Annotated in this window: 107 protein-coding genes and 1 pseudogene (2 of these 108 running past the window's edge); 46 read left to right on the top strand and 62 right to left on the bottom strand. The window is 68.3% G+C overall.

Translation table 11 applies throughout. The annotated features are described in order from the left end of the window. Positions 1-32, bottom strand: the 5' portion of a protein-coding gene (locus IFE19_RS17165) for a spinster family MFS transporter (RefSeq protein ID WP_207824448.1). 1,336 nt of this gene lie to the left of the window's left edge; only the first 32 of its 1,368 coding nucleotides appear in the window; it begins with the start codon at positions 30-32; its stop codon lies beyond the left edge, outside the window. 140 nt (positions 33-172) lie between these two features. Next, positions 173-2,440 (bottom strand): TonB-dependent receptor, encoded by a 2,268-nt coding sequence (locus IFE19_RS17160; RefSeq protein WP_207824446.1) that lies wholly within the window; start codon positions 2,438-2,440, stop codon positions 173-175. Between the two features lie 179 nt (positions 2,441-2,619). On the opposite strand from IFE19_RS17160, the gene IFE19_RS17155 reads away from it, so the two are divergent. The 3 genes from IFE19_RS17155 to IFE19_RS17145 all read left to right on the top strand — a co-directional run bounded on the left by IFE19_RS17155 (position 2,620) and on the right by IFE19_RS17145 (position 5,066). Next, positions 2,620-3,351, top strand: a complete 732-nt coding sequence (locus IFE19_RS17155) for a TetR/AcrR family transcriptional regulator (protein ID WP_207824444.1) — start codon at positions 2,620-2,622, stop codon at positions 3,349-3,351. Beyond that, positions 3,351-4,127, top strand: a complete 777-nt coding sequence (locus IFE19_RS17150) for a LytTR family DNA-binding domain-containing protein (protein WP_207824442.1) — start codon at positions 3,351-3,353, stop codon at positions 4,125-4,127. Before IFE19_RS17155 ends, IFE19_RS17150 begins: the two co-directional genes overlap by 1 nt. Before the next feature lie 96 nt (positions 4,128-4,223). Continuing rightward, positions 4,224-5,066, top strand: coding sequence for an enhanced serine sensitivity protein SseB C-terminal domain-containing protein (locus IFE19_RS17145; RefSeq protein WP_207824441.1), 843 nt, complete (start codon positions 4,224-4,226; stop codon positions 5,064-5,066). 9 nt (positions 5,067-5,075) lie between these two features. On the opposite strand, the gene IFE19_RS17140 is transcribed toward IFE19_RS17145, so the two are convergent. Then, the gene (locus IFE19_RS17140) at positions 5,076-6,539 is read right to left on the bottom strand and encodes a carotenoid oxygenase family protein (protein WP_207824439.1); all 1,464 of its coding nucleotides are present in this window, start codon (positions 6,537-6,539) and stop codon (positions 5,076-5,078) included. 35 nt (positions 6,540-6,574) lie between these two features. After that, positions 6,575-6,991, bottom strand: a complete 417-nt coding sequence (locus IFE19_RS17135) for a DUF2141 domain-containing protein (RefSeq protein WP_207824437.1) — start codon at positions 6,989-6,991, stop codon at positions 6,575-6,577. A 221-nt stretch (positions 6,992-7,212) separates the two neighbouring features. Here IFE19_RS17135 and rpe point away from each other — a divergent pair, with 221 nt between their 5' ends. The 3 genes from rpe (at position 7,213) to purH (ending at position 11,406) form a co-directional block, all read left to right on the top strand. Beyond that, positions 7,213-7,896, top strand: a complete 684-nt coding sequence (gene rpe / locus IFE19_RS17130) for a ribulose-phosphate 3-epimerase (RefSeq protein ID WP_207824435.1) — start codon at positions 7,213-7,215, stop codon at positions 7,894-7,896. Then, positions 7,893-9,707, top strand: coding sequence for a heparinase II/III family protein (locus tag IFE19_RS17125; RefSeq protein ID WP_207824434.1), 1,815 nt, complete (start codon positions 7,893-7,895; stop codon positions 9,705-9,707). The genes rpe and IFE19_RS17125 overlap by 4 nt, the downstream gene beginning before the upstream one ends. A gap of 94 nt (positions 9,708-9,801) precedes the next feature. Beyond that, positions 9,802-11,406, top strand: coding sequence for a bifunctional phosphoribosylaminoimidazolecarboxamide formyltransferase/IMP cyclohydrolase (purH, locus tag IFE19_RS17120; protein ID WP_207824433.1), 1,605 nt, complete (start codon positions 9,802-9,804; stop codon positions 11,404-11,406). Positions 11,407-11,516: 110 nt separating this feature from the next. On the opposite strand, the gene IFE19_RS17115 is transcribed toward purH, so the two are convergent. Together IFE19_RS17115 and IFE19_RS17110 are read right to left on the bottom strand one after the other, a co-directional pair. Then, entirely contained in the window at positions 11,517-12,332 is an 816-nt protein-coding gene (locus IFE19_RS17115; RefSeq protein WP_207824432.1) for a siderophore-interacting protein, read from the bottom strand. Next, positions 12,329-12,964: a PadR family transcriptional regulator gene (locus IFE19_RS17110; RefSeq protein WP_207824431.1), complete on the bottom strand. Its 636-nt coding sequence runs from the start codon at positions 12,962-12,964 to the stop codon at positions 12,329-12,331. The genes IFE19_RS17115 and IFE19_RS17110 overlap by 4 nt, the downstream gene beginning before the upstream one ends. A 110-nt stretch (positions 12,965-13,074) precedes the next feature. Here IFE19_RS17110 and IFE19_RS17105 point away from each other — a divergent pair, with 110 nt between their 5' ends. Next, the gene (locus IFE19_RS17105; protein WP_207824430.1) at positions 13,075-13,824 is read left to right on the top strand and encodes a dienelactone hydrolase family protein; all 750 of its coding nucleotides are present in this window, start codon (positions 13,075-13,077) and stop codon (positions 13,822-13,824) included. Between the two features lie 3 nt (positions 13,825-13,827). Here IFE19_RS17105 and IFE19_RS17100 read toward each other — a convergent pair whose 3' ends face one another. The 9 genes from IFE19_RS17100 to IFE19_RS17060 all read right to left on the bottom strand — a co-directional run bounded on the left by IFE19_RS17100 (position 13,828) and on the right by IFE19_RS17060 (position 25,757). Beyond that, on the bottom strand, positions 13,828-14,292 hold the full coding sequence (locus tag IFE19_RS17100; protein WP_207824429.1) for an OsmC family protein: 465 nt from the start codon (positions 14,290-14,292) through the stop codon (positions 13,828-13,830). A gap of 12 nt (positions 14,293-14,304) precedes the next feature. After that, a complete protein-coding gene (locus tag IFE19_RS17095; RefSeq protein ID WP_207824428.1) occupies positions 14,305-15,024 on the bottom strand; it encodes a GNAT family N-acetyltransferase in 720 nt (239 codons plus the stop codon). A gap of 71 nt (positions 15,025-15,095) precedes the next feature. Next, positions 15,096-16,145 (bottom strand): tryptophan--tRNA ligase, encoded by a 1,050-nt coding sequence (gene trpS, locus IFE19_RS17090; RefSeq protein WP_207824427.1) that lies wholly within the window; start codon positions 16,143-16,145, stop codon positions 15,096-15,098. A 156-nt stretch (positions 16,146-16,301) separates the two neighbouring features. Continuing rightward, positions 16,302-17,993, bottom strand: coding sequence for a murein biosynthesis integral membrane protein MurJ (gene murJ, locus IFE19_RS17085; protein ID WP_207824426.1), 1,692 nt, complete (start codon positions 17,991-17,993; stop codon positions 16,302-16,304). 31 nt (positions 17,994-18,024) lie between these two features. Continuing rightward, positions 18,025-20,715 (bottom strand): [protein-PII] uridylyltransferase, encoded by a 2,691-nt coding sequence (gene glnD / locus IFE19_RS17080; protein ID WP_207824423.1) that lies wholly within the window; start codon positions 20,713-20,715, stop codon positions 18,025-18,027. Continuing rightward, entirely contained in the window at positions 20,712-23,408 is a 2,697-nt protein-coding gene (gene mutS, locus IFE19_RS17075) for a DNA mismatch repair protein MutS (protein ID WP_207824421.1), read from the bottom strand. Before mutS ends, glnD begins: the two co-directional genes overlap by 4 nt. Positions 23,409-23,501: 93 nt before the next feature. Then, on the bottom strand, positions 23,502-24,350 hold the full coding sequence (locus IFE19_RS17070; protein WP_263972849.1) for an aldo/keto reductase: 849 nt from the start codon (positions 24,348-24,350) through the stop codon (positions 23,502-23,504). Positions 24,351-24,471: 121 nt separating this feature from the next. Further along, complete coding sequence (gene maiA, locus IFE19_RS17065) at positions 24,472-25,104, bottom strand: maleylacetoacetate isomerase (RefSeq protein ID WP_207824417.1); 633 nt, start codon at positions 25,102-25,104, stop codon at positions 24,472-24,474. Then, on the bottom strand, positions 25,101-25,757 hold the full coding sequence (locus IFE19_RS17060; protein WP_207824415.1) for a fumarylacetoacetate hydrolase family protein: 657 nt from the start codon (positions 25,755-25,757) through the stop codon (positions 25,101-25,103). Before IFE19_RS17060 ends, maiA begins: the two co-directional genes overlap by 4 nt. A gap of 156 nt (positions 25,758-25,913) precedes the next feature. Here IFE19_RS17060 and IFE19_RS17055 point away from each other — a divergent pair, with 156 nt between their 5' ends. The 3 genes from IFE19_RS17055 (at position 25,914) to IFE19_RS17045 (ending at position 26,934) form a co-directional block, all read left to right on the top strand. Further along, positions 25,914-26,258 (top strand): DUF883 family protein, encoded by a 345-nt coding sequence (locus IFE19_RS17055; RefSeq protein WP_207824413.1) that lies wholly within the window; start codon positions 25,914-25,916, stop codon positions 26,256-26,258. After that, on the top strand, positions 26,258-26,650 hold the full coding sequence (locus IFE19_RS17050; RefSeq protein WP_207824411.1) for a phage holin family protein: 393 nt from the start codon (positions 26,258-26,260) through the stop codon (positions 26,648-26,650). The genes IFE19_RS17055 and IFE19_RS17050 overlap by 1 nt, the downstream gene beginning before the upstream one ends. A gap of 107 nt (positions 26,651-26,757) precedes the next feature. Next, complete coding sequence (locus IFE19_RS17045; RefSeq protein WP_105562824.1) at positions 26,758-26,934, top strand: DUF1328 domain-containing protein; 177 nt, start codon at positions 26,758-26,760, stop codon at positions 26,932-26,934. A gap of 65 nt (positions 26,935-26,999) precedes the next feature. On the opposite strand, the gene IFE19_RS17040 is transcribed toward IFE19_RS17045, so the two are convergent. Beyond that, complete coding sequence (locus tag IFE19_RS17040) at positions 27,000-27,851, bottom strand: metallophosphoesterase family protein (protein ID WP_207824409.1); 852 nt, start codon at positions 27,849-27,851, stop codon at positions 27,000-27,002. Further along, a complete protein-coding gene (locus IFE19_RS17035; protein WP_207824407.1) occupies positions 27,851-28,783 on the bottom strand; it encodes a diacylglycerol/lipid kinase family protein in 933 nt (310 codons plus the stop codon). Before IFE19_RS17035 ends, IFE19_RS17040 begins: the two co-directional genes overlap by 1 nt. A 152-nt stretch (positions 28,784-28,935) precedes the next feature. On the opposite strand from IFE19_RS17035, the gene IFE19_RS17030 reads away from it, so the two are divergent. From IFE19_RS17030 to IFE19_RS17015, 4 genes are all read left to right on the top strand, one after another. Next, positions 28,936-29,283, top strand: a complete 348-nt coding sequence (locus tag IFE19_RS17030) for a YMGG-like glycine zipper-containing protein (protein ID WP_207824403.1) — start codon at positions 28,936-28,938, stop codon at positions 29,281-29,283. Positions 29,284-29,408: 125 nt separating this feature from the next. Next, positions 29,409-29,870: an OmpA family protein gene (locus IFE19_RS17025; protein WP_207824401.1), complete on the top strand. Its 462-nt coding sequence runs from the start codon at positions 29,409-29,411 to the stop codon at positions 29,868-29,870. A gap of 132 nt (positions 29,871-30,002) precedes the next feature. Further along, a complete protein-coding gene (locus IFE19_RS17020; protein ID WP_207824399.1) occupies positions 30,003-32,180 on the top strand; it encodes a protein-disulfide reductase DsbD family protein in 2,178 nt (725 codons plus the stop codon). A gap of 36 nt (positions 32,181-32,216) precedes the next feature. After that, complete coding sequence (locus tag IFE19_RS17015) at positions 32,217-32,885, top strand: thioredoxin family protein (protein ID WP_207824396.1); 669 nt, start codon at positions 32,217-32,219, stop codon at positions 32,883-32,885. An 85-nt stretch (positions 32,886-32,970) separates the two neighbouring features. On the opposite strand, the gene IFE19_RS17010 is transcribed toward IFE19_RS17015, so the two are convergent. Then, positions 32,971-33,447: a hypothetical protein gene (locus tag IFE19_RS17010; RefSeq protein WP_207824394.1), complete on the bottom strand. Its 477-nt coding sequence runs from the start codon at positions 33,445-33,447 to the stop codon at positions 32,971-32,973. A 157-nt stretch (positions 33,448-33,604) separates the two neighbouring features. On the opposite strand from IFE19_RS17010, the gene pgi reads away from it, so the two are divergent. Together pgi and IFE19_RS17000 are read left to right on the top strand one after the other, a co-directional pair. Then, the gene (gene pgi / locus IFE19_RS17005; RefSeq protein ID WP_207824391.1) at positions 33,605-35,209 is read left to right on the top strand and encodes a glucose-6-phosphate isomerase; all 1,605 of its coding nucleotides are present in this window, start codon (positions 33,605-33,607) and stop codon (positions 35,207-35,209) included. Next, positions 35,206-35,595 carry a DUF4260 domain-containing protein gene (locus IFE19_RS17000; protein ID WP_207824388.1) on the top strand — a complete coding sequence of 130 codons (390 nt, stop codon included), beginning with the start codon at positions 35,206-35,208 and terminating at the stop codon, positions 35,593-35,595. Before pgi ends, IFE19_RS17000 begins: the two co-directional genes overlap by 4 nt. 3 nt (positions 35,596-35,598) lie before the next feature. Here IFE19_RS17000 and IFE19_RS16995 read toward each other — a convergent pair whose 3' ends face one another. Next, the gene (locus tag IFE19_RS16995; protein ID WP_207824387.1) at positions 35,599-36,348 is read right to left on the bottom strand and encodes a hypothetical protein; all 750 of its coding nucleotides are present in this window, start codon (positions 36,346-36,348) and stop codon (positions 35,599-35,601) included. 161 nt (positions 36,349-36,509) lie between these two features. On the opposite strand from IFE19_RS16995, the gene IFE19_RS16990 reads away from it, so the two are divergent. Beyond that, positions 36,510-36,971, top strand: coding sequence for an ion channel (locus tag IFE19_RS16990; protein WP_225910323.1), 462 nt, complete (start codon positions 36,510-36,512; stop codon positions 36,969-36,971). 57 nt (positions 36,972-37,028) lie between these two features. Continuing rightward, on the top strand, positions 37,029-37,424 hold the full coding sequence (locus IFE19_RS16985) for a hypothetical protein (protein WP_207824385.1): 396 nt from the start codon (positions 37,029-37,031) through the stop codon (positions 37,422-37,424). A gap of 58 nt (positions 37,425-37,482) precedes the next feature. Here IFE19_RS16985 and IFE19_RS16980 read toward each other — a convergent pair whose 3' ends face one another. Both IFE19_RS16980 and IFE19_RS16975 read right to left on the bottom strand, forming a co-directional pair. Beyond that, positions 37,483-37,947 (bottom strand): hypothetical protein, encoded by a 465-nt coding sequence (locus IFE19_RS16980; RefSeq protein ID WP_207824383.1) that lies wholly within the window; start codon positions 37,945-37,947, stop codon positions 37,483-37,485. A gap of 111 nt (positions 37,948-38,058) precedes the next feature. After that, complete coding sequence (locus IFE19_RS16975; RefSeq protein WP_207824381.1) at positions 38,059-38,505, bottom strand: DUF2141 domain-containing protein; 447 nt, start codon at positions 38,503-38,505, stop codon at positions 38,059-38,061. Between the two features lie 263 nt (positions 38,506-38,768). Here IFE19_RS16975 and groES point away from each other — a divergent pair, with 263 nt between their 5' ends. Both groES and groL read left to right on the top strand, forming a co-directional pair. Beyond that, a complete protein-coding gene (gene groES / locus IFE19_RS16970) occupies positions 38,769-39,056 on the top strand; it encodes a co-chaperone GroES (protein WP_003167913.1) in 288 nt (95 codons plus the stop codon). A 56-nt stretch (positions 39,057-39,112) separates the two neighbouring features. Further along, the gene (groL, locus tag IFE19_RS16965) at positions 39,113-40,756 is read left to right on the top strand and encodes a chaperonin GroEL (RefSeq protein ID WP_207824379.1); all 1,644 of its coding nucleotides are present in this window, start codon (positions 39,113-39,115) and stop codon (positions 40,754-40,756) included. Between the two features lie 240 nt (positions 40,757-40,996). Here groL and IFE19_RS16960 read toward each other — a convergent pair whose 3' ends face one another. Continuing rightward, positions 40,997-41,941, bottom strand: coding sequence for a LysR substrate-binding domain-containing protein (locus IFE19_RS16960; protein WP_207824378.1), 945 nt, complete (start codon positions 41,939-41,941; stop codon positions 40,997-40,999). Between the two features lie 89 nt (positions 41,942-42,030). Here IFE19_RS16960 and IFE19_RS16955 point away from each other — a divergent pair, with 89 nt between their 5' ends. Together IFE19_RS16955 and IFE19_RS16950 are read left to right on the top strand one after the other, a co-directional pair. Then, entirely contained in the window at positions 42,031-42,177 is a 147-nt protein-coding gene (locus IFE19_RS16955) for a hypothetical protein (RefSeq protein ID WP_207824377.1), read from the top strand. Between the two features lie 112 nt (positions 42,178-42,289). After that, entirely contained in the window at positions 42,290-43,933 is a 1,644-nt protein-coding gene (locus tag IFE19_RS16950; RefSeq protein WP_207824376.1) for a leucyl aminopeptidase, read from the top strand. Between the two features lie 12 nt (positions 43,934-43,945). Here the strand turns inward: IFE19_RS16950 and greA are convergent, their stop codons facing one another. Continuing rightward, positions 43,946-44,422, bottom strand: a complete 477-nt coding sequence (gene greA, locus IFE19_RS16945; protein ID WP_207824369.1) for a transcription elongation factor GreA — start codon at positions 44,420-44,422, stop codon at positions 43,946-43,948. 49 nt (positions 44,423-44,471) lie between these two features. Between greA and IFE19_RS16940 the strand changes: the two genes are divergently transcribed. The 3 genes from IFE19_RS16940 to IFE19_RS16930 all read left to right on the top strand — a co-directional run bounded on the left by IFE19_RS16940 (position 44,472) and on the right by IFE19_RS16930 (position 48,603). Further along, entirely contained in the window at positions 44,472-45,695 is a 1,224-nt protein-coding gene (locus tag IFE19_RS16940) for a TIGR03862 family flavoprotein (RefSeq protein WP_207824367.1), read from the top strand. A 78-nt stretch (positions 45,696-45,773) separates the two neighbouring features. Then, positions 45,774-47,426 carry a M28 family peptidase gene (locus tag IFE19_RS16935; RefSeq protein WP_207824366.1) on the top strand — a complete coding sequence of 551 codons (1,653 nt, stop codon included), beginning with the start codon at positions 45,774-45,776 and terminating at the stop codon, positions 47,424-47,426. Between the two features lie 31 nt (positions 47,427-47,457). Beyond that, the gene (locus IFE19_RS16930; RefSeq protein ID WP_207824365.1) at positions 47,458-48,603 is read left to right on the top strand and encodes a serine hydrolase domain-containing protein; all 1,146 of its coding nucleotides are present in this window, start codon (positions 47,458-47,460) and stop codon (positions 48,601-48,603) included. A 7-nt stretch (positions 48,604-48,610) separates the two neighbouring features. On the opposite strand, the gene IFE19_RS16925 is transcribed toward IFE19_RS16930, so the two are convergent. The 3 genes from IFE19_RS16925 to IFE19_RS16915 all read right to left on the bottom strand — a co-directional run bounded on the left by IFE19_RS16925 (position 48,611) and on the right by IFE19_RS16915 (position 51,372). After that, on the bottom strand, positions 48,611-49,180 hold the full coding sequence (locus IFE19_RS16925; RefSeq protein WP_207824364.1) for a YybH family protein: 570 nt from the start codon (positions 49,178-49,180) through the stop codon (positions 48,611-48,613). Between the two features lie 31 nt (positions 49,181-49,211). After that, positions 49,212-50,216 carry an EamA family transporter RarD gene (gene rarD / locus IFE19_RS16920; protein WP_225910322.1) on the bottom strand — a complete coding sequence of 335 codons (1,005 nt, stop codon included), beginning with the start codon at positions 50,214-50,216 and terminating at the stop codon, positions 49,212-49,214. 109 nt (positions 50,217-50,325) lie between these two features. Then, on the bottom strand, positions 50,326-51,372 hold the full coding sequence (locus tag IFE19_RS16915; RefSeq protein ID WP_207824363.1) for an aspartate-semialdehyde dehydrogenase: 1,047 nt from the start codon (positions 51,370-51,372) through the stop codon (positions 50,326-50,328). A 159-nt stretch (positions 51,373-51,531) separates the two neighbouring features. Between IFE19_RS16915 and zapE the strand changes: the two genes are divergently transcribed. Next, a complete protein-coding gene (gene zapE / locus IFE19_RS16910) occupies positions 51,532-52,665 on the top strand; it encodes a cell division protein ZapE (protein WP_207824358.1) in 1,134 nt (377 codons plus the stop codon). Positions 52,666-52,788: 123 nt separating this feature from the next. Here the strand turns inward: zapE and mdh are convergent, their stop codons facing one another. After that, complete coding sequence (gene mdh / locus IFE19_RS16905) at positions 52,789-53,751, bottom strand: malate dehydrogenase (RefSeq protein ID WP_114817180.1); 963 nt, start codon at positions 53,749-53,751, stop codon at positions 52,789-52,791. A gap of 141 nt (positions 53,752-53,892) precedes the next feature. On the opposite strand from mdh, the gene IFE19_RS16900 reads away from it, so the two are divergent. The 8 genes from IFE19_RS16900 to IFE19_RS16865 all read left to right on the top strand — a co-directional run bounded on the left by IFE19_RS16900 (position 53,893) and on the right by IFE19_RS16865 (position 59,871). After that, complete coding sequence (locus tag IFE19_RS16900) at positions 53,893-54,639, top strand: EcsC family protein (protein ID WP_207824356.1); 747 nt, start codon at positions 53,893-53,895, stop codon at positions 54,637-54,639. Next, complete coding sequence (locus IFE19_RS16895) at positions 54,636-55,052, top strand: HIT domain-containing protein (RefSeq protein ID WP_207824355.1); 417 nt, start codon at positions 54,636-54,638, stop codon at positions 55,050-55,052. The genes IFE19_RS16900 and IFE19_RS16895 overlap by 4 nt, the downstream gene beginning before the upstream one ends. A gap of 125 nt (positions 55,053-55,177) precedes the next feature. Further along, positions 55,178-55,630 (top strand): succinate dehydrogenase, cytochrome b556 subunit, encoded by a 453-nt coding sequence (sdhC, locus tag IFE19_RS16890; RefSeq protein ID WP_225910321.1) that lies wholly within the window; start codon positions 55,178-55,180, stop codon positions 55,628-55,630. Further along, the gene (locus IFE19_RS16885) at positions 55,627-56,025 is read left to right on the top strand and encodes a succinate dehydrogenase, hydrophobic membrane anchor protein (protein WP_207824353.1); all 399 of its coding nucleotides are present in this window, start codon (positions 55,627-55,629) and stop codon (positions 56,023-56,025) included. The genes sdhC and IFE19_RS16885 overlap by 4 nt, the downstream gene beginning before the upstream one ends. A 7-nt stretch (positions 56,026-56,032) precedes the next feature. Next, positions 56,033-57,817, top strand: coding sequence for a succinate dehydrogenase flavoprotein subunit (sdhA, locus tag IFE19_RS16880; RefSeq protein WP_207824352.1), 1,785 nt, complete (start codon positions 56,033-56,035; stop codon positions 57,815-57,817). A gap of 14 nt (positions 57,818-57,831) precedes the next feature. After that, on the top strand, positions 57,832-58,629 hold the full coding sequence (locus IFE19_RS16875) for a succinate dehydrogenase iron-sulfur subunit (protein ID WP_207824351.1): 798 nt from the start codon (positions 57,832-57,834) through the stop codon (positions 58,627-58,629). 113 nt (positions 58,630-58,742) lie between these two features. Beyond that, a complete protein-coding gene (locus tag IFE19_RS16870) occupies positions 58,743-59,063 on the top strand; it encodes a 2Fe-2S iron-sulfur cluster-binding protein (protein WP_207824350.1) in 321 nt (106 codons plus the stop codon). Position 59,064: 1 nt separating this feature from the next. Further along, positions 59,065-59,871, top strand: a complete 807-nt coding sequence (locus IFE19_RS16865; RefSeq protein WP_207824349.1) for a kinase — start codon at positions 59,065-59,067, stop codon at positions 59,869-59,871. Here the strand turns inward: IFE19_RS16865 and IFE19_RS16860 are convergent. Further along, positions 59,843-60,697 (bottom strand): HAD family hydrolase, encoded by an 855-nt coding sequence (locus tag IFE19_RS16860; RefSeq protein ID WP_207824348.1) that lies wholly within the window; start codon positions 60,695-60,697, stop codon positions 59,843-59,845. The genes IFE19_RS16865 and IFE19_RS16860 overlap by 29 nt on opposite strands. Before the next feature lie 53 nt (positions 60,698-60,750). Further along, positions 60,751-63,063 (bottom strand): sensor histidine kinase, encoded by a 2,313-nt coding sequence (locus IFE19_RS16855; RefSeq protein WP_207824347.1) that lies wholly within the window; start codon positions 63,061-63,063, stop codon positions 60,751-60,753. A 143-nt stretch (positions 63,064-63,206) separates the two neighbouring features. Between IFE19_RS16855 and IFE19_RS16850 the strand changes: the two genes are divergently transcribed. Next, positions 63,207-63,617 carry a metallopeptidase family protein gene (locus IFE19_RS16850; protein ID WP_207824346.1) on the top strand — a complete coding sequence of 137 codons (411 nt, stop codon included), beginning with the start codon at positions 63,207-63,209 and terminating at the stop codon, positions 63,615-63,617. A gap of 23 nt (positions 63,618-63,640) precedes the next feature. Next, positions 63,641-63,886: a hypothetical protein gene (locus IFE19_RS16845; protein WP_207824344.1), complete on the top strand. Its 246-nt coding sequence runs from the start codon at positions 63,641-63,643 to the stop codon at positions 63,884-63,886. 1 nt (position 63,887) lies between these two features. Here the strand turns inward: IFE19_RS16845 and IFE19_RS16840 are convergent, their stop codons facing one another. The 6 genes from IFE19_RS16840 to IFE19_RS16815 form a co-directional block, all read right to left on the bottom strand. Further along, positions 63,888-65,231 (bottom strand): RsmB/NOP family class I SAM-dependent RNA methyltransferase, encoded by a 1,344-nt coding sequence (locus IFE19_RS16840; RefSeq protein ID WP_225910320.1) that lies wholly within the window; start codon positions 65,229-65,231, stop codon positions 63,888-63,890. 47 nt (positions 65,232-65,278) lie between these two features. Beyond that, entirely contained in the window at positions 65,279-67,234 is a 1,956-nt protein-coding gene (locus IFE19_RS16835; RefSeq protein ID WP_207824339.1) for a potassium transporter Kup, read from the bottom strand. A 73-nt stretch (positions 67,235-67,307) separates the two neighbouring features. Further along, a complete protein-coding gene (locus IFE19_RS16830; protein ID WP_207824337.1) occupies positions 67,308-68,075 on the bottom strand; it encodes a DUF1223 domain-containing protein in 768 nt (255 codons plus the stop codon). Between the two features lie 118 nt (positions 68,076-68,193). Then, complete coding sequence (locus tag IFE19_RS16825; RefSeq protein WP_207824335.1) at positions 68,194-70,404, bottom strand: prolyl oligopeptidase family serine peptidase; 2,211 nt, start codon at positions 70,402-70,404, stop codon at positions 68,194-68,196. A 144-nt stretch (positions 70,405-70,548) separates the two neighbouring features. Then, the gene (locus IFE19_RS16820; protein WP_207824334.1) at positions 70,549-72,726 is read right to left on the bottom strand and encodes a prolyl oligopeptidase family serine peptidase; all 2,178 of its coding nucleotides are present in this window, start codon (positions 72,724-72,726) and stop codon (positions 70,549-70,551) included. 101 nt (positions 72,727-72,827) lie between these two features. After that, positions 72,828-73,631 carry a potassium channel family protein gene (locus tag IFE19_RS16815; RefSeq protein WP_207824332.1) on the bottom strand — a complete coding sequence of 268 codons (804 nt, stop codon included), beginning with the start codon at positions 73,629-73,631 and terminating at the stop codon, positions 72,828-72,830. Between the two features lie 49 nt (positions 73,632-73,680). Here IFE19_RS16815 and dapF point away from each other — a divergent pair, with 49 nt between their 5' ends. Together dapF and IFE19_RS16805 are read left to right on the top strand one after the other, a co-directional pair. Then, entirely contained in the window at positions 73,681-74,526 is an 846-nt protein-coding gene (gene dapF / locus IFE19_RS16810) for a diaminopimelate epimerase (RefSeq protein ID WP_225910319.1), read from the top strand. Between the two features lie 87 nt (positions 74,527-74,613). Then, positions 74,614-76,893 carry an NADP-dependent malic enzyme gene (locus IFE19_RS16805; RefSeq protein WP_207824330.1) on the top strand — a complete coding sequence of 760 codons (2,280 nt, stop codon included), beginning with the start codon at positions 74,614-74,616 and terminating at the stop codon, positions 76,891-76,893. A 44-nt stretch (positions 76,894-76,937) separates the two neighbouring features. Here the strand turns inward: IFE19_RS16805 and IFE19_RS16800 are convergent, their stop codons facing one another. From IFE19_RS16800 to IFE19_RS16790, 3 genes and pseudogenes are all read right to left on the bottom strand, one after another. Beyond that, positions 76,938-78,659 carry an AmpG family muropeptide MFS transporter gene (locus tag IFE19_RS16800; RefSeq protein ID WP_207824328.1) on the bottom strand — a complete coding sequence of 574 codons (1,722 nt, stop codon included), beginning with the start codon at positions 78,657-78,659 and terminating at the stop codon, positions 76,938-76,940. Between the two features lie 44 nt (positions 78,660-78,703). Further along, positions 78,704-80,239, bottom strand: coding sequence for a response regulator (locus IFE19_RS16795; RefSeq protein WP_207824326.1), 1,536 nt, complete (start codon positions 80,237-80,239; stop codon positions 78,704-78,706). Positions 80,240-80,293: 54 nt separating this feature from the next. Then, a pseudogene (locus IFE19_RS16790) lies at positions 80,294-81,253 on the bottom strand (YifB family Mg chelatase-like AAA ATPase); the annotation flags it as partial. A 236-nt stretch (positions 81,254-81,489) separates the two neighbouring features. Between IFE19_RS16790 and IFE19_RS16785 the strand changes: the two are divergent. Continuing rightward, positions 81,490-81,684 carry a hypothetical protein gene (locus IFE19_RS16785; RefSeq protein WP_207824324.1) on the top strand — a complete coding sequence of 65 codons (195 nt, stop codon included), beginning with the start codon at positions 81,490-81,492 and terminating at the stop codon, positions 81,682-81,684. Positions 81,685-81,713: 29 nt separating this feature from the next. On the opposite strand, the gene IFE19_RS17950 is transcribed toward IFE19_RS16785, so the two are convergent. The 5 genes from IFE19_RS17950 to rsmI form a co-directional block, all read right to left on the bottom strand. After that, positions 81,714-81,815, bottom strand: a complete 102-nt coding sequence (locus tag IFE19_RS17950; RefSeq protein WP_263972848.1) for a helix-turn-helix domain-containing protein — start codon at positions 81,813-81,815, stop codon at positions 81,714-81,716. 678 nt (positions 81,816-82,493) lie between these two features. Next, entirely contained in the window at positions 82,494-83,444 is a 951-nt protein-coding gene (gene gshB, locus IFE19_RS16775) for a glutathione synthase (RefSeq protein WP_207824322.1), read from the bottom strand. Between the two features lie 95 nt (positions 83,445-83,539). Next, entirely contained in the window at positions 83,540-84,352 is an 813-nt protein-coding gene (locus IFE19_RS16770) for a SirB1 family protein (RefSeq protein WP_207824320.1), read from the bottom strand. Beyond that, the gene (locus IFE19_RS16765; protein WP_207824318.1) at positions 84,349-84,777 is read right to left on the bottom strand and encodes a YraN family protein; all 429 of its coding nucleotides are present in this window, start codon (positions 84,775-84,777) and stop codon (positions 84,349-84,351) included. The genes IFE19_RS16770 and IFE19_RS16765 overlap by 4 nt, the downstream gene beginning before the upstream one ends. Beyond that, a complete protein-coding gene (rsmI, locus tag IFE19_RS16760) occupies positions 84,774-85,649 on the bottom strand; it encodes a 16S rRNA (cytidine(1402)-2'-O)-methyltransferase (RefSeq protein ID WP_207824315.1) in 876 nt (291 codons plus the stop codon). The genes IFE19_RS16765 and rsmI overlap by 4 nt, the downstream gene beginning before the upstream one ends. A gap of 120 nt (positions 85,650-85,769) precedes the next feature. Here rsmI and IFE19_RS16755 point away from each other — a divergent pair, with 120 nt between their 5' ends. Continuing rightward, positions 85,770-86,459, top strand: a complete 690-nt coding sequence (locus tag IFE19_RS16755) for an alpha/beta hydrolase (protein WP_207824314.1) — start codon at positions 85,770-85,772, stop codon at positions 86,457-86,459. A 4-nt stretch (positions 86,460-86,463) separates the two neighbouring features. Here IFE19_RS16755 and hemW read toward each other — a convergent pair whose 3' ends face one another. Beyond that, positions 86,464-87,618 carry a radical SAM family heme chaperone HemW gene (gene hemW, locus IFE19_RS16750; protein WP_207824312.1) on the bottom strand — a complete coding sequence of 385 codons (1,155 nt, stop codon included), beginning with the start codon at positions 87,616-87,618 and terminating at the stop codon, positions 86,464-86,466. After that, positions 87,611-88,213, bottom strand: coding sequence for an RdgB/HAM1 family non-canonical purine NTP pyrophosphatase (gene rdgB / locus IFE19_RS16745; protein ID WP_207824311.1), 603 nt, complete (start codon positions 88,211-88,213; stop codon positions 87,611-87,613). Before rdgB ends, hemW begins: the two co-directional genes overlap by 8 nt. 455 nt (positions 88,214-88,668) lie before the next feature. Between rdgB and IFE19_RS16740 the strand changes: the two genes are divergently transcribed. The 3 genes from IFE19_RS16740 to IFE19_RS16730 are packed head-to-tail and all read left to right on the top strand — an operon-like array spanning position 88,669 to position 90,129. Further along, complete coding sequence (locus IFE19_RS16740; protein ID WP_207824309.1) at positions 88,669-89,277, top strand: DUF2975 domain-containing protein; 609 nt, start codon at positions 88,669-88,671, stop codon at positions 89,275-89,277. 23 nt (positions 89,278-89,300) lie between these two features. Beyond that, a complete protein-coding gene (locus tag IFE19_RS16735; RefSeq protein ID WP_207824307.1) occupies positions 89,301-89,537 on the top strand; it encodes a helix-turn-helix domain-containing protein in 237 nt (78 codons plus the stop codon). A gap of 1 nt (position 89,538) precedes the next feature. After that, a complete protein-coding gene (locus IFE19_RS16730) occupies positions 89,539-90,129 on the top strand; it encodes a Smr/MutS family protein (RefSeq protein ID WP_207824304.1) in 591 nt (196 codons plus the stop codon). 6 nt (positions 90,130-90,135) lie between these two features. Here the strand turns inward: IFE19_RS16730 and ccmB are convergent, their stop codons facing one another. Next, positions 90,136-90,801 (bottom strand): heme exporter protein CcmB, encoded by a 666-nt coding sequence (gene ccmB, locus IFE19_RS16725; RefSeq protein ID WP_207824302.1) that lies wholly within the window; start codon positions 90,799-90,801, stop codon positions 90,136-90,138. Beyond that, a complete protein-coding gene (ccmA, locus tag IFE19_RS16720; protein ID WP_207827714.1) occupies positions 90,798-91,421 on the bottom strand; it encodes a heme ABC exporter ATP-binding protein CcmA in 624 nt (207 codons plus the stop codon). Before ccmA ends, ccmB begins: the two co-directional genes overlap by 4 nt. A gap of 198 nt (positions 91,422-91,619) precedes the next feature. On the opposite strand from ccmA, the gene acnA reads away from it, so the two are divergent. Then, positions 91,620-94,346, top strand: a complete 2,727-nt coding sequence (acnA, locus tag IFE19_RS16715) for an aconitate hydratase AcnA (RefSeq protein ID WP_207824300.1) — start codon at positions 91,620-91,622, stop codon at positions 94,344-94,346. Positions 94,347-94,466: 120 nt separating this feature from the next. Here acnA and IFE19_RS16710 read toward each other — a convergent pair whose 3' ends face one another. The 5 genes from IFE19_RS16710 to katG form a co-directional block, all read right to left on the bottom strand. Then, a complete protein-coding gene (locus IFE19_RS16710) occupies positions 94,467-95,291 on the bottom strand; it encodes a DUF7946 domain-containing protein (RefSeq protein WP_207824298.1) in 825 nt (274 codons plus the stop codon). A 190-nt stretch (positions 95,292-95,481) separates the two neighbouring features. After that, positions 95,482-98,064 (bottom strand): bifunctional aconitate hydratase 2/2-methylisocitrate dehydratase, encoded by a 2,583-nt coding sequence (gene acnB / locus IFE19_RS16705; protein ID WP_207824297.1) that lies wholly within the window; start codon positions 98,062-98,064, stop codon positions 95,482-95,484. A gap of 142 nt (positions 98,065-98,206) precedes the next feature. After that, positions 98,207-98,932, bottom strand: coding sequence for a DUF4272 domain-containing protein (locus IFE19_RS16700; protein WP_207824296.1), 726 nt, complete (start codon positions 98,930-98,932; stop codon positions 98,207-98,209). 114 nt (positions 98,933-99,046) lie between these two features. Next, positions 99,047-99,934, bottom strand: coding sequence for a hydrogen peroxide-inducible genes activator (locus IFE19_RS16695; protein WP_207824295.1), 888 nt, complete (start codon positions 99,932-99,934; stop codon positions 99,047-99,049). A gap of 101 nt (positions 99,935-100,035) precedes the next feature. Then, the gene (gene katG, locus IFE19_RS16690) at positions 100,036-102,249 is read right to left on the bottom strand and encodes a catalase/peroxidase HPI (protein ID WP_207824294.1); all 2,214 of its coding nucleotides are present in this window, start codon (positions 102,247-102,249) and stop codon (positions 100,036-100,038) included. Between the two features lie 273 nt (positions 102,250-102,522). Here katG and IFE19_RS16685 point away from each other — a divergent pair, with 273 nt between their 5' ends. After that, positions 102,523-103,077 carry a peroxiredoxin gene (locus IFE19_RS16685; RefSeq protein ID WP_207824293.1) on the top strand — a complete coding sequence of 185 codons (555 nt, stop codon included), beginning with the start codon at positions 102,523-102,525 and terminating at the stop codon, positions 103,075-103,077. Between the two features lie 204 nt (positions 103,078-103,281). Then, on the top strand, positions 103,282-103,815 hold the full coding sequence (locus IFE19_RS16680; RefSeq protein ID WP_207824292.1) for a carboxymuconolactone decarboxylase family protein: 534 nt from the start codon (positions 103,282-103,284) through the stop codon (positions 103,813-103,815). 54 nt (positions 103,816-103,869) lie between these two features. Here IFE19_RS16680 and IFE19_RS16675 read toward each other — a convergent pair whose 3' ends face one another. The 10 genes from IFE19_RS16675 to IFE19_RS16630 form a co-directional block, all read right to left on the bottom strand. Beyond that, positions 103,870-104,292 (bottom strand): helix-turn-helix domain-containing protein, encoded by a 423-nt coding sequence (locus IFE19_RS16675; protein ID WP_207827711.1) that lies wholly within the window; start codon positions 104,290-104,292, stop codon positions 103,870-103,872. A gap of 103 nt (positions 104,293-104,395) precedes the next feature. Beyond that, positions 104,396-105,985 (bottom strand): apolipoprotein N-acyltransferase, encoded by a 1,590-nt coding sequence (gene lnt, locus IFE19_RS16670; protein WP_207824290.1) that lies wholly within the window; start codon positions 105,983-105,985, stop codon positions 104,396-104,398. Then, entirely contained in the window at positions 105,982-106,437 is a 456-nt protein-coding gene (ybeY, locus tag IFE19_RS16665; protein WP_207824288.1) for an rRNA maturation RNase YbeY, read from the bottom strand. The genes lnt and ybeY overlap by 4 nt, the downstream gene beginning before the upstream one ends. Further along, complete coding sequence (locus tag IFE19_RS16660; protein ID WP_207824279.1) at positions 106,438-107,430, bottom strand: PhoH family protein; 993 nt, start codon at positions 107,428-107,430, stop codon at positions 106,438-106,440. A gap of 86 nt (positions 107,431-107,516) precedes the next feature. Beyond that, a complete protein-coding gene (gene miaB, locus IFE19_RS16655) occupies positions 107,517-108,839 on the bottom strand; it encodes a tRNA (N6-isopentenyl adenosine(37)-C2)-methylthiotransferase MiaB (protein ID WP_404822176.1) in 1,323 nt (440 codons plus the stop codon). 156 nt (positions 108,840-108,995) lie between these two features. Further along, positions 108,996-109,442, bottom strand: a complete 447-nt coding sequence (locus IFE19_RS16650) for a Fur family transcriptional regulator (protein ID WP_369831557.1) — start codon at positions 109,440-109,442, stop codon at positions 108,996-108,998. Between the two features lie 73 nt (positions 109,443-109,515). Then, positions 109,516-109,929, bottom strand: a complete 414-nt coding sequence (gene rimI / locus IFE19_RS16645; protein WP_207824276.1) for a ribosomal protein S18-alanine N-acetyltransferase — start codon at positions 109,927-109,929, stop codon at positions 109,516-109,518. Continuing rightward, positions 109,926-110,627, bottom strand: coding sequence for a tRNA (adenosine(37)-N6)-threonylcarbamoyltransferase complex dimerization subunit type 1 TsaB (gene tsaB / locus IFE19_RS16640; RefSeq protein ID WP_207824275.1), 702 nt, complete (start codon positions 110,625-110,627; stop codon positions 109,926-109,928). The genes rimI and tsaB overlap by 4 nt, the downstream gene beginning before the upstream one ends. 22 nt (positions 110,628-110,649) lie before the next feature. Continuing rightward, positions 110,650-111,018 (bottom strand): helix-turn-helix domain-containing protein, encoded by a 369-nt coding sequence (locus tag IFE19_RS16635; RefSeq protein WP_207824274.1) that lies wholly within the window; start codon positions 111,016-111,018, stop codon positions 110,650-110,652. Positions 111,019-111,087: 69 nt separating this feature from the next. Then, a protein-coding gene (locus IFE19_RS16630; RefSeq protein WP_207824272.1) for a helix-turn-helix transcriptional regulator crosses the window boundary here: on the bottom strand, positions 111,088-111,370 show its 3' end. It continues 320 nt past the right edge of the window; 283 of the gene's 603 nt are visible here — the last part of the coding sequence; the start codon falls outside the window, past its right edge — the gene reads right to left on this strand; the stop codon is at positions 111,088-111,090.

The following is a 111,370-nucleotide window of genomic DNA, read 5'->3' as shown; positions in this document are numbered from 1 at the left end:
TCCTTGGGCGCTGCGGCCTCGGACGTGGTCATGGCGTGCCCCCCTCGGGCTTTTATCTGTTTGAGCGGACGGTAGCGGCGCCGTGCGACGACGCCAAAAGAAAAAGGGCGGCGGCTCACATCGGAACCGCCGCCCGCGATCACATGATCAGGCGTTCAGGAGGAGACCCCGATCAGAACTTCAGCCCGACCGTGGCCGTCACGGTGCGCGGGGCGCCGTAGTAGCCGATCAGGGAGTCGCCGAAGAGGGCGCCGGGGAAGACGTAACCGCCGACGCGATATTCCTCGTCCGACAGGTTCTTGCCGTGGACCCCGACCGTCAGGCGATCGTCCGAAGATGTCCACACCAGGCTGGCGTCAAACATCCAGAAAGCACCCTGATCCAGCACCGGACTGGCCGTCTCGAACAGCTGGTAGTCCCCGCGATAGGAGGCCGACGGAATGAAGGCCAGATTCGATCCGTTCGCCATCCAGTGGGTGTAGGTCGCGCCAATCGAACCCGTCCATTCCGGCGTGTTCTGGAAATCGCGCTGGTTCGAAACATCGACGAAGCAACCCGGCTGGGTCGGGCAGCTGGCGTTCAGCGGACCGGTCGGGATGTAGGCCAGGAACTGGTCGAACTTGGCGTCCGTATAGCTGAGCATGCCGTTGACGGTCAGATTGTCGCTGACACGCAGACGGCCCTCGAACTCCCAGCCGCGGATGCTGGACGAACCGACGTTGTCGACCACCGAGGCCACGGTCGAGCCCGACGGGTACTGGGTCGTGATCTGCTGGTCCTCGTACGAAGAGTCGTAGATGGCCGTCGCGAAGTTTAGGCGGTTGTCGAACAGCGAACCCTTCAGCCCGATCTCCCAGGTCTCCACCGTTTCGGGATCATAGCCCTTGACGGTGTCGGGATAGGCGACGGCGTCGCCGCGCATGTCGAAGCCGCCCGACTTGAAGCCCTGCCCCCAGGACACATAGGTCGTCAGGTCCGGGTTCAGCTTGTACGAGACGCTGACACGCGGAGTGAACTTCTCGAACTCGCGTGTGCGAGTGTAATTGGTGCGCGGCGCGCCGAACAGAACCGCACCGGCATTGCCGAAGCTGGGGCTGCGAATGCCGGCGTATTGTTGACGGAAGACGGTCCCCGTCTTTTCGTCATGCGTCCAGCGAGCGCCGACCGAAACCGACAGGGCGTCGGTCACATCATAGCTGAAGTCCCCGAAAACGGCGTAGCTCTTGGTGTCCACCGAACCGGCGGTCAGCGTCGTCAGACCGACCGGGAAGGTGCCGGGCGGCAGGCTGAGAGCCGTATTGGCGTTGTACAGGCCCAGCACGGTGTCGAACGCACCCGAAGCCGTGGCGTCCAGATAGTAGACCCCCGCCACGCCCGACCAGCGGTCGCCGTTCAGGACGGCCTGGAATTCCTGGCTGAACTGATCGTCGTCGTAGCGCGCGGGAATGTCCAGGATCGGCTGGGGCAGGTTGTCGAAGTCGATATTGCCGCGCGTCTGGCCGTCCCGATAGGCGCTGACCGACTTCAGCGTCAGCCAGTCGTTGACGTTCCATTCACCGGTCAGGGACAGGCCCTTGGCCGTCACGCTGTTCCGGTCGCCTGCGCCAGCGTTCGTGTCATAGACGCTGGCCGGGCTGGGGGCCAGTTCACGATGGCCGTGACGGGCGTTGGAGTCGTCCTTCACGATATCGCCGGCCAGACGGAAGAACAGATTATCCGTCGGCGTCCATTCGGCGCTCATCCGCGCCGCGGTCACGTCCTTGTTGTAGTGCTCGTTTCCAGTGTTGAGGTTCGTGCCGTATCCGTCACGCAGATAGCGCGCTACTGCGGCCGAAATCCCGAACTTCTCATTGAAGGGAAGCTCGGCCGAAGCAACGATGTCGCGCTGATTGAAGCTGCCGTAGGAGGCGCGGATCTGGCCCTCGGGTTCATCGGCGTCGATACGCTTGGTGACGTACTTGATCGCGCCGCCGATGGTGTTGCGGCCATAGAGGGTGCCCTGCGGCCCGCGCAGGATCTCGATGCGCTGGATGTCGAAGATGTCCAGAACCGCCGCCTGCGGACGGGCCACGTAGACGTCGTCCATATACAGCCCGACACCGGGATCGAAGCCCCAGAGCGGGTCCTGCTGGCCGACGCCGCGGATGAAGGAGATCAGGGTCGAGTTGGAGCCCCGCGCGGCCTGCAAGGTCAGGCTGGGCGCCGTCCGGGTCAGCTCGGTGATGTCGGCCGCGCCCTTCTGTTCCAGTTGGGCCGACGAGAAGGCCGAGACGGCGACGGGCACGTCCTTGAGCGATTCCTCGCGGCGGCGCGCGGTGACGACGATATCGTCGACGGTCGAGGCCTGCGGTTCAGCTGCGGCCTCCTGGGCCACGGCGCTGGCCGACAGCGCGCCCCAAGCGGCGCCCGCCAGCAAGACGGTCTTCACGAGTCTGTTCATTTGTATCCCAATCCCTGTGTTCCAGCCCAATCGACGCTTTTATTCAGCGTTCAATGATTTTCAGGGAACGTGCCGTTCTTTCGCCCGTCTGTCAAACGGCCACGCTGGAAGCCTCCGCAAATGAGCCGCCCCCTGTGGCGCCGTTGCACTGAGGGTCGAAGCGCGACTAGCTTGCGCGCATGAAAGCCGACGACGACATCGCCCCGACCCTGCCGCCTGTCGCCTCTGCGCCGGCTCGGCGCGGCCGGCCCAAGAAGACCAAGACCGCCGGCGCCGGAGAGACCCGCGAGGCCATCCTCAACGCCGCCGAGGACCTGTTCTCCAAGCACGGCTTCTATGGCGTCACCATCCGCGAGGTGGCGCGTGAAGCCGGTGTCGATACGGCCCTGGTCCACTATTATTTCGGGGCCAAGAAGGAGCTGTTCGACGCCGTCTTCACCCGTCGCGCCGAGGTCTGGAACAGTGAACGCGTCGCCGCCGTCGACCGCTACGCCGAGGCCGCCGGGGACGCCATGACCCTGGAAGGCCTGTTCGAGGCCTTCCTACGTCCGCCGTTCCAGTGGTCGCTGAAAGGCGGGCCGGGATGGAAACACTACGCCGCCCTGGTGGCCCAAACCAACGCCAACCCGGCCTTCGGCGGCGAGACCATGGCCCGCTATTTCGACCCGGCGATCCGGCGACTGCTGGAGCTGGTCAAACGCCTCCTGCCCGAAGCCGAAGAGACGGATCTCTACTGGGCCTATCACAACCTGTCGGGCGCCCTGACCCTGACGCTCGGCGAGACCGGCCGTCTGGACCGCCTGTCCGGCGGCCTGTGCAAGTCCGGCGATCTGGACAGCGCCTGCGACTACATGGTTCGTTTCGCCGCCGCCGGCTTCCGCGCCGTCTGCGGTTCGAAGCCCAGCGCCTGATGCCTTTTGCACGCTTGCTTCAAGGCAAGGCGCGCGACATCGCGCGCGGCCTGATCGTCGCCCTGGTCGCTGGGGCGTTTCTGGCTTTCAGCGGGGCCTTCGGCTCGGGCGGAACGCCGCTGGGGCAGCGCCTGGTCTACTGGATCGCCATGCTGGTGCTGGGCGGTCTCTGGGGTCATGTCTGCGGCGCCCTGGTCACCCGCTTCATCGACGCTGACGCCCGCCCGTGGACGACAGCAGCGATCCTGACGATGATCATCACCGGCCCCTTGACCCTCGGCGTCTGGGCCGCGACCGGTCTGTTCTTCTATCAGCGCCTGCTGTCGATCGGCGTGCTGGTCAACTTCCTCCCCGCGGTGCTGCTGATCACCGCCGTCCTCAGCGTGCTCAACATCTTTCTCGGCCGCGAACGCCCGGTCGAGACCCACGCAAGCGCCCCCGGCGCGGCGCCGGCCCGTTTCCTGGAGCGCCTGCCGCCCAAACTGCGCGGCGCCCGACTGATCGCCGTCGAGGCCGAAGACCACTATCTGCGTCTGCACACCGACCGGGGCTCGGACCTGATCCTGATGCGCCTGTCCGATGCCTTGGCCGAACTGGAAGGTCTGGAAGGCGCCCAGACCCATCGCAGCTGGTGGGTGGCCCGTGACGCCGTCGCCTCCGTCGCCCGCGGCGACGGCCGCGCCGCCCTGACGCTGGACAGCGGCTCGGACAGCCCCCTGACCGCCCCCGTCAGCCGCCGCTACGCCCGGGCGCTGCGCGAGGCGGGGTGGTGGTGAACGGCAGCGAGCCCCTGCCTCGCGCTTCAGACATTGCCCTCCCGCCAAGCTTCGCCGATGCTTGTTCCGTCAAAACTGTGCAGGGCGACCAGGACTGTGAACAAGTGGCTCAGAAAGCTGTTCGGCAAGACCACGATTGATAGTGCCAAGAGCCCTGTCGTGGCGCCGGATCGGACGCTGGACGCGGAAATCCACAAAACGCCCGTCGCCAGCACGCCGCCCTTCGTCGCCCTGAACGAGCTTGAAGCTCTCTTGATCGCCGCCAGCACGAACCCCGCGAAACGCCGCCAATTCCAGGACGCCATGCTGGCGTCGGACCTTCTGGCGGCGACACCCGAAGCACATGACGACAGCGGATGGCGAACTCTGCAAGCGTCAGAGCTCGTATCTCTGCTGAACGTCCCCGCTCCTGACGGCGCGCCAGTGGCTGCCGTCTTCACCTCCGAACAGAGGATTGTCGACGCCTTTGGCGCCGGGACGGGCTTCATCCAGATGAACGGCGCCACCCTTCTCGAACTGGTCGCCGAACGCGGCGCCTTCCTGAACCCTGGCTCCGCCTATGGCGTCCACTGGACCGCTGACCAGCTCAGCGCCGTCCTAGGCAAGCCTGCCAGGATCACCATCCAGAAGGACACGCAAGTCATGCTCGGGGCGCCCAAGGAGCGGCCTGAAGAGCTTCTGGACGCTCTGACCCGCTCCCTTTCCGCCGAGAACCGCATTCGTGAGGCCTGGCTTGCGCTCGCGCACTGGCCAGAAGAGGACAGGTGGTCTTGGTATCTGGACGTGAGAACCGCAATGCCAGGTGACGACGTCAGCGCCTTGCTCGCTCAGGCGTTCAAGCTCTCGAGCCAAACGGGACTGACGCTCGATATGAGGGTCACGGACGAGAATGAAGCAGAGGGCTCAGGTATCCGATTGATCCCTACCTCCACTCACTAACCTCGTCCCTCACACCCAGTTCCCGTGAAACGCCGCCGGCAGGGCTACGTCGGCGCGCCAGGTGGCGATAGGGCCGTCCTCGACGTGCAGCAGGTCCAGGACATGCAGTTCGCTGACCCCGGCCTTCAGGTTGATCGTCGGGCCGACCAGCCAGGCGTCGGCCTCGTGCGTGCCGCCCGGCTTGGGCACATAGACCATCTCGTCGGTCACATGGCCGGGGCCGAAGTCGAAGGAGCGCGTGCGGCCTGACGTCCAGTCCGTCACCCCCACCGCCGAGGCCAGGGGCCGGTCGGCGCGTTCGCCCGTCGTGTGCAGGCTGAAGCGGCGGGCCAGGCCGGCGCGGCGCGGATCGCTGCGCGGGAATTCGCCTACCACCCCGGTGCGTTCCAGCCGTCCGCGCCCGCCAGGCTCCAGCACCACCATGGCCAGCTCGGCCGGGTCATGGCCCAGGGGCACGCCGTTCAGCACCTCATGGGCGCCGCGCGCGGCGAAATCCATGTCCTTGTGGACGCACAGGTCGAAACGGATCACCCCGTCCGCCCCCTCCCAGGCGTCGCCGACGTGGAAGAAGCCGAAGGACGGCAGCTCGTAGATGCGGCGCTGGGACAGATCCGCCTTATCGACCACCAGCACCTGGGTCCCGGCTTGCGGCGTCCACTCGAAGGCCGCCGACACCGGCATGGCGTTCCGCGCATGGACCCAGGGCTGCAGGACGATGACCAGATGCCGGGCCGTGGCGCTGAAGTCATGGATATAGCTGGCGCGCGGCAAGGGGATGAGCTCGGCCGCCTCAAGCGCGCCGTTGGCCGCCAGTCGCCAGACCATGGCCTGACGTCCGCTCAGACCCAGGTTCCAGATCCGGCCGTCCGGCTCGATACGCGGATGGGCCAGGAAGGGCATGTTCTTCAAGTCGGGGCGAAGCGCGACGAAATCCTCGGTCTCAAGCGTCTCCGGGTCCATGGCCAGTGGCGAGCCCGCCTCCCATAGCGCCCACAGCTTGCCGCCGACCTTGTGGACCGAGGTGTTGGCCGGGCTGGCGTCGTCAGCCGAGCCGATGCGAGCGCGCGGGTCGGCGACCGTGCCGAAGCCCGGCATCAGCATGGCGCCGACCTCGGCCTCCTGTCGCCGCTTGGGGGTGTCGGCGAAGCGGGCGGCCAGCGTCGCCTGACCATCCTGCACCCGCCAGCGGCGGATCAGACCGTCGCCGTCGAACCAGTGCTGGGACGAGCCGCCGGGCCGACGGAACTTGGCCGGACCGTTGCGATAAAGGCTGCCCGACAGCCCCCCGGGCGCCCGGCCATGAACCAGGCGCAGGGCGCGCGGCGCCACGTCGCCCTCGACGTCGGCGGTGGCCAGCGACCAGTCGGCGGTCGCCGCCATGGCTTGCGCGGCCCAGACGCGGTCCGGGGTCAGAACGCGGGCGGCAGCGAGCGCGGCGGCGCCCATGAACAGGGTGCGGCGGGTCGGGGTCATGGTGGTCTCGTCGAACTCTGAAGTTGGGTCTGGGCTTAGCGGATGCGGATGGTCTGGGCCGTCGCGGCCGACACCTCGAAGCGGGCGCGGTCCCACTTCGCCGGCCCCATGTTGCCCACCGCATTGTTGGAGAAGGCGTAGGGCTCGGTCGGCATGCCGAACGGATTGACGTCCATCTTGCCGTTGCCGTTGATGTCGTGAACGGCCTTCATGCCATAGGTCCCGGCGGGCAGGTCGAAGACCGCCTCACGCTGGCCCGCCGCCACATTGACCTGGGCCACCCGCGCCGGCGCCCCGCCTTCATAGGCGGCCTCGCTGTCGTAGAGAGCGACCAGGACCGCCCCGGTCTCGGCGCCCGTCTCGAAGGTCAGGGTCAGGCGGTTGTCGGCGTTCTGCGCCAGGGCGGGAGCGGCGAAGGCCAGAGCGGCGACGAGAGCGAGAGAGCGGATCATGGCGGGTGTCCTTGAGGGTGTGGTGAAGAGGTCGCCCCCTTCCTCCGACGCGCCGCCGAACCTCGCCAGCGGCCTTGCGTCCGTGACCGCCACGCCTTCGCCAACGACCACCGCCGACCGTTCGCGAAGCGCCAATGACCACCTGTCGCGGAGCCTGGTCGCGCCCCTGCGTCAGCAGCCCGGCTTGCCCCCCGCGCCGCATGGCCGTAAGTCGCAGAACCATGACCCAGACCGCCGCCGCAAGCGCCCCGCTGATCTGCCCCTCCATCCTCGCCAGCGACTTCGCCAAGCTGGGCGAAGAGGTTCGCGCCCTCGAAGCCGCCGGCGCTGACTGGATCCACGTCGATGTCATGGACGGCCACTTCGTGCCCAACCTGACCATCGGCCCGGACGTGGTGAAGGCCCTGCGTCCCCACACGACCCTGCCCTTCGACGTCCACCTGATGTGCGCCCCGGTCGACAACTGGCTGGAGGCCTATCGCGAGGCGGGCGCCGACCTGCTCAGCATCCACCCGGAAAGCGGCCCGCACGTCCACCGGACGCTCGGCCGCATCCGCCAGCTGGGCGCCAAGGCCGGCCTGGTCTTCAATCCGGCCACGCCGCTGTCGATCCTCGAAGAGGTCGTCGACCTGGTCGATCTGGTGCTGATCATGTCGGTCAACCCCGGCTTCGGCGGTCAGAAATTCATCCCCTCGTCGCTGAACAAGATCGAGCGCGCCCGCGCCATCCTCGACCGCGCCGGGTCCAAGGCCCACCTGCAGGTCGACGGCGGCGTCATCGCCGACAACGCCGGGGCCTGCCTGTCCGCCGGGGCCGACGCCCTGGTCGCCGGCTCCTTCGTCTTCAAGGGCGGGCCGGACGCCTACGCCAAGAACATCCAGGCCCTGAAAGCCGCCGCCGCGTGAGCCCCCTCGGCCCCTTCGCCCCGCGCGAAACGGAAGGCGGCCTGACCGAGGGCCATATCCCCGGCCTCAAGGGCGCGCCGGTCCGCACCCCGGTGCGCGCCGCCGGCGGGCCCAAGGCGGACCCGGCGCTGTGGGCCGCCGTCGCCGGACAGCTGGCCGCGCGCCAGCTGTGGATCGAGCTCTACGGTCTGCCCGGCTATACCGTGACGCTGAAGGGCGTCCGCGCCGAGGGTTTCGCCGTCAGCCCGCGCGACTTCCGCCCCCTGCGCGAAGAGGCCCCGCGTCCACTGCTGTCGGGCCGCTTCACCCTGGCCGGGCTCAGCCTCGACGCCGAGGGTCCCGCCGACCTGTGGAACCGCCCCACCCCCAGCCGCGCCTTCGCCGTCGAACTGCACGCCTTCGCCTGGATGCCCGAGATGATGGCCCATGGCGATCGCGGCCTGCGTGAGGCCCTGGCCCTGACCCTGGCCTGGGACGACATCTTCAACCGCTGGTCGCCCTTCTCGTGGGACCCCGACATCCTGGCGCGCCGCACCTATCATCTGGCCTGCGCCGGGCGGCGTCTGGCGGGCGTCGCGACCGAGCTCGAGCGTCTGCGCCTGACCGACATTCTGGCGAGGCAAGCCCGCCAACTGCTGCGCCCGCCCGGCGGCCTGATGGGCCGGGCCGAGCGTCTGACCGCCGCCGCCGTGGCCGGCTGCGCCCTGGCCGGCAAGGCCGGGGCCGGCGTCCGCCGCACGGCCCTGAAACGCCTGATGGCTGCACTGGAAACCACCGTCGCCGCCGATGGCCATCACGCCGCCCGCGCCCCGGAAATGGGTCTGGAGCTGCTGCTCGATCTGCTGACGCTGGACGACGCCCTGGCCCAGCTGTCCGAGCCGACGCCCGAGCCAGTGGCCGCCGCCATCTCGCGCCTGACCACCAGTCTTCGCGTCCTCGCCCTGCCCGACGGCCGTCTGGCAGCCTTCCAGGGCGGCGGCCCCTCGACGCCCGAGCGCGTCGCCGCCGCTCGCGCCCATGACGACACGCCCGCCCCGCCCGCCAGCGGCGCCGTCGGCGGACTGGTGCGCATCTCCAGCCCCCTGCTGACCGTCATGGTCGATGTCGAGGCCCCGGCGCGCGGCGCCTGGTCGGCCGCCGCCTGCGGTCAACCGGCCGCGCTGGAAGTCGTCTGCGGCCGCGACCGCCTGTTCACCTCGGCCGGATGGACCCCGCGCGCCCTGGACCGTCAGGCCCTGCGCCTGACGCCGGGCGCCTCGACGCTGACGCTGGGCGAACAGCCGCTGGGCGAGCCCCTGTCCGGCTGGAAGGCCGACCTTCTGGGTCCGCGCCTGATCGGCCCGGCCCTGCATGTCAGCCGCGACCACCGCGAAGGCGACGGCGCCGTCTGGCTCGAGGTCGAGCACGACGGCTGGATGCCGGGCTATGGCCTGATGCATCAGCGCCGCCTCTATCTGGATCAGCGCCTCGACGAACTGCGCGCCGAGGAGCGCCTGCATCCGCCCGAAGGCCGCCCCGACGTGACCCGCGCCATCGCCGCCCCCTACGCCCTACGCTTCCAGCTAGAACCCGGCGTCCAGGCCTCGCTGGCCCGCGACCGCCGCTCCATCCTGCTGCGCGGCCATTCGGGGCGCGGCTGGTGGTTCCGCAGCGACGGCCCCGACGTGGCCATCGAGCCCGCCGTCCACGTCGATGAAGGCCTGACCCGACGCTCCCTGCAGATCGTCGTCCGCGGCTCCGCCCGCACCGACGCCGACACCAAGATCCGCTGGAAGCTGAGCCCCGCCGGCGCAGCGGGCGATCCGCACTAGGCAGCCAGGAAATAGGCGGTAGGGCTGACGCCGCGTCCCGATGGTGCTAGAGGCCGCGCCATCTCCCCGCCCCAGCTGTTAACGGACGCCGCCCATGCCCGCCGCTCCCGACTTTCCGCCCGCCCCGGACGCGATCAAACCTGTCCGCGCCCTGATTTCATTGTCGGACAAGGCGGGGCTGGAAGACGCCGCGCGCACGCTCGCCGGTCTCGGCGTCGAGCTGGTCTCGACCGGCGGCACCAAGGCGGCGATCGCGGGCTTCGGCCTTCCGGTCAAGGACGTGGCCGATCTGACCGGCTTCCCGGAAATGATGGACGGCCGGGTCAAGACCCTGCACCCCGTGGTGCACGGCGGCCTGCTGGGCGTGCGCAACGCCCCGGCCCATGCCGCCGCCATGACCGAGCACAACATCGGCGCCATCGATATCGTCTGGATCGACCTCTATCCGTTCGAGAAGACGGTCGAGGACGGCGGCGGTTTTGAAGCGGCCATCGAGAACATCGACATCGGCGGCCCGGCCATGATCCGCTCGGGCTCGAAGAACCACGGCCACGTCGCCGTCGCTGTGGACGCCGAAAGCATCGGCCTGATCGTCGCGGCCCTGAAGGCCGATGGTTCGACCTCGCTCAACCTGCGCAAGCAACTGGCCGCCCGCGCCTTCGCCCGCACCGCCGCCTATGACGCCGCCGTCTCGGGCTGGTTCGCCGGTCAGCTGAACGACGCCGCACCGGCCCGCAAGTCGATCGCCGGTTCGCTGGCGCAAACGCTGCGCTATGGCGAGAACCCGCACCAGACCGGCGCCTTCTATCGCACCGGCGAGAAGCGTCCGGGCGTGGCCTACGCCACCCAGATCCAAGGCAAGGAGCTGGGCTACAACAACATCGCCGACGCCGACGCCGCCTATGAGCTGGTGGCCGAGTTCGAGGCCCCGGCCTGCGTCATCGTCAAGCACGCCAACCCCTGCGGCGTGGCCGTCGGCAAGGATCTGTCGGAAGCCTACGCCCGCGCGCTGGAATGCGACGCCGTGTCGGCCTTTGGCGGCGTCATCGCCGTCAACCGCCCGCTGAACGGTGAAGACGCGCGCGCCATCACCGGCATCTTCACCGAGGTCGTCATCGCCCCCGGCGCCAACGAAGAGGCCAAGGCCGTCTTCGCCGCCAAGAAGAACCTGCGCCTGCTGATCACCGACGGCCTGCCCGACCCGCACGGCGCTGGCGAGGTGTTCCGTTCGGTGGCGGGCGGCTTCCTGGTCCAGTCGCGCGACCGCAGCCTGATCAAGCCCGAAGACCTGAAGATCGTCACGCGTCGCCAGCCGACGCCGACCGAGATCCAGGACATGCTGTTCGCCTTCACCGTGGCCAAGCACGTCAAGTCCAACGCCATCGTCTACGCCAAGGACGGCCAGACGGCGGGCATCGGCGCCGGTCAGATGAACCGTCGCGACAGCGCCCGCATCGCCGCCATCCGCGCCAAGGAAGCCGGCGAGGCCAAGGGTCTGGCCCACTCGCTGGCCGAGGGTTCGGCCTGTGCGTCCGAAGCCTTCTTCCCCTTCGCCGACGGCCTGCTGGAAGCCGTCGCCGCCGGGGCCACGGCTGTGATCCAGCCGGGCGGCTCGATCCGCGATGACGAAGTCATCGCCGCCGCTGACGAACGCGGCATCGCCATGGCCTTCACAGGTGTTCGGGTCTTCAGGCACTAGGCCTGAAGAGCGCTATCGCGGGCGACGCGGTCGCCCGCTGCTTGAGCGCAAAGAAAAGGGCGTTGCCGGTCGTGGCAGCGCCCTTTTCTTTGATCTTCGCGCGGACTGGCTCAGTCCTCGATCACCTCGTGCGAGCCGGCGCGACCCAGGCGCCAATAACCGGCGACCTTCATCCATTTCGGATTGAACGGCCGGGCCGCCAGCAGGGCCGACCGCATCGACCGCGCGACCGCGGATTCGCAGGCCACCCAGACATAGGCGTCGGCCGGATCGATCCGTTTCGCCGCCGCGACCGCCGCCGCCGTCAGGGCCTCGTCCCGGCCGCGCGGCCCGCCCTTGCGGTGGACCCAGACGATCTCAACCTCGGCGCCGCTGGACAGGGTCAGTTCGCCCGCCGCGTCATTGACCTCGATGCAGGCGATCACCCGCGCCCCGGCGGGCAGTTCCTCCAGTCGCCGGGCGATGGCGGGAATGGCCGCCTCGTCGCCGACCAGCAGGTGCTGCGAAAAACTGGTGGGGATCAGGAAGGAGCCGCGCGGGCCGCCCAGTCCCAGTTCGTCTCCGACCCGGACGTCCTGGGCCCAGGCCGTGGCCGGCCCCCCGTGACCGACCGCGAAGTCGATGGTCAGCCGCCGGTTGGCAGCGTCGAAGGCGCGTGGGGTGTAGTCGCGCGCCACGGGCTTGGGCTCTGGAAACACCGGTCCGTCCGGCCCTGCGGTCGGCAGGACCACCGGCTGACCGCGCGGGGTCGGAAATATCTTCACATGGTCGTCGAAGCCGGGGCTGAAGAAGCCCTCCAGTTCCTCGCCGGTCAGGACGATGCGCTTCAGCACCGGCGTCAGTTGTTCGACGGTCTCGACGCGGGCGCGGCGGAACTTCAGTTCGTGCCGCACCCGGCGCGGCTGGCGCAGATGCGTCTCGGTCATGCCTGACGCACCTTTTCGGCGGCGGCCTCCAGCAGGTCGGTGATGGCCTCGACTTCAGCCTCGGTCAGCGGCGGCTCCTGGGTCAGGCGCAGATGGGTGGCGTTCCGCAGAGCCTCTATGGCCTGAGCAATGCGGGCAGGCCGGTCGGGCCGTCCCCGCAAGGCCTTCATCTTCATCTCGATGTGGGCCAGGGCCCCGGCATTTTCGTCCAGCAGGCGACGGCCCTCGTCGGTGATCGCATAGCGCTTCTTGCCGCCCTCGGCGGCGACGCTGACCGCGCCCATGTCTTCCAGCAGGGCCAGGCTGGGATAGATGACGCCGGGGCTGGGGGCGTAGGTCCCGCCCATGCGGCTTTCAATGCCCTTGATCAGCTCATAGCCGTGGCTGGGCTTGTCGGCGATCATTGACAGCAGCACCCAGCGCAGGGCGCCGTGCTCGAACATGCGTCCGCCGCCGCCGCGTCGCCCGTGGCGCTCGCCGCGCATCCGGCCTTCACCGTCGCGTCCCTCGGGTCGCATGTGACGGCCGTGACCGCCCCGGCCGAAGCCGTGGCCATGACCCGTTCCGTGGCCGCCATGACGGCCGCGTCCAAAGCCGCAGCCTGATTTTTCGATCCCCTTGGATCCTCTCATATGGTTCTCTCTTCTTTCACTTAGATATATCGAACTGACACACAGATAAATCGATATATCGAAACCGCAAGACCCCTTCCCTCGAAATCGCGAACCTCTAAGCTGGACCGATGGATACGCTCGACGCCCGCTGGGCCATGCTGGAACCGCACACGACCGTGGTCGGTCCCGACGATGACCGGCCGCGTCCGGCGGTGCTGCTGTTCCATGGCTGCGGCGGTCTGCGGGACCACCTGCCGCGCTACGCCGAGGCGGCCAAGGCGGCGGGATGGCGCGCCTTCATCGTCGATTCCTATGGCCCACGCGGCTGGAACCGGGCTTTCACCCTGACCACGGTCTGCACCGGCCTGGTGCTGCGCGGCTATGAGCGGGCGGGCGATCTGCTGGCCGCCATTCAGGGCATTTCGCGCCGCCCCGACGTTGACCCAAGCATGCTGTCCCTCGCCGGATGGAGCCACGGCGGCTGGTCGATCATGGAGATGATGAGCGAGGACCCGCAACCGGGTCGCATGGGCGTGGCCAACCCCGGCGATTGCGACCTGTCGGGCGTCAAGGCGGTGTGGCTGGCCTACCCCTATGTCGGCTCCTGGGCCTTCAACAAGATGAAGCCGTGGCGGCACTGTCCGCGTGTCCTGGCCATGACGGCCAAGCGCGACCACCTGACCACGGTGTCGAACGCCGAGCGGGTCAACGCCATGATCCGCGACTGCGGCTCAGAAGTCGAAAGCTGGGTCGCCGACGGCACCCACGCCTTCGACGAACCAACCAGCAACGGCCCCATGCGCCATCACCCGGAGCTGACGCTGGAAGCCCTGCGCCGCTTCACCGCCTTCCTGAAGGACGTGGCGCCCGACGTTTGACGGTCAGCCAATGCTGGCCGTGACCGTGATCTCGGATCGCACCGAATGAGCCATGTCGCAGTGCTCGTGGGCGGCGTGGTGCAGGACGTCCAGCTCGGCCTGATCGGGCTGACGGCCGCTAAAGGTCGTCACCGGGTTGAGGGCCACGCGGGCCAGATAGCGCTTGCCCGCTTCATTCTTGTCCAGCTCGCCCGAGGCGTCGTCCCGATAACGGTCGACCGTCAGACCGGCGTTAGCGGCGAAGGCCAGGAACCACAGCATGTGGCAGCTGGACAGGGAGGCGATCATGGCCTCCTCAGGGTCTACGCCCGCCGGGTCCGACATCGGGACCGGCACGCCCGCAGGCGACGAGGAACCGGGCACCACCGCCCCGCCGTCGAAGCGCCAGACATGGGCGCGGCTGTATCGCTTGTCGACGAAGGCCTGATCGCCCCGCGTCCATTCCACCACTGCGCCGTGACCGCTCATGCCGCGTCTCCTTTAGGCTTCGCCCAACGATGTATAGATCATGCGCGCCCGCGTCTGAAATCCAAGTCCCCGATAGAAGGCGATGGTCGTCTCGTGATCCGCGAAGGCGTGCAAAAAGGCCGCCTCCCCCGTCGCCAGAATCTCACTGACCACCACGCGGGACAGGGCGGCGGCATAGCCCTTGCCGCGATAATCGGGGTGGGTGCAGACCCCGCTCAGCTCGGTGAAGCCGTCCACCCGCAGCCGCCGTCCCGCCATGGCGACCAGTTCGCCGTCCTGCTTGATCCCGACGAAGGGACCCAGTTCGCGGGTGCGCGAACGGAAGGGGCCGGGCCGGGTCAGAGTCGCCAGCGCCAGCATGGCCGGGGCGTCAGCCTCGCCCAGCTCTTCGATCACGTCGTCCATTTGCGCGGCCGGTCCCGCCGGGGTCAGGGCCGTCGCCGTCATCTGCACCAGGGCGACCTGAGCCGCGACCGGCGCCCCCTCGGGCAGGACCTCGGCCATGGGTCCGTCCTCGAGTTCGACCAGTCCCGCGCCGGGGTATCGACGCGCCAGTTCGGCCATGGCCTTGCGGCTCTGCGCCGTGTCATCGGCCGCCGCCAGGAAGACGCCGACCTCGGGATCAAGACGCACGGCGCCGGACCCGAGATCAGGCCCCGAATCCGGCGTCGTGAACCGGGACAAGCGCGTCGTCAGGGCGTTGAAGACAGCGCGATCAAGAGGATGGGTCATGACCGAGGATCTAGGCGCGAAGGCCCCGCGGCGAAACCCGCCACGGCGCCGTCACGTCCGAAAACGGCCGGTCAGCCCTGCCAGAAGCCGACGATCTTCTTGACCTCGTCCACCACCGGCTGAGCCACTTCGCGGGCGCGTTCGGCGCCGACGGCCAGGGCGCGGTCGATCTCGGCCGGGTCGGCCATCAGGCGGCGCATCTCGGCGGTGACCGGGGCCATCGACGTGACGGCCAGCTCGGCCAGCTTCGGCTTGAAGGCGCCGAAGCCCTGACCGCCAAACTCGGCCAGAACAGCCTCGCGCGTCGTGTCCGACAGGGCGGCGTAGATGGCCACCAGGTTCTTGGCCTCGGGCCGTCCATCCAGACCCTCGACCGTGTCCGGCAGGACATCCATGTCCGACTTGGCCTTCTTGATCTTGGCGGCGATGGTGTCGGCGTCGTCGGTCAGGTTGATGCGCGACAGGTCCGAGGGATCGGACTTGGACATCTTGGCCGAACCGTCGCGCAGGCTCATGACCCGCGTGCCCGGTCCCTGGATCAGGGGTTCCGGCTGGGGGAAGAAGCCCGGCGCGCCGAAGTCATTGTTGAACTTGGCGGCGATGTCGCGGGTCAGCTCCAGATGCTGTTTCTGGTCCTCGCCGACCGGCACCTCGGTCGCCTTGTAGAGCAGGATGTCCGCCGCCTGCAGCACCGGATAGGTGTAGAGGCCGACGCTGGAGCGCTCCTTGTGCTTGCCCGACTTCTCCTTGAACTGGGTCATCCGGTCCAGCCAGCCGAGGCGGGCGACGCAGTTGAAGATCCAGGCCAGTTCGGCGTGGGCCGGCACCGCCGACTGCGGGAAGATGACCGCCTTGGCCGGGTCCAGACCCGCCGCCAGATAGGCCGCCGCGATCTCGCGCGTCTGGGCCGCCAGCTTCTCGGGCTCCTGCCAGACGGTGATGGCGTGCATGTCGGCGACGAAGACGAACAGGGGCGCGCCCGTGTCCTGCAGCGCGGTGAAGCGTTTCAGCGCGCCCAGGTAGTTGCCCAGGTGCAGGGCGCCGGAGGCCTGGATGCCGGACAGGATGCGGCGCGGGCCTGCGTAAGCCGGGGCGACAGGAGCCGGGGTCTGGTCAGTCATGGAAATGTTCTCGGAACTCGAAGAGGCTGGATTCGGCGTGCGCAGGCGCGCGGGGTCGTGCGGTGAACAGTCAGCCGCGCCATCGCCGGGCGACGAAGATGTGTCCCGAATGAGCCATGCCTTCGCGCTTATCGCCTCGGGACGCGAAGGGCAAGCTTACCGCCCCTTGCGGATCAGGCCCTTGACCTCGGCGACCGTGACCGCGCGGGTGGCGAAGGCCAGAACCACATAGGTCAGGCCGCCCGCCGCCACGACGACCAGCAGGGTCAGCTCCTTGGCGCCGTGATCCGCGCCAAGCGCGCCCAACAGGGCCTCGACCGGCGCCTGCAACACAGGCCGCGTCCAGGAGGCGAGGCCGACGACCAGACCCAGTCCGATGCTGGCCAGCAGTATCCGCGTCAGCCGCGAGGCCGCCGCAGGGCTCGGCCGGTAATGACCGCGCCGCCACAGGGTCGCGCCCAGCAACAGCACATTGACCCAGGCCGAGGCGCTGACCGCCGCCGCGATGCCTGAAATACCCATGCCGAGGTTGAACAGGGCGATGGCCAGGACCGCGTTCACCGCCACCGAGATCAGGGCGAAGGCCATGGGCCGCCGCGTGTCGCCGCGCGCGAAGAAGGCCGGGGCCAGGATGCGGATCAGGACGAAGGCCGGCACGCCCCAGCCGAACTGGAACAGGGCCTGGGCCGTGTTGACGGCGTCGACCTGCAGGAAGGCTCCGCGCGTGAACAGGGCGTCGATCAGGAAATAGGGCATGGCCATCAGGGCCGCCGCCGCCGGCAGGGTCAGGGCCATGGACAGGACCGCCGCCTCGTCCATCGAGGCCTGTTGCTGAGCGTGGTCCTGAGACGCCACCGCCGCCGACAGACGCGGCAAGAGGGCGATGCCGATGGCCACCCCGACCAGGCCGAGCGGCAGCTGGTACAGCCGGTCCGCTGTCGCCAGCCAGGTCCGGCCGCCCGCGACGAAACTGGACAGGTTCTGCGAGATGAAGACGTTGATCTGGGTCGCGCTGTTGCCGATCACGGCCGGGATGGCGGTGATGACGATGGCCTTCACCGCCGGGGTCAGCCGGGGCAGGGTCAGGCGGATGTTGGCCCCGGCCTTCCGCGCCGCCCACCAGCACAGGCCCGCCTGGGCGAAGCCGGCCACCAGCACCGCCCAGGAGGCGGCGTAGGCGGACTGGATCTGGTCCCCTTTCACCGGGATGACCGCCGCCAGCATGATCAGGTTCAGCAAGATGGGATAGGCGCCGGAAACGATGAAGCGCCCGCGCGCGTTCAACACCCCGTTCAACAGGGCGGCGACGGCCATGCAGGGCAGGTATGGCATGGTGATCTGGGTCAGGATCACCGCCAGCTTGAACCGCGCCGGATCGTCCAGGAAGCCGATGTTGATGACCGTCATCAGCCACGGCATCGTCAGCTGGGCCACGATGGTCAGGACCACGGTCACGGCGGCGACGGCGGCCAGGGCGTCGGTCGCAACCTGATCGGCCACGGCCTCGCCCTCGGTCTTCAAGGTCTTGGCGTAGGCCGGCACGAAGGCGGCGGCGAAGGCCCCTTCGGCGAAGATGCGGCGGAACAGGTTGGGGAAGTTCAGGGCGGTGTTGTAGGCGTCCGCCGCCGGGCCCGCCGAGGCCCCCAGAGCCGCAGAGATGACAACGTCGCGCGCAAACCCGGCCAGGCGGCTAAGCAGGGTCATGGCGCTGAAGATGGCCGAGGAGCGCATGACGCCCCCGCCCTTCACCGTGGTCGAGGCGGCCGGCGGCTGAACCACAGGCTCCACCGTCGCGTTCGCAGCCGGAACCGGGGCCGCCGGTTCGATGGGATCGGTCTTGTCGTTCACGGCTGGTCTCTATGCTCGCCCGACAAACGCCTTAGCGCGCCCTTGCCCCGCTGGATACGGGCTTGCGTTTGATCTCGCCTTCCAGATCGGAAACGTCGCGCACGCTGGCCCGGACCGGCGTGATGCGCCGTCCCGCCGGCCCCTGGGGCGCCCGGTCCAGAACCTCCAGCAGCCCGGCCTTCAAACCCTCCAGCCGCTCCGCGTCGGTCGGCTTCGCCCCGTCAGCGTCGGTGATGTAGAAGCCATCGACCGCCCGCTCGCCGAAGCTGGCCACGTGGGCCGATCGGGTCGAATAGCCGTGGGCGGAGATGGTCCGCGCCAGATCAGCCAGAAGACCGGGCCGGTCCGCCCCCGAGACCTCAACCACCACAGCGCTGGTCCCGGCCTCCATGTCGATGCGCACCACCGGTCGCACCTCGAACACGGCTCGGCGGGCGCTGACGCGCGGGATCTCGACCGCCGAGGCCCGCGCCCCCTTCTGCGCCGCCCGCTCCAGCGCCTTGACCAAGATGGACAGCCGACGCGGCTCGCGTCGGCCATAGGCCTCGCCCGCTCCGTCCTGCAGCTCGAACACGTCCAGCGCCGTGCCGTCCTCGGCCGTGGCCAGTCGAGCGCCGACCACGTCAGCCCCGGCCATCGACAAGGTCGCGGCCAGGTCGGCGAACAGACCGGGTCGATCCAGCGCCGCCACGGCCACGCGGGCAGTGGATTCCAGCGGTCCCTCGGCGGGCAGAGCCTCGACCGCCGCGCCTTCGCGCCGCGCCCGCTCCACCAGGGCCGGATGATCGACCAGCGGGTCCTCGCGCGTCACGGCGTCGCCGCGGAACAGGGCCTCGGTGGCCTCGAACAGGGCGCGCATCAGCTGGCCTTTCCAGCCGTTCCACACCCCCGGTCCCACGGCGCGGATGTCGGCCACGGTCAGGACCATCAGCATCCGCAGGCGTTCCGGGTCGCCCACGGCCTCGGCAAACGCCCGCACCGTCGAAGGATCGGACACGTCGCGCTTTTGCGCATAGTCGCTCATCAGCAGGTGATGGCGCACCAGCCAGACCACCAGCTCGATGCGGCGCGGGTCGACGCCCAGCCGCTCGCAGGCCCGGCGCGCGGCGATGGCGCCGTCCTCCAGCTGGCCCCGGTCGCCGCCCTTGCCGACGTCGTGCAGCAACATGGCCAGCATCAGCACCTCGATGTCGGCGATGCGGTGGATAATGGCCGTCGAGGTCGGGTGGTCGGCCTCCAGCTTGCCCCGCGTGATGTCGTTGATGATCCCCACGGCCTGCAGGGTGTGCTCGTCCACCGTATAGGCGTGGTACATGTTGAACTGGGTCTGGCCGACGATCCGCCCCCATTCGGGCAGGAACCGCCCCAGCAGGCCCGTCTCGTTCATGATCGACAGGACGCGATAGGGCCGCTGCCCATGCGCCAGCACCGTCAGGAAGGCCTCGGCCGCGCGTGGGTCGCGCCGCAACGCCGGCGTCACCAGGGGCAGGGCGCGGATCACGGCGGCGAAGGCGTCGGGGTGCAGGTCCAGATCCAGCCGGTCGGCCTCGACGAACAGCAGCAGCAGCCGCACCGGGTCATGGGCGAAGACCTTGGGTTCCGACACCGTCAGCCGCCCGCCCTCGCTGGCCAGGCCGTCGAAGGCCAGCTTGGCCCGCCGACGCGGGATCAGCCGCGACAGGCCCCGTGCCAGCCCTTGCGCCTTCTTCTGCTGGCGCGCCTCCAACTGGGCCGAGACGGCGCGGGTCAGGGCGCCGACCTCGCGCGCCACCTGGAAATAGCGGCGCATGAAGCGCTCCACCGCCAGCTCGTCGCCGCGTCCGCGCCAGCCCATGCGCCGGGCGATCTCGGGCTGGAAGTCGAAGGTCAGCTTTTCCTCGGCCCGACCCGCCGCCAGGTGCAGCTGGATGCGCACGCTCCACAGGAAGCCGATGGCCTCGCGGAAGCTGCGCAATTCCCGCGCGCTCAGCAGGCCCTCCAGCGCCGCCTGCCCCCGCTCGCTGTCGGGCGCCAGCGAGCGGGCGATCCAGAACAGGGTGTTCAGGTCGCGAAGCCCGCCCTTGCCGTCCTTGATATTGGGCTCGACGCGGTAGCGCACGGCCCCGGTCTTCTGCAGCCGGACATCGCGCTCCTCCATCTTGGCGGCGATGAAGGGACGGGGGTCGGCCTTGGCCACCTCGGCGCGAAACCGCCGCAGCAGGTTCTCGCCCAGCGCGGCGTCGCCTACCAGCACCCGCGCCTCCAGCAGGGTGGTCCGCACCGTCATGTCGCTGCGGGCCAGATCCAGGGTCTCGCCGACCGAACGCGAGGCCGAGCCGACCTTCAGGCCCAGATCCCACAGGACGTAGTGGACGAACTCGATCACCGTCGTGGCGCGGGCGCTGGCCGCCTGGCCGGGCCGCAGAAACAGCAGGTCGAGATCGGAAAAGGGCGCCAGGACGCCGCGGCCATAACCGCCGACCGCCAGCAGGCTGAGGCGATCCTGCGGCGCGGGATGCAGCACCTCGGTCGCCACCCGCCACAGGCTGGTCAGCATGGTATCGGCGGCGGCGGCGTAGAGGCGCGCCGCCTCCGCCCCGTCGATCCCGCCCTCCAGTCGCCGGGCGACGCGGGCGCGGTCGATAGCAAAGCTTTCGCGCAGAACCTCGGTGACGGCGGCGCGGGCGTCGGGCGCAGCGGCGGCCTGAACCAGACGCGGATCCAGAGCCGCCGCAGGGGTCACGAGCGCGACAGGCCCTTCAGCCGATACAGCGCCTCCAGCGCCTCGCGCGGGGTCAGTTCATCGGGGTCGATGCCGGCCATGGCGTCGTCCAGCGCCGAGCTGATGGGAACCGTTGCGGGCTCGGCCACGGCGGCGAACAGGGGCAGGTCGTCCAGACGGGCGCTCGCCGCCTTCTCATTCTCCAGCCGCTCCAGCACCTCGCGGGCGCGTCCGACCACGGCCGTCGGCACCCCGGCCAGCCTGGCCACCTGCACGCCATAGGAACGGTCCGCCGCCCCCGGCGCCGCCTCGTGCAGGAAGACCAGGTCGCCGTTCCACTCGCGCGCCTTCATCGACAGGTTGCAGACGTGGTCCAGCCGTTCCTCCAGCCGCGCCAGCTCGTGATAATGGGTGGCGAACAGGGTGCGGGCGCGGTTGGTCTCGTGCAGGGCCTCGGCCGTGGCCCAGGCGATAGCCAGACCGTCGTAGGTGGCGGTGCCGCGCCCGATCTCGTCCAACACGACGAAGCTGTGCGGCGTGGCCTGGGTCAGGATGGCGGCGGTCTCGACCATCTCCATCATGAAGGTCGAACGGCCGCGCGCCAGATCGTCGCCGGCCCCCACACGACTGAACAGCCGGTCCACCACGCCTAGCCGCATGGCGCGTGCGGGCACAAAGGCCCCCGCCTGGGCCAGCACCACCAGCAGGGCGTTCTGGCGCAGGAAGGTCGACTTACCGGCCATGTTCGGACCCGTCACGATCGACAGGCGCGAGGCCCCGGCGCCGTCGCCAGCCAGTCGGCAGTTGTTCGGGGTGTAGGGATCGCCCTGCGCCGTCACCGCCGCCTCGACCACCGGGTGGCGCCCGGCCTCGACGTCGAAGCAGAGGCTGTCGTCGACCAGGGGGCGGACGGCGCCGACCTCCTCGGCCCATTCCGCGAGCGCCGCGTGGGCGTCCAGCTCGGCCAGGGCCTCGGCCACGCCCTGCAGCGGCCCGGCCAGCCGCGCAACCTCGCGCCGCCAGTTCTCGAAGGTCTCGCCTTCCATGGCCAGCGCCCGATGCCCGGCCTGGCTGATCTTGGCGTCCAGCTCCGACAGCTCGACCGTGGTGAAGCGGACCTGATTGGCCAGGGTCTGGCGATGGATGAAGGGGCTGTCCGGCCCGGCCCGCAGCAGGTTCTCCGCCGCCTTGGCCGAGGCCTCGAGGAAGTAGCCCAGGACGGCGTTGTGGCGGACCTTGAAGGCCACGCCGCTCTCGGCCACGGCGCGGGCCTCAAGGTCGGCGACCACGCGGCGGCTGTCGTCGCGCAGGGTGCGGGCGGCGTCCAGCTCGGGCCGGTGGCCGGGGTTCACGAAGCCGCCGTCGCGCGCCAGATGCGGCGGCTCCTCGATCAGGCCGTCGCCCAGATCGGCCAGCAGATGCGACAGCTCCCCGTCCAGCGTCAGCCGGTCGAGACAGGCCAGCACCCGGTTCGGCGGTCCCGCCAGCGGATCACGCGTCGAGGCCGCGAACAGCCCGGCTAAGCCTTGCGCCGTCGTCAGGCCCGAACGGATGGCCGCCAGATCACGCGGCCCGCCGCGTCCCAAGGCCAGCCGCGAGGTGGCCCGCGCCACATCAGCCGACGAGCGCAACCCGTCGCGCAGATCGCGTCGCAGGTCGCGCCGCTCCAGCAGCCATTCGACCGCGTCCAGCCCGGCGTTGATCGCCGCCGGATCGCGCAGGGGCCGCGAAATCCGCTCCGCCAGCGCCCGCGCCCCGCCGGACGTCACGCTGCGATCGATGCAGTGCAGCAGGGAGCCGTCACGCTCGCCCCTCTGGGTGCGGTCGATCTCAAGGCTGAGACGCGTCGCCGGATCGATGGCCAGAAAGCCGCTCTCGCCCGAGCGGCGCGGCGGGGCCAAAGCCGGGATCTTGCCGGCCTGCGTCGTCTCCAGATAGGCGGCGATCAGCCCGAGCGCCGAGACCTCGGCCTCCTCGAAGGCGCCGAACCCATCCAGGGCCGAAACGCCGTAGAGCCGTTGCACCCGGTCGCGGGCGCCGACCGGTTCGGCCAGGGCCTGCGGCATGGCCTGAACCACCCCGCCGGAGCCGTCCAACGCCCCCTTCAGCGTCTCGTCCGAGAACAGACGGTCGGGCACCAGAACTTCCGATGGGCGGAAGGCCGCCAGCGCGGCGCCCAGATCGCTCAGGTCGCAGGCCACGCTGTCCACCGCGCCCGCCGACAGCTCGACCACGGCCACGGCGGCGCGGCCCTTGCGGATCGCCACGGCGGCCAGCCGGTTGGCCCCGCGCGCGTCCAGCAGGCTGTCTTCGGTCAGGGTGCCCGGCGTCACTACCCGCACCACCCCGCGATGCACCACCGCCTTGTGACCGCGCTTCTTGGCCTCGGCGGGGGCTTCCAGCTGCTCGCAGATGGCGACCTTGAAGCCCATGCGGATCAGCCGCGCCAGGTAGCCGTCCAGGGCATGGACCGGCACCCCGGCCATGGGAATGTCCTCGCCCTGATGCTTGCCGCGCTTGGTCAGGGTGATGCCGAGCGCCGCCGCCGCCTTCACCGCGTCGTCAAAGAACAGCTCGTAGAAATCGCCCATGCGGAAGAAGAGGATGGCGTCCGGCTGATCGGCCTTGGCCGCCAGAAATTGCGCCATGACCGGCGTCGTTCCGGCGTCGGGCTTCAGATCGGCTTGCGGGGGATGGGACAGGGGCGCGTTCATTGCCCGTCAGGGTGACGGATCGGCCCGTTCGTCTCAAGCAGGATCGGCGGCGGTCATGCACAGGGCGGCGACGAAAAGCGCCGCGCCTGTGGATCAGGCGGCGTTGCTGACGTGCAGGCGCAGGCGCGAGGTGACGGCGGCGGGGGCTTCGTCGAGGGCCAGGGCGTCCCAGTCGATGTCGGGCTTGGCCGCGTGCGAGGCGGCGACGATGGCGCGCAGCTCGGCCGCCGAAGCCACGCTGGCGATCACCTGGGCCACGCCGGGCAGGTTCAGGGCATAGGCCAGGGCCGCCTGCATCGGATCGACCCGCGCCTCGGCCAGACGGCGGCGCGTGCGCGACAGGGCCATGCCGTGCGCCGCCAGTTCCGGCGGCAGGCTGTCACGATTGGCGAACAGCAGCCCTTGAGCGAAGACCGAGGCCAGATGCACCTCGACGCCCTGTCCGGCCAGGTCCTCGATGACCCCGCCGCGCGCGGCGCGCTGGTCCAGAATGTTGCAGGCGACCTGCACCACGTCGGGCTGGAAGCGGCGGGCGATCAGGGTCGGGCCGTCCTCGACGGTGGCGACGAAGCCGATCTTGCGGAAGACCCCACGCTCCTTGAGCGCCGTCAGACGAGCCCACAGGGCGCGGCCCTCGGCTCCGGCCAGATCAGAGGCGTTCTGCACCAGGACGGCGTCGCCGCGCGGCAGGCCCATACGCTCCAGCGAACGGCGGGCGCGGGCCTCGACCCGGTCCAGGCCATCGGCCAAGGGCACGGTGCGCGCCGTGACGCGGAAGGGCGAAGGGAAGGGCCAGGCCTGGCCCAGCAAGCGCTCGACGTCGCCCTCGGGCCGGGTCGCCACCAGACCGACGCCCGCGTCGCCCGCTGTCTGCAGCAGATGGCGCATGGCGTCCTCCCGCTGGCCTGGGGGCAGCGGTCGGGACCGTTCGGGCTCAGTCACCACAGCGATGGCGAGCCGGTCGGCCGGAGAAGGCGGAACAGCGAATCTCACGACGCCGATCTTCAGCGCCAAAGCTTAAGGGAGATTGACCGAAATCAAGGCTGTTGGTGAACGAAGAGCCTTAATCCGCGTCCGGTTGATTGTCTGGATGCGCCGCGATGAAGGCCGGGTGCAGGTCCGCCCGCATCTCAATCTCCAGCAGACGCGGAAACGCCGCCAGATCAACGTTAAAACGGCGCGCCGAATAAATCTGCGGAATCAGGTAGCAGTCGGCCAGCGTCGGGGCGCCGCCAAAGCTCCAGCCCTCGCCGTGGCGCACCACCATCGCCTCCAACGCTGCAAACCCGTCCGCGATCCAGCGCCCGGCCCAGGCGTCCACGCCCGCCTGATCGGCGCCCAGGTCGCGCACCGCCTTCAGCACCCGCAGATTGTTCAGCGGATGGATGTCGCAGCCGATCAGGGCGGCCATGGCCCGGACGCAGGCCCGGTCGGCGGCGCTCGACGGCAGCAGGGCCGGGGTCGGATGCATCTCCTCCAGCCATTCCAGAATGGCCGGGCTCTGGGTCAGGACCAGACCGTCGCCGGTCTCCAGCGCCGGGACCAGACCTTGCGGATTCAGCGCCAGATAGGCGTCGGACTTCTGCGCCCCCGTGCGCAGATCCACCGGCGCCGTTGCATAGGCCAGGCCCTTCAGGTTGAGGGCGATGCGGGTGCGATAGCTGGTGCCCGAGCGCCAGTAGCCGTGCAGGATCATGACTTCACCGTGAAGCTGAGCGGGGCCAGACCGTCAATGCTTGCCTCGACCCTATCGCCGGGAACCACCGACCCGACGCCCTCGGGCGTGCCGGTGAAGATCAGGTCGCCGGGCTGCAGGCGCCACAACTCATTGGCCTTGGCCAGAATGCCCGCCGGGTCCCAGATCATGTCCGACAGACGCCCCGACTGGCGCGTTTCGCCGTTGACCTTGAGCGTGATCGCGGCGCCGGCGTCGGGCAGGAGGCCCAGCGTCAGGGCGCCGCAGGGGGCCGACTGGTCGAAGGCCTTGCTCGCCTCCCACGGCCGGCCCTTGGCCTTGGCCTCGGCTTGCAGGTCGCGCCGGGTCAGATCGACGCCGACAGCCCAGCCCGCAATCGTTCCGCCCTCGCCGATGGCGGCGACCAGCTCGACCTCGTGGTGCAGGTTCTCGGTCGCCGACGGATAGGCCGGATCAGCCCCGTCGACGACCAGCGCGTCGGCGGGCTTTGAAAAGAAGAAGGGCGCGGGCTTGTTCGGGTCGGCCCCCATTTCGCGGGCGTGGGCGGCATAGTTCTGGCCGACGCAGAGAATACGTCGCACGGGGAAACGACGCGCCTCATCGATGATGGGCAGGGACGGCGCAGGCGCGGGCGGGAACAGCCATTGGGTCATGACGTTGTTCTAGGACGGTGCTTCGGACGACGCCAGAAGGCGGTCGCATGACGGCCTTGGCCTGCGGCTTTGCAGGAACCTTGGTCGTCGGTGTGGCGTTCGGGGCGGGGGTTCTCTATTTAATCGTCAAGCTTACAACCCAGCGGAGCGCGCATCATGGCCACGACCAAGGCTCGGGAAGACATCAAGAACGACCTGAAGACCCTCAAGGAGGATCTGAAGACCGGCGCGCGCGAGGAAACGCAGCGCCTGAAGGCCAAGGCCGCCGAAGCCGAAGCCCGCCTGCGCGAGCAGGGCGAGGAACTGCGCGAGAAGGCCCGCGGCTACTACGACGACGCCCGCGTGCGCGGCCGTGAATATTACGACGACGCCGCCGAGCGCTTCGAGGAAGCCCAGCGCTATGTCGTCGAGCGCGTTCAGGAACGTCCCGTCCAGTCCACCGCCATCGCCCTCGGCGTCGGCTTCGTCCTGGGCCTGCTCATCGCCGGTCGTCGCCGCTGATGTTCGGGCGGGGGCTGATCAACCGCGCCGTCGCGACCTTCATCGCGGGCGGCGCGGCTTTCGTGGCCATGGTCGCCCTGGGGGCCACGGTCTATTATCTGCTGGCGCTGGTCGTCCCGCCCCTGGCGGCGGCGGCCATCACCTCGGGCCTCTTCGCCGTGATCGCCCTGATCATCGCCCTGGTCTTCGTGCGCCGCGCCCACGGCGAGGACGAGGAGGAGGATCAGGAGCCCGAAAGCCTGGGCATGCGCGCCGTCCACCTGTTCCAGGACCGCCCCCTGCTGGGCGTAGCCGCGGCCCTGGCCGGCGGCTTCATCTTCCTGCGCAACCCGGCCCTGGCCACCATGGTCGCGGCGGCCTTTACTGAAAAGAGCCGCCAGCGCCGTCGATAAACGGCGGAACGGTCAAGTCTTCGAAGCGTTGTTCTCGGTAGGTGGAACGATCGGCACAGAACGGTCGATGGTTTTACCTCCGTCAACAATGTTTCGGAGGACTGTCCATGCTTCGTTGGGCCATCATATTCTTTATCATCGCCTTGGTCGCCGCTGTCCTCGGCTTCGGCGGAATCTCGGGCATGTCATTCGAGATCGCCAAATTCATCGCCATTATCGCCGTGATCCTGTTCGTGGTCTCGCTGGTCATGGGCGGCATGCGCGGGCGCGGCCCACGCGTCTGACGCGACCCGTTCAGTCTTGAATGAAGAGGCCCCGGCGACCCCGGGGTCTTTTTCATGCCCGGCGGTCAGGTGGCGGCGGCTTCCATCTCACCGGGCGTGGCCGGATCGGGCGCCGTCTCGGCCCGGCGCGTGTCCTGACGGCGCGGCAGACGCCAGGTCTGGTGATCCTCGAACCGACGCCCGGTCCAGACCACCGCCGTCACTACGATCTCGGCGGCGTCCCATTCGATGCGGTTGAAGCTCGGCGGCGCCCCGCGCTCACGATGCGACAGCGTCCCGCAGCCTATGGCGTAGGAACAGCGGTCCGACAGATCGATGCCCAGAGCAAACGGCACATGGACATGACCCGTGGTGATCAGATCGACGCCCGCCTCGGCGAAGATCAGGGCCGCCTGATCGCCGCGCTTGACCTCGCCGGTCATCGGAGCGCCGATCATCTCGATCAGAGGGTGGTGACAGGCCAGAATCCGCAGCGCCCCGATCGGCGCATGGCGAAGGGCCTCCGCCGCCCGGCGCGTCTGGTCCAGATCGATGACGCCCTTTGACCAGTTCGGCCGGGCCTGCCAGCCGCGCGCCGTGGTCACGCCACGCACCATCAGGTCGGGACGCTTGAACTCGTGATCATGGGCCGGGTGGCCGGTCGCCCGCTCGAACGCCCGCCACGGCCAGAACAGCCGCGCCATCACATCCCAGTAGGGCACGTCGTGATTACCCACGGTGACGAAGACCGGCTGAGGCATGGCGCGAATCCATTCACCCGCAGCCTCGAACTCTGCGGGCAGGCCGCGCTGGGTGATATCGCCGGTGATCAGCACCAGATCGTGCGGCGTCGCATGGGCGTAGTCGAGCGCGGCGGCGACGGCGTGCTGATGCTCGCAACCGAAATGCACGTCCGAGAACTGGAGCACCCGCCCCATCAGAGGCTGTCCTCGCCGGCCGGCGGACGCGGCGCCAAGGCCCGGAAGGCGCGCGGCTGGAAGGTGACGGCGGCCTCGCGGCCCAGCAGCATGGGCTCGCCGTCGATCACCGCCGGGATCTTCGAGCGCGCCGCGACCCCGATCCAGCGCGCGGGCCGGGTCGTTACATTGGGATCGTGACGCCAGTCGTCGAACAGGGCGTGCGCCGCCAGACGGAAGGCCTGGGCCGCATCGGACGGGTTCATAGCCGCCGCCTCCAGCCCGTCGCACTTCACCATGGCCTTGGAGATCAGAGGGCTGATCAGCACCAAAGCCTCGGCCCGGCGCTTGTCGCCGCCGTCCAGACTGTATCGCAGGCGACCGGTGAAGGCCCGCTTCAACGCGCGCCGCCCGTACATCCAGGCCAGTTTCAGCTTGCCGGTGCGCATGGCCTCGCGCGCGGGCGCCCACAGGGCAGGCGAGCCCAGGATGGCCGCGCAATAGAAGGCCTCGCCCTCGACCACGCCGCCGGCCACCACCATCGGCTCGCCCTCGTCCAGCGCTCGCCGCAGGGCCGCCTTCCAGTCCGCCGTGCCGTACAGGGCCTTGGGCAGCATGTTCATGGTGCCGCCGGGCAGGGGCGCGATCAGCGGACCCTTCATGCCCGCCTGCGCCGCCACCGACCGCGCCGTGCCGTCTCCGGCCAGGACGAACAGAACATCCGGACTTGCCGCCAGGGCCGTGGCGATCTGATCCGGAATTCCAGGTCCCTCCAGCGTCGTCACCGTCGCTTCGCAATCATATAGCGACAGGATGGCCTCGGCCTCGGCGGCGGCCTGGGGGCCGACCCCGCCGGACAGGGGATTGACCACGATCGCCACCCGGCGAACCGAGGCGTGCAGGGCGTGACGAGGCGTGTCGGGAGAAGCGGCGGGCGCGGAAGCGTCGGTCATGGGCGGCGAACGCCCGATTTCCCGCGCCGGTTCCGCCCGACCGCCCCGCCGAACAAAATAATGTGAAGCTTGTCGCCCCTGCCCCGGAACCGCCGCGTTTTCCCTGCGTTCTGTCAGCCTCAGGGGAGCCCCCTCGGACGAAGGACAGATCCATGAACAAGGCGATCATCGCCATCGCCGGCGCCGGCCTTCTGGTCACCGCCTGCGCCAGTGACCCGTATTACGGCGGCGGCAACAACGAAACCGTTCGCCAGGGCGCCATCGGCGCCGGCCTCGGCGCGGTGGCCGGCGCCATCATCGGCAACAATGTCGGCGGCGGCAACGCTGCGACCGGCGCAGCCATCGGCGCCCTCGCCGGCGGCGCCGCCGGCGCTATCCGCGGCTCCAATCAGGACCGCAACAACCAGCAGCGCTATCGCGACAATCAGGGCCGTTATTACTACTGCTACGATAATCGTCAGACCGAGTGCTACTGGGAGAACGGCCAGCGTCGCTACTAAGACGACACTGGCGCCCGAAGACTTTTCGGGTCAGGTTTCAGGGGCGGTCCGCGAAGGCGGGCCGCCCTTTCTGCTTTCGTAGTCTTGCGCGCCCGGGGCTGGGCGTTCTGTCGAGGGGCTGACCGATGAAACCCATCCTCCCTGCCGCCGCCGCGAGCGGCCTGATCCTGGCCCTGTTGGCGGGCTGTTCGACGCCCGGCGTCTACAAGAAGCGCAGCGATCTGGTCAGCAATCCCGCCGCCTGCGCCGCCAAGCGGTTCGAGGTCTATTTCGATCAGGATCAGGCCCGCCTGACCACCGCCGCGCGCGAGGCCATCAGCCTGACCGCCACCCAGCTTCAGGGCTGCGACGTCACCAAGGTTCAGGTCCTGGGCCTGGCCGACGCCCGCAGCGGCACCGCCGCCGCCAACCAGTCCTTGTCGGAACGCCGCGCCCGTTCCGTGGCCGAAGCCCTCGCCGCCGCAGGCCTGCCCGCTCCCGCCTTCGAGGTCGCCGCTGGCGGCGCCGAGGGCGCCTTGGTCAACGGCGTCAACGACCCCCTGCGCCGCCGCACCGAAGTGGTGATCGAGGCCGCCCCCCGGCGCTAGGCCTTCCTGACGCGAGGGGCTTCCCCCGGGCTGCGACAGCCACCGCCCCGCCTGCGACGATGCGGGACGGTGGCTGTCGGGCGGCTGGGCGTTTAAGGTCGGCGCCTGTTTTCCATCGCCCGGTGCCGCCCCTTGCGTCTTCTCGTCGCCCTTCTCGTCTGGCTGACCTTCGCCGCCTCGGCTTCGGCGACGCCCTCCGCCCTGGATCAGGCGCTGAAGGCAGGCGCCGCCCCGGTCGCCGCCGGGCCGCAACGCACGGAACGGATCGAGGCCGAACTGGTCCCCATGAGCGCCTGGGCCACGCCCGGCTCGACGGCGATCGTCGCCGTGCGCCAGAAGATCAAGCCCGGCTGGCATACCTACTGGCGCAACCAGGGGGATTCCGGCGGCCCGACGACGCTCAGCTGGAGCCTGCCGGACGACGTCGTCCCTGGCGACATCCTGTGGCCCCTGCCCGAACGCCAGCGGCTGCAGAGCCTGATGAACTACGGCTACTCGGATGTGGTCTTCCTGCCCGTGCCGCTTCGGGTCCCCGCCTCTGTGCAACCCGGCCAGATCCTGACCTTGCGCGTCACCGCTCACTTCTATGTCTGCAGCGACGAGATGTGCGTGCCCGAGGACCTCGACCTGGCCCTCAGCCTGCCGGTGCGCGACGGCGCCGCTCCGCTGGACCCACGCCACGGTCAGGCCATTCAGGCCGTGGTCGCCTCGGCCCCCCGTCCCGCCGGGATCGAGGCCCGCGCCGCCTTCGCCGACGGCCGACTGACCCTTACCGCCGTCGGCGGACCGCTGGCGGACGCCCCGCCCAAATGGGCCTATTTCTTCCCCTTCGAGGGCGGGATCATCGACCACGCCGCCGCCCAGGCCGGTCAGCGCGGGCCGCAGGGCCTGACCCTGACCCTCGCCCCTGGGCGCGGCCTGACCGCCAACGGCCTGAAGCCGCCGCTGGCCGGGGTCCTGTCCACCGATCTCGGCGCCTGGGAGATTTCGGCGGAACAGGGCGCGGCCCTGGCCGGGGCCTCGGGCGAAGGCCCCATCGGCGACGGCGAGGCGGCGCAGAAGCTTGCGCCCGGCGCCACGACCATCGCCGCCTTTCTTCAGGCTGCCCTGTTCGCCCTGCTGGGCGGGCTAATCCTCAACCTCATGCCCTGCGTCTTCCCCATCCTGGCGATGAAGGCGGCCGCGCTCAGCCGCTCGGCGCATGAACCGGCCGAGGCTCGCCGCGACGGTCTGGCCTTCCTGGCGGGCGTGCTGGCGACCTTCCTCGTTCTGGCCGGGGCGCTGCTGGCCCTGCGCGCGGGCGGTCAGGCCCTGGGCTGGGGCTTCCAGCTGCAGTCGCCCGCCGTCGTCGCCGCCCTGGCCCTACTGATGCTGGCCGTGGCCCTGAACCTGTCGGGCGTCTTCCAAGTCGGCGCGGGCCTGCAGGGCGCCGGCCACGGCCCGCTGGCTCGCCTGCCGGGCGCTGCGGGGGCCTTCTTCACCGGAGTTCTGGCCGTGGTCGTCGCCGCGCCCTGCACCGCCCCCTTCATGGCCTTCGCCCTGGGGGCGGCCCTGCTGATGCCCTGGCCCATGGCCCTGGCGGTCTTCCTGATGCTCGGCCTCGGCCTGGCCCTGCCCTATGTCCTGATCAGCCTCAGCCCGCGCCTGCTGTCGCGTCTGCCGCGCCCCGGGCCGTGGATGGAGACGCTCAGGAACCTGCTGGCCTTCCCCATGTACGGCGCCGCGCTTTGGCTGGCCTGGGTCTATGGCCGTCAGACCGCCGACGCCCTCGCCCTGCTGTTCGGGGCCGGCCTGATGCTGGCTCTGACCCTGTGGCTCTACGGTCGGTCGCAGACCGCGCCCGGCAAGGGCCGCCTCGCCGTGGTCGCCGCCGCCCTGTTCCTGGTCGTCGCGCTGGGCCTGGGCGTCCTGGCCGCCCGCGCCGCGCCGGCCTCGAGCGAGCCCTCCGCCTCCTCCGCCCACCTGGCGTCGCAGCCCTGGTCGGCGCAAGCCGTGCAGGCGGCCCTGGCCGAAGGCCGTCCGGTCCTGGTCAACTTCACCGCCGACTGGTGCGTCACCTGCAAGATCAACGAGGGCGCGGCCCTGTCCTCGTCCCGCACGGCCGAGGCGATGCAGGCGGCGAACGCCGTCTATCTGGTCGGCGACTGGACCCGCCGCGACGACGCCATCACCGCCGAACTGCAACGCCACGGCCGCTCGGGCGTGCCGCTCTATCTCATCTATGCCCCCGGCCAGGCCGAGCCGCGCATCCTGCCGCAACTTCTGACCGAAGGAGCCGTCGTCCAGGCCCTGAAAGACGCTGCCCGCTGAGTTTCACCTGCCCCATGACCTGAAGGAGACCATCCGATGATCCGTATGCTGACCGTCGCTTCCGCCTCGCTTCTCCTGCTCGCCGCCTGCCAGCAGCAGCCCGCCACCGCGCCCGACAAGGCCGTCCCCGTTGCGACCGAAACCACCGCCGTCGCCGGTCCGGGCGACATGGCCCCGGCCTTCACCCTGGTCGACGCCGAAGGCGTGCAGCGCTCGCTGGCCGACTTCAAGGGCAAGACCGTGGTGCTGGAGTGGACCAACGAGGGCTGCCCCTTCGTGAAGAAACACTACAGCGGCGCCATGCAGGCCCTGCAGCGCGAGGCGACCGCCGATGGCGTGATCTGGCTGACCATCATCTCCTCGGCGCCGGGAACCCAGGGCTTCGTGGAAGGCGAAGAGGCGAAAGCCTGGAAGGCCAAACACCGGGCCGCCTTCACTCACCTGCTGCTGGACCCGACCGGCGAGACGGGTAAGCGCTATGACGCCAAGACCACGCCCGACATGCGCATCATCGATCCTGAAGGCCGGCTGATCTACGTCGGCGGCATCGACGACAGGCCGACCAACAAGGTCGAGGATCTGGAGGGCGCCAACAACTTCGTCCGCACCGCCCTGGCCGACGCCAAGGCCGGCCGCCCCGTCCAGACCGCCTTCGCCCAACCCTACGGCTGTGCGATCAAATATGCGGAGACGGTCGCGAGCTGAGCGTCCGCGTCAAACGCGCTCCCACCGGGCCTCAAGCAGCCCGAAGGGCGGTAGGCTCAACAAAGAAGCCTGAACCGTCCGTCATTCAGACGGCCGGTTTAGGCGGCGAGGTGATGACCTCGACGTTGTCGTTCAGCAGATAGGCCAGCTCTTCCAGCGCCACCTTTCGCTCGGCGGCGTTCGGCGCCGTTTCGACGGCGGCGACCTTTTTCGGCATGTCTTCCGAGATGCCGCGCAGGATGCATTTCAGGTCATTGTCCGTGCCGCGCTCCTTAAGCACCAGATGGCCCTGCAGGTCGCGGGCGGCCAGGTCGCTCGCCTGAGCTTTGAGGCCGGTGAAGGCGGCGCCGCTCAGGAAGCCCTCGGCGTCGGCCTCGCCCGAGGCGATCCAGCCGTCGACGATCGCCTTCAACGAGCCCGAACGGGCCACCAGATCAGCGAACAGAGGCTCATGAGCCACCGAGACAGGGGCGTCGGCCGCGACGGGCGGCAGGGCGGCGGCTTCAGCCACCGAAGGGTCGCTGAGCAGCAGGGCGGCGGCGAGGATGATTCCGCAGGACATGAGGGGATCCCTTTGTGACTGGCGGCCGGACGAAGAAGACCAATTGGAAATCCAAGTTGACCGGGTCGTTGATTGAACTCTTCTGGGCCTGAGCCGTAAACATGGGCTTGCAAGCGCCGTACCAGCCCTTTTGGGACGGCCGAGGGGGGAGACGAGGATGCCGCACGCCGCCTGGACCGAACTGGAGGCCGTCGCCCGCCGCGACGCCGACGCCCGCATCCTCGATCAGTTCGCCGCCGATCCCGACCGCCTGACTCGCCTGTCGCTCGACGCCGCCGGCCTGCACCTGGACCTGTCCAAGCAGAGCTGGACCCGCAGCGGCTTCGAGACGGCCCTGGAACTGGCCCGCGCCGCCGACGTCGAGGGCCGTCGCGCGGCCCTGTTCGACGGCGAGGCCGTCAACGCCACCGAGGGCAGGGCGGTGCTGCACCCGGCCCTGCGCGCGCCCGAAGGGGCTGATTTCCACGCCCTGGGCGAAGCCGTTTCAGCCGAGGTGGCGACCGTGCGCAGCCAGATGCGCGACTACGCCCACGCTGTCCGGTCCAGTATCGAGACGGGCGCGACCGGCCGTCCCTTCAAGGCCGTGGTCCATATCGGGATCGGCGGGTCGGACCTGGGGCCGCGCCTGATCTGGGACGCCCTGCGCCCGCTCGAGCCGGCCATCGACATCCGCTTCGTCGCCAATATCGATCCGCGCGACATGGCCGAGGCCCTGACCGGACTCGATCCCGAGACCACCCTGGTCGTCGTCGTCTCCAAGACCTTCACCACCCAGGAAACCCTGGCCAACGCCGAGGCGGCCAAGGCCTGGCTGGCCGCCGCCCTGCCGGCCGAGGGCATGGAGCGGCACTTCATCGGCGTCACCGCCGCGCCGGAGCGCGCCGCCGCCTTCGGCTGCGGCCGCACCTTCGCCTTTCGGGACTGGGTCGGCGGGCGCTACTCCCTGTGGTCGGCCGTCAGCCTGTCGTGCGTCATCGGCCTGGGCTGGGAGGCGTTCCAGGGCTTCCTCGACGGCGCCGCTGCTCTGGACCGGCACTTCCTCGAGGCCCCGCTGGCGCGCAACGCCCCGGTCCTGATGGCCCTGGCCCAGATCTATAATGTCGACGGCCTGCACCGCCCCGCGCGCACCGTGGCTCCCTACGCCCATGGTCTGCGCCGCCTGCCGGCCTTCCTGCAGCAGCTGGAGATGGAGTCCAATGGCAAGCGGGTGCGTCGCGACGGTTCTCCCGTCGGCCGCCAGACCTGCCCCGTGGTCTTCGGCGAGCCCGGCACCAACGGCCAGCACGCCTTCTTCCAGCAAATCCATCAGGGGCCGCAGGTTGTCCCGGCCGAGTTCGTCATCGTCGCCTCGACGGACGGCACGACCTCGGAGAGCCCGCTCTGGGCCAACGCCCTGGCCCAGGGGCAAGCCCTGATGCAGGGCAAGACCGAGGCCCAGGCCCACGCCGAGCTGATTGCGAGCGGCGCGCCCGACGCCGAAGCCGAGGTTCTGGCCCCGCACAAGACCTTCCCCGGCAACCGCCCCTCGACCGCCATCCTCATGGAGCGGTTGACGCCGCAGACCCTGGGGGCCCTGATCGCCCTCTATGAGCACAAGACCTTCGTCGAGGGCGTGATCTGGGACATCAACAGCTTCGACCAGTGGGGCGTCGAGCTGGGCAAGGTCCTGGCCAGGGCCGTGCTCACGGACGTGGCGGCGGGCGCCCCCTCGCCAGCCCTCGACCCCTCGACCGCGGCCCTGCTCGACCGGCTGCTGAAATGACCGTCGTCGCGCCGGTCTGGCAGAGGCTGGAGGGCCTGGCCCTGCTGGCTGTCTCTGTCCTGGCCTATGCCCGGTTCGGGGAGGGCTGGCTGCTGTTCGCCGTCCTCTTCCTGACGCCGGACCTGTCCTTCTTCGGCTATCTGGCCGGACCGCGCGTCGGGGCGTGGGCCTACAACCTCGCCCACGGCCTGATCGGGCCCCTGCTGCTGGCGGCGACAGGCGGGCTGACCGGCGACGGACTGTCCATCGCCCTCGCCCTGATCTGGCTGGCCCACATCGGCTTCGATCGCGCCCTCGGCTACGGGCTCAAGTCGCCGGACGGCTTCGGCGTCACCCATCTGGGCCTGATCGGAGCCGCGCGTCGGGATCGACGCGCGGCCGCCTGAGCCTCAATAGGGGTCGATGCCGCGCACCCGCCCGTCGTCGCTGACCACACAGACCGAGCGATAGGGACCCGTCCCCATCACCATCCGCCAGTCGCCGCCTTCCTCGCGCACGCTGATCGGCGCCGAACTGCCGCGCGGCCGGTTCTGGAAGTCGTCGGCGCGGGCCGAACAGGCCTGCTGCGCCGCCCAGGGCGCGCGGCGCACGTGGTCGGTATTGGAGGCGCGGCGGTTGCTGCGTTCGGACTCCCCCGCCAGATAGCCGTCGTGATAGGCCTCGCTGTCGTTGCGGTCATAGGTCGCGCCATAGAGGGCGTCCTGATAGCCGCGCGAATAGTCGTCATCATGCCGCTCGTCGCGGTCGTCATGGTTGCGGTTGTGGTGGGCCAAGGCCGCCGCCAGACCGATCACCGCCGCCCCGGCCAGAACAGCAGCCGCCGCATTGCTTCCGTTGTCGTGCGAACCGCCGCCGTCGCAGAGATTCCTATCCATCCGGTCGATGGCGGCGTAGCGGCCGTCCGTAGTGGTGATCTGGACGCAATCGCCGCCGCGCCGCCAATAGCTCCACTTGCTGTTTCCGCCCTCCTGAGTGCGGACAAAGACATAGCCGCGGTTCTGCACCTCGCCCTCGGCCTGTCCGGCGCGAGCGCCGACCAGGTCACGCAGATCGGACGGCGTCTGGGCGGCTGCGGGAACCGAGGCCCCCAGCAGGGCGACGCCGGCCATTGCGGCGACGGGTATCTTGAACGGAGACATGAGTCTTCTCTGCGGATCGAGGGGAGATGAAATCGACGCAAGCACAGACAGACGATCAGCATGGCTCAACAGACGCCGTTCTTCAATCGCGCACCGGGCGCGGTTGACGGTCGCAGGCGCCGCCCCCAGCATCGCCCGACACCTTTGCAGCGGGACGCCCCATGGACATGATTGTGGAACTGCTGGTCGCGACCCTCATGGTCCTGATCACGGTCGGGGTCCACGCCATGGGCCTGTTGACGCTGGGTCGCATCGTCGCCGCCAGCGACGCCAGAGCGGGAGGGGCGATCCGGCTCAACCCCCTGTCCCGTCGCGGCGCCTGGCTGACCATCAGCCTGGTGCTGGGCCTCTTCTTCCTTCATGGCGTCGAGATCTGGCTCTACGCCCTGCTGTTCCACCTGCTGGGCGCGGTCCCCGATCTGCGCGAAGCCGTCTATTTCTCGACCATCAGCTATGGCTCCATCGGCTATGGCGACGCCTCGATCACGCCGGACTGGAAACTGTTGGGCGCCATCGAGGGGGTCAACGGCGCCATCCTTCTGGGCTGGTCGATCGCCTTCTTCGTCACCGTCATGGGCCGACTTCTGCCCCCGGCGCAACGCTCGCACGACAGTTTCGACTAGGGGACGGAACCTCTACAGCAGCGTTCCCGTTTCACGGCCTCAATCAGGAACCTCCCCATGTTCAAGCCCCTTCTCCTCGCGGCCCTGATGGCCGTGGCCCTGCCGGCGACCGCTCAGGACCACAGCCGCACCGAAAGGGTCCAGTTCGCGCGCGGCGCCTCCTCGGCCACCCTGCACGGCAATATCCACGGCTATGACACCGTCGACTATGTGCTGGCCGCACGCGGCGGCCAGACGCTGAACGTGCGGCTGCAACCCACCAACGCCTCGGCCTATTTCAACGTCACCAAACAGGGCGCGGACGAGGCCCTGTTCGTCGGCTCGACCTCGGGCGATCGGTTCAGCGGTCGCCTGCCGTCCAGCGGCGACTACGTCGTGCGGGTCTATCTGATGCGCAACGCCGCCCGTCGCGACGAGCACGCCAACTACAGCCTGACCATCGGCGTTCGTTGATCGCCCATGAAAAAGGCCCGGCGTCACCGCCGGGCCTTCAATCATCGAGCGCCGGAACCTACCAGCGGCGATCGTAGCGGTAGTCGCGATCGCGACGGTTCTGATGGCTGCGCCACTCGCCGTGGTTCCGCCAATAGCGGCCGTCGCGGTAGTAGCCCCGATCATTGTCGCGACCCTGGTAACGGCCATTGTAATAGCCGTCGCGGCTATTGATGCCGTGTTCGCGTTCCCAGTGGCCCTGGTTCCGGTAGCAGCGGCCGCCACGGTAATAATCGCAGTTGTCGCGGTCGTTGTCCGAGGCCACGGCGCCCAGGGCCGCGCCGGCCAGGGCGCCGCCGGCGATATAGCGTCCGTCGCCCTGACCGATCAGGGCGCCGGCCACGCCGCCGACAACAGCCCCGAGCACAGCGTCCCGGCCGGTGTTGTCGCGGTCACGATCACGATAGTTCTGGGCGGCGGCAGGGGTGACAGCCAGCATGGTCAGAGCAACAGCGCCGACGCCGATCTTGGAAATGGTCTTCATGGCGGGGCTCCTTTCGAAAGCCGGTTGATCCGTTGTCCCCTTTTTAGGGAGCCCCCGCTGAACGACCCCAAGGGGTCCCGTTCATATTCAAGTCATCTGGCGCTGTCCCGCTCAACGTCCGGCCGGGTACTGCATGGCCACGCTCACCTGAGCGTCGCCGCTCGCCGGCACGGTGAACTTGACCTGATCAAAGGTCGGGGCGGCCCTCAGGGTCTCGCCGCGGAACATGGCCCAGCCCTCGGCGGGCATGCCGTTGGCCAGGGCCATCTGCTGGTCGCCGTTCATGTCATGCAGGACCGAGACGGAATAGTCGCCGGGCGGCACGTCCTTCAGAGTCACGACCCGGGTCCCGGCCGTGGGCGCCTTGATGATTTCGCCGTGATCGCCCGCCTGCTTCAGGAACTGGGCCGAGGTCTGCAGGCCGACCAGAAGATCGCCGCCGCGCGCCTGGACGCCGGTCACGGTGATCACAACATCTCCGGCCAGGGCTGAACCGGCCCCCATCAGCACGAAGGACGACAGGGTCGCGGCCAGGGCCGCCTTTTGAACCTTTTGCATGTCTCTCTCCTCCCTTCGCGCCCGGAGCCGATGCGGCCCTCGGACTTCACGAAGACAATGAACTTTGTAATTTAAAGTTCTTGGAGTCAACAGGCCAAAATCCGTCCCTGATTCTCCCTCCTCGCCTTGACGCCCCGAAGCGGCCCTCCTACTTGCCCGATGCGTTAGCACTCTCGCCGGCCGGCTGCCAAAGCGGCGGCCACGAGAGGGCCGCCCACCATTTCAGAACGCCCCGCTTCGGGGGTTTAAGAGGGAGAAGTCCGATGGCGTTTCGTCCGCTCGGCGATCGCGTGCTGGTCAAGCGCGTGGAAGAGGAATCCAAGACCAAGGGCGGGATCATCATCCCTGACACGGCCAAGGAAAAGCCCCAGGAAGGCGAAGTCGTCGCCGTGGGCCCCGGCGTCCGTGACGAAGACGGCAAGCACGTCGCTCTGGAACTGAAGGCCGGCGACCGCATCCTGTTCGGCAAGTGGTCGGGCACGGAAGTGAAGATCGACGGCGAAGACCTGATCATCATGAAGGAATCCGACGTCCTGGGCGTGCTGTCGTAAGACACGCTCCGGTTTCCGGTTTCTCTCGTAAAAACATCTAGATAGGAGCTGCCCGCATGGCCGCTAAAATCGTAAAGTTCAACACCGACGCCCGCGACAAGATGCTGAAGGGCGTCAACGTCCTGGCTGACGCCGTCAAGGTGACCCTGGGTCCGAAGGGCCGCAACGTCGTGATCCAGAAGTCCTTCGGCGCCCCGCGCTCGACCAAGGACGGCGTCTCGGTCGCCAAGGAAATCGAGCTGGAAGACGCCTTCGAGAACATGGGCGCCCAGATGATCCGCGAAGTCGCCTCCAAGGCGAACGACAACGCGGGCGACGGCACCACCACCGCCACCGTCCTGGCTCAGGCCATCGTGCAAGAGGGCCTGAAGGCCGTCGCCGCCGGCATGAACCCGATGGACCTGAAGCGCGGCATCGACCAGGCCGTCGCCGTGGCCCTGGACGAGGTCAAGTCGATCTCCAAGCCCGTCGCCAACAACTCCGAAATCGCCCAGGTCGGCACCATCTCGGCCAACGGCGATGAAGAAATCGGCGCGCTGATCGCCCAGGCCATGGCCAAGGTCGGCAACGAAGGCGTCATCACGGTCGAAGAAGCCAAGACCGCCGAAACCACCGTCGACATCGTCGAAGGCATGCAGTTCGACCGCGGCTACCTGTCGCCCTACTTCATCACCAACGCCGACAAGATGGAGGTCGCCCTCGAAGAGCCCCTCATCCTGCTCCACGAGAAGAAGCTGACCTCGCTGCAGCCCATGCTGCCGGTGCTGGAAGCCGTGGTTCAGTCGGGCCGTCCCCTGCTGATCATCGCCGAGGACATCGAAGGCGAAGCCCTGGCCACCCTGGTGGTCAACAAGCTGCGCGGCGGCCTGCGCGTCGCCGCCGTCAAGGCTCCGGGCTTCGGCGACCGCCGCAAGGCCATGCTGGAAGACATCGCCATCCTGACGGGCGGCCAGGTCATCTCGGAAGACCTGGGCATCAAGCTTGAGACCGTCACGCTCGACATGCTCGGCAAGGCCAAGAAGGTCCAGATCACCAAGGACGACACCACCATCGTCGAAGGCGCCGGCGAGAAGGACGGCATCGAAGCCCGCGTCTCGCAGATCAAGCGTCAGATCGAGGACACCACTTCGGACTACGACAAGGAAAAACTGCAAGAGCGTCTGGCCAAGCTGGCCGGCGGCGTCGCCGTCCTGCGCGTCGGCGGTTCGACCGAAGTCGAAGTGAAGGAAAAGAAGGACCGCGTCGACGACGCCCTCAACGCGACCCGCGCCGCTGCCGATGAAGGCATCGTCCCGGGCGGCGGCGTGGCCCTGCTGCAAGCCTCCAAGAAGCTGGTCGATCTGAAGGGCTCCAACGCCGATCAGAACGCCGGCATCGCCATCGTCCGTCGCGCCCTGCAGGCTCCGATCCGTCAGATCTCGGAAAACTCGGGCGTCGAAGGCTCGATCGTGGTCGGCAAGGTCATGGATTCGACCGACGCCACGTTCGGCTTCAACGCCCAGACCGAAGAGTACGGCGACCTCGTCCAGATGGGCGTGATCGACCCGGCCAAGGTCGTCCGTTCGGCTCTGAAGTCGGCCGCCTCGGTCGCCGGCATCATGATCACGACGGAAGCCGCTATCGCTGACGCTCCCAAGAAGGGCGGCGCCGGCGCCCCCGACATGGGCGGCATGGGCGGCATGGGCGGGATGGACTTCTAAGTCCAAACTACCTCACGCTAAGACGACAGAAGGGCGGGATCGCAAGGTCCCGCCCTTTTTCTATGCCAGACAGCGCCCCTCTCCCTCCCCTTCATGCGGAGGGGTGGTCGAAGCGAAGCGGAGACCGGGTGGGGAGGACCAGGCAATACGGAACGCGGCGCCTGCCCAGCCGATTCGCCCCCACCCGGCTTCGGCCTAACGGCCTCAGCCACCCTCCCCATAGAGGGGAGGAAGAAAAGGTTACGTCCCCGTCTCCCCCACTTGCCGGCCCGCCAGCCTTGCGCCTTCGACCACCGCCGGATCGGACCGCGCCGTGTCCAGCAGCCAGTCGCGGAAGCGGGCGATCTTGGGGGTCAGACGGCGGGCGGGCGGGTAGCAGATCCAGTAGCCCTCGGCCAAGGCGACGGTCTGATCAAAGGGCCGGACCAGCAGGCCGCGTTCGATCTCGCGCGCATAGAGGATGGGCGAGCCCAGGGCCACGCCCTGATCGCCCAGGGCCGCCGCCACCTCCATGGCCTGATTGTCGGCGGTCAGGCGCGGCGGCGGGGCCGTATCGGCGGGCGCGACCGCGGCGGCGGCGAACCAGGCGGCCCATTCATTCGGCTCGCCGACAAGATGGGCGCGCTTCAGATCGGCAGGGGTCTGCAGGTCCAGCCGGTCGCGCATGGCGGGGGTGCACAGGGGGGTGAAGACAGCGGGCATCAGGAAGCGGCTCTCCAGCCCCGGCCACTGGCCCGAACCGAAACGCAGGGCCACGTCCAGCCCGTCGGCGCCCAGCATGGACAGGGTCGGGCTGGTGTCCACCCGCACCGCCAGGTCGGGGTTAGCCAGCTGGAAGGCCCCCAGCCGCGTCGCCAGCCACTGGGTCGCCAGGGTCTGAAGCGTGGTGATGGCCAGCACCCCCTGATCGGCCTCGACCACATCCGCCACCGCGCGCCGCAACAGGGTCATGGCCTCAATCGCCGCCGTGGCCAGCCGCTCGCCCTCGGGCGTCAGCGACACCTGCCGCGTTCCGCGCACGAACAGGGCGCGGTCCAGCCGCTGTTCCAGATCGCGAATGCGCCAGCTGACCGCCGCCTGGCTCATGCCCAGGGCCTCGGCGGCGCGGGTGAAGCTGAGCAGGCGCGCGGCGGTCTCGAACACCCGCAAGGCGTCGACGGGAATGCGGGACAGGATGTCAGTCATAAGCAAGCCTTATGCATGAACCCTATCGTCTCGTTTGTGAACGCCCGGCGTCAACAGCATATTCAGGCCTCACGAAAGGAGGACGATCGATGGAAGACATTCACCGCACCCATAAGGAACCCGCGTGGGGCTGGATCGGCGCCCTGCTGGACGCCCGCAAGCCGGCCGCGCCCGCCGCGAGCAAGCCCGTCACCGCGCCCGCGCCGCCCCTGCGCCCTCGCCGCGCCGCCTGCTGACGCGCCGCGACACGGCGTCGCGGTCGGTCGCTCCGTCGCCGGAACGGTTTGCGCCGCGCCGGCGACCTTGGCCATAAAGGCCCCTTCATCGACATCGAGGGGGCTCCGACCGATGCGCCGCACCAAGACCATTCCGACCTTCGCCGCCGCAGCTGCTCTGGTCGCCGTCAGCCTGAGCGTCGCCCTGCCCGCAGACGCGCAATCGCGTCGCGCCACGGCTGTGGAAGCACCGGCGTCCCTGACGCCCCGCGCAACCCCCGCCGCGCAGCGCGCCGTCACCTTCGCCGCCGCGCCCGGCCAGCCCTCGGGCGCCCTGATCCTGCCGCTCGGCGCCGAGGCTGACCTAGCCGCGCGCGGCGCGTCCCTGAGCCCCGCCGTGCGCGAGGCCGTCGCCGCGGCTCTGAGCGCCGCCCGCTTCGACTACAAGGCCCGGCAAACCCTGAGCCTGCACGGTGTCGGCGGCTGGGACCGCATCCTGATCCTCGGTCTGCCGACGGACGCCAAGGCCGCCGAGGTTCAGACCGCCGGCATCGTCGCCGGCCGCGTCCTGATCGCCCAGCCTGCTGAGATGACCGTCCTGACCGCTGGCCTGTCCGCCGACAGTGTCGCCGAACTGGCGACCGGCCTCGGCCTCGGCCAATATCGCTCCGACCTGCACCGCACCACCGGCCGCGACGTCGCCGCGCCGGGCGGGATCACCCTCGTCGCCGACGACGCGTCTGGCGCCCAGGCCGCCTGGCGCCGTGGCTCGGCTCTGGTCGAGGCCATGGCCTGGACCCGCGACATCTCCAATGAGCCCGCCAACGTCATCTACCCCGAGAGCTTCGTCGAACGCGCCCGCACCGCCTTCGCCGGCATCCCCGGCGTCGAGATCGAAGTTCTGGACGTGCCCGCCATGCAGCGCCTCGGCATGGGTTCGCTGCTCGGCGTCGGACAGGGTTCGCCGCGTCCCCCGCGCCTGCTGGTCGTGCGCTACAAGGGACAGGGCGCGCCTGACGCCGGTCCGGTCGCCCTGCTGGGCAAGGGCATCACCTTCGATTCCGGCGGCATCTCGATCAAGCCGGGCGCCAATATGGGCAATATGAAGATGGACATGTCCGGCGCCGCCAGCGTCGTCGGGGCCGTCCTGGCTCTGGCCAAGGCGGGCGCCCCGGTCGATGTGGCCGCTGTCGCCGCGCTTGCCGAAAACATGCCCGACGGAAACGCCATCCGTCCCGGCGACGTCCTGACCGCCATGAACGGCCGCACCATCGAGATCATCTCGACCGACGCCGAGGGTCGTCTGGTCCTGGCCGACGCCGTGGTCTGGGCCGACACCCGACTGGACCCCGCCGCCATCGTCGACGTGGCCACCCTGACCGGCTCGGTCGGCGGGGCTCTCGGCAACGACTACGCGGGCCTGTTCAGCCGCCACGACGCCCTGGCAGACCAGTTGAAGACGGCGGGCGACGCCACCGGCGAGCGCCTGTGGCGCCTGCCGCTGCATCCCTCCTATGTCGGCGCGACCGGCTCGACCATCGCCGACATCAAGAACTCGGGCGAGGGCGGCGCGGGCGCGGGCACGGGCGCCCACTTCATCGGCTATTTCGCCCGTCCGGAGACGCCCTGGGCGCATCTGGACATCGCCAACATGGCCTTCGGCGGCGCCAATGACGTCAAGCCGGCCGGCTCGGCGGGCTTCAGCGTGCGCCTGCTGGAACGCTTCGTGCGCGACTTCCAGCCGGTCGCGAAAGAGAAGGGGACGGGCGGTTTCTAGCCCGCCACGCCCTCAGTCGACAGCGACGATCTCGACCGACTGGCCCGCGACCGTCGCCTCATCCCCCTCGCGCTTGCCCATCAGGGCGCGGGCCAGGGGTGAGACGTGGCTGACCGAGCCCTTGGCCGGGTCCGCCTCGTCCTCGCCGACGATGCGCCAGGTCTGGGTCCGTCCGTCCTCACGCTCGATGGTCACGGAGCCGCCGAAACGCACCCGGCCGTCCAGCGTGGTCTCCAGCAACTGGGCCGAGGCCCGTCGCGCGGACCAGTAGCGCAGGTCCCGCGTGGCCCGAGCCATCGCCGTGCGGTCGGCCTCGATCGAACCTTCGGTCTGCGCCTTGGTGTAGGCCGCCCGCGCCGCCGCCAGCTCGGCCTCGATCATCGCCAGCCCCTCGGGCGTGACGTGGTTGGGGTGGGGCGAGATCGGGCGGTCCACCAGGTCGGCGGCCGTGGCTTCCAGATCTTCTTCTCGGGTGAAGGCGACGCTCATAGGGACAGAGCGTATGCCGTTCGCAGACGTTCCGGTCTAGGAAGGTCTGATGACCGATGCGCCTTCCTCCATATCCCCGACTGTCGCCGTGATCGGCGCCGGCCCCGCCGGACTTATGGCCGCCGAACGCCTGGCCCAGGCGGGTCTGCGCGTCACCGTGCATGAGCGGATGCCCTCGGTCGCGCGCAAATTCCTGATGGCTGGGCGCGGCGGGTTGAACCTGACCCATTCGGAGCCGCTGGAGCCCTTCCTCGACCGCTATGGCCCGGCGCGCGACCGCATCAGCGGCTGGCTCGACGCCTTCTCGCCCGCCGACCTGACCGCCTGGGTCGAGGGATTGGGACAGGAAACCTTTGTCGGCTCCTCGGGCCGGGTCTTCCCCAAGGCGATGAAGGCCTCGCCCCTGCTGCGGGCCTGGCTGGCGCGGCTGGAGGGGCTGGGCGTCGAGATCCGCACCCGTTCGCGCTGGACCGGCTGGACCGACGGCGCGCTGAGTTTCGACACCCCCGAGGGCGAGACGCTGGAACGGCCCGAGGCCGTGGTGCTGGCGCTCGGCGGGTCGAGCTGGGCCAAGCTGGGCTCCGACGCCGCCTGGGTTCCGGGACTGGAAGAAGCCGGCGTCGCCGTGGCGCCGTTCCGCCCGTCCAACGTCGGCTTTGACGTCGCCTGGTCGCCCCTGCTGCGCGAGCGCTTCGCCGGTCGGCCGGTCAAGGGCGTGGCCCTGACCCATGCCGGGCGCACCGTGCGGGGCGAGGCCATGATCGCCGCCTATGGCATCGAAGGCGGAGCGATCTACGCCCTGTCGGCGGACCTGCGCGACGCCATTGAGCGCGAGGGCAAGGCTGAACTAACGCTGGACTTGCGCCCCGACATCAGCCGCCCGGCCCTGACGCAGAAGCTGCTGAAGCCGCGCGGCAAGGACAGTCTGTCCAACTGGCTGAGAAAGACCGCGCATCTGGACCCGATCGCGATCGCCCTGTTGCACGAAGGCGGTCCGCTTCCGACCGAACCTGGCCCGCTGGCGGCGCGCATCAAGGGCGTGAGCCTGGCCCTCACGGGAGTTCAGGGCCTGAGCCGGGCCATCTCCTCGGCCGGGGGCGTCGTGCTGAACGCCGTGGATGAGCACCTGATGCTCAAGGCGCGTCCCGGCGTCTTTGTGGCGGGCGAGATCCTGGACTGGGAGGCGCCGACCGGAGGTTATCTGCTGCAGGCCTCGTTCGCCTCGGGGGTCGTGGCCGCCAAGGGCGCAGCGAACTGGCTGCAAGCGCGCTGATCGACCAAGGCCGGGGGTCGACAGGCAGGACGCGAGGGGGCAGCGTGTCCGCCTTCTCAAGTCGTTCGAGTGCGCTTCATGTCGCTGTCCCGTTCCGCCGCCTTCGGCCTGATCGCCATCCTGATGACCTCGACCTCGGCCCTGGCTCAGACCGCGCCGCTCGGTCGTGTCGATCCCCTGCGGCTCAGCGAGGCGACCCGCGTTCTGGCTTCGGACGAATTCGAGGGCCGCGCCCCGGTCACGCGCGGCGAGGACCGCACCATCGAATGGCTGACGCAGCAGTTTCAGGCGCTCGGACTGGAGCCCGGCGGTCCCGACGGGTCCTGGGTGCAGGTGGCCCAGGTCAGCCGCACCAGCCAGGACGGCCCGGCGGCTATCAGCGTGACCGCAAACGGCCAGACCACGGCCCTGCAGCGCGCCACGGACGTCATCGTCTCCTCCGACCGGCCGGTCGACCATATCTCGCTCAAGGACGCGCCCCTGGTCTTCGTCGGCTATGGCGTGGACGCGCCCGAGCGCGGCTGGGATGACTACAAGGGAGTCGATCTGACCGGCAAGATCATGCTGGTCCTGGTCAACGACCCCGACTTCGGCGCGCCTCAGGGCCATCCGGTCGCGGGTCAGTTCGGCGGTCAGGCCATGACCTTCTACGGTCGCTGGACCTACAAGTTCCAGGTCGCGGCGGCCCACGGGGCGGCGGGCGTCCTGGTCATCCACGACACGGCGGGGGCCGGCTATCCGTGGTCGACGCTGCAAAACTCCTCGACCGCGCCCAAGTTCGACATCGTCCGCGTCGATCCCGACAAGGAGCGCGTGGCCGCACAAGGCTGGATCCAGGGCGCGATCGCCGAGAAGCTGTTCCAGGACGCCGGCCTCGACTTCGCGGCGCTGAAGGCACAGGCGCGCACGCCGGAATTCCGCCCTGTGGCGCTGGACGGCGTCACCATGTCCATCGACTTCGGCCAGAAGGCGGACCGGGTGCAGACCAGCAACATCCTGGCCCGCCTGCCGGGCGCGACCCATCCCGACGAGACGGTCATGTTCGGGGCCCACTGGGACGCCTATGGCCGCGCCACGCCCAAGAACGGCGACGACATCTATAACGGCGCCGTGGACAATGCGACCGGCGTGGCGGCCGTGCTGGAGCTGGCCCGCCTGTTCGCCGAGGGGCCGCGCCCGGAACGCTCGACCGTCTTCGTCAGCTGGGCCGCCGAGGAGACGGGGCTGCTGGGGGCCGAATACTACGCCGCCAATCCCGTCTGGCCGCTGGAGACCACGGTCGCCAACATCAATATGGACAGCCTGCTGCCGGGGACCGAGATCGACCCGAACATCGTCGTCATCGGCGCGGGCAAGAACGATCTGGACGATCGGCTGGCTGTCTTCGCCGGGCGCGAAGGCCGCCGCCTGATCCCCGATCCTGCGCCCCAGGCTGGCGCCTTCTATCGCTCGGACCACTTCCCGCTGGCGAGGAAGGGCGTGCCCGCCCTGTTCGCCGCCGCCGGTTTCACCGGCCATAACGCCGCCAGCCGCGACTATGTGGCCAACCGCTATCATCAGCCTACGGACGAATGGACTCCGGAATGGAAGACGGACGCCGCCGCCGCCGATGTTCAACTGCTCTATGAAGTCGGATCCGCCCTGGCCAATTCGCGCGACTGGCCCGCGTGGAAGCCGGGCGACGAATTCGAGGCGGCGCGGAACGCCTCGGCGGCGGCGCGCAAACCGTGACCTGAAGCGCCTGACGCGCTAGACCGCCGCCATGACCCAAGCGCCCGAGATCCACGGCCTCTGCCCCGCCCGTTTCAATGCGGTGAAGGACGCCTTCGCCGCCAACTTCACCGATGCGCCCGAAGGGCTGAACGAGCTGGCGGCGCGGTTCAGCGTGACCATCGACGGCGAGGTCGCGGTCGATCTATGGGCTGGGTCGGCGGATCTGGCGGGGAACCAGCCCTTTACCGAGGAGACGCTGGTTCCGGTCTTCTCGACCGGTAAGGCGGTCATGGCCCTGATGATCGCGCGCTGCGTGGACAAGGGTCTGCTGTCCTATGAGGACCGGGTCGCCGACCACTGGCCGGCCTTTGGCGCGGCGGGCAAGGACCAGCTGACCGTCGGCCAGCTGATGAGCCACCAGTCGGGCCTGCCGGGCTTTTCCGACGGGGTCGAGCCGGCCATCTGGTTCGACCGTCAGGCGGTGCTGGACCGGCTGGCGGCCCAGACGCCGCTGTGGGAACCCGGCACGGCGTCAGGATACCACCCCATCACCATCGGCTATCTGGCAGGCGAACTGTTCCGCATCGTCGACGGGCGCAGCATGGGAACGGCCCTGCGCGAAGACTTCGCCCAGCCCTTTGACCTCGACCTGTGGATCGGTCTGCCCGAGAGCGAGCATGGACGCGTGGCCCAGCTCAGGAAGCCCGCCGCCGCGCCCGATCTCGGCCCGATCGATGCGATCAAGAAGGCCGCCTTCCTCGACCGCGGCTCGGCGCCCGGCGGGCGCGGCTCGACCGAGTGGCGCATGGCCGAGATCCCCTCGGCCAACCTGCATGGCACGGCGAAGGACCTGGCGCGGATGATGTCGATCGTCGCCACGGGCGGCGCCCTGGACGATCTGCCCGTCCTGTCGGAACGGACCCTGGCCGAGGCCGCGCGCGAGCGCATCCACGGCCAGGACAAGGTCTTGCCCTATGTCATGAGCTGGGCGGCGGGCTTCACCCGCAACGCTGGCTTGAACATCTTTGGACCCAATCCCGAGGCCGTCGGCCACTGCGGCTGGGGTGGGTCCATGGCCTTCGCCGATCCGGCGACGGGAATCTCGGCCGCCTATGTCATGACGCGTCAGTCGCCGCACCTGATCGGCGATCCGCGCGCCCTGCGCCTGATCAAGCCCCTCTACGCGGCTCTCTAGACGTCGCTCAGGCGTTCGGGCCCCAGGCCAGCTGGTCATGAACAATGCGCCAGCCGTCTTCGGTGCGGCGCAGGACGCGGGTGAACAGGCCGCGATCGGTCTTGCCTTCACGACGCATGACCACCCGGCCCGAAACCACCGTGGTGTTGACGTCGAACTGCAGGGTCTCAAACCACTCATAGGTCATCTGGCCCAGGCCGCCGGGCTGGGCGGCGCGAGCTTGCAGCGCGGCGCGCACGCTGTCCGGCCCCTTCAGCGGCGTGTCGCCCAGGAAGACCAGCAAAGGTTCGTCAGAGACATAGGTGGCCATGACCGCCTCGACGTCGCCCGAAGACCAGGCCTCGGCGGCGGCGTCCAGGGCATTGCTGATGGCGTCAAAAGTCTCGGCCGTGGTCGGTACGGACACAGGGGGCGTGACTGCAATCGACGCGGCCGGCGCCTCGGAGCGGGCCGTGCGGATCACTTCGTCAGCGCCCGAAACGGCGACGACCTGGGCGCCGGCTTGAGCGCACGCGGTCGAACCGGACGTCAGAGCGATGGACAGGGCGAGAGCGGCGAGGCAGCGAGCGCGGGTCATCATTCCTTGTAGGACGGAACGGCGTCAAAGCTCAACGCGAAGGGCGCGCTTCCTCGTCCAGCGCCGCCATGCGGTCCTCGGCGGGATCGTCCAGAAGACCAGGTTCAGGCGCGACGATGGTCTCGGCCGTGCGGCTGGCCCGGCGCACCTTGAGCACCGCCCCGATGGCGAAGACGGCGGCCCCCAGCCAGATGAAGGCGAAGGAAGCGATGCGCAGGGCCCCCAGAGCCTCGCCCTGCATGGCCCCGATGAAGAAGACGATGGTCGGGGCCAGGAATTGCAGGAACCCCATGCTGGACAGGGGCATGCGCCGCGCGGCCCAGGCGAACAGAGCCAGCGGAATGACGGTCGCCGGACCGGCGAACAGCAGCCAGAAGGTGGCCGCGGGCGAGGCGGTGAAATGCCCCTGCCCCGTCGCCTGAATATAGATTACCCAGGCCAAACCGGGCGCGGCCAGCAGCAGGCACTCCATGAAGAGGCCGGTCTGGGCCTCGACCGAGACGCGCTTCCTGATGATGCCGTAGGCCGCGAAGCTGAAGGCCAGCAGCAGCGACACCCAAGGGGCGTGGCCCAGCGCCAGGGTCTGCAGCACCACGCCGATCGCGGCCAGGCCGATGGCGGCGGCGCCGAAGCGGTCGATCCGCTCCCGGAACAGCCAGGCTCCGGCGGCCATGTTGAGCAGAGGATTGAGATAGTAGCCGAGCGAGGCGTCCAACGTCCGCCCGTTGTTCACCGCCACGACATAGGTGGTCCAGTTGGTGGCGATCAGCACCGCCGACAGGGCCAGCCAGCCCAGGACCTTGGGCTGACGGAAGACGGCGACCACCTGGCTCCACTGACGCGCGATCAGCACCAGCAGCAGAGCCCACAGCACGCCCCAGACGGCGCGGTGGCCCATGATCTCCCAGGCGTCGGCGCCCTGATGCGCCATCTGCTGGAAGACCAGGGGGATGAAACCCCAGAGCAGGTAGCAGCCCACCCCCGCCATCAGGGCGGCGCGGGCTTCGGACGAGTTCGGGGAGGGGGACGCGGTCACAGGGCGGACCTTTCGGCCTCCGCCGCGCCAAGGCACGACGGAGGTTTCAGAAGGAACACAAAGGCCCTCAAGCAGCCCCGCACCGCGTGCGGGGCGTTAGGGCCCCTACTTAAACAGTCAGGCTGCGGTAGCCGCTGGACGGAGTGATGACGCCGGTTTCGTCCAGCAGCTGGGCGATCTGGACGGCGTTCAGGGCCGCACCCTTGCGCAGGTTGTCGGACACGACCCAGAACGACAGGCCGTTCTCGACGGTCGGATCCTTGCGGATGCGCGACACATAGACGGCATGCTCACCGGCGGCGTCGACGGGCGTGATGTAGCCGTCGTGCTCCAGCTTATCGATGACCAGGACGCCCGGGGCCTCGCGCAGGATTTCGCGGGCCTCGTCCGGCTCGATCGGGCGATCGAACTCGACCGTCACGGACTCCGAGTGACCGACGAAGACCGGCACGCGCACGCAGGTCACGGTCAGCTTGATCGAGGGGTCGATCATCTTGTGGGTCTCGTCCCACATCTTGGCTTCCTCGTCGGTGTAGCCGTCGTCGCGGAAGGAGCCGATGTAGGGGATGACGTTGAAGGCGATCTGCTTGGGGAACTTCTTGGGCGTGGCGTCGCCCAGGCCGTAGATGGCCTTGGTCTGGTTCCACAGCTCGTCCATGCCTTCCTTGCCCGCGCCCGACACGGATTGGTAGGTCGAGACCACCACGCGCTTGGCCTTGGCCGCGTCATGCAGGGGCTTCAGCGCCACGACCAGCTGGGCGGTCGAGCAGTTGGGGTTGGCGACGATGTTCTTCTTGCGCGCCAGCTTGACCGCGTCGGGGTTCACCTCCGGCACGATCAGCGGCACGTCCGGGTCCATGCGGAAGGCCGAGGAGTTGTCGATGACGATGGGACCGGCCTTGCCGATCTTTTCCGACCATTCCTTGGACACCGAGCCGCCGGCGCTCATCAGAACGACGTCGACGGTCGAGAAGTCGAACTGCTCCAGGTCCTCGCACTTCAGCGTCTTGTCGCCGAAGGCGACCTCGACGCCCTTGGATTTTCGTGAGGCGATCGCGTGCATCTTGTCGACGGGGAAGTTCAGTTCCTCGATGATGTTTATCATTTCGCGACCGACATTGCCGGTGGCGCCAACGACGGCGACGCGATAGCCCATGATCAGAATATCCTTAGAAGGGGCGCTGGGGAGAAAAGCGGTTCTGCATTTGGGTCTTTCGCAGGCGCGAAGCAACCGGTTTTCACCAAATTCCTGCGTCAGAAGGCATGAAACCGCTCCACCTTCCCTGATCCGCCCCTTGGGGCTATGCCGCTGACCATGACTTCTCGCATCCGCAACGCCTACGACATCCGCGTCGAAGAGGGCGTCATCGCCCCCGACCCGCAGCAGCTGGAGCTGCTGGCCGCGCTGGAACGGCTGGAGGCGGACCTGTCGAAGAAGGGCCTGTTCGGCCGTCCGCCCGAGGTGAAAGGCATCTACATCTGGGGGCCGCCGGGACGCGGCAAGTCCATGCTGATGGACCTCTTCTACTCGGCCACGCCCGAGCAGAAGAAGGTGCGCGCCCACTTCCACGCCTTCATGGCCCGCATCCACGACCTGGTGAAGCAGTGGCGCGACGGCGACAGTCGCGCCCGCAAGGCAGTCTTCGGCACAGCCAAGGGCGACGACCCCATTCCTCCGATCGCGGCCCTGATCGCGTCCGAAGCCCGGCTGCTGTGCTTTGACGAACTGCAGGTCACCGACATCGCCGACGCCATGATCCTGGGCCGGCTGTTCGAGGCCCTGTTCGAAAAGCGGGTGGTTCTGGCTGTCACCTCGAACCGTGCGCCGGAGGACCTCTACAAGAACGGCATCAACCGGCAGCTCTTCCTGCCCTTCATCGACATCCTGCGCCAGCGCTGCGAGGTGGTGGAGACGGCGGGGGCGCGCGACTTCCGTCTGGATCGCATGGCCGGGGCCAAAGTCTGGTTCTCGCCGCTGGATGATGCGGCGCGCGACGGCTTCGAGACCCTGTGGTCGGACCTGAAAGGCGGCGAGCCCGAGGAGCCGGTGGCCCTGCCGGTGCTCGGCCGTCAGGTCCGGGTCCAGCGCACGGTCGGCGCCATGGCGCGCGCCACCTTCAACGAGTTGTGCGGCGCGCCACTCGGACCGCAGGACTATCTGGCGATCGCCCGGCGCTTCCACACCCTCTTCCTGTCCGACGTGCCGACCCTGAGCCCGGCCAACCACCACGAGGCGCGCCGCCTGGTGACGCTGATCGACGCCCTCTATGAGGCCAGGACGCGGCTCGTGGTCCTGGCCGAGGCCGAGCCGGAAAGCCTCTACGCCGAGGGCGTCGGCGCCTTCGAGTTCGAGCGCACGGTGTCGCGCCTGAACGAGATGCGCAGCGCCTCGTGGCTGGAACAGAGGGGCGATGACGACGAGGCGGAGGAAGCGGCGGTTCACGCCTGACACGCCACTCTTCGCCAATGAAAAAGGGCCGCTCCCGAAGGTGCGGCCCTTTCCAATTCCAGACGCTTAAGCGCTCAAGCAGCGAGGCTCCGCGAGCCGAGCGATAGCGCCTCTTCCCTGGCCTTAAGCCAGCGAGGGTTCAATGTCCTTGCAGGCCTGGATCAGGCCGTTCACCGACTCGACCGACTTGGCGAACATGGCCTTCTCGTCGTCGTTGGTGGTGAACTCGACGATCTTCTCGACGCCGGCGGCGCCGATCAGGGCCGGGACGCCGACGTAGAGGTCGGACAGGCCGTACTCGCCCGACAGCCAGACGGCGCAGGGCAGGACGCGCTTCTGGTCCAGCAGGTAGGACTTGGCCATGGCGATGGCGGATTCAGCCGGGGCGTAGAAGGCCGAGCCGGTCTTCAACAGGGCCACGATCTCGCCGCCGCCCTTGCGGGTGCGCTCGACGATGGCGTCCAGGTCGGCTTGCGACAGGAAGCCAGCGGCGACGGCGTCCGGCAGCGGCAGGCCGCCCACGGTCGAGTGGCGCACCATAGGCACCATGTCGTCGCCGTGACCGCCCAGGGTCCAGGCGTGGATGTCCTGCACCGAGACGCCGGTCTTTTCAGCCAGGAAGTACGCAAATCGTGCGGAGTCGAGCACGCCGGCCATGCCGACGACCTTCTCCTTGGGCAGGCCCGAGAACTTCTGCAGGGCCCAGACCATGGCGTCGAGCGGGTTGGTGATGCAGATGACGAAGGCGTTGGGGGCGTGCTGCTTGATGCCCTCGCCGACGGCCTTCATGACCTTCAGGTTGATGCCGATCAGGTCGTCGCGGCTCATGCCCGGCTTACGCGGCACGCCGGCGGTGACGATGCAGACGTCGGCGCCCGCGATGTCGGCGTAGTCGTTGGCGCCCTTCAGGGCCACATCCTGACCGAAGACGGCCGAGGCCTCGGCGATGTCGAGGGCTTTGCCTTGCGGCGTGCCTTCGGCGATGTCGAACAGGATGACGTCGCCCAGCGCTTCGCGCGCAGCCACGTGGGCCAGGGTTCCGCCGATCATTCCGGCGCCGATGAGGGCGATCTTCGCGCGAGCCATACAGGTCTCTCCAGTCGATGTTGCGTGTGCGAAACGGTACTCGATGGCGGGCGGTCTAGACCCGCAAGGGAGCGGGAGCAAGCGCCGGGCGTTGCGCCTTTGGTCGGCCCCTGCGAGGGTCGCCGCATCCAGAGGGGCATGATGACCGCCACGGAAGACGACCGACAATATGAAGCCCGCGCCCTGGGGGAAGCTGAAGCCTGGCGTGAACGTCAACTGCGCGGCCCCGGCCTGTGGGACATGACCACCCGCGCGACCCAGGACCGCATCAACCGTCTGATCCCCGAGCGGGTGCATCAGATCGTCACCTCCGGCGTCGAACTGACGACGCGGGGCATCATGGCCGGGGCCGAATGGACCACGGCCAAGCCGCTGCTGCACGGCGACCTGAGGGCGCGCGAAGACCTGATCCGCACCCGCATCGACCTCTATCGCACCACGGCCAGCGCCGAGGGCGGAGTGGCGGGCGCCGGCGGCTTCCTGCTGGCGGCGGCGGACTTCCCGGCGCTGCTGGCCATCAAGGTCAAGCTGCTGGCCGAGATCGGCGCCCTTTACGGCCACTCAGGCAAGAGCCTTCCCGAGCGGCTCTATCTGCTGCGCATCTTCCAGATGGCCTTTTCCAGCGCCCGGCATCGACCCGAGGCCCTGTCCGCGCTGGAGGCGGCGGGACGCGGCCTGCACCAGCCCGACCGCATCCAGGACTTCGACTGGCGCAAGTTCCAGCTGGAGTATCGCGACTACATCGACCTGGCCAAGCTGGCTCAACTGATCCCTGTCATCGGCGCTCCGGTGGGGGCCGTGGTCAACTGGCGGCTGACGACGCGGCTGGCGACGACGGCGATGAACGCCTATCGCCTGCGCTGGTTCGAGGACGAGCATCTGACATGACTGAATTCAAAGCTGACGCCGCCTTCGAAGCCGGGTCCGTCTTCGCCGTCGACTGGCCCCTGTGCCAGATCCGGCTGCAGGACGACGCCCGCTTTCCCTGGCTGATCCTGTTGCCCCGCGTGGACGGAGCGGTCGAGTTGGACGATCTGACGCCGCCGCAGCGCGCGGCCCTGATGGAAGAGGTGGTGCGGGCCGGAGCGGTGGTGCGCGCCCTGGGTCTGGCGGCAGGCCGCCCCATCGACAAGCTGAACACGGCGGCCCTGGGCAATGTCACCCGCCAGCTTCACATCCATGTTGTGGGGCGCCGCCGCGACGACGGTCTGTGGCCCGACCCGATCTGGGGCCGTCCGGGAGCGAGGCGTCTTTTCGAAGCCGATCGCGAGCTCTTGTTGCGAGCGATTCGCGGAGCCTGATCAGGAAATTGCGATCAGCGCCGCTTATCCGGCCCGGTTCGTTGACACCCGGCCTTTGCGGTCACTAAAGCCTATCGCACTGCAACCGGACCTGTTTTTCCACAGGTTTTTTGAGAACCATTCGCATGTCGAACCTTCCCCAGGGTGCGGGCGACCCCACTGGCCGCTACGTCCGTCATCCCAACGGCCACGTCGCGCCGATGTCGCCCTTCACCGACGTCTGGCGGTGGCACGTGACCATGACGGCCTCCATCCTGTTCCGCGTCACCATCGGCGCGGCCACGGTCGGCGCCGTCCTGCTGCTGGCCTGGGTCGCGGCGGTCGCGGCTGGTCCCGAAGCCTACGCCAAGATCGCGGCCTGCTCGGCCTCGCCCTTCGGCCTCTTCATCTGGTTCGGTCTGTCGCTGGTGGTCTTCTCCTTCCTGCTGAACGGCGCCCGCCACCTGATCAATGACGCCGGCAAGGGTCTCGACATCAAGTCCGCCAATCTGATGGCCAACATCGCCGTCTGGGGCCCCCTGGTCCTGACCGTGCTGTTCTGGGTCGTCCTGTTCGCCGCCGGAAAGGTTTCGCTGTGAGCGCCGCCCCCAAGTTCAAGAACCATGTGAAGATCTCCGAGCGCCACGGCGCCGGTGAATGGAAGATCGAGAAGCTGGCCCTCCTGGCCCTGATGCCCCTGGGTCTGTGGGTCCTGTCGTCGGGCTTCACCCTGGCGGGCGCCGGCTATGAGGCCGTGCTCGCCTGGTTCGGCAACGCCCTGAACGCGGGCTTGCTGGGCCTGACGGCCATCGTCTTCTTCCTGTTCGCCAGCCTGGCCTGGAAGGTGATCATCGAGGACTACGCCCCGACGCCCTCGGCCCGGACGACCCTGATCAACCTGTCGAACCTCGTCTTCCTCGTGCTGGCCGCCGCCAGCATCTTCTTCATCGTGCGTGTGGCGATGGGCTCCGCCCCGCTGCCCGCCGGAGTCTGATCCCGTCATGGCTGCTTACGAGCTTATCGATCACGAATACGACGTCGTCGTCGTCGGCGCGGGCGGTTCCGGCCTGCGCGCGGCGCTCGGCGCCGCTCAGCAGGGCCTGAAGGTCGCCTGCGTCACCAAGGTCTTCCCCACGCGCTCGCACACCGTGGCCGCCCAGGGCGGTATCTCGGCCTCGCTGGGCAACATGGGCGAGGACAGCTGGCAGTGGCACATGTACGACACCGTCAAGGGGTCGGACTGGCTGGGCGACCAGGACGCCATCGAATACCTGGTCCGTAACGCGCCCAAGGCCGTCTACGAGCTGGAACACTGGGGCGTGCCTTTCTCGCGTACCGAGGAAGGCAAGATCTACCAGCGCGCCTTCGGCGGCATGACCCGCAACTTCGGCGAAGGCCCGGTGCAGCGCACCTGCGCCGCCGCCGACCGCACCGGTCACGCCATCCTGCACACCCTGTACGGCCAGTCGGTCCGCCGCGAAGTGAAGTTCTTCGTCGAATACTTCGCCCTGGACCTGATCATGCAGGACGGCGCCTGCACCGGCGTGACGGCCCTGCAGCTCGACACCGGCCAGATGCACCAGTTCCGCGCCAAGATGGTGGTGCTGGCGACCGGCGGTTACGGCCGCGCCTACTTCTCGGCCACCTCGGCCCACACCTGCACCGGCGACGGCAACGCCATGGTGCTGCGCGCCGGCCTGCCGCTGCAGGACATGGAGTTCGTGCAGTTCCACCCGACCGGCATCTATGGCGCCGGCTGCCTCATCACCGAAGGCGCCCGCGGTGAAGGCGGCTATCTGACCAACTCGGAAGGTGAGCGCTTCATGGAGCGCTATGCGCCGACCGTGAAGGACCTGGCTCCGCGCGACATGGTCAGCCGCTCCATGACCATCGAAATCCGCGAAGGCCGCGGCGTGGGCCCGAACAAGGACCACATCTTCCTGCACCTGGACCACCTGGATCCCAAGATCCTGCACGCGCGCCTGCCGGGCATTTCGGAATCGGCCAAGATCTTCGCCGGCGTCGACGTGACCAAGGAGCCGATCCCGGTCCTGCCGACCGTCCACTACAACATGGGCGGCATCCCGACCAACTATCACGGCGAGGTGCTGACGCTGCGCGACGGTAACCCCGACAGCGTGGTTCCGGGCCTGATGGCCGTGGGTGAGGCCGCCTGCGTCTCGGTGCACGGCGCCAACCGCCTGGGCTCCAACTCGCTGACCGACCTGGTGGTGTTCGGCCGCGCCGTCGGCCTGCGCTGCGGCGAGGTCGTGGACAAGAACTCGGCCGTGCCCTCGGCCTCCAAGGCCCAGACCGACGCCCACCTGGCGCGCCTGGACCGCTTCCGCAACGCCTCGGGCTCGACCCCGACCGCCAAGCTGCGCCTCGAAATGCAGCGCGCCATGCAGTCGGACGCCGCCGTCTTCCGCACCGGCAAGACCCTGGACGAAGGCGTGCAGAAGTTGCGCTCGATCGACGCCGCCGGCGCTGACATCAAGACGACCGATCGCGGCCTGATCTGGAATACGGATCTGATGGAGACGCTGGAGTACGACAACCTGATCGCCCAGGCCCTCGTCACCATCGAAGGCGCGGCCAACCGCACGGAATCGCGCGGCGCCCACGCTCGCGAGGACTATCCGGACCGCGACGACGTCAACTGGATGAAGCACACCCTGGCCTGGAAACGTCCGGGCGAAGGCGTCCAGATCGATTACCGTCCGGTGCACAAGTACACGATGACCGACGAAGTCGCCTACATCGAGCCCAAGGCTCGGGTCTACTAAGGGAGAGCAGACAGATGGTTCAACTCACCCTCCCGCGCGGCTCCAAGCCCACGACCGGCAAGGTCCACAAGGCCCCGGCCGGCGCCAAGAACGTCAAGACCTACAAGGTCTATCGCTATGACCCGGAAACGGATTCCGATCCGCGCTGGGACAGCTACGAGGTCTCGACCGACGATCACGGCCCCATGCTTCTGGACGCCCTGATCCACATCAAGAACGAGATCGACCCGACCCTGTCGTTCCGTCGCTCGTGCCGTGAAGGCATCTGCGGCTCGTGCTCGATGAACATCGACGGCCGCAACACCCTGGCCTGCACCAAGGGCTGGGACGAGTGCTCCTCGCACAACATCACCATCTCCCCCCTGCCCCACCAGCCGGTGGTCAAGGACCTGGTGACGGACCTGAGCCTGTTCTACGCCCAGTACGACTCGATCCAGCCCTACCTCCAATCGGATACGCCCGACCCGGAGAAGGAGCGCCTGCAGTCGCCCGCCGACCGCGAGAAGCTGGACGGCCTGTACGAGTGCATCCTGTGCGCCTGCTGCTCGACTTCCTGCCCCAGCTATTGGTGGAACCAGGAAGAATACCTCGGCCCGGCGGCCCTGCTGCAGTCGTTCCGCTGGATCTCGGACAGCCGCGACGACGCCACCCAGAAGCGCCTCGACGACCTCGAAGACCCCTTCAAGCTGTATCGCTGCCACACGATCATGAACTGCGCCCAGGTCTGCCCCAAGGGGCTGAACCCGGCCAAGGCGATCGCCGAGACCAAGAAGCTGATGGTCGCGCCGAGCCGCAAGCGCGCGGCGGCCTAAGCCTTCAGGCCTTTCGATCCGAACAGCCCCCGGCGCCGTCAGGCTCCGGGGGTTTTTCATGGCCGTCCCACGCTGGGGCTTGCCTCCCGCGCGGCCTGGGCTAAGACGCCTGCATGGCCAAGATCACCTACATCGAGCACGACGGGACCGAGCACACGGTCGAGGTCAAGAACGGCCTTTCCGTCATGGAAGGCGCGATCCGCAACAATGTGCCGGGCATCGACGCCGATTGCGGCGGCGCCTGCGCCTGCGCCACCTGCCACGTCTATGTGGACGAGAATTTCGCCGCCGAGACCGGCCGCCCCTCGGCCATGGAGGAGTCGATGCTCGACTTCGCCGAGAACGTCGAGTCGAACAGCCGCCTGTCCTGCCAGATCCGCGTCAGCGACGACCTGGACGGCCTGATCGTGCGCCTGCCGCAAAGCCAGCACTAAGATGATCGACGCCCGACTGCTGGACGCGGTCGGGGCCTTGATCGCCGCCCATGCTAGGCCGGACCATATCCCGCTGATCGGGATTGCGGGGGCGCAGGGGTCGGGCAAGACCACGCTGGCCCGGTTGGCCGCCGAGCGTCTAGGCGCGGCGCATCTGTCGCTGGACGACGTCTATCTGACGAAAGCCGAGCGCGAGGCCAAGGGCAGGGCGGTCCATCCCCTGTTCGCCGTGCGCGGCCCGCCCGGCACGCATGACCTGGGGCTGCTGGAGGCCACCGTCGCCGCCCTGCGCGCCGCTGGGACCGCTGACCGCACGGCCCTTCCAACCTTCGACAAGCTGGCCGATGATCGCTGCCCCAAAGCGGAATGGCCGATGTTTGCGGGCCGCCCGACGGCGGTTCTGGTTGATGGTTGGTGCTTGGGCGCGACGGCGCAGGCTGATGTCGCGCTGGCGGCGCCTATCAACGCCCTGGAGCGCGAGCGGGACGGGCAGGGGGCGTGGCGACGCGCGATCAACGCTGAACTGGCCGGTCCCTATGCCGAGACCTTCGCTCGCTTTGACGCCGTCCTGTTCCTGAAGGCGCCGTCGTTCGACGCCGTTCTGGACTGGCGCTGCGAGCAGGAGGCGGGACTGCTGGGCCTCCCCCCCACCGACCTGCCGCCCGCGCGCCGGGCCGAACTGGCCGTCTTCATTCAGGCCTTCGAGCGCATCACCCGCCATATGCTGGCGGGCGGGGTACGGACGGATGTGACGTTTGATCTCGCCCGCGACCGGACGATCAGTCCGCTGGCATCCGGCCGTAGTTGACGGCGATGCGGCCGATCAGGCCCTTGACGATGAGGTCAACCGGCGTGCCTTCGCGATAGTCGCCCTCGGCGACGAAGTTGACCCGGTCTTCCGAGATCAGGCGGTGGATCTTGTTATGGTCACGCGGGGTGTTGTCGGGGTCGTAGACGGCGATGGAGAAGCCGCCCTTGGTGTGCATCATCTTCATGGTCGGCACGTCGGTGTCGCCGTCGCCGAGGAAGATCATCCGGTCGAAGGGGATGGGGCGTTCCTCGTCGGGGATGAAGCGGTTGATGCGCTCGTCGTCCCAGTGGTTGTGCACGCCCTTGTTGATGCGGAACAGGTACTGGGTCTTGGTGGTGTAGTTGACGCCGACCGCCGGCCAGACCGCCACTTCGTTATCGTCATAGGCGTATTTCGAGGCGAAGACGTGGGTGAAGGCCCCGGCGATGGGGCAGCCCTGGATCATCTCCTCGAGGCCCGCCGATATGATGTAGTGCTCGATCTCCAGGCCGTACTGGGCGCCGAACTCGTTCATGCGGTCGAACCAGCTGCGGTCCCGCAGACCCTCGAACAGGGCCACGTCGCGACCGTGATCCTGCAGCGTCTGGCGCGTGACGGGCGAGCCCTGCTCGCGCGCCGTCTGCAGCATCATCTGCATGTACATCAGGATGCCGTCGCCGTCGGAGGCGATGGTCCGTGGACGGACAGTCTCGTTCCAGAACTGGGCCGGCGTCATCCCGATCGAGGGGATGAAGCTGACCTCCTGCATGTTACCCCGCGCCAGGGTGCCATCGAAATCATAGATGATGGCGGTCTTGAGCAGGGGGCGGGTCGTGTCGGCCATGGGGACGTCCTGAGGGGCTTGGACAGGCCCTCTAGCACGAGATCAGGCGAACATCAGCCCAGCAGCAGTTCCGGGGCCGCCGTAGGGGCCGTGGCCTCGACCGGCAGGTGCAGAATGAAGGCCGCGCCCTTGCCCGGTTCGGACTGAACCTCGGCCCAGCCGCCGTGCAGTTCGACCAGGGCCTTGACCAGGGCCAGGGCCACGCCCGGCCCGCCGCGCTCGCGCCGCACGAAGCGGTCGAAGACGTGGGCCTGAAGGTGATAGGGGATGCCCCGGCCCGTATCCTCCACCCGGATGCGGATCTCGCCCGGTCCGGCCTCAGCCGTCAGGGTCACGACCCCGCCTTCGGACACGGCGCGACAGGCGTTCTCGAGCAGATGATCGACCGCCTGGGCGATGCGGCGCGCGTCGGCGCGCACCGGCTTGAGCCCGGCAGGGCAGGCGACGGTCAAGACGGCGCCGCGCCCCTCGACCTTGGCCCGCACCTTGTCGGCGGCAGCCTCCAGCAGGTCGCAGACCCGCATATCGCCGAGCGTCAGCTCCATCTCGCCCGCGTCGATCTGGGCCATGTCGAGCACGTCGTCGATGGAGCGGGCCAGATGGCTGGCGGCGACACGGATGGCTCCGGCGTGCTGGCGGCTGCGTTCGGGCAGGTCGCCCATGGCTTCCAGCAACTCGGAATAGCCGACGATGGTGGTCAGGGGCGTGCGCAGCTCATACGACACGCTGCCGACGAATTCGCGCTTCAGCGCCTGGCTTTCGGCAAGCGCCGCTTCCTTGGCCGCCAGCGCCTGTTCCAGCTCGCGACGGGCCGTGACGTCGGAGAAGGCGACCAAGGTGGCACCGTCGGGCAGAGGCCGGGTCTGCCAGGCCACCATCCGTCCGTCGTCGGTCCGCGCTTCGCCCGAGATCGGCACGCGGCTTTCGGGATCAGGGTCGGCGACCCGCGCCTTCAGCCCCAGCCACAGGGCGGCGTCGTCCAGAACCGGGCGGCACAAGGCGGCCACAGCGTCGAAATCCCCGGCCTCGGCCAGGGTCTCGGCCGTCACGCCCCAGAAGGCCTCGAAGGCGTCGTTGTTGAGCCGCAACCGTCCGTCCGAACCGAAAACGGCGACGGCGTCGTTCAACTTGTCCAGGGTCGCGGTCTGGACCTGAATCTGGGCGTTGTAGCGGCTGCGCAGTTGCAGCTCGTCGGTGATGTCCGAGAAGATCAGCAGGATGCCGCCCAGGGGGTGCGGCTGACGCACCACGCGCAGGGTGCGGCCGTCGGGAAGGGACCAGCTGTCGTCCGGCGCCGCCTGGGCCGCGCCGTAGAATTCCAGCTCCTGCGCCTTCCAGCCGGCGTAGTCGATCACTTCAGGCAGCTGACGCTTCTGTCGCAGTCGATCCAGCAGTTCGGCGTGGGTCGGGCGCTCGTCCAGCCAGGCCGGATCGATGTTGAACAGTTGCTGGAAGGCGGTGTTGTGGAAGGCGAGCCGCTTGGCCGGGCCGAAGATGGCCACGGCGTCAGCCAGATGGTTCAGGGTCTCGTCGTGAGCCTCGACGTGGCGTCGAAGAGTGTCGCGCGTCTCCTCGGCCTCGGTCATGTCGATGGCGAAGGCGATCACGGCGCCGCGCCCGCCCGCCAGGGGTTCAGCCAGGATGCGCCAAGCCTTGCGGCGGCCGTCCGAGGACACCCAACGGAAGCCCTCCTGTCGGGCGTTGAGGCGCGAAGCCTCCGCCACGATCAGATCTGCGCCGCGATCAAAGCTGAGGCCCTGCTCATGCGCCTCGGCCAGGGTCTCGGCCCGCACCTCGGTCAACCAGGCCCTGTTGGCCCAGATCAGTTGCCCGGCTCCGTCCACCACCCAGGTCGGGGCCGGCGAGGCCTCGGTCAGTGCGCCCAGACCGGCGTCGGCGGCGGTTTCCGCTCCGCCCAGCCTGGACAGCCGCAACCAGGCCGAACCGCCCAGGGCGCGACCCTCGACCGCCCAGGCGCCGTCGGCGGATTCGAGCAGGGTCTCGAACGGCTCGCCGCGCTGGACCAGGCCGTCCATGTGTCCAGTATGGGTTTCGTACAGGGCTCGCACGATGGCCTCGGCCGCCGCCGCGCCTTCACGACCCGGCGCCAGAACGGCCAGGGCCTCGGGCGCGCCGAACACCGACTGGGCGGCGCCCTCGGGCGTCAGGGCCAGCCGCACATCATCAAAAACACTCAGAGCGCCCTCGCAGGCGGCGGCGTGAGCGCGCTCTCCCGACAGCCAGGCCTCGACCTCGGCCTCGCGCGCGCCCAGACGCTTGCGCAACCGCCAGGCCCAGGCGCTGATCGCCAGCGCCAGCCCTGCCGCGCCCGCGGTGGCCACATAGGCGATGTCGGCCTCGGCCATCCTGTCCCCGGAAAAAACGTCGATCGAGCGGTCGACGCTTCAGGGCGCCGACCGATTCGCGTTTACCATACCCTGATTGCGCGATTTGCGATGCGGCGAGACGGCGGATTGCCGCCCGCCCCTGCGCGGGCGATATCCAGGTCATGATCCAGATGTGGAACGACCAGTCCGCCCCCTCGCTCGACGACTTCGCTCACCTGGCGGAAGCCGCCTTCGCCGCCCTGCCCGCCGTATTCCGACAGGCGGCCGGCGAGGTGGTGATCCGCGTCGATGATTTCGCCGACGAAGACACCTTGGCCGATCTGGAGATCGAAGATCCGTTCGAACTGACAGGCCTTTATTCAGGCGTCCATATCGGCGAGCGCGACGCCATGGGTCCCGCCGCGGAACCGTCGCGCATCTTCCTCTATCGACGTCCCATCCTGGACGAATGGTGCGAACGCGGCGACGTCGGCCTGGCCGAAATCATCACCCATGTCCTGATCCACGAAATCGGTCACCACCTCGGCCTGGACGACGATCAGATCCACGCCATCGAGGATGAGGACGACTAGAAGGCCGCCCGACGCTGCGCGGCATGACCCATGCTGAAATCCCTGCCGCGCCCGAGGAAAGTCTCATCCGAGTCTCGACATGGGACAGGTTGTCGCACATGACGACCCGTGGGAGGCTTGTGATGGTCAGTTCGGCTCTAGGCGAATTTCTCTGGTGGGCGCACCGTTTTCGGCGCCTGCTCATTCTCAGCCCCGGCCTGGCCATGGCGGTGGCGATCACGGCGCTGATCGTGCGCAACTGGCGCCACCTTCTGCACCTTTTCCACTAGCCTAGTCCGCGGCCCGCTCCAGCTTCGCGGCGAAGAAGCCGTCCATCCCTCCGCGTTCGGCCCATTGCGAGGGCAGGATGCGCAGCCAACCCTCAGGGGTCAGGGCCTCATCCGCGGCGCCGACTTCGGCAGGCGCGGCGGGCACGGTGCGGAAGGCCGGGTTGCGGCGCAGGAAGGCGATGATCTGGGTCTCGCCCTCCTCGCGCTCCAGCGAGCAGACGCAATAGACCAGACGCCCGCCGGGCTTCACCTTCTCGGCCGCCACGTCCAGCAGGCGGTGCTGCACGTCGGCCAGCTTGGCGACCTCCGCTGGTCGGGTGGCGCGCAGCACCTCCGGGTTGCGGCGATAGGTTCCGGTGGCGGTGCAGGGCGCGTCCAGCAGGACAGCGTCGAAGGTGCGATCGTCCTCCCAGTCCTCGACCGGAACGGCCACGACCTCGACAGGCAGGCCGGTGCGATCGAAGTTCTGACGCAGGCGCTTCAGGCGGGCCGCCGAACGGTCCACGGCGACGACCGACGCGCCAGCAGCGGCCAGTTGCAAGGTCTTGCCTCCGGGCGCGGCGCACATGTCCAGAACCGTCTCGCCTGCCTTCACGCCCAGCAGTCGGGCAGGGACGGCGGCGGCCGCGTCCTGGACCCACCAGTCGCCGGCCTCGAAGCCGGGCCAGCCGGCCACGTCGCCGCGCTTGCCGGTGCGGACCGTGCCGCCGGGCAGGACCTCGCCCTCGACGTCCTGAGCCAGAACGGCCGGATCGACGCCGGGCTTGGCGCTGAGGTCGGTGGCGGGCTCCTCGCGGGTGGCCAGGGCCAGACCCAGGAGGGCGGCCTCGCCATAGGTCGCCTTCCAGCGCGCGACCAGCCAGTCGGGCAGGTTGGATTCCGCCGTCGTCAGGCCGGGACCGTCGCGATCGACCCCCCGCAGCACGGCGTTGACCAGGTTCTTGTAAGGGCGAGTCTTGGCGTCGCGCTCCGCCAGTTTCACAGCCGTCGAGACAGCGGCGAAGGCGGGCGTGCCCAGCACCAGGGTCTGGGCCAGGGCGACACGCAGGATGGTGCGGACCGGAACCGGCGGCGCCTTCTGCAGGCGGCGATCCAGAATCTGGTCGATCTCGCCCAGACGACGCAGGGCGGCCATGGCCACAGCGCGCGCGAAGGCGCGGTCAGGACCGGCCAGATCCTTGGCCGGGGACTGGCTGAGGGCCTCGTCCAGACCCGTGCGTTTCTCCAGGGCCGCGTTCAGCAGGATGCCGGCGACCAAGCGCGCCTCGACGCCGATGTCGGCGTGAGGGTCGTCGGTGACGACCTCGGGCCGGGCCTCGCGACGCGGACGCGATTTTTCAGCCATGCGACGACCGCGCGCGGCCGAGCTTTTGCCCTTGGGCGTTCCACCACTCATACGGAGACCTGCGTGCCCAGCTCGACCACGCGGCCGGGAGGGATATGGAAGAAGTCGGTCGGGTTGGCCGCGTTGCGCATCAGGAAGATGAACAGCTTGTCCTGCCACAGGGGCATGCCCTGACGCGCCGACGGCACCACCGAACGACGGCCCAGGAAGAAGCTGGTCGACATGATGTCGAACTTCAGCCCCTGCTTGCGGCACAGGCCGAGCGCGCGCGGCACGTTCGGCGTCTCCATGAAGCCATAGGTGATGGTCAGGCGTTTGAAGTCGTCGCTGATCGGCTCCATCGTCACGCGCTGGCTGTCGGCGACGCGCGGACGGTCGGCGGTGTGGACCGTCAGGATGACGTTCTTCTCGTGTAGCACCTTGTTGTGCTTCAGGTTGTGCATCAGGGCCACCGGCGCGACCTCGGGGTCCGAGGTCAGGAAGATGGCCGTGCCCGGCGCCCGGTGCGGCGGGCGCGCCTTCAGCATCTCGATCAGGTCATGCAGGGGCAGGCTGTCCTTGCGGGTCTTCTCGGTCAGGATCTGGGTGCCGCGCACCCAGGTCCACATGATAAGGACCAGACCGCCGCCCAGGACCAGCGGCATCCAGGCGCCGTCCGGGATCTTGAGCAGGTTGGAGGTCAGGAAGACGCCGTCGATGATCCCGAACGGCACCAGGGTGCCCAGCACCGCCCACATCGGCCACTTCCACTTCTTGGTCACCACCGACCAGGACATCAGGGTGTTGACCAGCATGGTGCCGGTCACGGCCACGCCATAGGCCGCCGTCAGGTTGTGTGACGACTGGAAGGTCAGCAGCAGGAAGAGCACGCCGATCATCAGCAGGCTGTTGACCGCCGGGACATAGATCTGACCGGCCAGGGTCTCGGAGGTGTTGCGGATATCGATGCGAGGCAGCAGGCCCAGCTGGACCGCCTGCTGCGTCACCGAGAAGGCGCCGGTGATGACCGCCTGGCTGGCGATAACCGTGGCCGCCGTGGCCAGGATCAGCATGGGCCAGTAGATCATCTGCGGCACCATGTTCCAGAACGGATTGTCGGCCGCGCCGGGGTTGTCGAGCAAGAAGGCGCCCTGGCCCAGATAGTTCAGCGTCAGGCAGGGCAGGACCACGAACAGCCAGCCCTGACGGATCGGCGCCTTGCCGAAATGGCCCATGTCCGCATAGAGGGCCTCGGCCCCCGTCACGGCCAGGAAGACGCTGCCCAGGATGACGAAGCCGAGGAAGCCGTCCTTGAGCAGCAGTTCGACGCCATAGATCGGCGACAGGGCGCGCAGGATCGAGATGTCGTCAAAGATATGGGTCAGGCCCAGCACGCCGAGGCTGAGGAACCAGACGGCGGTGATGGGGCCGAAGAACTTGGCCAGACCGGCGGTGCCGCGCGACTGAACCAGGAAGAGGGCGATCAGGATGCCCGCCGAGATCGGCAAGATGAAGGGGTCCAGCTCGCCATTCAGGCCCGGCGCGTCCTTCAGGCCCTCGACCGCCGACAACACGGAAATGGCGGGGGTGATGACGCCGTCGCTGTAGAATAGCGCCGCGCCGCAGACGCCGAGGATGAACAGCCAGGCGCTGCGTCGGCCGACGGCGTGCTGGGCCAGGGCCATAAGCGACAGGGTGCCGCCCTCGCCCTTGTTGTCGGCCCGCATCAGGAACATGACGTATTTGAACGTCACCACCACCATCAGGGCCCAGAAGGCCAGAGAAACCACGCCGATGATGGCCAGTTCGCCGCCGACGCCCTTCTGGGCGTGGCCGATGGCCTCGCGCAGGGCGTAGATCGGGCTGGTGCCGATGTCGCCGAAGACCACGCCGATGGCGCCCAGGATCAGGGCGCGATGCGTCGCCTTGCCGTGCCCCGGAGGAGACGGAGTCTGGGCGTTCGGTTGTTCTGAAGCTTTTGCGGCGGACGTCTCGGCGTCGCCGCGGGGCGTATCCCCGGCCATGCATAACCTCCGGGTCGCGCGAAGGGCGCGCCCATCAAGAGCGGCGGGCCTTTAGCCCCTTTCGGTCAGCGGTTCAATCGCGCGCCCGTTCCAAGCCCCGTTCAGCGCGACGGGCCGCCGACAGGATACGCCGGTCCGTCTTGGCCTGAAGCAGGACTACGACATTGTCTTCAGAGGCGGAATCCGTCGGCAGAACGTACAGGACCGGTCGCCCGGTCCAGTCGCCCAGACGATGCACCTGTCGCACGACATTGACGTGGCGCACGGCCTGACCGCGATTGTCGCCCTGACGCACCTCAACGGTCTGCAGACCCGGCTGGTAGACGACGGCCATGACCTCGGCTCCGCCCGCCGGCGGGCGGCCGGAGCCGACGCCGACCCGGTCGCCCGTCTCGCGGAACTCGATCTCGGGCGGGTGCAGACGGGCGGCGGCCTCGGCGTCGATGGCGGCCTGAAGCTCGGGCGAGCGGGCGCCGGACAGATGCCGGCGACCATCAATCACCACCTGGGGCGTCGAAACATTCCTCAGCTTCAGGGCCTGGCGATAGGCCTGCTGGCGCGCCGCGAACTCGGGCTTGGCGAAGGTGTCGGGCCAACCGAGGTAGTCCCAGTAGTCAACGCCATAGGTCAGGGCGATGACGCCCGGCTCATTCGCCACAGCCTCAAGCGTGCGATTGGCGTCGGGACAGCCGGAACACCCCTGGGCGGTGAAAAGCTCGACCACCACCGGCTGGACTGTCGCATCCCGCTCGCGCGGCGGGGCGGCTGCGCCGGTCAACAGACCGACGCTCGCAAGCGTCGCCGCCACCATCCCGAACCTGATCGAACCCCGTACCGTCATCCAATAATCCTAGCCCCTCGATCCGTCTGCGCCGCTCATAAAAGCGTGAAGGGTGAAACCACCCCTCATCCCGGCCAGGGCCGAAGGCGAAGAACCGGGGCCGCCCGGGGCGCCGAGGTCAGTCCATCAACTGCTGCGCCAGATAGACGTAGTGCCGCGCCCAGCGACGGGCGTTGGCGACCGGATCAGCGTCGTTGGAGTGACCGCCCGCCGTGTCCTCGAAATAGAGGTGGTCGTGGCCCTGATCGCCCAGACGCGCCGCGAACTTGCGGGCGTGACCAGGGTGGACCCGGTCGTCGCGCGTATTGGTGGTGATGTAGACGCGCGGGTATTTCACCTCGGGCCGCAGCTGCTGATAGGCCGAGTATCGGGCGATGAATTCAGCGTCGCCGGGGATGCGCGGGTCGCCGTATTCACCGATCCACGACGCGCCGGCGGGCAGATCCTGATAGCGCAGCATGTCGATCAGCGGGCTTTCGATCACCGCCGCATTGAACAGTTCCGGGTGTTGGGTGATCGACACCGAGGTCAGGACCCCGCCGTTCGAGCGGCCATAGATGCCCAGATGGCGCGGACTGGTGATGCGGCGCTGTTCCAGATCGCGCGCCACGGCGGCGAAATCGTCGAAGGCGCGCTGACGGTTCTCACGCAGGGCCGCCTGGTGCCAGCCGGGGCCGAACTCGCCCCCGCCACGGATATTGGCCTGGACGAAGACGCCGCCGTTCTCGAGCCACAGCTTGCCCATCTCGGGCTTGTAGGCGGGCGGGAAGCTGGCCTGGAAGCCGCCATAGCCGAACAGGATGGTCGGGCCGGTCCCGTCCATCGCCAGGTTTTTCGGCCGGGTGATGAAGTAGGGGATCTTCGTCCCGTCGGTCGAAGTCGCCTCGAACTGCTCGACCACATGGGTCGAGGCGTCGAACTTGGCCGGGGCCGACTTCAGCTCGGTCAGGGCGCCGGTCGCGACATCGGCCAGGCTGAGGGTCGGCGGCGTCAGGAAGCCCTGGGTGGAGACGAAGACCTGGCCCCTGCTCTTGGAACTGTCGCCCAGGCCCACGGCGCTGTTGGCGGGGACGGCCAGCTCGGTCACCGTCCAGCCGGTCGCGGTCGGGGTGAAGCGCTTCAGCGTGCCGACGACATTGTCGGCGATGACGGCGACGATGCTGTCCGACAGGACGGTCACGTTCTGCAGCGACTGGCGCGGCGTCGGCGTGAAGATGGTCGCCCGTTCAGCGCCGATGGCGATGTCCAGCCGAACCGGCCCCAGTACGCCGAGCGGCAGGGACAGCAGCGAACCGGCGGCATAGTCCTGACCGTCGAAGCGCCACGCCTGATCCGGCGAGAAGATGAGATTGCCGCCCATCACGCCTTCGACCGCGACGCGTTCGGGCAGGGCTAGCTGGTACGGCTTGCCGTCGGCGCCCAGGGCCCAGATCTCCGAGCGGAAGGTGTCCAGCGGACGGCTGAACAGCACGGCCTCGACCGCCCCGGCCTTGTCGCGGAAGACCATGGGAGAGACCCCGTAGCCGCCGTCGCCCTGCTCGCCACGATAGACCTCGGAGGCATGGGCCAGCGGATGGCCGCGCTTCAGGGATTTGACGATGTAGGGATAGCCCGACTCGGTCATGGCGCCGGGACCGAAGTCGGTGGCGATCAGCAGGGTGTCGCGATCCAGCCAGGTCAGGCGGTGCTTGCCCTCGGGGATGACGAAGCCACCTGCGGCGGGCGCCACGAAGGTCTTGGTGGTCAGGTCGAACTCACGCACCGTCACGGCGTCCTTGCCGCCGTCCGACAGGTTGATCAGGCAGCGTGTCTCGTCCGGGGCCAGGCAGTTCGCGCCCTTGAACACCCAGTCGCGGCCTTCGGCTTTCGAGAGAGCATCGATGTCCAGCAGGGTCTCCCACTGCGGCTGAGCGGTGCGATAGCTGGCCAGGGTCGTGCGACGCCAGACCCCCTTGGGATTGGCCGCGTCCTGCCAGAAGTTGCCGAGGCCGTCGCCAAGGAAGCTGACGCCGGGGATGCGGTCGGTGGCCGTCAGGATGGCCTCGGCCTGCTGGCGGAAGGGCTCGTAGCGACGGTCGCCGGTCAGGGCGGCCAGCGACTTGGCGTTCTCGGCGGCGACGAAGGTCTTGGCCTCGGCCCCGTCCACCTCTTCCAGCGCCAGATGATCGTCGGCGGCCTTGACCCCCTCGGGCGACAGGTCGCGCGGGAAATGCGGCGGCGGATTGGTCGCGGCGGCGGCGGTCGGATCGGCGGGCGCGCCCTCGGCCAAAGCGGGCGCCGCAGCCAACATCAGCGCGGGCAGGGCGACGCTAAGAAACAGGGTTTTCATGACTTTCCTCCGCTCACCCCCGCGGAGGCGGGGACCCAGTGCTTTGGCCTGATAGGCCGCCGTCAGAGTTTTCGCCCATGGCCCAGGTCGAGCCCGGGGCTCAAACCTGGGTCCCCGCCTCCGCGGGGATGAGCGGATGTGGAACTACTGCTGCGCCGGTTCGTCCATCAGGCGGCGCGTCAGATAGGTGTATTCCAGGGCGATGCGGCGGGCCGTTTCGCGCAGGTTGGCGCCGGCCGCGTGGCCGCCGTCGGTGTTTTCGTAGAAGAGCACCGGATAGCCCAGTTCTTCCAGACGCGCCGCCGCCTTGCGGGCGTGACCGGGGTGGACGCGGTCGTCCTTGGTCGAGGTGTGAATGAAGACCTCGGGATAGGGCTGGCCCGCCGCCAGGCGCTGATAAGGCGAATACTCCTCGATCCAGGCGCGCTGTTCCGGGATGTCCGGGTTGCCGTACTCGCCGATCCACGAGGCGCCGGCCAGCAGCTTGTGGAAGCGCAGCATGTCGAACAGGGGCACCTGGATGACGGCCGCGTTGATCAGGTCGGGACGCTGGGTCAGCATGGCCCCCATGAAGAGGCCGCCCTGCGACCCGCCCATGACGCCGAGGTGCGGCTGGCTGGTGATGTTGCGCGCGATCAGGTCCAGGGCCACGGCCTGGAAGTCCTCGTGCGCCCGCTGACGGTTTTCCTGCTGAGCCGCCTGGTGCCATTTCGGACCGAACTCGCCGCCGCCGCGCGTATTGGCGATGACATAGACGCCGCCGCGCTCCAGCCACAGCTTGCCGACCGTCGGCGAATAGCCGGGCAGCAGCGACGACTGGAAGCCGCCGTAGCCGTACAGAAGCGTCGGGTTCGACCCGTCCATGGCCATGGCGTCCTTGTGGACGACGAAATAGGGGATCATCGTCCCGTCGGCCGAGCGGGCCTCGAACTGATCCACGCGCATGCCTGTCGCGTCGAACTTGGCCGGCAGGGCCTTGGTCAGGGCGACCGCGCCGGTCGCGGCGTCGGCCAGATAGAGGCTGGACGGGTTCAGATAGCCGGCGACGCTGACGAAGATCTTGTCGTCCTGTTCCGAGGCCGAGCCGACGCCGACGGTGACGTTCTGCGGCAGGTCCAGACGCGTGCGCGCCCATTCACCGGTGGGGTTCGGGCGATAGACATAGACCGAGCCGCGCACGTTTTCATAAAGGGCCACGACCAGGGTGTTGCGGGTAACGCTGATGCCCTCGATCGCCTCGCGCTCGCCGGGGCGGATGACCAGCTGGGCCGGGGTCTTGGGATCGACCAGCCAAGCTTGCAGGTTCCAGGCGATGACGTCGCCGGTCTTGAATTCCTGACCCGAAGGCGCGGTCCAGTCCTGATCCGTCGTCACCACCATCTGGCCGGCGACCAGGGCGTTGATATTGCCCTTCAGCGGCAAGGCCAGCTGGGTCGTCGTGCCGTCGTCGTTCAGGCGCCAGGTTTCGCTCTCATAGAAGTTGATCCCGCGGTTCAGCAGCACGGCCTGCACCACGCCGTCGGCGTCGCGCAAGGTGTAGCCCGAGACCGAGACGTCGGTCTTCTGACCGGCGAAGACCTCGACCGCCTGATCCACGCTCTGGCCGCGCTTCAGCAGTCGCACGGTGCGCGGATAGCCGGAGTCCGTCAACGAACCCTCGCCGAAGTCGCGCGAGATCAGCAGGGTGTCCTTGTCGATCCAGCTGGCGCCGCCCTTGGATTCCGGCAGGCTGATACCGCCTTCGACGAAGGTTTTCGTCACGCTGTCGAACTCGCGGATGGTCACCGCGTCCTTGCCGCCATTGGACAAGGACAACAGGCAATAACGCTCCTGGGGAGGCAGGCAGGTTGCGCCCTTGTAGACCCAGTTGGCGCCCTCGGCGGCCGACAGGGCGTCGATGTCGAGAATGGTCTCCCACTGCGGGGCGTCGGTGCGATAGCTGTCCAGCGTCGTGCGGCGCCAGATGCCGCGCACATGCTCGGCGTCCTGCCAGAAGTTGTCGATGTGGCCGTCATGGGTGAAGCCGGGCGACGGAATGCGGTCGCGCGACTGGACGATGTCCAGCGCCTGTTGATGCAGGGTCTGGTAGCGCGGATCGCCCTGCAGCACGCCGAGGGACGTTTGATTGTGGGCCTTGACCCAGTCCATGGCGCGCTCGCCCTCGACATCTTCCAGCCAGATATAGGGGTCGGTGGCGTCGCTGGTCGCAAAGCCGGGCGTGGGCGAGACAGCGGCGGGCGTGTCGGACGAATGGGCCATGGCGACGGGTGCGGCTCCGGCGGCGAGAAGAAGGGCGGCGGCGGACGCCAGAGTGCGGATCATGTGTCAGTCCCCAACAGATTTGCGCGGCACCTTGGCGAGCGGCGAAGGCGGCGGCAAGCGGCGGAAATCTTACAAGCCTGTCATCTTTGGTCGCAGGGAGATCAGTCGCCCTCGTCCGGGATGCACAAAATCTGGCCGCAGGCCTTGCAGTGGACGGCGTCGGGATCGTGCTTCTGCAGGCCGCAGGTCGGGCAGGGGAACTTGACCTTGTGCGGCCGGATCAGGGTCTGGGCCAGACGGATGAACAGGGTGATCCCCACCAGCATGACGACAATGGAGATGACCCGCCCCCAGTTGCCCGGCAGGGTGATATCGCCGAACCCCGTCGTGGTCAGCGTCGCCACGGTGAAATAGAGGGCGTCCAGATAGCCGTGGATATGCTCGGCCTTGCCCCGGAAATAGGCATAGACGAAGCCGGTCACGACAAAGACGAAGGTGATCAGGGCGGCCAGCGCGCGCGTGATCTCCTCGACCCGCGTATCATCGAAACGGCGGCCTATGGTGCGCCAGAACAGGTCGCTGTTCAGCAGACTCCAGAACCGCAGCAACCGCAGGAAGCCGAGGTTGGCCAGCCAGACCGGAAACAGCAGGGTGGCCAGAACGAACAGGTCGATCCAGACAATCGGCTTTTTCAGCCAGTCCCTGATGTCGGAGTAGGCATAGGCCCGCGCCGCCAGATCCAGACCCAGGATGGCGGCGATCAGATAGTCGGCGACATAGAAGACCCAGCCCGCCTCCTTGAGGATCGGGGTGGCCAGGAAGAAACCGATGATGATCAGATCGACGACGATGACCATCAGGCGGAACTTGACCGCCGCCGGCTGGGTCCCGTGATAGAGGTAGCGCAGCCGCGCCTTCAGCCGCAGGCCTTCGGATTTGCCGGATTCGCTCGGTTCGGACGTCATCAGGGTCAGCGATACATGAACCGGCGAAAAATCCTATATGAAGGCGACCATGACCCAGGCTGCTCGCCCCTACATCCGCATGAACGGCGCCGGAAACGCCTTCATCGTCGTCCAGGCCTTTGAAGAAGGCTTTCATCCGACCGAGGGCCAGGTGCGCGCCCTGGCGGACCCGGCGGCGGGCCTCGGCGGCTTCGACCAATTGATCGGGATCGAGCCGTCAGAGACGGCGGACGCCTTCATGCGGGTCTGGAACGCCGACGGCTCCATGGTTGAAACCTGCGGCAACGCCCTGCGCTGCGTCGGCTGGCTGCTGCTGGAGGCCACCGACAAGGAAGAAGTGGTCATCGACACCCTCGGCGGGCCGACGACGGCGCGGCGCGCGGGGGATCATCAAGTCACAGTCGATATGGGTGCGCCGCGTCTGGACTGGGCCGAGGTGCCGCTGGCCGAGGAGATGGACACGCGCGGGATCGAACTGCAGGTCGGGCCGATCGACGCCCCGGTGCTGCACACGCCGGGCGCCGTCTCGATGGGCAATCCGCACGTCGTCTTCTTCACCGACCAACAGGACGACGCCTTCGTGCGCGGCTCCGGCTCCCTGGTCGAGCACCACCCGCTCTTTCCTGAAGGGGTCAACGTCGGCTTCGCCAAGGTCATCGACCGCAACCAGATCCGACTGCGGGTATGGGAGCGCGGGGCGGGACTGACGCTAGCCTGCGGGACCGGCGCCTGCGCCGCCCTGGTGGCCACCGCCCGGCGCGGCCTGACCGACCGCAAGGCGACCGTCGTCGTCGACGGCGGCGAACTGACCATCGACTGGGACGAGGCGTCGGGCCATGTCTTCATGACCGGCCCGGTCGAGATCGAGCGCACGGGGCTTTTGCCACAGGTCTAGGCAATCTGCCCTGACGTAGCGTCAGCGGTTGTCCCCAACGGCCCCGCGATCTAGGAACAGAAGGCGCCTGCCCTTCCCGAGATCGAAATGCCCGAATTGACCGACAAACAGACCTTCTCCGACGACGACGCGCTGGAGTTCCACAACGCGCCGACGCCGGGCAAGATCTCCATGGCCCCCACCAAGCCCATGGCGACCCAGCGCGACCTGTCGCTGGCCTATTCGCCGGGCGTGGCCGTACCGGTCCTGGCCATCGCCGAGGACGTGGACAAGGCCTACGACTATACGTCCAAGGGCAATATGGTCGCCGTCATCTCGAACGGCACCGCCATCCTCGGCCTGGGCAACCTCGGTCACATGGCGTCCAAGCCGGTGATGGAAGGCAAGTCCGTCCTGTTCAAACGCTTCGCCGACGTGGACAGCTTCGACGTCGAGGTGAAGACTACCGACCCGGACGAGTTCGTCACCGTGGTCAAGAACATCGGCGACACCTGGGGCGGCATCAACCTGGAGGACATCAAATCCCCGGAGTGCTTCGAGATCGAGGCCCAGCTGCAGGACCTGCTGGACATCCCCGTCTTCCATGACGACCAGCACGGCACCGCCATCATCTCGACCGCCGGCCTGATCAACGCGGCCCATATCGTCGGCAAGAAGCTGGAAGACCTCAAGGTCGTCCTGTCGGGCGCCGGCGCGGCGGGCCTGTCGTCCATCGCCCTGATGAAGGCCGCCGGCGTCAAGGCCGAGAACACCGTCATCTGCGACCGCCAGGGCGTCATCTACAAGGGCCGGGACAATGTCTCCCAATGGCAGGCGGCGCACGCCACCGACACGCCGCTGCGCACCCTGGCCGAGGCCATGGTCGGCGCCGACGTGGTGCTGGGCCTGTCCGCCAAGGGCGCGATCAGCAAGGAGATGGTCGCCTCCATGGCGCCCAATCCGATCATCTTCGCCATGGCCAACCCCGACCCGGAAATCACCCCGGAAGACGTCAAGTCGGTGCGTTCGGACGCCATCATCGCCACCGGCCGCTCGGACTATGTGAACCAGGTCAACAACGTCCTGGCCTTCCCCTATCTGTTCCGCGGCGCCCTGGACGTGCGTGCGCGTCAGATCAACCACGAGATGAAGATCGCCTGCGCCCACGCCCTGGCGGCGCTGGCCCGCGAGGACGTGCCGGACGAGGTCGCCGCCGCCTATCGCGGCCGCAAGCTGAAGTTCGGGCCGGAATACATCATCCCGACCCCGTTCGACCCGCGCCTGATCTGGTACATCCCGCCCTTCATCGCCCAGACGGCGATGGACACCGGCGTGGCGCGCAAGCCGATCGCCGACATGGACGCCTATCGCATCGCCCTGAAGCAGCGGGTCGATCCGTCCGCCGCCCTGATGCAGAAGATCTCCTCGGCCGTGCGTTCGGGACCGAAACAACGCGTGGTCTTCGCCGAGGGCGAGGAGCAGGTCGTCATTCGCGCCGCCTGGGCCTTCAAGCAGGCCGACCTGGGCACCCCCATCCTGGTCGGCCGCGAGGAATTGATCCGTCAGAACGCGGCCGAGGCCGGTCTGAACTTCGACGACCTGGGCATCGACATCGTCAACGCCCGCACCTCGGGCCACAATGTCGAATACACCGACTGGCTGTATGAGCGCCTGAACCGTCGCGGCTATCTGCGTCGCGACGTGCAGCGCATGATCAATCAGGACCGCAACTACTTCGGCGCCACCATGATCGCGCGCGGTCAGGCCGACTGCATGGTCACCGGCGTGACCCGCAACTTCAACATGGCCCTGAAGGAGGTCCGCCGCGTCCTGGACGTCACGGACCGCATGATCGGCCTGTCGATCCTGCTGGCCAAGGGCCGCACCCTGTTCGTGGCCGACACCTCGATCCACGAACTGCCCAACGCCGCCGAACTGGCCGAAATCGCCATCAAGGCCGCCGCCACGGTCAAGAAACTGGGCCGCAAGCCGCGCGTGGCCTTCCTCAGCTACTCGACCTTCGGCGACCCGCCCGGCGATCGCGGCGAGAAGGTGCGCGAGGCCATCCGCATCCTGGACAGCATGGACGTCGACTTCGAATACGAAGGTGAAATGCCGCCCGAGCTGGCCCTGAACCCCGAGGCCCGCGCCAACTATCCCTTTATGCGCCTGACCGGCGACGCCAACGTCCTGGTCATGCCGGCCATCCATTCGGCGGCCATCTCGACCCGTCTGGTCCAGTCGCTGGGCGGCGCCACCGTGATCGGCCCGCTGCTGGTCGGCCTGGAGAAGTCGGTGCAGATCGTGCCCCTGGGCGCCTCGGTCAACGAGATCATCACCGCCGCCACCTTCGCCGCCTACGCCGAGGGGGCCGAGGTCGAGGGCTGACCGACACGCCTTTCGCGCTGACTTGTTCGGAAGGGGCGGCCTCTCTAGGCCGCCCCTTTTGCATTCTTGGCCTGAAGCGCCGTCTGCTTGGCGGCGACCACGAAGGCCAGGATAATGGCGAAGACACCGATCACCGTCGAATAGAGGAAGAAGACGACATAGCCCGCCCCCAGGGCCGCAGGGGTGACGCCGCTGGTCGTCGCGCCCTGCACCAGAGACCCGGCGGGCAGGTTGGCGAACAGGGCCTTCAACGGCGCGAACAGACCGCCGCTTTCCGCCGCGCGCGCCGAGGCCTCGACCACCCGCCCCGACTGCGAGGCGATCAGCTTGCCCGGCAGGGCGTACAGCGAACTGAACAGGGCGTACTGGGTGGCGGTGAAGCCGATGCTGGTCAGGCTGGACATATAGGCGATCAGGGCCGTGCCCGCGTAGCCGGTGGCCAGGTTGTCCACGCCGATGGCCACGAACAGGGCGCTGATCTCCGGCCCCTGGGTCGCCAGCCAGGCGAAGACCAGGTTGGACACCGGGCTCATGAAAGCGCCGATGACCATGGTGCGGATCAGCCCCAGACGCGCCACGGACCAACCGCCGACGAAGACGCCGACCGTGGTGGCGATGACGCCGAACACCTTGCGCACCTCGGCCAGCTCGGTCTTGGTGAAGCCCAGGTCCAGGTAGAAGGGGTTCATGATGTTGAGCACGAAATCGGCCAGGCGATAGACGCAGATCAGAGCCAGGATCAGCGTCGCCACACCGGCGAAGCGCTTGTAGAAATCCTTCAGCGGCTCGCCGAACGACCCGGCCAGATAGGCCCCTGGACGGGTGCGAACCCTGGGGATCGGCCAGCAGGCCAGAACCAGAAGGCCGAGGCCGCCGAACACGGAGACGACCTGCAGATAGACCCCTTCGGGTTTGGCCGCCCAGGCGTCGCTGATCGCCGCCTGGCCCTCGGGCGACAAGCCGAACAGACCCAGGAGGCCATTGAGCGGCCCCGCCTGGCCGCTGAGACCCGAGCCCATGATCAGGGCTGCGACGCCGATGATCGCCAGTCGGGCGATCCATTCGACGATCTCCAGCCGGGGCCGCGACGGCACGTCGGCGACCGGGATCGGTCGGACGGCGTGGGCCTTCTCGCGCGGGGCGAACAGGACGCCGATGACGCCGAAGGCCATCAGTCCCGCCATGACGGCGTAGGACAGGTTCCAGTTATAGAGGTCGGCCAGGACCAAGGGCACGGCCCCGGCCACGATCTGGGCGACGCGGTAGCCCATCTGATAGGCGGCGGCCATGGCTCCGTGGCGGCTGTCGTCAGCCGCCTCGATCCGCCAGGCGTCGATGACGATGTCCTGGGTGGCGCCGAAGAAACCGACCAGAACCGCGAAGGCCGCGACCTGCATCAGCGACGTCGCCGGGTTCAGGCCCGAAATCGACCAAAGGCCGAAGATCACCACGGCTTGCGTCACCAGCATCCATGACCGGCGATGGCCGAGGTATTTGGTCAGAATCGGAATCTTGGTCCGGTCGATCAGCGGCGCCCAGACAAATTTCAGCGAATAGGAGATGGTGGCCAGGGCGAAGAAGCCGATCACGGAGAGCGACAGGCCGCTCTCGCGCAGCCAGGCCGACAGGGTGTCGAAGATCAGCAGATTGGGCAGGCCGGCCGAAAAACCGAGCAGCAGCATGACGAAGACGCGGCGCTCGCCATAGACGGCGAGCCCGGCCAGCCCCTTGGCGGGCGCGGCGGCGGGCGTCTTGGGATCGGTCATGCAGGTCTCCGGCGGACGCCGCCGGAAACGGGCGGTCGTGGTAGCTAGGCCCCGACCTTGGCGCGGTTGCCGACGTTCGTCCAGCGGGTCAGGGCGGCGCGCAGGGCGTCGGCCTCCAACGGCTTGGTCAGATGGTCGTTCATGCCCGCCTCCAGACAGGCGATCCGGTCCTCGGCGAAGGCGTTCGCGGTCAGGGCGACGATGGGGGTGCGCTCGCCTCGCGCCCGCAGCGCCCGCGCCGCCGCCGGCCCGTCCATGCGCGGCATCCTCATGTCCATGAAGATCAGATCGAAGCGAGCTTCCTTCAGCGTCAGTAGGGCCTCATGGCCGTCAGCCGCCGTCTGGACCACGCAACCCTCGCGGCGCAACAGGGTCTTGGCCAACAGGGCGCCGACCGGATTGTCCTCGACCAGAAGGACGCGCAGCCCCTTGAAGGCGACAGGGGTGACGCGGTCGTCGTCCTGAGCCCGCCCCACCGCCACGGTCAAACCCTTGCGACGGCCCGCCGCCGCCAGAACCCGCTCAGCCAGGGAGGCCCGGCGCAGAGGCTTGATCAGATAGCCGTGGAACCCCGCCGCGCGATAGCGATCGACCAGATCACGCTCGCTGGGCTTCAACAGAACAATGGCCTCGCCCTGCGACGGGGGCACCATCAAGGCGCCGTCCTCGGCCATGGCGTGGTCGATCAGGGTGACGCCCGCCTGACGCGCGACGCGACCGCCCGAGGCCTCGATCTGGGCCGTCGCCGCCTGACGCACGAAGGGATCGGGCGTGCGCACCGCCACGACCACGCTGTCCAGAGGGCGCGCGCGCGGCGCAGCGTCAGCCGCCACTGGGAAGGGAGCCTCAAAGCGGAAACGGGCGCCGGGGCCGTCAGGCCGGTCGGACACAGCGACGGTCCCGCCCATGGCCTGGGCCAGACGCCGGACCACGGCCAGACCCAGGCCGGCGCCATCGAAGCGGGCGGCGTCCGAGGCGTCTGCGTGGCCGAACTCGTCAAAGATGCGGACCCGCGCCTCTTCGGGCACGCCGGGGCCCGTATCGTCAACGACGAAGGCCAGGCGCGGACGCGTGGCGGTTCCGCCGGCGCGCTCGACCGTCAGGCGGACTCCGCCCCGGTCGGTGAATTTCACGGCGTTGCCCGCCAGATTGAACAGGACCTGACGCAATCGGCCCTCGTCCGCGATCACGTCGGGGGCGTCGGCGGCGACGGACCAGACGATCTCCAGCCCCTTGTCGTGGGCCTTGGGGCTGAGCAGCTCGGCCACGCCGCGCGTCAGGCCCTCCAGGTCGACAGGGGCGGCGTCGAACTCCAGAGCCCCCGCCTCCAACCGAGCAAAGTCCAGCAGGTCGTTGACCAGGCCCAGCAGGTGTTCGGCCGACTTCTGCGCCGCCTCGGCATAGGCGCGCTGCGCCCCATCCAGCCTGGTTCGCGACAACAGGCCCAGCATGCCGATCACCCCGTTCAGGGGCGTGCGCATCTCATGACTCATCAGGCGCAGGAACTGCTGTTCCGGCGCATCCGACGGCGCGGCTGCGGCGATCTTGGTCGGTGCGTGCGTTCTGCGTGCCTGTCCCATGCCGAGGACTCTAGCGCCCAAGGGTTAAGCGTGGCCGAACAAGAACTGCGGGTCTCAGAAGGCGGGCGCCTCACTGCGATGCGCGGTCTGGCGGTCGAAATCGCCCTGGGCTCCGACCGTCGTGCGGCGATACATCAGGGCCTCGGCGACGTGGCGGCGCAACACCCCGGTCGAACCGTCCAGATCGGCGATGGTGCGCGCCAGCCGCAGGGTGCGGGTCCATCCGCGCGCCGTCAGCCCGCCGGCCTCGCCCGCCCGCATCAACAGGGCGCGGCCCGCATCGTCGGGCGCGGCGAAGCGGTCCAGGGTCTCGCCCGAGGCGCGGGCGTTGATCGCCTGGTCGCGCGCCCTTTCGGGGTCAAAGCCCGCCGATCGAACACGCTCCTCCTGCTGGGCGCGCGCCGTCGCCACGCGGGCGGCGGCCTCGGCGGTGCCCTCGGCGGGGGCGGGCAGGGCCATGTCGGCGGCGGTGACCGGCGGGGTCTCGACCGTCAGGTCGATGCGGTCGAACATCGGGCCGGAGATGCGGTTCTGGTAATCCTTCTGACAGCGGGGCGCCTTGCCGCAGGCGCCGCGTCCCGATCCGCCGAGGCCGCAGCGGCAGGGGTTCATCGCCGCCACCAGCTGGAACCGCGCCGGATAGCGGACATGGGCGTTGGCGCGGGCCACCACGATCTCGCCCGTCTCCAGCGGCTGACGCAGGCTGTCCAGCGCCTGGGCCGAATATTCCGGCAGTTCGTCGAGGAAGAGGACCCCGTTGTGGGCCAGCGACGCCTCGCCCGGCTTGGCCCGCAGCCCGCCGCCGGTCAGGGCCGCCATGGAGGCGGAGTGGTGCGGGGCGCGGAAGGGCCGGTCGCGGGTCAGGGCGCCGCGCTGGATCAGACCGGCCACCGACCAGACCATCGAGGTCTCCAGCAGTTCCTGCGACGTCAGCGGCGGCAAGAGGCCGGGCAGACGCTGGGCCATCATCGACTTGCCTGAACCGGGCGGGCCGATGAAGAGCAAGGTGGGTCCTGTTATTCGCGGGAGATCGTGGTCGCTAACGGTGGGCAGGACGGCTCTTCAACCCGTGGCTTCGAACCGTGGCCACGGGCGAGTTGCCGAAGATATCGACTTCCGGATACCGACTCCTCGACACTGGGGTTATGGCCTCAGTTCCTGACGCGCTTGCCTTCCTCGACGACACGCGCTGCCCAGCGGCAGACATGCACGTCTTCGAGGTCTGGGCCTTCCAAACCCCCGAGGAGGTGATGAGCGAATCCGATCTGCTGGCCGACCTGGAGGACTGGCTGGACGACTTCCCCGACCAGTTCTTCGGCAGTCGCGGCCTCGGCTTCTTCCGTGTCGGCTGCGCGGATGATGAAGCGGCCGTATTGTTCAAGCTGCGCTGGGGCGACCACATCGGTCAGGAATGGGTTCCACGGTGCCCAGGACGGCTATTCTGACCGTTTGTGGACCGTGGGCCGCCTCATGGTCAGACGGTCTCGGCGAACGCTCTGTAGATGCTCGCACGGCTGATCCCCACGGTCTGGGCGATCTGGGCGACCGTCTTCCCCTCGGCCTTGAGACGCAGCACCTCGGACGTCTTCGCGCGTGCCGTGGGGGCGCGGCCCCGGTATTTCCCGGCGGCCTTCGCGGCCGCGATCCCAGCCCTCTGCCGCAAAATGTTCTCATCTCGCTCCCACTGGGCCACTGCTGCCAGGACTGACAGCGTGAGCCCCTTCGAATGCCTGCCGAGATCGGGCGGTAGAAAACTCGATGCCCTCAATCCTCGCCCATAGGAGAGCAGCGTTCGGTCGTTTTTCCAAAACGGCTTGGATCGCAGCTACCGCTGTTGCGGGCACCAGCAAACGACCAGACCGAATGCTGGGGTCGAGTCGTCGCACGCCTCTCTGGACGTAGTTCACGGACAAGGCGATCGACAGGGCGGCCGGGACTTCGAGAAGCCAGTCCTGGGTGGGTTGCCAAGTCATCCCTAGGGACCTTCCGATATCGAAGTGCCACGCTGCCGTCTTCGGCGCGCGCGACGTAATCCTCGCCGTTCTTCTCGTAGTCCATTTAGCCGCCTCCAATGCCAAGCTACACGACGCGGGCGAATGGAACACCTGCTGCACCGCGACATCGACCCGTCGCGCCTCGACCCCGTCGAAGGCGACCGTCACCACCCGCGCAAGCATGGGCTCCCTCCCGCTGACCGAAAGGGAACAAATCACGAACCTATAGGGACTGCAAGAGCGTTGTTACGCGACCAACCTCAGGCCGCTTCGGCCTTCTTCTTCTCGACCACGTCCCACATCAGGGCCGTCGCATCGACGCCGCTGAACTTCAGCATCTGCTGCGCGCCCGTGGGCGAGGTGACGTTGATCTCCGTCAGGTAGTCGCCGATCACGTCGATGCCGACGAAGATCAGGCCGCGTTCCTTCAGATAGGGACCGATGGCGGCGCAGATCTCCAGATCGCGCGGGGTCAACTCCACCGGGGCCGCCGTGCCGCCGACGCGCAGGTTGGAGCGTACCTGATCCTTGGCCGGAATGCGGTTGATGGCGCCCACGGCCTCGCCATCGATCAGGATGATGCGCTTGTCGCCCTTGGACACGGCGGGGATGAATTTCTGGATCACCAGGGGGTCGCGCGATCCGGCGGCGTGGATCTCGATCAGGGCTTCCAGATTGGGGTCGTCGGCCTTCAGCCGCACCACGCCCGAACCGGCGGCGCCGTGCAGGGGCTTGAGCACCACGTCGCCGTGACGACGGTGGAAGTCGACCAGGGCGACGGGATCGGACGACACCAGGGTCGGCGGCTGCAGACCGGGGAAGAGGGTGGCGATCAGCTTCTCGGGCGCCGAGCGCACCTCGGCCGGGTTGTTGACCACCAGGGTCTTGGGATGCACCCGCTCCAGCAGATAGGTGGCGGTGACATAGGCCATGTCGAAGGGCGGGTCCTGACGCATCAGGATGACGTCCACGTCCTCGGCCAGGTCAAGAACCACCTCGGGGCCGAAGTCGGCGTGCTCGCCCTGGACCGCGTTCACCGTGACCGGACGGGCGCGACAGAACAGGCGGCCCTCGTCCAGCGCCAGGGTGCGGAAGTCGTAGACCCACAGCCTGTGCCCGCGCGCCTGACCCGACAGAGCCATCAGGAAGGTGGTGTCGGACTCGACGTTCACCGCCTCGAGCGGGTCCATCTGGATGGCGACTTTCAGCATGGATGTCCTTTCACGTCTGAGCTTTGCAGATGCGCGGCGATAAGCCCCGACGCAAGGGCGCTCGCCTCTCTTTGCCCTCGCTTCAGCCGTCAGACCTAGTTCAGACGCATCCGCACCCGATCCATGCTGACGCGGCAGGCGTCTGCCGGATCGCCCAGACGGCGCGCCCGCGACAGGGCCTCCAGGGCGCCAGTCAAGGCGCCTTGCTTCTCTCGGGCCGCGGCCACGTCCAGCCACGGCCTGTGGTCGTCGGGGTCCAGCAGGGCGCGACGCAGGGCCGAGCGCTCGGCGCCCTCATAGTCCTCCAGGCGCAGGGCGCGGGTGAAGAGAATGTTCTGCAGCCGGATCAGGGCCTGGCGGTCGCTGACCGGGGCCATCAGCAGATCCAGTCGGTCCGCTACGTGCGGCGTCAGACCGGCCAGAAGGGCGCGGCGCGTCAGTTCGCTGGGCAGGACCAGACGTCCCTGGCTGAAGGGGTCCAGGGCCACTGGGCCCTCGGGCGTCTCGACCCGCAAGAGGACGTGGCCGGGAAAGTCCACGGCCGCCGCCTTCAGGCCCGCGCGGCGCGCCGCGTCCAGATAGAAGACCACCAGGGCCGCCGACAAGCCGCGCCGCCGTTCTGCCACGTCGATCACGTCAGTGTTGCCGGGATGCTCATAGTTCAGCAGGTCGCCATTCAGACGAAAGTCGGCGGCCATGGTCTCGGTCAGGGCGTCGTCGGGACTTTCATTGGCCGCGCGCTCCTTCAGTCGTTGCGCTGCGTGATCGGCCATCAGACGGACCGGTTCGGGATCCCGGAACGGGTAGTCGTGAATGGCGCAGGCGAGAGCGCATTCGAGCAGCGGAAAACCCTCGTCCTCGGCGGTTCCCGCCTGGGCCAGAATGATCTCGGCGTCCTCGCGAGTCACCCGATGTCCGCTCCTGTGATCGTGACGCCGCGAAGATGACGCGGAAAGCGTCCAGGAGCCAGCGCCACCATATCAATCCGCAGAGTCAGGCCTTGCAGCGAGGGCCGACCGCGAGCCATGGCCTGCCCGGCGGCCGACAGTCGGGCGTGCTGATCCGGTCCCAGAGACAGGATGGCGGCCTCAAGGGTTCGCCGCCGCTTGACCTCGACCACCGCCAGGGTGCGCCCGCGTTTGGCCAGGATGTCGATCTCGCCGCCGCGCCCCTTCAGGCGAAAGGCCAGGATCTGATAACCCTTGAACATCAGCCAGACGGCGGCGATCCATTCGGCGGCGTGGCCTTCCCGGTGCGAGCGTCCGCCCAGCGCCTGACGCCAGCCTGCTTTAGGCCGACGCGACGACGAGGGAAGCCGCAGACGGGATTTCACCGGCCCTGCATTTCCAGCGCCCGCTTGTAGAGGGGCTTTCTGGGCAGGTTCAGCGCCTTGGACACCTCGGCGGCGGCCTCGCCTGGCGGCAGGCGGGTCATGGCCTCGGTCAGGGCCGCATCGGCGTCGGGGGCGCTGGCGACCTCGGCCTCGCCCGGGCCGACGACGACGACGATCTCGCCCTTGGGCGCGTCGCAGCGCGGGTCGGCGGCCAGGTCCGAAAGCGTGCCGCGCACGGCCTCCTCATAGAGCTTGGTCAGTTCGCGGGTCACGGCGGCGGGGCGGTCGCCCAGGACCTCGGCCATGTCGGTCAGGCTGTCCTTCAGACGCGGGCCGCTCTCGAAGAAGACCAGGGTCTGACGTCCAGTGCGCAACTCCTCCAGCATGGTCTTGCGCGCCCCCGACTTGGGCGGCAGGAAGCCGGCGAACAACACCCGGTCGGCGGGTTGGCCCGCCAGGCACAGCGCCGCCAGCAGGCTGGAGGCGCCGGGAACGGGATGGACCGGCAGGCCCTCGGCGATGGCGGCGCGAGCCACGACATAGCCGGGATCGGACACCAGGGGCGTGCCCGCGTCGGAAACCAGGGCCACCACCTCGCCCGCCTTCAGCCGTTCGACGGCGATCTCGGCGGCGCGCGCCGAGGCGTGGTCGTCGCAGCGTTCCAGCTTGGCGCGAAGGCCATAGGCGGTCAGCAGCTTGGCCGTGACGCGGGTGTCTTCAGCCAGGACCAGGTCGGCGGCGGCCAGGACGTCCAGCGCCCGCAGCGTCATGTCCCGCAGATTGCCGATGGGCGTGGCCACCAGATAGAGGCCCGGCGCGACGGAACGCGCGGGCGGGGCGGTCGGGGGGAACAGGGAGGCGTCTAAAGACATGGTCTCATCCTAGAGGGCGTCATGGCGCCGCGAAACCCGCCAGTTCCGGGAACCCCGTTCAGATTGAGGCGCTCATGTGTCCGAGCGGCGAAGAAACCGCCAAGCTTAGGAAACGAACCCATGTCCAAATCCACCGCCATTGTCCTCGTCCACGGCTTCTGGGGCGGCGCCGCCCACTGGGCCAAGGTCATCACGGAGTTGAGCCGGCGCGGCTACACCTCGTTGCACGCCGTCGAAATGCCGCTGACCTCGCTGGCCGACGACGCCGAGCGGGTCCGCAAGATGGTGCGTCAGCAGGAAGGCCCCGTCATCCTGGTCGGCCACTCCTACGGCGGCGCCGTGCTGTCTGAAGCGGGCGACCTGCCGAACGTGGCGGGCCTGGTCTATGTCGCCGCCTTCGCCCCCGATGCGGGCGAAAGCCCCGGCGGCATCACCCAGCAGGACCCGCCGTCGGCCGCCCCCAATCTGGCCCCCGACAGCGACGGCTATCTGTGGGTCAAGCCGGACAAGTTCCATGAGAGCTTCTGCCAGGACCTGACGGCGGACGAGGCCCTGGTCATGGCGGTGACCCAGAAGGCGCCTCTGGCCACCACCTTCGGCGACGCGGTCACCGATCCCGCCTGGCGCAAGAAGCCGGTCTGGTATCAGGTCTCGAGCCAGGACCACATGATCGCTCCGACCAACCAGCAACGGATGTCGGCGCGGATGAACGCCCGCAAGATCATCACCCTGGACGCCAGCCACGCCTCGCTCGCCTCGCATCCTGTCGAGATTTCCGACCTGATCGAGGAAGCCGTCGCGGCGATCTGACGACCTAGGTCAGAAGGGTCCGCAGCACGGCGTCCAGCACCGGACGCCCGGACGCCGTCGCTGCGACCCGCCCCTGGGTCAGGGTCAGAAAACCATCGGCCAGCAGATCGGCCAGAGGCCCCGTCTGATCCGACAGGCTCAGGGTCTGCAGGGTGGTCAAAGACACCCCCTCGACGGTTCGCAGCCCCAGCAGCGCCAACTCCTCGGCCGCGCCCTGCGGGTCCAGCGTCTCTTGCTCGACCCAGGGCGTTCCAGCAGCGACACCGGCGACATAGTCAGGGATACGGCGGTGGGCGACGGTAGCGGTTCGCTCGCCCGTCAGGGTCAACCGCCCGTGCGCGCCGGGACCGAGGCCCAGATAGTCGCCGCCGCGCCAGACGTGCAGGTTGTGGCTGGACCGGGCCGCGACGTCGCGAGTGTGGTTGGACACCTCATAGGCCTCGAACCCCGCCCCCTCGAGCACGGTCTGGGTGGCTTCATAAAGGGCGGCGGCCAGATCCTCGTCCGGCGGGTTCAGGGTTCCGCGCGCGAAGGCCCGGCCGAAGGCCGTCGTCGGCTCTATGGTCAGTTGATAGGGCGAGATGTGCTCGAACCCCAGGTCCAGCGCCGTGGTCAGCTCCGCCGTCCAGTCGGCCACGGATTGCCCGGGACGGGCGTAGATCAGGTCGATCGACAGACGCGGGAAGGCCGCAGCCGCCGTCTGAACCGCGCGCCGGGCCTCCGCCGCCGAATGGTCGCGGCCGAGAAATTTCAGCGCGGCGTCGTCGAACGACTGCACCCCCATCGACAGGCGGTTGATTCCCGCCTCCGCCAAGGCGGTGTAGCGCCCCGCCTCGGCGTCGGTCGGGTTAGCCTCCAGCGTGATTTCTATGTCGCCGTCAGGAGGGAAGAGCGCCCTGGCCCGTGCGATCACCGTCGCCACGGCCTCGGGCGGCATCAGCGAGGGCGTACCGCCGCCGAAGAAGATGGAGGCCAGACGGCGCGGGCCGACCAGACGGCTCTGCGCCTCCATGTCCTCCAGGATGGCCCGAACCAACCCGGCCTGCTCCTCGACCCGGCCCCGGTCGCGCACGACGTTGAAGTCGCAATAGGGACAGATGCGGGCGCAGTAGGGCCAGTGGATATAGAGCGCCAGAGAGGAGGACGGGGCCTCAGTCAATCAGCGCCGCCTTGAGCCGGGCGAAGGCGCGGGCGCGGTGGCTGATTGCATCCTTTTCGACGTCCGCCATCTCGGCGAAGGTCTTGTCCGAGCCTTCCGGCCTGAAGATGGGATCGTAGCCATGCCCGCCGTCGCCGCGCGGAGGGAAAACCAGCTCCCCGTCGAGGCGACCCTCGACCACCACGCAGGGGCCGTCGGGCCAGGCCACCGCAAGCGCAGACGTGAACCAGGCCCGGCGATCCGTCGAGCCGATCTCCTCCAGCCGCTCCTCGACCTTCTTCATGGCCACGGCGAAGTCCTTGCCCGGCCCGGCCCACCGCGCCGAGAAGATGCCCGGCGCCCCGTCCAGGGCCGCAACCGACAGACCGGAGTCGTCGGCCAGGGCCACCTCGCCCGAGGCCTCGGCGGCATGACGCGCCTTCAGCATGGCGTTGCCGACAAAGGTGCTCTCGGTCTCGTCCGGTTCGGGCAGGTTCAGGCTGCCGGCCGTGACGATCCTGTAATTTCCGTCGAGCAGGGCCTCGATCTCGCGCGCCTTGCCCGGATTGTGGGTCGCGGCCACCAGCCGCATCCCCTTGATCAGCTTGAGATTCATGCGGTCACCTTAGTCCCGTCCGATGCATTGCGGAAGTTTAACATCGTTAAACGATATGTAACGTGCTTTTCGACGGGGCATGTCGCATCTTCAATCTCAAGAACGGAGGTCGCACCGTTCAAACGAAGCGAACAAAACGCAACGTTCATCCAGCGACATATCAGAAACGCACGAAAATCGTGCAACAACGGAGAGATACGATGCAAGCGATGAAAACCTCGATCTGGATGGACCGCGTCGGCCACGGCTTCTTCAACGCCATGCTGCTGGCCGCCCTGCCCACCGCCGCCGTCGCCCTGATCATCCAGAGCCTGTGATCCGGCTCTGGATCGCCCAAGCGGGCAAATGGGGGCTTTGACGATCAGCATGAACACCGCGAAGAATAGCGCCGCGTGAGGGTTCCCGGACCCCGCGCGGCGACCACCGCCTGAACACCCGGCCAGAGACCTGACTACATGCACCTCCCGAAACTGGCTTCCATCGGGATTCGTGCGCCGCGCCTGACGGGCGGCAACCTGCGCACTCCCAATCTGCGCACCCTGGGGCCAGGCTCCGTGTCCAGCCTGCTAAAGATCGCGCTGGATGTGGCCTATATCCTTCTGGCCCTGATCACCGGCGTTCTGCTGCTGCTCTGGATCGCCTCCATCTTCATTCCCATCGACAATCTGAACGTCACGGTCAGCGACGGCGCCGATGGCCGCCAGATGCCGTTGACCCGCCCCCTGCTGCTGTTCGGCGTCGGGGCCATCACCGCCTATTTCGGCGGCTTCCTGATGATCCTGCGCGGCCTGCGAAAGATCTTTCGCACCCTGACCCTGGGCGACCCCTTCCAACCCGAAAATGTGCGACGTCTGCGCCAGATCGGCCTGATCCTCGCCGTCGTGACCGGCGGCGTCTGGCTGGCGCAGGGCCTGGTGGCCGCCCGTCTGGCCCCCGGCGTCATGGAGCCGCAAGGCGTCAGCGACCTGCTCACCCCCGTCTTCTCCATCCTCGTCGTCTTCGTCCTGGCGGAGGTCTTCCGCGAAGGCGCCCGCCTGCGCCGCGAATCCGAACTGACGATCTGATCTGAAAACGCTAAGCTCCACCCATGGCCATCCGCGTCCAACTTGACCGTATTCTCGCCGAACGGCGCATGTCGCTGACAGAGCTCGCCGACCGTGTCGGCGTGACCGTGGCCAATCTGTCGATTCTCAAGACCGGCAAGGCGCGCGCCGTGCGTTTCTCGACCCTGGACGCCCTGTGCCGCGAGCTGGACTGCCAGCCGGGCGATCTGCTGGCCCATGAGCCGGGACCCGGCGACGCCTTCAACGACGCCGAGGACTGAGGTGGCCCGCAAAGGCCCTTCAGACTCCAATGACGACGACAAGCGCATCTGGGCCCGGGTCACCGGGACGGTGACCCCGCCCGCGCGTCGCAAGGCCGCTCGCGTCACCCCCGGCGCGGTCCTGCCTGATTCCGAGACCCCGCCCGCCACGGCCAGGCCCGCGCGCGGCGTCGCCGGCAAGAAGCGCAACGCCCCCGATCAGACGCCCAGCTTCGAGACCCTCGGCATCGTCGCCCCCGCCAAGCCGACGCCGACCCGCGCCCGGCCAACACCTGAAGAACTGGAGCCACGCCGCCAGCGCCGCCTGTCGCGCGAGCGCGATCCCATCGAGGCGCGCATCGACCTGCACGGCTTCGGCCGCTTCGAGGCTGAGGACCAGCTCCGCGGCTTCCTGATCGGTTGCCAGATGCGCGGCCTGCGCTCGGTTCTGGTCATCACCGGGCAGGGACGACGCGGCGGCGGGGTCATTCGCGGCTCGGTGCACGACTGGTTGACCGGGCCGCACCTGCGCGGCGTGGTGTCCGGCTTTGCCTCAGCCCACCGCCGCCACGGCGGCGACGGCGCCCTCTACGTCACGCTGAAGCCGCGCTGAACCAGACTACCCCTGAGCGTTGCGGATCGCCGCCGCTCCGGCGACGGGCGCGATGACCACGGCGAACAGGACATAGGCGCCCAACAGGGCCAGGGCCGACAGGGGATCGCCGCCGCCCGCCGCCCGCGTCAGGGCGCCCGCCCCGAACACCACCGGCGGAATGAACAGCGGCAGCACCACCACCGCGATCAGCAGGCCGCCGCGCTTGGCCCCCAACGCCAGAGCCGCGCCCAGCGCCCCGGTGAAGGCGAAGCCCAGACCGCCGATGGCCGCCGCCAGCGCGGTCAGCCCGATCAAATGGGCCGGTTGCCCGAGCACCAGCGCCGCAATCGGGGCGGCCAGAGCCAGCGGCAGACCCGTGGCCAACCACTGCGCCAGGGCCTTGATCGCCACCGTCGCCTCCAGCGGCACGGGGCCGAGCGACAGCAGGTCCAGCGCCCCATCCTCCAGATCACGCTCGAACAGACGCTCCAGCGACAGCAGCGAAGCCAGGGCCAGGGCCATCCAGCTGGCGCCGGAAGCCGCCGGCGCCAGGACGCGCGGATCGCCGCCCGCCGCCAGCGGCAGGATGGCGGTCAGGCACAGCATGAAGCCGCAGGCCAGCAGGGGCCCGCCGCCGCCGCCCCAGGCCAGCGACAGCTCGCGGCCAAACAGGACGCGCACCGCCCTCACGCCAGACCCCCAAGGTCGAGATTGCGCGCCGGGACGGGCAGGGGGTCATGCACCGCCGCCAGAATCATCCCGCCCGACGCCAGATGCGCCGCCATCAGCTCGGCCGCGACCGCGCGCCAACGCTCATCCAGCGGGGCCAGGGGTTCGTCCAGCAGCCAGAGGGCGCGCGGCGCGGCCACCAGCCGGGCCAGCGACAGGCGGCGCTTCTGCCCCGCCGACAGCTTCCTCGTCTCCAGATCCAGCAGGGGCGTCAGCGACAGGCGCGCAGTCGCCGCCTCGCGCGCCGCGTCGCTTCCGCCCAGCCAGGCCGTCTGGAAGTCGAACTCCTGCCGCGCGGTCCGAGTCGGCTTCAGCCCTTCGAGGTGGCCCAGCAGGTGGACGCCGCCCTGCCGCGCGGCCTCCGCATCCAGCGCCTCACCGTCCGCGCCGCCAAAAGTGATCGTCCCCGCATCGGGGCGGATGAAGCCCGCCACGGCCCGCAGCAGGCTGGTCTTGCCCGCCCCGTTGGCCCCGGTCAGGGCTACAGCCTCGCCCGCCGAAAGGCGCAGCGACAGGCCCCGGAACAGATTCCGCTCGCCGCGCGACAGGCTCAGGCCCTCGATGTCGACCGTCTTCAGCATGACCCCGCCGACTTGCGAACCATTCTCGATGTCCATGACCGCGTTGTGGATACATGGACGGCTTCCCCGCACAGGACTATATCCGCAAGCGCCGCAGCAGGCTTTCGCCGCGCGCGCCCGGGACCTGTGCGCCCCGGCGTCCAGCGCGCGAAGGCGCAACCGAATTGTCGGGCGGCGTTAGTCAGAGGACTTATCTCCATGCCGTCGATTGACAGCCTCAAGACCCGTCAGGACCTTTCGGTCGGGCGCAAGAAATACGCCTATTACAGCCTTCCGGCCGCCGAGGAAGCCGGTCTGGCCGGGATTTCCCGTCTGCCGCGCTCGATGAAGGTGCTGCTGGAGAACCTGCTGCGCAACGAGGACGGCGTCTCGGTCACCGAGGACGACCTGAAGGCCGTCGCCGCCTGGATCGAGAACAAGGGCGCCGTCGAGCACGAGATCGCCTTCCGTCCGGCCCGCGTGCTGATGCAGGACTTCACCGGCGTTCCCGCCGTCGTCGACCTGGCCGCGATGCGCGACGCCATGGCCAAGCTGGGCGCCGACGCCGCCAAGATCAATCCGCTGGTCCCCGTCGACCTGGTCATCGACCACTCGGTCATGGTCGACCACTTCGGCAACGCCAAGGCCTTCGGCCAGAACGTCGAGCGCGAGTACGAGCGCAACATCGAGCGCTACAACTTCCTGCGCTGGGGCTCGTCGGCCTTCAACAACTTCCGCGTCGTGCCGCCCGGCACCGGCATCTGCCACCAGGTCAACCTGGAGAACCTGGCCCAGACCGTCTGGACCCTGGACGAAGGCAAGAAGACCGTCGCCTATCCCGACACCGTCGTCGGCACCGACAGCCACACCACCATGATCAACGGCCTGGCCGTTCTGGGCTGGGGCGTCGGCGGCATCGAGGCCGAGGCGGCCATGCTGGGCCAGCCGATCCCCATGCTGATCCCGGAAGTCGTCGGCTTCAAGCTGACCGGCAAGCTGCCGGAAGGCGCCACCGCCACCGACCTGGTGCTGACCGTCACCCAGATGCTGCGCAAGAAGGGCGTGGTCGGCAAGTTCGTGGAATTCTTCGGCGACGCCATCGCCGGAATGACCATCGAAGACCAGGCCACCATCGCCAACATGGCCCCGGAATACGGCGCCACCTGCGGCTTCTTCCCGGTGTCGCGCGCGACCATCGACTATCTGACGGCCACCGGCCGCGACAAGGCGCGCGTCGCCCTGGTCGAAGCCTACGCCAAGGCGCAAGGCCTGTGGATCGACGAGACCTCGGAAGACCCGGTCTTCACCGACGTGCTGGAGCTGGACATCTCGACGGTCGTGCCGTCGCTGGCCGGTCCCAAGCGTCCGCAGGACCGCGTTGAACTGACCGTCGCCGCCCCGTCGTTCGAGACCGCCCTGGCCGACGTCTTCGGCCGCCCGACCGACGCCGAGCGCGCCGCCGTCGAAGGCGAGAAGTTCACCGTCGGCGACGGCGACGTGGTCATCGCCGCCATCACCTCGTGCACCAACACCTCGAACCCCAGCGTCCTGATCGCCGCCGGTCTGGTGGCACGCAAGGCCCACGCGCTCGGCCTCAAGGTCAAGCCCTGGGTCAAGACCTCGCTGGCCCCCGGCTCGCAGGTCGTCACCGACTATCTGACCGACGCCGGCCTCCAGAAGGATCTGGACGCCATGGGCTTCAACCTGGTCGGCTACGGCTGCACCACCTGCATCGGCAACTCGGGCCCGCTGGACCCGGCCATCTCGAAGGCGATCAACGACAACGGCCTGGTCGCGACCTCGGTCCTGTCGGGCAACCGCAACTTCGAAGGCCGCGTGAACCCGGACGTCCAGGCCAACTACCTGGCCTCGCCGCCGCTGGTCGTGGCCTACGCCATCGCCGGTTCGATGCGCATCGACATCACCAAGGACGCCATCGGTCAGGACAAGAAGGGCAAGGACGTCTTCCTGAAGGACATCTGGCCGACCTCGCAGGAGATCGCCGACATCCAGAAGAAGTCGGTCACCCCGGCCATGTTCGCCAAGCGCTACAAGGACGTCTTCAAGGGCGACAAGCACTGGCAGGCCATCAAGGTCACCGGCGGCCAGACCTATGAGTGGGAGGATACCTCCACCTACGTCCAGAACCCGCCCTACTTCGAAGGCCTGTCGATGGAGCCGGCCCCGGTCAGCGACATCGTGGAAGCCCGCATCCTCGGCATCTTCGGCGACAGCATCACCACCGACCACATCAGCCCGGCCGGTTCGATCAAGAAGGCCTCGCCCGCTGGCGTCTATCTGACCAACCACGGCGTCGACGCCCTGGACTTCAACAGCTACGGCGCCCGCCGCGGCAACCACGAAGTCATGATGCGCGGCACCTTCGCCAACATCCGCATCCGCAACAAGATCACCCCGGACATCGAGGGCGGCGTCACCAGGCACTTCCCGTCGGGCGACACCATGTCGATCTACGATGCGGCCATGCGCTACCAGTCGGAAGGCCGTCCCCTGGTCGTCTTCGCCGGCAAGGAATACGGCACCGGCTCGTCGCGCGACTGGGCGGCCAAGGGCACCCGCCTGCTGGGCGTCCGCGCCGTCATCGCCGAAAGCTACGAGCGCATCCACCGCTCGAACCTGGTCGGCATGGGCGTGGTGCCGCTGCAGTTCAAGCAGGACGGCTGGCAGAAGCTGGGCCTGACCGGCGAGGAGATCGTCACCATCCGCGGCCTGACCGACGTCAACATCGGCAAGCTGAAGCCGCGTCAGGACCTGTGGGTCGAGATGTTCCGTCCGTCGGACGGCAAGATGGCCCGCTTCCCGGTCCGCTGCCGCATCGATAACCAGACCGAGCTGGACTACCTGCTGGCTGGCGGCGTCATGCCCTACGTCCTGCGCAACCTGGCCCGCGGCCCGGAAGCCGAGGCGCCCGCCGCCGCCGAATAAGGCGAGGCTTCAGGCTAAAGACTGGAAAGGCCGGTGGAGCGATCCACCGGCCTTTTTCAAGCGTAAGTTCGACTAGATCGCGGGCAAATCCATTGCCCCGCTGCCCTAGTTGCTTGCACCTTATTCCTCTGAAGTTGAACGTACTTGGGCTACGTCGGCCAGAATCAGGCGCTTCGGTTCCCCTCGGGCGGACTCAATTTTTGAGGCCCAGAGTTTTAGTTCCTTGCCTGCAGAGATGGTGTTTCCATGAAGCGACCAGGTGAGGTGGCCTCGCTTGCTTTCGGGGAAATTGCCACCTGGTCTGAAGGGGATGACTCTTTTGAGCTCTCGAACGTACGCGCGGCCGTTTCCGCTCAGAGCGTTATATCGCGTGATATTGCCGCTGAATTCCTCCACCTTAGGATTTTCATCACGAGTGTTCACCCACTCGCTGGTGGCAGTATCGAACGTGACAAGCGTTGAGCGCGGCCTTTCGAGTGTGACCAAGGGGACACCGTGATCAATCGCCCTATGGGCGCGACGAAGGCTGCCTTCTAGTGTTTCAGCTAATTGATCAAAGAAAGTATCGTCTACGTCGACCTTCTGAACGCTGGGAGTTTCGGGCTTAGTGTTCAGCATTCCCACAGCTTTAGAGAACGCGACCTTCACAAAATCGTAGAAGGCTGCGCCAGCGATTCCGGCGGTCGCGGGATACTTCTCGATCACAGTGATGATGTCGAATACCACGCTCCCCCTTCGGGGCGCGCCGAAGTAGATTTCGGCACCCTTTAGTGCTGTGGCCCGGCTCACGATTTCACCAGTCATGTAGGCGTGAACCACAATCTGGATCGCCTGCGCAAAGCCGTAAAACGAATTCGAACCATCATAAAGGTCGAGGCCACGGCGTTCAGCTTCTCCACCACTGAAGCGTAGCTTAAGCGCGTGCTGCGCAATCGCATCCGTCATGTTGCCATCCCCACTCTCGCAAAGAGTATGCTCTGGCAGAGGTCAAGAATGGTCAAGCTTCTATGCGGGACGCATGGCTAATCTTGCCGGAGAAATCCATGAAATTCCTGAGGATCGCGTGGGGCATTCCTGAAAAAAGGGCCGGCGGATCGCTCCGCCGGCCCTTCTCTTTTTCAGACTGTCGTCCGCCTTATTCGGCCGCGACGCGATCCGCGTATTCGGGGATCTGGTCGAAGTTCATGTAGCGGTAGACCTCGTCGCGGTCGGCGTCGATGACGCCCATCTCGGCCATGTATTCGGCCACGGTGGGGATGCGGCCCATCTTGGAGGCGACAGCGGCCAGTTCGGCCGAGGCCAGGTAGACGTTCGAGCCCTTGCCCAGACGGTTGGGGAAGTTGCGGGTCGAGGTCGAGACCACGGTCGCGCCCTCCTTCACCTGGGCCTGGTTGCCCATGCACAGCGAGCAGCCCGGCATCTCCATGCGGGCGCCGGCGCCGCCGAGGGTCGAGTAGTGACCCTCCTTGGTCAGCTCCGAGGCGTCCATCTTGGTCGGCGGGGCCACCCACAGACGGGTCGGGATGTCCTTCTTGCCCTTCAGCAGCAGCGAGGCGGCGCGGAAGTGGCCGATGTTGGTCATGCACGAGCCGATGAAGACCTCGTCGATCGGGGTCTCTTGCACCGCCGACAGCAGGCGCGCGTCGTCGGGGTCGTTGGGGGCGCACAGGATGGGCTCCTTCACGTCCGCCAGATCGATCTCGATGACGTGGGCGTACTCGGCGTCGGCGTCGGCCTCCAGCAGGTTGGGCGCGGCCAGCCAGGCCTCCATAGCGTCGATGCGGCGCTGCAGGGTGCGGGCGTCGGCGTAACCGTCGGCGATCATGTTCTTCATGAGCACGATGTTCGAGGTCATGTACTCGATGATCGGCTCCTTGTTCAGCTTGACGGTGCAACCCGCCGCCGAACGCTCGGCCGAGGCGTCGGTCAGTTCGAACGCTTGTTCGACCTTCAGGTCCGGCAGGCCCTCGATTTCAAGGATGCGGCCCGAGAAGGCGTTGACCTTGCCCGCCTTGGCCACCGTCAGCAGGCCCTGCTGGATGGCGTAGTAGGGGATGGCGTGGACCAGGTCGCGCAGGGTGATGCCGGGCTGCATCTCACCCTTGAAGCGGACCAGGATCGACTCGGGCATGTCCAGCGGCATGACGCCGGTGGCGGCGCCGAAGGCCACCAGGCCCGAACCGGCCGGGAAGGAGATGCCGATGGGGAAGCGGGTGTGGCTGTCGCCGCCGGTGCCGACGGTGTCGGGCAGCAGCAGGCGGTTCAGCCAGGAGTGGATCACGCCGTCGCCCGGACGCAGGGCCACGCCGCCGCGGTTGGAGATGAACTGCGGCAGTTCGCGGTGCGTCTTGACGTCGACCGGCTTGGGATAGGCGGCGGTATGACAGAAGGACTGCATCACCATGTCGGCCGAGAAGCCGAGGCAGGCCAGGTCCTTGAGCTCGTCGCGGGTCATCGGGCCGGTCGTGTCCTGCGAGCCGACCGTGGTCATGCGCGGTTCGCAATAGGTGCCCGGACGGATGCCCTGGCCTTCCGGCAGACCGCAGGCGCGGCCAACCATCTTCTGGGCCACGGTGAAGCCCTTGCCGCTGTCTTCCGGGGTGACCGGCAGGCGGAACTCGGTCGAGGCGGCCAGGCCCAGGGCCTCGCGCGCACGGGCGGTCAGCGACCGTCCAATGATGAGATTGATGCGGCCGCCGGCTTGCACTTCGTCCAGCAGGACCTGCGACTTCAGCTCGAAGTCGGCGATCTTCTGGCCGTCCTTCTCGATCTTGCCCTCATAGGGATAGATGTCGATGACGTCGCCCATGTTCAGGCTGGTCACGTCGACCTCGATCGGCAGGGCGCCGCTGTCTTCCTGGGTGTTGAAGAAGATCGGGGCGATCTTGCCGCCCAGGGTCACGCCGCCGAAGCGCTTGTTCGGCACGAAGGGGATGTCCTGACCGGTGGCCCAGATGACGCTGTTGGTCGCCGACTTGCGCGACGAACCGGTGCCGACCACGTCGCCGACATAGGCGACCAGATGGCCCTTGGCCTTCAGGTCCTCGATGAACGACATCGGGCCGCGCACGCCGTCCTGCTCCGGCGTGATGCCGTCACGCTTGTTCTTCAGCATGGCCAGGTAGTGCAGCGGAATGTCGGGGCGCGACCAGGCGTCGGGCGCCGGCGACAGGTCGTCGGTGTTGGTCTCGCCCGTGACCTTGAAGACGGTGACGGTGATCTTGTCGGCGACCTTGTCGCGCGACGTGAACCACTCGGCCTCGGCCCAGGACTTCAGCACGGCCTGGGCGTTGGCGTTGCCGCCCTTGGCCAGTTCGGCGACGTCGTGGAAGAAGTCGAACATCAGCAGGGTCTTCTTCAGACCCTCGGCGGCGACGGCGCCGACCACGGCGTCGGTCAGCAGGTCGATCAGCGGCTTGACGTTATAGCCGCCGACCATGGTGCCCAGCAGCTCGGTGGCGCGTTCGCGCGACAGCGACGGCACGGCGAAGTCGCCGTGGGCCACGGCCGACAGGAAGGAGGCCTTGACCTTGGCCGCGTCGTCCACGCCGGGCGGCACGCGATGGGTCAGCAGGTCCAGCAGCTCCTGCTCGGATTCACCCGCCGGCGGCGCCTTGATCAGCTCGATCAGGTCGGCGGTCTGCTCGGCCGACAGCGGCAGCGGCGGAATGCCCAGGGCCGCGCGTTCGGCGACGTGAAGACGATAGGTTTCGAGCATGAGCGGCCTTCCTTGGTCCAGTCGCGGCATGACCGGCCCGTCGGCCGCCAAAACCGCGCGTGGCCTTTCCCACATAAGGGTTGGGGTCGCAAGGGAAGGGGGTCGGTTCGGCCTTCGACCTCCGTCGTAGGGCATTCCTGCTTCAGGTGTCCGTCGTAACGTCGTCCCAATCGGCATTGCCGCCGTAGCCGATCAACCAGTTCAGCGCGTAGTGGCGCTCCAGCACCACCCCGGGGTCCAAATCCGCCGGAGGCGCCTGACCATCAATACCAGCTTGGCGGATTGCCCAGTGATAGCGGTAAACCAAATCCGCCTCATTAAGGATGTCGTTGGCGGATCGCACACCATCACGACCGAGATCGGGAACGTTAATGATGATGTCGGTCATGGCATCGACGTCGCAGGTTTCACGCGGTGCCCCCAGTTGTCCCTCCACATGCCGTAATGCCCACAGCAATACCCAGGCCGCCTCATGCCTCCAAGAAAACTGGATTTGATCTCGCATTGTCGGTTCAGGCGTGTCGAGGAAGGCGCGCTCGGCGGGAGTAAGATGCGGGTCAATGCCGCGCTCATCAATAAAACGGCGTGCGTCGGCTAAGGGCAGACCGGATCCCCGAGCGGCGATAATCGATACGGCGCGCAAGCGATCCGCGATTTCACGCGGCGTGCGCAGCGTAATCTGAGCTTCACTTTCGATCATCGGCAGGTGGGGGTTGATCGGCACCCCTTGGGCATAAAGAACGGATTCGGCCCACTGTTTACGCACAGGCTGGTCGCCATAAACCATCGGAGCTTCGTCACGGTCGGGAATGGTTACGGACGCAAGGATCGGCGTTTTTGCACGGATTGCATCGTCACGCTTGCCCAACAGCCTACTCAACCAGCCCATGTCATCCCTCCCCGCCATCGACTGCGAAGACGTAACGCGGAACAGAGAAACACGAAAGAAGGGGGACGGCGTCCAGAATGGGTCCTCGCCGCCTCAGTCCAGCTTGAGGGCCTCGGCCAGCAGGCGGGCTTCGGCGGCGCGGCTGGAGCCGGCGCGCCAGGCGACGACGATCTCGCGACGGGGGGCGTCGGCGGAGATGGGGCGGATCACGACGCCGGGGTTGTCGGCCAGACCGGCCTGCACCGCCATCTGCGGCAGGAAGCTGACACCAAGACCCGAGGACACCATCTGCACCAGGGTGTGCAGGGAGGTGGCGGCGAAGACGTCCTCGCCGCGCGGGGCCTCGATGTTGACGGCGGCCAGGGCCTGATCGCGCAGGCAATGGCCGTCTTCCAGCAGGATCAGGTCGTCGGCCTTGAGCATTCCCTCGGGGATGGGTCCGGCGCCCGCCAGCGGGTGGCCGACCGGAGCGGCGGCCAGGATTTCGTCGTCGCCGATGCGGGCGTGGTCGATGCCCGGCGCCTCATACGGCAGGGCGATGACGGCGGCGTCCAGCTGGCCCGCCTTCAGCCCGGCGATCAGGCGCGGGGTCAGGTCCTCGCGGATGAAGAGGCGCAGGGCCGGGTATCGGTCGCGCAGGCCGGGCAGGGCGCGCGGCAGCAGGAAGGGGGCGACGGTGGGGATGACGCCGAGGCGGAACCGGCCCGACAGGGGCTTGCCCGCATTGCGCGCCGCCTCGACCAGGTCTTCGGTGCGGGCCAGAACGTCCTCGGCGCGCTTGACCGCCTCGGCGCCGACGGCGGTCAGTTGGACCGCGCCGCGCGTGCGTTCGACCACGGGGGCGCCCAGGATCTTCTCCAGTTCCTGCACCCCCGCCGACAGGGCCGGCTGGCTGACGTGCGCCGCCTCGGCCGCGCGGCTGAAGGAGGCGTGCTCGGCCAGGAGCTTGAGATAATGGAGCTGTCGCAGGGTGGGGAGCATTCGCCCCACATAGGCGCGACCTATGGTGTTTTCAAAGACAATCGAAACCATTGATGAAGAAAGGCGCCGCGAACCGATCGGCCCACGGCGCCCCCTATGGTCTAGTTCAGGTCGAACCGGTCGGCGTTCATGACCTTGGTCCAGGCCGCGACGAAGTCCCGGACGAACTTCTCGCCCGCGTCGGCCGAGGCATAGACCTCGGACAGGGCGCGCAGCTGGGCGTTGGAGCCGAACACCAGATCGGTGCGGGTGGCGGTCCACAGCGCCTCGCCGCTGGCGCGGTCATTGCCGGTGAAGACCTCGTCGGCGCTGTCGTCGACCTGTTTCCAACCCGTCTTCATGTCCAGCAGATTGACGAAGAAGTCGTTCGACAACACGCCCGGCCGGTTGGTCAGGACCCCATGGGTCGAGCCGCCGTGGTTGGCCCCCATGACCCGCAGGCCGCCGACCAGGACCGTCATCTCCGGCGCCGTCAGACCCAGCAGTTGGGCCCGGTCGATCAGCAGCTCCTCGGTCGGGACGTTGAAGCGGACCTGCAGATAGTTGCGGAAGCCGTCGGCGCGCGGCTCCAACACCGCAAAGCCGTCAATGTCCGTCTGTTCCTGCGAGGCGTCCGTGCGGCCGGGCGTAAAGGGGACCGTCACATCATGACCGCCGGCCCTGGCCGCCTGCTCGACCCCGACCACGCCGCCCAGGACAATCAGATCGGCGATGGAGACGTTGGCGCCCGACGCCGCCTGGATGTCCTCATAGACCTTGAGGACGCGGGCCAGTCTGGCCGGTTCGTTGACGTCCCAGTCCTTTTGCGGGGCCAGGCGCAGGCGTCCGCCGTTGGCGCCGCCGCGATGGTCCGAGCCGCGATAGGTCACGGCCGAGGCCCAGGCCGTCGACACCAGATCGGCGACCGACAGGCCCGAGGCGGCGATGGCGGCCTTCAGCGCCTTGACGTCGGCCTCAGACAGCTTGGCCCCCGTATGAGCAGGGATCGGGTCCTGCCAGATCAGGTCCTCGGCCGGCACGTCCGGGCCGAGGTAGCGGGCCTTGGGCCCCATGTCGCGGTGGCACAGCTTGAACCAGGCGCGGGCGAAGGCGTCGCCGAAATAGGCCGGATCGGCGCGGAACCGCTCCATGATCGGGCGATAGATCGGGTCGATCTTGAAGGCCATGTCGGCCGTCGTCATCATCGTCGGCACGCGCTTGCCGGGCGTATGGGCGGCCGGAGCCAGGGTTTCGGGCGGATTGCCGATCGGTTGCCACTGCTTGGCGCCCGCCGGGCTGCGGACCAGTTCGTAGTCGTGGTCCAGCAGCATGTCGAAATAGGTCATGTCCCAGGTGATCGGCGTCGGCGTCCAGGCGCCCTCGATGCCCGAGGTGATGGTATCGTCGCCGATGCCGCTCTCATGACCCGAGATCCAGCCCAGGCCCTGCTGGGCGATATCGGCGCCCTCGGGGCTGACACCCACCTTGGAGGCGTCGCCGGCGCCATGGGCCTTGCCGAAGGTGTGGCCGCCAGCGGTCAGGGCGGCCGTCTCCTCGTCATTCATGCCCATGCGGGCGAAGGTCTCGCGGATGTCGCGGGCCGAGGCCAGGGCTTCGGGCACGCCGCCGGGACCTTCCGGGTTCACATAGATCAGACCCATCTGGATCGCCGCCAGGGGCTCCTCCAGGGCCATGTTCTTGTCAGGCTGGATGCGGGTCTGATTGCCCTCGTCGCCGACCCAGTTTTCCTCGGTGCCCCAGTAGACGTCCTTCTCCGGCTCCCAGACGTCGGCACGGCCGCCGCCGAAGCCGAAGACCGGCCCGCCCATGCTCTCGATGGCGACATTGCCGGCCAGGATCATCAGGTCGGCCCAGGACAGCTTTGCCCCGTACTTCTGCTTGATCGGCCACAGGAGGCGGCGCGCCTTGTCCAGGTTGCCGTTGTCCGGCCAGGAGTTGAGCGGGGCGAAGCGCTGCTGACCCGCGCCCGCGCCGCCGCGTCCGTCGCCTGTGCGATAGGTGCCCGCCGAGTGCCAGGCCATGCGGATGAAGAAGGGGCCGTAGTGGCCATAGTCCGCCGGCCACCAGGGCTGGCTGTCGGTCATCAGGGCGGTCAGGTCGCGTTTCACCGCCGCCAGGTCCAGCGACTTGAAGGCCGCTGCATAGTCGAAGTCGTCGCCCATCGGGTCGCCCGACTTGCCCTGCTGATGCAGGATGTCCATGGCCATCTGATTGGGCCACCAGTCGCGGTTGGTGCGCCCCAGAAGCGAACGCAGCGCGCCCGGCTCCTTCTTGGGATCATTGAGAGGGGTGGGGCCGCCTGCTTGTCCGTCCATGACTTTCCTCCTGCCTGGCTTGTTTAGGCCTCGAGCCTACGCCCGGTTCCGCGCCGAAGGAAAATCGATAAACTTTAGACCAACCAGCAGGAAAAGTTATGGTGAGGCTTGGCGCCGCGGCCAGATCGTCAAGCTCGCCCCATAATCAAAATCTATTCGCAGTTGCGAAATGATCGATTTGACTTCCAGGTCGCCAAAGCCCATCTGACCCCCATCGGCGGTGCACCCCCCTGCGTCGTCGCCTGTCTTATATTGTCAGAATGGAGCTCCACTATGCTGGGCGTCGGTCAAAAACTGCCTGAATTCAAGATCACTGGCGTGAAGCCGGGCTTCAACGACCACGAAGAAAACGGCGTCTCGGCCTTTGAGGCGCTGACGCAGGACAGCTTTGACGGCAAGTGGAAGGTCATCTTCTTCTACCCGAAGGACTTCACCTTCGTCTGCCCGACCGAAATCGCCGCCTTCGCCAAGCTGGGCAAGGACTTCGAGGACCGCGACACCGTCGTCCTCGGCGGCTCGACCGATAACGAATTCGTCAAGCTGGCCTGGCGCCGCGACCACGCCGACCTGAACAAGCTGCCGATCTGGCAGTTCGCCGACACCGGCGGCAAGCTGGCCCGCGACCTGGGCATCCTGGACGAAGAAAACGGCGTCGCCCTGCGCGCCACCTTCGTCGTGGACCCGCACAACGTCGTCCAGCACGTCTATGTCACCAACCTGAACGTCGGCCGTTCGCCGGAAGACACCCTGCGCGTCGTCGATGCTCTGCAGACCGACGAGCTGTGCGCCTGCAACCGCCCGGTCGGCGGCGAGACCCTGGCCGCTTAAGTACTGGCCAAGGATAGGCCCGGACCGCGTTCGTAATGGTTCGGGCCGCCCCTCTTGAAGAGGCGGCGGCGGGCGACTGTCGCCGCCTTTTTCTTTTTTTAGGGCGCTATCGTCCTTCGGACTGCTTGAGCGCGTTTTGAATACGCTGTCTCATTGCCCCTGGCGCCCCCGGCCGGCAGTCGGCCCCCAATCGGAGATTTCCCCATGTCCCTCGACGCCCTGCGCGACCTCATCCCGGCCTACGGCAAGGACATCTCGCTGAACCTGTCCTCGCTCGCCAATGAGACGGTGCTGAACGACCAGCAGAAGTGGGGCTGCTTCCTGGCCTCGGCCCACGCCATCGGCGTCGCCCCGGCGGTCAAGCTGATCGAGGCCCAGGCCGCGACGGTGCTGTCGCCCGAGGCCATGAACGCCGCCAAGGCCGCCGCCGCCATCATGGGCATGAACAACATCTACTATCGCTCGCTGCACCTGATGAAGAACAACGAGTACACGACCCTGCCGGCCAAGCTGCGCATGAACGTCATCGCCAACCCCGGCGTCGAAAAGCTGGACTTCGAACTGTGGTCCACCGCCGTCTCGGCCATCAATGGCTGCGGCGCCTGCCTGGACGCCCACGAGGGCGAACTGCGCAAGCACGGCGTGCCGAACGTTCAGGTTCAAGCTGCGCTTCGCATCGGCGCCGTGGTTCACGCCGCCAGCCGCATCGTCGCCTCGGAAGCCGCCCTGGCGGGCTGATCCCACCGGACCCGGAAAGCCAAAAGGCGCGGAGCGATCCGCGCCTTTTCTTCGCTAGGCCTTGTCCGAAACCGCCCCGTCCTGATCCGCCATCTCGCGCATCATGTCGAGGACCAGCCGTTGCTGGCGCGCCGTCAACTGAGGCGCCAGACGTGAGATCTCGATGCTCTGACGGGTCGCTGGAAAGTCATGAACAAAGGCCGCAGGCTCTCCCTCGGCCATGCCGGGGCGCGCCACCATCAGGCCTTCGAAGAAGTAGCCGATATCCACCTTGAAAAAGCGGGCGATGTCCCAAAGCTTGGACGCCGACACACGGTTGGCGCCCTTCTCGTACTTCTGGATCTGTTGAAATGTCAGGCCCAGAGCTCGACCGAGGTCGCTCTGATTATAACCGAGGGCGATCCGCTTTTCGCAAATTCGCCGCCCCACATGCCGGTCCACCGGGTGGGGGCCGTCGTCTGCAGCGCCTCTGACCATCATGCGTTCTCGTGCCACACTCGCCTGAGCCTCAATTGTCTCGAAATGCGACGGATCTCCGACGCTGTCACGACAATTCGCGTCTTGCGCGTGTCTCCGCCGATCACGTCTTCGTCTTGCGTAGGCGCCACGTCAAACCGCCCACCGCCATCATGGCCAGCAGGACGCCGAACAGCGCATCGCCCCAGCGGCCATAGAAGGTCGGCGCCGCCGGTTCGGGAAGGCGCACGTCGATGACGCCGGCATGGCCGGGGTCCAGCCGCTTGCCGTCCACGATCCGGCCCCAGGGGTCGATCATGGCCGAGACGCCGGTCGGGGTGGCGCGTGCGATGGGCAGGCCGGTCTCGATGGCGCGATAGCTGGCCAGGTTCAGGTGCTGACGCGGACCCGAGGTCGCCCCGAACCAGGCGTCGTTGGAGACATTGACGATCCAGGCCGGGCGCGCCGCGCCGCTGGCCGGGGTGAAGCCGGGATAGAGGCTTTCGTAACAGATCAGCGGCTGGACCTTCGGCGCATTGACCAGGCTGATCGGCGCCGGCCTGGGCCCGGCGCTGAAATCGGCCGGGACGTGAACCAGGCTACGTACACCGATCCGGCTCATCAGGCGACCCAGCGGCAGGTACTCGCCGAACGGCACCAGACGGTGCTTGTCATAGATGGCGCCGATCCGCATCCCCGCCACGCCCTCATCGTGCAAGGCGAACAGGCTGTTGTAATAGCGCGCACCGCCCTCGGCGGTCGGGTCCGGTTCGCCCCGGCTGAGGCCCATCAGCAGGGTCTGGCCCGTTTGAAGAGCGCCTGAAATGGCCTGGGCGTCCGGCGAGTTGAAGACGTCGTTGGCCGTGGCGGGCAGGGCGCCCTCGGGCCAGACCACGACATCCGGAACCGCCGCCCCCTTTTGGGCGGTGAGCGCCACATAGCGATCGACGATGGCCTGATAGGCCTCAGGGCTCCACTTGGATTCCTGCGGGATGTCGGCCTGAACCAGGCGCACCAGGGTCGGGCCGTCGACTCGCTCGGCCATCGACAGACGCAGGGCTCCAAAGCCGAACAGGCCCGCCAGAACGGCCACGCCCAGGCCGGCCGCGATCAGACGCGGACGCCGCGCGCCGTCGCTGGCCAGAAGACCCAGGGCCGAAACCGCCGCCAGCGTCACCAGCCCCAAGCCATAGACCCCGGCTACAGACGCGAACTGCGACATGGCCGATCCCGCCTGCCAGGCCGCCCCGGTCGGGTTCCAGGGGAAGCCGGTCAGGACATGACCTCGTAACCACTCCAGCAGGGCGAACAGGGCGGCGAACAGCAGCACCCGCCGCACGGCGCCAAGCGACGCGAACCGACGATAGAGGGCCGTCGCCGTCCCGAAGAAGAGCCCCAGCCCCATGGGCAGCAGGCTGGCTGCGAAGGGCGCCATCCAGGCCTGATCCTTGTTGACCAGGAAGGCCTCGGCCACCCACCAGCAGCCGATGAAGAAAAAGGCGAAACCGGCCAGCCAGCCGACCCAGAAGCCGCCCTTCACATTGCGCGACCGCTCGGCCAGCAGCATCAGCAGGGGATAGCCCAGCAAGCCCGGCAAAACCCCGAACGGCGGATGGGCCAGGGCGGCGCCGGCGCCGGCCAGCAGGGCCAGGACGATGCGCCCCCAGCGGTTCGTCAGCACGCCCCCCCAAAGGGCTGACACACGCTTGCTCATGCAGTGGCCTCTTGTTCGGCGGCATAGGGGTCGGCGACGCCGAGCGACGCCAGGATCTCGCGCTCCTCGGCCTCCATCTCCTCGGCCTCGGCCTCGTCCTCATGGTCACGGCCCAGCAGGTGCAGCACGCCGTGGACGACCAGGTGGCTCAGATGATCCGACAGGCTCTTGCCCTGGGCATCGGCTTCGGCGGCGCAATAGGCGAAGCCCAGGACCACGTCGCCCAGATGGGGGAAGGCGCTTTCGGCGGCCGGGAAGGACAGAACGTTCGTCGGCCGGTCCTTGTCACGGAAACGCTGGTTCAGGTCCTGCACCCCGGCGTCGTCGCTCAGCAGGACGACCAAGTCGCCCTCGACTGCGCCCAGGGCCGCCGTCGCCGCGCGCAGGACCACAGACTCAACATCAGGAAGGGCGACGGTCCAGGCCGCGTCCTCGACTTCGATCTCGATCATTCAGTCTTCATCCTCGAGGTCCGGCGTCGGACGGTTGCGCGCGGAATCGGCGTCATAGGCGCGCACGATGCGCTCGACCATGGCGTGGCGCACCACGTCCTCGGCCTTGAAGGCCTGAACCCCGACCCCCTTCACGTCCTTCAGGATGCGCAGGGCGTGGCTAAGGCCGGAATCGCGCGGGTTCAGCAGGTCGATCTGCGACGGGTCGCCGGTGACGACCATGCGCGCGCCCTCGCCCAGACGGGTCAGGACCATCTTCATCTGCAGCCGGGAGGTGTTCTGGGCCTCGTCCACAATGATGAAGGCGTGACTGAGGGTGCGGCCGCGCATGAAGGCGATGGGAGCCGCTTCGATCTCGCCCTTCTCGCGGCGACGGCGCACGTCCTCGACGCCGAGGATGTCGTTCAGCGCCTCCCAGATGGGGGCCAGATAGGGGTCGACCTTCTCGTTCAGGTCGCCCGGCAGGAAGCCCAGCTTCTCGCCCGCCTCGACCGCCGGTCGGGTGATGACCAGACGATCCACCTGTCCGCGCCGCAGCAGGGACGCGCCGTAAGCCGCCGCCAGGAAGGTCTTGCCCGTGCCCGCCGGGCCGACGCCGAAGGTCAGTTCGCAGCGGCTGAGCAGGTCCAGATACTGGGCCTGGGCCGCCGTCTTGGGCGCGATCGCCCCGCGCCGACCGACCGGCAGGCTGATGGCGTCCGGCACGACCCGCCCCTGATCGGGACGCGGCTGCGACACGGCGGCCCCCAAGGCCATACGCACGTCGGCCTCGGTGATCTCGGCGCCTGCGTCAGCCCGCTTGGCCAGGGCCTCCACCACGCGCTTGGCCTGGGCCCGGTCCCGCGCCGAGCCGTTGATCGACACGCCGCCGCCCGGCGCCTCGACCAGCACCTTGAAAGCGTCCTCGATCAGGGCGACGTGGCGGCTGTTGGGGCCGATCACGGCTCGCAGGGCCTGATCGCTCAGGGACAGGAACTCGGACTCTCGCGCCATGGGTTTCCTTTGTTGGGTTCCTACCGTCTCGCTCGCGGAGCGAGACTGCTTGAGGAACGCCGCAGTTAAATCGTGATCTCTTCGATCTAGATAGGGTTCGCGCTGGCCAACCGCCCGTTCAGACTGTTCTGCGCGCCGCTGATGATTTCGACCGGAACGATCCGGCCCAGCAGGTGATCCGCGGCCTCGACGTGGACGGCCTGCAGATAGGGCGAACGGCCGATGGCCTGACCGGCGTAGCGCCCCTTCTTCTCGAACAGGACGTTCAGGGTCTTGCCCGCCTGGGCGGCGTTGAAGGCGGTCTGCTGCTCGAACAGCAGGGCCTGCAGCCGTTGCAGCCGCTCCAGCCCGACCTTCTCCTCGATCTGGCCCGGCATGGTGGCGGCAGGCGTGCCGGGGCGCGGCGAATAGACGAAGCTGAAAGCGCCCGCATAGGTGACCTGCCGCACCAGATCGAGGGTGTCCTCGAAGTCGCGGTCCGTCTCGCCGGGGAAGCCGACGATGAAGTCCCCGGCGATGGCCATGTCGGACCGCGCCTCGCGGATGCGGGCGATCAGGTCGATGTATTTCTGGCGACCATGCTTGCGGTTCATCAGCCGCAATACCCGGTCGGACCCCGCCTGCACCGGCAGGTGCAGATAGGGCATCAGGGCGTCCAGATCGGCGTGGGCGGCGATCAGGTCATCGCTCATGTCGTTGGCGTGGCTGGTCGTATAGCGGATGCGGTCCAGGCCGGGGATCTCGGCCAGGGCGTAGGCCAGACGCGCCAGGGTCCATGGCTTCCCGTCCGGTCCCTCGCCGTCATAGGCGTTGACGTTCTGGCCCAGCAGAGTGACCTCGCGCACGCCCCGGTCGGCCAGGGCGCGCGCCTCGGCCAGCACCGCCGCCGCTGGGCGCGACCACTCGGCGCCGCGCGTATAGGGAACGACGCAGAAGGTGCAGAACTTGTCGCAGCCTTCCTGCACCGTCAGGAAGGCGGTCGGACCGTCGCCGCCACGCGCCCGGATCATGTCGGGGGTCAGGGCGTCGAACTTCTCATGCGGGGCGAAGTCGGCGCCGATGCGCTCGCCGCGCGCCCGCGCCGTGCGGGTCAGTAGCTCTGGCAGCTGGTGGTAGGCCTGGGGTCCGACCACCAGGTCGACCGCGGGCTGGCGCTTCATGATCTCCTCGCCCTCGGCCTGGGCGACGCAGCCGGCCACGGCGATGGTCATGCCCCCGTCGCCGCGCGCCAGCTTGCGCTCGCGCATCTGCTTCAGCTTGCCCAGTTCCGAATAGACCTTCTCGGCGGCCCGTTCGCGGATGTGGCAGGTGTTGAGGATGACGAAGTCGGCCCCCTCGGGCGCATCGGTCGTCGCATAGCCCAGCGGGCGCAGGACGTCGGCCATGCGCTCACTGTCATAGACGTTCATCTGACAGCCGTAGGTCTTGATGAACAGGCGTTTGGGCGCGGCTGAAACAGCCACGCCATCCGCCGTCTCCACGGACTTTTCGAGGGTATCGGTCATGCCCGGCTTATGATCGCCCAAGCGGGCGACGGCAAGGCGAGCGAAACGCCGCGATCGACCTCAGCTGTCGGCCGTTTCCGGTTCGACCCGCGCGGCGTGGCGCTTGTAGATCAGACCTTCGCGCTCGACCGGCTCGGCGCCGGGGATGGCGTGGCCATAGAGCTCCAGCTTGTGGCCGACCAGTTCAAAGCCCAGACGCTTGGCGATCTCGGTCTTCAGGCGCTCGATCTCGGCGTCGAAGAACTCGATGACCTCACCGGTCTTGGTGTCGATCAGGTGGTCGTGGTGGTCGTCGCCGGCTTCTTCATAGCGGCTGCGGCCGTCGCCGAAGTCGTGCTTCTCGACCACGCCGGCTTCTTCGAACAGGCGCACGGTGCGATAGACGGTGGCGATCGAGATGTGCGGGTCGATGGCCGAGGCGCGGCGATACAGCTCCTCGACGTCAGGATGATCCTCGGCCTGCGACAGGACGCGGGCGATCACGCGCCGCTGCTCGGTCATACGCATGCCGCGGTCGGCGCAAAGTTTTTCGATCCGTTCCATGGGCCGGAAGATAGGCTGAGCCGTCGCCTTATGGAAGCTATCGAGAAAAGTTCAGCGTCAGCACCAGGGCGTCCTCACGGCTTCCGTCCGCACGCGCATAATATCCACGCCGTCGGCCCGCCTCGATGAAGCCTGCGCGGGCGTAAAGGGCGCGGGCGGCGACGTTGTCCTCGGCCACTTCCAGGAACATCCGTTCGGCCCCCAGGGCGGCGGCGCGCACGACCGCCGCATCGACCAATCGTCGACCCAGCCCACCGCGCCGGGAGGATGGCCGCACCGCCAGCGTCAGGATCTCGGCCTCGTCGGCCACCACGCGGATCAGGATGAAGCCGTCGGCCTCCTCGACCGCAAACACGCCGGGCGAGGCCAACAGGGCCGACAGGCTGGTCGCATCCCAGGGCGCGTCGAAGGCCTCGGCGTGGATCGCGGCGAGGGCGTCGGAGTCGGTCACGACGTCGCGGGCGGGCGCGGTTGGCCCGGCAGACGACTGGGCGGCGTGGCGTCAGGCGCGCGCAGATAGAGGGGGCGGGGCGGGTGCGCCGCCGGATCGACCACAGCGGTCATATAGGCCAGGGCCTCCGGCGCGGGGGCGGGCAGCCGGGCCAGGACGGCCGCGCCCAGACGCTCGGGAAAGGTCTCGGTCAGGACCGGACCACCCGAACCGACCAGGATGGGCGGCGCCCCGGCGGCGGCGTGGAAGATGCGGTCCGCCGCCGCCTCCAGCGACAGGGCCTCGGGTCCGCCCAGGGGCCGACCGTCGCGGAACAGGCGCACATAGACCTGGCCCCGGCGGGCGTCGATGACGGCGGCGACCAGACCCACGGGCTTGATCGAGACGGCCAGGCCGTCCAGCGTCGACAGGCCGATCACCGGCCGGTCCAGGGCTGCGCCCAGACCCTGGGCGAAGGACAGGCCTACGCGCAGGCCAGTGAAACTGCCGGGTCCGACAGTAACGCCGATCCGGTCGATGGCCTCAAAGCCGCCGCCGGCTTCTTTAGCCGCATCGGCCACGGCGTCACGGACCATGCCGGCCAGCCGCTCCTGATGGCCCTTGGTCATCAGCTCGGAGCGCACGCCCAACAGGCGCCCGTCCTCGACCACGCAGGCCGTGCAGGCGCCCAGCGCCGTATCCACGATCAGAACTCTCATCGCGGCCTTCCTATCGCCGCCGTCAGGCCGAGGCCAGCGCCACGATCACCCGCGTCACCGCCTGACGCACCGCCGGGTCGTGGATCCGGGGAAAGGCTTCGGCCATGGCGCGTCCGTCCGCGGTCGCAACCAGGTCGCGTAGTCCCGCCATCGGATCCAGCGCCTCAGCCCGCGCCGGAAAGAAGTCAGCCACCGAACATCCCAGCACGGTCGCCACCTGATGCAGGCGGGAGGCTGAAACGCGGTTCGCGCCCTTTTCGTATTTCTGAACCTGCTGGAAGCTGACGCCCAGTTGCAGGGCGAGGGCCGTCTGCGACAGGCCCAGAGCCGATCGGCGCGCGGCCATCCGCAGGCCTACAGCGGCGTCGATATCCTGAGTGCGGCGGTTCATGGGCGACGTCTCCCTGATGGCGAAGAGAGAGTTTCACAGGATTCAATGAAACACAACTATTTCGTTTCATCAATCGTCCAGCCGGGCGACGACCGCTGCAACGGATCGAGCGCGAGCGCGCGGAATACGCTCGATGGTCAAAAGAGCCCCGGCGCCGCGCACCACCAGCTCCGCCTCGTCCGAGCGGACATAGAGCCGCGCCCGCAGCGAACCGTCGTCCATCTCGATGATGCAGCCCTGATCCCGACGCGGCCAGCGGTCGGGCGCATATTCCAGCACCGTCCCGGCGGCGGCCCAGGGCGCCAGGTCGTCGGTCGAGAGCTGCAGCCGCCGCCGTTCGACGACCGGCGCG

Origin of the sequence: Brevundimonas pondensis (genome assembly GCF_017487345.1) — a bacterium.
GTDB lineage: Bacteria > Pseudomonadota > Alphaproteobacteria > Caulobacterales > Caulobacteraceae > Brevundimonas > Brevundimonas pondensis.
This window is presented reverse-complemented; position numbering and strand designations above follow the sequence as displayed.

Bases quoted from the DNA above. Each gene is read 5' to 3' on its own strand.
- IFE19_RS17155 (WP_207824444.1), top strand. From the start codon at position 2,620: ATGAAAGCCGACGACGACATCGCCCCGACCCTGCCGCCTGTCGCCTCT.
- IFE19_RS17015 (WP_207824396.1), top strand. From the start codon at position 32,217: ATGATCCGTATGCTGACCGTCGCTTCCGCCTCGCTTCTCCTGCTCGCC.
- IFE19_RS16985 (WP_207824385.1), top strand. From the start codon at position 37,029: ATGTTCAAGCCCCTTCTCCTCGCGGCCCTGATGGCCGTGGCCCTGCCG.
- IFE19_RS16740 (WP_207824309.1), top strand. From the start codon at position 88,669: ATGCACCTCCCGAAACTGGCTTCCATCGGGATTCGTGCGCCGCGCCTG.
- IFE19_RS16800 (WP_207824328.1), bottom strand. From the start codon at position 78,659: ATGACCGATCCCAAGACGCCCGCCGCCGCGCCCGCCAAGGGGCTGGCC.
- IFE19_RS17100 (WP_207824429.1), bottom strand. From the start codon at position 14,292: ATGAGCGGTCACGGCGCAGTGGTGGAATGGACGCGGGGCGATCAGGCC.
- IFE19_RS16870 (WP_207824350.1), top strand. From the start codon at position 58,743: ATGGCCAAGATCACCTACATCGAGCACGACGGGACCGAGCACACGGTC.
- maiA (WP_207824417.1), bottom strand. From the start codon at position 25,104: ATGATCCTGCACGGCTACTGGCGCTCGGGCACCAGCTATCGCACCCGC.
- IFE19_RS17105 (WP_207824430.1), top strand. From the start codon at position 13,075: ATGGATACGCTCGACGCCCGCTGGGCCATGCTGGAACCGCACACGACC.
- IFE19_RS16995 (WP_207824387.1), bottom strand. From the start codon at position 36,348: ATGTCTCCGTTCAAGATACCCGTCGCCGCAATGGCCGGCGTCGCCCTG.
- IFE19_RS16930 (WP_207824365.1), top strand. From the start codon at position 47,458: ATGACCCAAGCGCCCGAGATCCACGGCCTCTGCCCCGCCCGTTTCAAT.
- IFE19_RS16990 (WP_225910323.1), top strand. From the start codon at position 36,510: ATGGACATGATTGTGGAACTGCTGGTCGCGACCCTCATGGTCCTGATC.
- acnA (WP_207824300.1), top strand. From the start codon at position 91,620: ATGCCGTCGATTGACAGCCTCAAGACCCGTCAGGACCTTTCGGTCGGG.
- IFE19_RS16950 (WP_207824376.1), top strand. From the start codon at position 42,290: ATGCGCCGCACCAAGACCATTCCGACCTTCGCCGCCGCAGCTGCTCTG.
- dapF (WP_225910319.1), top strand. From the start codon at position 73,681: ATGACCCAGGCTGCTCGCCCCTACATCCGCATGAACGGCGCCGGAAAC.
- purH (WP_207824433.1), top strand. From the start codon at position 9,802: ATGCCCGCCGCTCCCGACTTTCCGCCCGCCCCGGACGCGATCAAACCT.
- IFE19_RS17110 (WP_207824431.1), bottom strand. From the start codon at position 12,964: ATGAGAGGATCCAAGGGGATCGAAAAATCAGGCTGCGGCTTTGGACGC.
- IFE19_RS16850 (WP_207824346.1), top strand. From the start codon at position 63,207: ATGATCCAGATGTGGAACGACCAGTCCGCCCCCTCGCTCGACGACTTC.
- sdhA (WP_207824352.1), top strand. From the start codon at position 56,033: ATGGCTGCTTACGAGCTTATCGATCACGAATACGACGTCGTCGTCGTC.
- IFE19_RS16895 (WP_207824355.1), top strand. From the start codon at position 54,636: ATGACTGAATTCAAAGCTGACGCCGCCTTCGAAGCCGGGTCCGTCTTC.
- IFE19_RS16755 (WP_207824314.1), top strand. From the start codon at position 85,770: ATGTCCAAATCCACCGCCATTGTCCTCGTCCACGGCTTCTGGGGCGGC.
- IFE19_RS16825 (WP_207824335.1), bottom strand. From the start codon at position 70,404: ATGAAAACCCTGTTTCTTAGCGTCGCCCTGCCCGCGCTGATGTTGGCT.
- IFE19_RS17030 (WP_207824403.1), top strand. From the start codon at position 28,936: ATGAACAAGGCGATCATCGCCATCGCCGGCGCCGGCCTTCTGGTCACC.
- IFE19_RS17115 (WP_207824432.1), bottom strand. From the start codon at position 12,332: ATGACCGAGACGCATCTGCGCCAGCCGCGCCGGGTGCGGCACGAACTG.
- IFE19_RS16735 (WP_207824307.1), top strand. From the start codon at position 89,301: ATGGCCATCCGCGTCCAACTTGACCGTATTCTCGCCGAACGGCGCATG.
- IFE19_RS16900 (WP_207824356.1), top strand. From the start codon at position 53,893: ATGACCGCCACGGAAGACGACCGACAATATGAAGCCCGCGCCCTGGGG.
- IFE19_RS17060 (WP_207824415.1), bottom strand. From the start codon at position 25,757: ATGACCCAATGGCTGTTCCCGCCCGCGCCTGCGCCGTCCCTGCCCATC.
- gshB (WP_207824322.1), bottom strand. From the start codon at position 83,444: ATGCTGAAAGTCGCCATCCAGATGGACCCGCTCGAGGCGGTGAACGTC.
- lnt (WP_207824290.1), bottom strand. From the start codon at position 105,985: ATGAGCAAGCGTGTGTCAGCCCTTTGGGGGGGCGTGCTGACGAACCGC.
- IFE19_RS16940 (WP_207824367.1), top strand. From the start codon at position 44,472: ATGACCGATGCGCCTTCCTCCATATCCCCGACTGTCGCCGTGATCGGC.
- IFE19_RS16650 (WP_369831557.1), bottom strand. From the start codon at position 109,442: ATGCGTATGACCGAGCAGCGGCGCGTGATCGCCCGCGTCCTGTCGCAG.
- IFE19_RS16635 (WP_207824274.1), bottom strand. From the start codon at position 111,018: ATGAACCGCCGCACTCAGGATATCGACGCCGCTGTAGGCCTGCGGATG.
- IFE19_RS17055 (WP_207824413.1), top strand. From the start codon at position 25,914: ATGGCCACGACCAAGGCTCGGGAAGACATCAAGAACGACCTGAAGACC.
- IFE19_RS16785 (WP_207824324.1), top strand. From the start codon at position 81,490: ATGAGCGAATCCGATCTGCTGGCCGACCTGGAGGACTGGCTGGACGAC.
- groL (WP_207824379.1), top strand. From the start codon at position 39,113: ATGGCCGCTAAAATCGTAAAGTTCAACACCGACGCCCGCGACAAGATG.
- IFE19_RS16875 (WP_207824351.1), top strand. From the start codon at position 57,832: ATGGTTCAACTCACCCTCCCGCGCGGCTCCAAGCCCACGACCGGCAAG.
- IFE19_RS16935 (WP_207824366.1), top strand. From the start codon at position 45,774: ATGTCGCTGTCCCGTTCCGCCGCCTTCGGCCTGATCGCCATCCTGATG.
- IFE19_RS16845 (WP_207824344.1), top strand. From the start codon at position 63,641: ATGACCCATGCTGAAATCCCTGCCGCGCCCGAGGAAAGTCTCATCCGA.
- IFE19_RS17135 (WP_207824437.1), bottom strand. From the start codon at position 6,991: ATGATCCGCTCTCTCGCTCTCGTCGCCGCTCTGGCCTTCGCCGCTCCC.
- IFE19_RS16660 (WP_207824279.1), bottom strand. From the start codon at position 107,430: ATGGCGCGAGAGTCCGAGTTCCTGTCCCTGAGCGATCAGGCCCTGCGA.
- IFE19_RS16915 (WP_207824363.1), bottom strand. From the start codon at position 51,372: ATGGGCTATCGCGTCGCCGTCGTTGGCGCCACCGGCAATGTCGGTCGC.
- IFE19_RS16830 (WP_207824337.1), bottom strand. From the start codon at position 68,075: ATGACGGTACGGGGTTCGATCAGGTTCGGGATGGTGGCGGCGACGCTT.
- greA (WP_207824369.1), bottom strand. From the start codon at position 44,422: ATGAGCGTCGCCTTCACCCGAGAAGAAGATCTGGAAGCCACGGCCGCC.
- IFE19_RS17150 (WP_207824442.1), top strand. From the start codon at position 3,351: ATGCCTTTTGCACGCTTGCTTCAAGGCAAGGCGCGCGACATCGCGCGC.
- IFE19_RS16835 (WP_207824339.1), bottom strand. From the start codon at position 67,234: ATGGCCGGGGATACGCCCCGCGGCGACGCCGAGACGTCCGCCGCAAAA.
- mutS (WP_207824421.1), bottom strand. From the start codon at position 23,408: ATGAACGCGCCCCTGTCCCATCCCCCGCAAGCCGATCTGAAGCCCGAC.
- IFE19_RS17025 (WP_207824401.1), top strand. From the start codon at position 29,409: ATGAAACCCATCCTCCCTGCCGCCGCCGCGAGCGGCCTGATCCTGGCC.
- miaB (WP_404822176.1), bottom strand. From the start codon at position 108,839: ATGAACGTCTATGACAGTGAGCGCATGGCCGACGTCCTGCGCCCGCTG.
- IFE19_RS17040 (WP_207824409.1), bottom strand. From the start codon at position 27,851: ATGGGGCGGGTGCTCCAGTTCTCGGACGTGCATTTCGGTTGCGAGCAT.
- groES (WP_003167913.1), top strand. From the start codon at position 38,769: ATGGCGTTTCGTCCGCTCGGCGATCGCGTGCTGGTCAAGCGCGTGGAA.
- IFE19_RS16855 (WP_207824347.1), bottom strand. From the start codon at position 63,063: ATGGCCGAGGCCGACATCGCCTATGTGGCCACCGCGGGCGCGGCAGGG.
- IFE19_RS17035 (WP_207824407.1), bottom strand. From the start codon at position 28,783: ATGACCGACGCTTCCGCGCCCGCCGCTTCTCCCGACACGCCTCGTCAC.
- IFE19_RS16865 (WP_207824349.1), top strand. From the start codon at position 59,065: ATGATCGACGCCCGACTGCTGGACGCGGTCGGGGCCTTGATCGCCGCC.
- IFE19_RS16695 (WP_207824295.1), bottom strand. From the start codon at position 99,934: ATGCTCCCCACCCTGCGACAGCTCCATTATCTCAAGCTCCTGGCCGAG.
- IFE19_RS16975 (WP_207824381.1), bottom strand. From the start codon at position 38,505: ATGCAAAAGGTTCAAAAGGCGGCCCTGGCCGCGACCCTGTCGTCCTTC.
- IFE19_RS17045 (WP_105562824.1), top strand. From the start codon at position 26,758: ATGCTTCGTTGGGCCATCATATTCTTTATCATCGCCTTGGTCGCCGCT.
- IFE19_RS16980 (WP_207824383.1), bottom strand. From the start codon at position 37,947: ATGAAGACCATTTCCAAGATCGGCGTCGGCGCTGTTGCTCTGACCATG.
- IFE19_RS16860 (WP_207824348.1), bottom strand. From the start codon at position 60,697: ATGGCCGACACGACCCGCCCCCTGCTCAAGACCGCCATCATCTATGAT.
- rdgB (WP_207824311.1), bottom strand. From the start codon at position 88,213: ATGAATCTCAAGCTGATCAAGGGGATGCGGCTGGTGGCCGCGACCCAC.
- IFE19_RS16675 (WP_207827711.1), bottom strand. From the start codon at position 104,292: ATGGTCAGAGGCGCTGCAGACGACGGCCCCCACCCGGTGGACCGGCAT.
- zapE (WP_207824358.1), top strand. From the start codon at position 51,532: ATGACTTCTCGCATCCGCAACGCCTACGACATCCGCGTCGAAGAGGGC.
- IFE19_RS17140 (WP_207824439.1), bottom strand. From the start codon at position 6,539: ATGACCCCGACCCGCCGCACCCTGTTCATGGGCGCCGCCGCGCTCGCT.
- IFE19_RS17050 (WP_207824411.1), top strand. From the start codon at position 26,258: ATGTTCGGGCGGGGGCTGATCAACCGCGCCGTCGCGACCTTCATCGCG.
- IFE19_RS16815 (WP_207824332.1), bottom strand. From the start codon at position 73,631: ATGACGTCCGAACCGAGCGAATCCGGCAAATCCGAAGGCCTGCGGCTG.
- pgi (WP_207824391.1), top strand. From the start codon at position 33,605: ATGCCGCACGCCGCCTGGACCGAACTGGAGGCCGTCGCCCGCCGCGAC.
- ccmA (WP_207827714.1), bottom strand. From the start codon at position 91,421: ATGCTGAAGACGGTCGACATCGAGGGCCTGAGCCTGTCGCGCGGCGAG.
- IFE19_RS16955 (WP_207824377.1), top strand. From the start codon at position 42,031: ATGGAAGACATTCACCGCACCCATAAGGAACCCGCGTGGGGCTGGATC.
- sdhC (WP_225910321.1), top strand. From the start codon at position 55,178: ATGTCGAACCTTCCCCAGGGTGCGGGCGACCCCACTGGCCGCTACGTC.
- IFE19_RS16925 (WP_207824364.1), bottom strand. From the start codon at position 49,180: ATGACCCGCGCTCGCTGCCTCGCCGCTCTCGCCCTGTCCATCGCTCTG.
- trpS (WP_207824427.1), bottom strand. From the start codon at position 16,145: ATGACTGACCAGACCCCGGCTCCTGTCGCCCCGGCTTACGCAGGCCCG.
- IFE19_RS17160 (WP_207824446.1), bottom strand. From the start codon at position 2,440: ATGAACAGACTCGTGAAGACCGTCTTGCTGGCGGGCGCCGCTTGGGGC.
- tsaB (WP_207824275.1), bottom strand. From the start codon at position 110,627: ATGAGAGTTCTGATCGTGGATACGGCGCTGGGCGCCTGCACGGCCTGC.
- IFE19_RS16795 (WP_207824326.1), bottom strand. From the start codon at position 80,239: ATGGGACAGGCACGCAGAACGCACGCACCGACCAAGATCGCCGCAGCC.
- IFE19_RS17000 (WP_207824388.1), top strand. From the start codon at position 35,206: ATGACCGTCGTCGCGCCGGTCTGGCAGAGGCTGGAGGGCCTGGCCCTG.
- mdh (WP_114817180.1), bottom strand. From the start codon at position 53,751: ATGGCTCGCGCGAAGATCGCCCTCATCGGCGCCGGAATGATCGGCGGA.
- IFE19_RS16710 (WP_207824298.1), bottom strand. From the start codon at position 95,291: ATGACGGATGCGATTGCGCAGCACGCGCTTAAGCTACGCTTCAGTGGT.
- acnB (WP_207824297.1), bottom strand. From the start codon at position 98,064: ATGCTCGAAACCTATCGTCTTCACGTCGCCGAACGCGCGGCCCTGGGC.
- rpe (WP_207824435.1), top strand. From the start codon at position 7,213: ATGACCCAGACCGCCGCCGCAAGCGCCCCGCTGATCTGCCCCTCCATC.
- IFE19_RS16685 (WP_207824293.1), top strand. From the start codon at position 102,523: ATGCTGGGCGTCGGTCAAAAACTGCCTGAATTCAAGATCACTGGCGTG.
- katG (WP_207824294.1), bottom strand. From the start codon at position 102,249: ATGGACGGACAAGCAGGCGGCCCCACCCCTCTCAATGATCCCAAGAAG.
- ybeY (WP_207824288.1), bottom strand. From the start codon at position 106,437: ATGATCGAGATCGAAGTCGAGGACGCGGCCTGGACCGTCGCCCTTCCT.
- IFE19_RS17010 (WP_207824394.1), bottom strand. From the start codon at position 33,447: ATGTCCTGCGGAATCATCCTCGCCGCCGCCCTGCTGCTCAGCGACCCT.
- IFE19_RS17095 (WP_207824428.1), bottom strand. From the start codon at position 15,024: ATGACCCATCCTCTTGATCGCGCTGTCTTCAACGCCCTGACGACGCGC.
- IFE19_RS16820 (WP_207824334.1), bottom strand. From the start codon at position 72,726: ATGATCCGCACTCTGGCGTCCGCCGCCGCCCTTCTTCTCGCCGCCGGA.
- IFE19_RS16805 (WP_207824330.1), top strand. From the start codon at position 74,614: ATGCCCGAATTGACCGACAAACAGACCTTCTCCGACGACGACGCGCTG.
- IFE19_RS16960 (WP_207824378.1), bottom strand. From the start codon at position 41,941: ATGACTGACATCCTGTCCCGCATTCCCGTCGACGCCTTGCGGGTGTTC.
- IFE19_RS16680 (WP_207824292.1), top strand. From the start codon at position 103,282: ATGTCCCTCGACGCCCTGCGCGACCTCATCCCGGCCTACGGCAAGGAC.
- rsmI (WP_207824315.1), bottom strand. From the start codon at position 85,649: ATGTCTTTAGACGCCTCCCTGTTCCCCCCGACCGCCCCGCCCGCGCGT.
- IFE19_RS16840 (WP_225910320.1), bottom strand. From the start codon at position 65,231: ATGGCTGAAAAATCGCGTCCGCGTCGCGAGGCCCGGCCCGAGGTCGTC.